The following is a 112,525-nucleotide window of genomic DNA, read 5'->3' as shown; positions in this document are numbered from 1 at the left end:
GCCTGTACGAGAACCGGGTTTTCCGTCGCCGCGCGCAGGTAGGAACCGAGCTTGGTCTTCTCGATCAGCAGCCATGTGCCGATACAGGCGACAAGCGATACCACGACGACCCAGCCCCGATAGATCGGCAGGAACATGAAGCCGAGATTCGTGCCGCCGGCAAGCTGCGCCGGTACCGCGTAGGGCTGGCCGGATGAACCGTAGAGATAACGGAAGGTGCCCTCTATCGTCAGCGCCAGGCCGAAGGTGAACAGCAGGCCGTAGAGCGGATCGAGATTGTAGAGCCTCGACAGCATGGTGCGTTCGATGAATGCGCCGAACAGGCCGACGACGATCGGCGCGAGGATCAGCGCGAACCAGTAGTTGATGCCGAAATACTGCAGCATCAGCATCGCCGCAAAAGCGCCGAGCATATATTGCGCGCCGTGGGCGAAATTGATGACCCGCAACAGCCCGAAGATGACGGCGAGGCCGAGGCTCAGCATCGCGTAGAAGGAGCCGTTGATCAGCCCGATCAGGAGCTGCCCGAGAAATGCCTGGAGCGGGATTCCGAAGATCATCGTCATGGGGCGAGGCTCCTCCTGACCAATGTCGTCGCGATTTGAGGAAGACGGCGCGGCGTGCCAATCTCCCCCCTTGTGGGGGAGATGCCCGGCAGGGCAGAGGGGGGTGGCGCCACACCCTCTTCAGTCGAACTTGCCGTACTACCCCCCTCTGTCACCTCCGGTGACATCTCCCCCACAAGGGGGGAGATCGGGAGCCTGCCGCACCGCCCATATTCCATATCCAAATGCCGAGGTTTCCTGAGAGCGATCACCATCCCTACACCCCCAGCACTTTATGCAGCATGTCCATCTTGCCCGGCAGTTCGCCGACCGGGAAATCCGCGACCATCTTGCCATGCTCCATCAAGTAGAAGCGATCGGCGATGCGGCTTGCGAAGCGGAAATTCTGCTCCACCAGGAGCACCGTCATGCCGCGCTCCTTGAGTTTCTTCAAAACCTCGCCGATCCTCTGCACGATGACCGGGGCAAGTCCTTCGGTCGGCTCGTCCAGGATCAGCAACTTCACGCCCGTGCGCAGGATGCGGGCGATCGCCAGCATCTGTTGCTCGCCGCCGGAGAGTTTCGTGCCGGGGCTGGCGCGGCGTTCTTTCAGGTTCGGGAAAAGTTCGTAGATCTCGTCGAGCGACATGCCGCCCTCCGCCACCACCGGCGGCAGCATCAGGTTTTCCTCGACGGTCAGCGTCGAGAAGATCCCGCGCTCTTCCGGCACGAAGCCAATACCGGCATGTGCGGTCTTGTGCAGGGGCACGCCGAGCATGTCCTTGCCAGCGAAGCGGATTTCGCCCTTCCGCTCGCGGATGATGCCGACGATGGTGCGCAGCGTTGTGGTCTTGCCGACGCCGTTGCGGCCGAGAATGGTGATCGTCTCGCCCTCGCCCACGGTCATGTCAACGCCGTGCAGCACATGGCTTTCGCCATACCAGGCATTGAGGTTGGAAACTTGCAGCAGAGGGGTCATGCGTCCTCCGAACCCATATAGGCGAGCCGCACGCGTTCGTCCTGGCTGACCGTGGCATAGTCGCCTTCGGCGAGGATTTCGCCGCGCTGGAGCACGGTGACGTGGTGGCAGATGTCGGCGACGACGGAAAGGTTGTGCTCCACCATCAACACGGCCCGGGTCTTGGCGACTTCGCGGATGATGTTGGAAACGGTGCCGATATCCTCCTGCCCCATGCCGGCCATCGGCTCGTCGAGCAGCAGGACCTTCGGATCGAGCGCCAGCGTCGTGGCGATCTCCAGCACACGCTTGCGGCCGTAGGAAAGATCGGCGGCCAGCGAGTTACGCTCCCGCTTGAGGCCGACTGCCTCGATCAGCTCGTCGGCGCGGGCGTTCAGGCGATCGAGCGAGGACATCGGCAGCCAGAACTGCGTTGCGAGACTGTTCGGCCGCTGCAGCGCGACGCGGACATTGTCGAGCACGGTCAGATGCGGGAAGACCGCGGAGATCTGGAACGAGCGCACCAGCCCCATGCGCGCCACCTTGTCCGGCGCGGTCCTGGTGATATCCGTGCCGAGCAGGGTGATCGAGCCGGATGTCGGCTGCAGGAACTTGGTGAGCAGGTTGAAGACGGTCGTTTTCCCCGCCCCGTTCGGGCCGATCAGGGCGTGGACGCGCGCATGTTCGACGTCGAGATCGACATTCTTCACCGCCGCGAAGGCGCCGAAGTGTTTCGTGAGGCCGCGGGCGGAAAGCACCACCCGCGGCTCCTCATGCGTTGCTGTCGCGGAAACCGCCATTACTTCACCAGCTCGCAGCCGCTCTTTGCAGGATCCATGTAGGCTTCCTTGCCGGGAATGGTAGCGAGAACATTGAAGTAATCCCACGGCTCCTTGCTGTCGGCCGGCTTCTTGACCTGCAGCAGGTACATGTCATGGATCATGCGGCCGTTCTTGGCGACCGTGCCGTTGCGCGCGAAGAAATCGTCGACCGGCATTTCATGCAGCGCCTTGGAGACGGCGTCCGCGTCGTCCGTTCCGGCCTTCTGGATCGCCTTCAGATATTGCGTCACCGCCGAATAGGTTCCGCTATGGACCATGTTCGGCATCTTCTTGGTGCGGGCGAAGAACTTCTTGGCGAATTCGCGGCTCTTGTCGTCGAGGTTCCAGTAATAACCTTCCGTCAGCGTCAAGCCTTGAGCAGCTTCAAGGCCCAGACCATGCACTTCGGCAAGCGTGAAGAGCAGGGCCGCGAGGTTCTGGCCGCCGGCAGTAATGCCGAATTCGGCCGCCTGCTTGATGGCGTTTGCCGTGTCGAGACCGGCATTGGCAAGCCCGATGACCTTGGCGCCGGAAGATTGCGCCTGCAGGAGGAACGAGGAGAAGTCGGTGCTCGCCAGCGGATGGCGGACCGCGCCGACAACCTTGCCGCCGCTCGACTTAACGAAATCGCTGGTCTGCTGCTCCAGCGAGTAACCGAAGGCGTAGTCGGCGGTCAGGAAGAACCAGGTGTCGCCGCCTTGCTTCACGAGCGCTCCGCCGGTGCCGACGGCGAGAGCGTGGGTGTCATAGGCCCAATGGAAGCCATAGGGGCTGCAGGCCTTGCCCGTAAGATCGGTGGTCGCCGCGCCGGTGACCATATTGATCCTTTTCTTTTCCTTACCAATCGCCTGCACGGCGAGCGCAACCGACGAAGTGGTCAGCTCCATGATCGCATCGACCTGCTGGGTATCGTACCACTGGCGGGCAATGTTGGAGGCAATGTCAGGCTTGTTCTGGTGGTCGGCGTCGACGATCTCGACCGGCACGCCGAGCACCTTGCCGCCGAAATCCTCCACCGCCATCTTCGCGGCTTCGACCGACGACTTGCCGCCGAAATCCGCATAGACGCCCGATTGGTCGTTCAGGACGCCGATCTTGACCTTGCCGTCCGATGGGCTCTGCGCAAAGGCCGCGCCGCTTGCCAGAAGAACCGCCAGGGACGTCAGAATTGTCTTTCGCATGATTTCTCCTCCCAGAGATGCCAGAGTGCGAGTCTGTTCAAAATTGGTGAGCCACTCTCCTCAAAGCGACCATTCCCAACCTCATGCTTTAGTAAAACCGCCATTGACGCAAGCTGGAACATCAAATTAATTGCAAACAGCATCTGTGCATTTTTGAACAGATGCTTGGGGGGATCATGACCGGAAATCCGAACTTCACCTGGGACGACCTGCAATATTTCCTGGCGGTGGCCCGCACCGGCCAGCTCTCGACGGCTGCCCGGCAGTTGCGCACCAGCCACGCCACCGTTTCGCGCCGCATCGACCGGCTGGAGTTTTCGCTCAAGGTAAAACTCTTCGAACGCAATCCGCGCGGCTATGTTCTGACCGCGCTCGGCCAGCGCTTCATAGAGGCGGCGGAACGGATCGAGGCGGAGGCGGATCGACTTGCCGCAGACATAACCTCCGGGACGACCGCCCAGCGGGGCGTGGTGCGCCTGAGCGCGCCGGAAGGATTTGCGAACTTCTTCTTTGCCGACAAGATCCGCGATTTCTGCGACAGCCATCCGAACATTTCGCTCGAACTGGTGACGATCCAGCAGATCATGTCGCTGTCGCGCAAGGAAGCCGACATCGCCGTGTCGCTCGATCCTCCCAAGGAAGGCCCCTATCTCACCGAAAAGCTGACCGACTATAACCTGAACGTCTACGGGTCGAAATCCTACCTCGCCAAGGCCGCTCCAATCCGCAGCCGGGAGGATCTGCTCGAGCATCCCTTCATCGGTTATATCGAGGATATGATCTTCGTTCCCGGCCTGGATTACCTCGGCGACGTGCATCCGGGCATCAAGGCGCGGTTCCAGAGTTCAAGCATCTTCGCCCAGATGACGGCCACTTTGAACGGGCTCGGGCTCTGCGTGCTGCCGCATTTCATCACCCGCACGCAGCCGGATCTGCAGATCGTCCTGCCGGACGAGGTGGAACTGCGGCGCAACTATTGGCTCGTCTGCCATCGGGACCTGAGCCACATACCGCGGGTGCGCATGGTGACGGACTACATCTTCGACGCCGTCAAGCACAATCAAAACGCCTTCCTCCGGGGATTCCAAGCCCCGGAGGAAGGCGGGCGACATTATTCGGCAGCCATGGGCAGGGGTGTTTCACGGCTTTCGAACAGGTCGCCTTGATTTGCCGGCTGGAGGTCATCATCGCTCTTCTTCTTACGTTCGCGACCAAAGAAGAGCGCATAGCCGGCGGGGAGGACGAGGATGGTGAGCACGGTGGCCACGAGAATGCCGCCCATCATTGCATAGGCGAGCGGTCCCCAGAACAGGCCGCGCGAGATCGGGATCAGCGCAAGCACCGCAGTCAATGCCGTCAGCGTGATCGGTCGGAAACGGCGGACGGCGGCGCCGACGATCGCTTCCATCCGGTCCATGCCGGCGGCGATATCCTGATCGATCTGGTCGACGAGAATGATCGAGTTGCGGATGATGATGCCGAGCAGCGCGATCACTCCGAGGATGGCGACGAAGCCGAAGGGCGCGCCTGTGATCAACAACGCCATGGCGGCGCCGATGATGCCGAGCGGGCCGGTCGCCAGCACCAGCATGGCCTTGCCGAAATGCTGGAGCTGGACCATCAGCAGGAGCAGGATGACAAGCAGCATGATCGGCGCCTTGGCGGCGATCGACGCCTGGCTTTCGGCAGAATCTTCAGCCCCGCCCTGGATCTCGATCTTGTAGCCCGCCGGCAGGCTGGCCCGCAGATCGGCCATGCTGTTGTAGAGGTTGAGCGAAACCTGGGTGGGCTCGATGCCATCCGGCAGCGTCGCCTTGACGGTGATCGTCGGCAGGCGGTCGCGGCGCCACTCGATGCCTTGTTCGAGCACGGGCACGACCTTGGCCACCTGCGAGACCGGCACGAAGCCGCCGAAATCGGTCGGCACATAGACCGACTGCACGGCCGAAAGCAGATTGCGGGTCGCTTCCGGTTCACGCACGACGATGGACACCGTTTCCTCGCCGTCTCGGAAGTCGCTGATCGGCGCGCCTGAGGCGGAGGCCTGCAGCATCTGGCGAACGCGCTGCGAGGTAACGCCGAGGGCGCGGGCGCGATCCTGGTCGACGACCAGTTTCATCGCGGGCACCGGCTCCAGCCAGTCGTCGTGGATGGCGCCGAACAGCGGCTGCTGCCGGTAGCGTTCCTTGACGAGATCGGCGATACGGCGGACCTCGGCCTTGTCGGGACCGACCACGCGCATCTGCACGGGCCAGCCGGTCGGCGGACCGAGGAAGAGACGGTCGACCTTGCCGCGCACGGTCGGGAAATCCTTCGCGAGGATGTCCCTCAGCTTGACGATCAGCCGCTCACGCTCTTCGACACCCTTCGACATGATCAGGAGCTGCGCATAGTTCGGGTTGCGGAGCTGCTGGTCGAGCGGCAGGAAGAAGCGCGGGGCTCCTTCGCCGATGAAAGTAGCAACGAAGGTCTTGTCCTCATCGGGCAGGATCTTGTTTTCCAGCGCCTTGGCCTGGCGCTCCACCTCTTCGATCGCCGTGCCTTCCGGCAGCCACATGTCGACCAGGATTTCCGGCCGCGACGACTGCGGGAAGAAGCTCTGCGGGATGAACTGGAAAGACCAGAGGCTGCCGGCGAAGACACCGATCGTCAGAAGGAGAACGATGATCCGGTGCCGGACGGCCCAGCCGACCGTCGAGCGGAGCCGCCGGTAGAAACGCGTGTCATAGACATCATGATGGGTGCCGGCATGCGCCCGCTGTTTCAGGATCATGTAGCCGAGCCAGGGCGTGAAATAGACCGCCACGAACCAGGATACGACGAGCGCGATACCGACCACGAAGAACAGCGAACGGACATATTCGCCGGCGGTCGACTCGGCAAAACCGACCGGAATGAAGCCGGCGGTGGTGATCAGCGTGCCGGTGAGCATCGGGAAGGCGGTGGAGGAATAGGCGAAGCTTGCGGCGTCGATGCGGTGCAGCCCCTCCTCCAGCTTGCGCTCCATCATCTCGACCACGATCATCGCGTCGTCGACGAGGAGCCCGAGCGCGATGATCAGCGCGCCGAGCGAGATGCGCTGCAGCTCGATGCCCAGGTAGTACATGATCGCAAGCGTGGCCGCGAGCACGAGCGGGATGGCGATCGCGATCACGATTCCCGAGCGCCAGCCGATCGAGATCAGCGAGACGACGAGCACGATCGCCAACGCCTCGAGGAGCGCCTGGGTGAACTCGCCGACCGCCTCCGTCACGACTTCCGGCTGGTTGGAGATCTGCTCGACCGAAACGCCGACCGGCAGGGTCTGTTCGAAGCGGTGATAGGCGGCTTCAAGCTCGTGGCCGACATCGGTGACCTTGAAGCCCTTGGCCATCACGACGCCAAGCTGGACGCTGTCCTTTCCGTTGAAGCGGAACTTGCGCTGGAAGGGATCTTCGAGACCTTCCTTGACGGTGGCGATATCGCCGATCCGGATCACCTGATCGCCGGCGCGCAACCGCAATTCGCGAATGTCTTCCGGCGTCGTAACACCGCCTTCGACAGAAATCCGCACGGAATGGTCGGCGGTCTCCACACTGCCGGAAGGATCGACATCATTCTGGCCGGAAAGCGCGTCGCGGATGTTGAGAACGGTCAGACCGCGCTCGGCAAGAGCTTTGGACGAGACGTCGATGAAGATCTTCTGCGGCTGATCGCCGAGGATGACGGCCTTTTCCACGCCGGGCGTCGCAAGCAGTATGTCACGCGCCTGGATCGCGAACTGCTTGAGCTCGGGAAAGCTGTAGCCTTCGCCGGTGATCGCGTGCAGCGTGATGAATGTATCGCCGAACTCGTCGTTGAAATAGGGGCCGAGCAGGCCGGACGGCAGTTCCTGCCGGATATCGCCGATCTTCTTGCGCACCTGATAAAAGGCGTCGGCGACTTCCTCGCCATCAGTATCGCCGTTGATCTGGACGGTGGTGATCGCGAAGCCGGCGCGGGTATAGGAGCGCACGAAATCGAGATGCGGCGTCTCCTGCAGCTTGCGCTCGATCTTGTTGACCACCTGGTTCTGCATCTCGTCGATCGAGGCGCCGGGCCAGACGCTTTGAACTACCATGACGCGGAAGGTGAAATCCGGGTCTTCCTTCTGGCCCATGTTCATGATGCCGAGCGCGCCCATGACGATGATGAGGCCAAACAGGAAGCGCGCGATGCTTGGATGGGCGATTGCCCAGCGCGACAGGTTGAATGAGGCTTTTTCCGAGGGATCGGCCTGATGCGAGGAGTTCATGGTCGTGGTCCTTGAAACCGGAAATCAGGGCGCAATCGAAGCGGTGCTGATGCTGCTGACGGAGCCGAAGCGGGACGCAACGGTTTCGGGCAGCTTCACCTTCATATCTTCCTGCATGAACTGGGTACCGGCCGAAACGACGAGATCGCCTTTTTCGAGCCCCTGCAGGACACGTACGCCGTCATCGGAGAAATCGGCGACGGTAACGGCGCGGGAACTGACGGTCCCCTTCTCGCGATCGACGATCCAGACCACCGGATGACCCTCTTTCTTGCCGAGCGCCGCAAGCGGAATGGACCAGGTCTGCACCGCGTTGTCTTCGGCGGCTTCGATCGTGGCAGTCATTCCGAGAAGCACGCGCGGGTCTTCCGGCAGGCTTACGCGGACCGCGAAGGTGCGCGACTGCGCATCGGCGCTGCCGGCCACCTCGCGGACCTTGCCGTCGAGCACGAGATCGGCGGCGGACCAGAAGCGGACCTTGACCGTCTTGCCGGGCTTGAACTGACCAACCTCTACTTCCGGAACGGCAACCTGCACTTCCTTGCCGCCATCGACGGCAACGGCCATGACCGGCGTGCCGATGCTGACGACCTGGCCTATATCGGCGCTGACCGTCGTGACGATGCCGTTCTGGTCGGACTTGAGCTCGGTATAAGCCACCTGGTTGCGCGCCTGATCGAGGGCGGATTGAGCGGATTGGCGGGCGGAAACGGCCTGGTCCCGGGCAAGCGCCGCCTGCTCCAGTTCCGATTGCGAGGTGATATTCTTCGAGTGAAGCGAGTCGGCGCGGCGATAGGCAAGTTCGGAGATTTCCACCTGCTTCTGTGCGGAGGCCAGATCTGCTTCGGCGCGACGAACCGCCAATTCGTAGTCCACGTTATCCAGCCGCGCCAGGACTTCGCCATGGCTGACGCGGTCGCCGACATCTACAAGCCGCTCGGTGACCTTTCCGGCAACGCGGAAGCCGAGATTCATTTCCGTGCGCGCCTTGACGGAGCCGGAATATTCAAGCCGCCGCCCCTGATCGGGAGCGGCAATTTCAGCCACCTTCACGGGGCGCACCACTTCCGGCGCTTCGGCTTTCTTCTCTTCCGAGCAGGCGGTGAGGACGGCGAGCGCTGCAGCAAGCGCCAGAGCCTTGGAGAAAAAAGACACGTGATTTCTGGGCGTCACGACAAACATGGTCCGCACTCCTAATAGCGGGTAACGAAAAAGGCGCGTCCGGCGCCGATCACTTCAATGCATGCAAAACGAATTCCACGATATCGGCAGGGGTACTGTGCCGGTTCTCGACCAGACACTCGGCAACGATCTGCGGATGGCAGAGCACAACCATGCTGGAGCAGCAGCATTCCGCCGCCACGTCCGGATTCTGCTCGCGGAATTCGCCAGTCTCGATACCTTCGCGGATGAGGCCGGCGACGATGACGCGCATCTTCTCGATGTGGTCCTGCACGGCCCCCCACTGCTCCTCGATGGCGATCACCACCATCTCGTGCACCTTGTTCTCATGGAGAAACGTTTCGACCGTGATGCGGTGCTGCTGCAGGAAATGGTCGCGGATCCGTTCTGTCGCGCTTACCGGGCGCCTTGCGTTTTCAAGCGCGACGGCCTGGCTTGCTTCCAGCATGCGCCGGGCGAGCGCCTGGTGGATGTCCGCCTTCGAGGAGAAGAAACGGTAGATGTTGGCCGGCGACATGCCGAGATCGCGGGCGATATCGGCGACATTGGTCTTTGTGTAGCCGTAGTGCTTGAAGAGACGCTCTGCCGCATCGAGGATGCGGGTGACGTTCTCCTGCTTCGTTGTCTCCAGGGTCTGCTCCATGGAATCCATCTTGCTGGCGGCCTTCTGTTTACGACTGACGAATTTCATATTTCGTCAGTCGTAAACTCATCACATGTGTTTGTCAACGCCGACTCCGCCGAAAGGGGCGAATCGTGTTAAGGTCGCACCGTGGCGGGAACCATTCCGGGCGTTGCACGTTACGCTACGTCGCGCCGCGCGATCCGCCGGCGCTGGGGACGATTAATGAGTATGACGCAAAGTTACGACGTCTCGTTGCTTGATGAGGAGCGCTATAGACTTCTCGTGGACGCAATTACCGATTATGCGATCTTTATGCTGGATGCGGACGGCCGGATCGTGAGCTGGAACCCGGGAGCGCAACGCTTTAAAGGCTACGAAGCCTGGGAAGTGCTTGGAAAGCATTTTTCACACTTTTACACCCCCGAAGACCGCCTAGCCCGTCTGCCGGAAAAGGCCTTGCGGACGGCGGCGAGCGAAGGCCGCTTCGAAAGCGAGGGCTGGCGGGTGCGAAAGGACGGCAACCGCTTCTGGGCTCATGTCATCATCGATCCGATATGGAGCAGATCGGGCGAACTTCTGGGTTTCGCCAAGGTAACCCGCGATCTAACGGAGCGGAAACAGGCCGAACTCGAGCTCAGGCGGAGCGAGCGGCAATTCCAGATTCTCGTTCAGGGCATCTCCGACTACGCGCTCTACATGCTCGATCCCGACGGCTACGTCAGCAGCTGGAACGTCGGCGCTGAACGCATCAAGGGCTACCAGGCCGAGGAAATCGTCGGAAAACACTTCTCTCAATTTTATACGGAGGAAGACCGCGAACGCGGCGAGCCGCAGCGCAGCCTCGATATGGTCAGGAAAGAAGGGCGGACCGAGAGGGAGGGCCTGCGGCAGCGCAAGGACGGTACCCGGTTCTGGGCTCATGTGATCATCGATGCGATCCACGACGACAACGGCGAGCTTATCGGTTTTGCCAAGATCACCCGCGACATCACCGAAAAGATCGAGGCGCAGAAGGAACTTGCAAAGGCCCGGGAAGAGCTCTTTCAAGCCCAGAAGATGGAGGCGATCGGCCAGCTCACCGGCGGCGTCGCCCATGATTTCAACAATCTCCTGATGGCAGTCCTCGGCAGCCTTGAAATTCTGAAGAAGCGATTGCCTCAGGACCCTTCGATCACGCCGTTGCTCGACAACGCCATCCAGGGCGCCGAGCGGGGTGCCGCGCTGACGCAGCGCATGCTGGCCTTCTCCCGCCGCCAGCAACTCAACATGCAGACGGTCGATGCCCCCGCGCTGATCGGCAACATGATGGACTTCGTTCAGCGGTCGCTTGGCGCCGAGGTGCGCATCGAAACGCGATTTTCAGGCAATGTGGCTCCGGTCGTCACGGATCCTGTGCAGCTCGAAACGGCCCTCCTCAATCTTGTCGTCAATGCCCGCGATGCCATGCCCGGCGGCGGCCTGATTACGATTGCTGCCGAAGACTATGTCGCGGACGAACATCACAAGCAGCTGAAGCCCGGCCACTATGTCCGGCTGTCCGTGGCCGATACCGGGGAAGGCATGGACAGCGAGACGATCTCACGGGCCGCCATACCGTTCTTCACCACCAAGGGTGTCGGCAAAGGTACCGGTCTCGGGCTCTCCATGGTGCAGGGCCTGACCGAACAATCCGGCGGCAAGCTGTTGATCGAGAGCAAAAAGGGGCACGGGACGACCGTTTCGCTGCTCCTCCCCGTCGCCGATGTCAACGACTGCCCTCCACCTTCTGAGACGGCGATGTCCGCGCTTGTCGACCCTCCCAAAGGCAATCTGACCATCCTGGCTGTCGATGACGACGCTCTCGTGCTGATGAACACGACGCTGATGCTGGAGGACCTCGGTCACACCGTGATCGAAGCCTACAGCGGCGTCGACGCGCTCCGGGAGCTGAAAAGCGGCGCTCACAAAGTCGACCTTGTCATCACGGATCATTCGATGCCGCGCATGACCGGTTCGGAACTTGCAGCCGCCATCCGCGAGGAATGGCCGGGGCTTCCGGTCGTCCTGGCAACCGGTTACGCCGAACTGCCTTCGGGCGGCGACAACCGTCTGCCAAGGCTGCCGAAGCCATTCTCGCAGAACCAGCTTCAGGAAACCATCGCCTCGGTATTGGCGGGCGCAGCCTGAACCAATTCGCTACGACAAACGTTGTTTGGCCGGACCTTGACAGGAACGGAGAGCGATCAATGGTTTTCAAACATCAGCATTTTCACGAGACACCGCCGGAAGTCGAAGCGGAATTTCCGCCGAGCGCCACCCTGGAAGGCGCCGTTTCCGATGCGCTCGCATCCGCCGGCGGCATAGACGCCTCCGACGTGACTGTGACGGCCCATGGTGCAACCGTCACGCTGGCAGGCACTGTCCTGCAGGAACGCGAGATCGCCCGAGCCGGGGAAGTCGCACGCGGCGTCGCTGGCGTCACAGACGTCCGAAACGAGATCAGCGCCAAGGGCCTTGCGGGCTTTTGAAGCGATCACGGCGAAGGCCCGAAGGCAAGACCTTCGGGCCTTCGAGCACTCCAGGCCATTCGTCAGCGCGGCAGCGCGTAGGCGATGACGTAGTCGCCCGGTTTGGTGCCGACCGAGCCGTGGCCGCCGGCCACCATCACCACGAATTGACGGCCGTCGTCGACCGCATAGGTCATCGGCGTGGCCTGCCCACCGGCGGGCAGCCGCGCCTTCCAGAGTTCCTCGCCGGTGGTGAGGTTATAGGCCCGCAAATAGTTGTCGACGGCCGCCCCGAGGAATGCCAGGCCGCCCTTGGTGATCATCGGACCGCCGATGCCGGGCACCCCGACCTTGAAAGGCAGAGGCAGCGGCGTCATATCGTAGACGGTGCCGTTGCGGCGCTTGTAGGCGATCTCGCCTGTCCGCAGATCGGCAGCGGCGACATAACCCCAGGGCGGCGCCTGGCAGGGGATCTGCAAGGGGCCGAGGAAAGGTCCCATATACACGCCGTAGGGTGCCCCCTCATTGCGGTTAAGGCCTTGTTCGCTGCCCTTCTGATCCTGCTCCTTCGGCGGGATCTCGGAGCGCGGCACCAGGCGCGAAGTGAAGGCGAGATAGGTGGGCATGCCGAACATCACCTGCCGTTCCGGGTCGATCGCGACGCTGCCCCAGTTGAAGGTGCCGAAATTGCCGGGATAGACGATTGTGCCCCTGAGGGACGGCGGCGTGTAACGGCCCTGGTAGTTGTACTGGTGATAGCGGATACGGCACACCATCTGGTCAAACATGGTGACGCCCCACATGTCCTTTTCCTCAAGCGGCTCCGGCTTGAAGGTCAAGGCGGATGTCGGCTGCGTCGGAGCGGTGAAATCCTCAGGGATCGCCCCTCCCGGCGCCGGTTCTTCCGTCACCGGAATGATCGGCTCGCCGGTGCGCCGATCGAGCACGTAGATATCGCCCTGCTTGGTCGGTCCGACCAGCGCCGGTACGACGCTGTTGTCCGGCTTGGTGATGTTGAGAAGCACCGGCTGGGCGGGAACGTCCATGTCCCAGAGGTCGTGATGCACCGTCTGGCGCACCCAGCGGTCCGCACCGGTATTGAGGTCGAGCGCCACGATGGAGGATGAATATTTTTCGACGCTTTCGCTGCGGCCCATGCCCAGCTGGTCGGGAACCTGGTTGCCGAGCGGGATATAGACGAGCCCCAGTTCTTCATCGACGCTGAAGACGGACCAGCTGTTCGGCGAATTCGTCGTGTAGGTCTGGCCGGGCTGAAGCGGCTGCGTCTGCCCCGGATTGCCCGAATCCCAGTTCCAGATCAGTTGTCCCGTATTGACGTCGAAGGCCCGGATGACGCCCGACTGCGACTGAGTGGAATAGTTGTCGTTGACCGCCCCGCCGATGATGATCTTGTTGCCGGCGATCGCGGGTGGCGACGTGGAATAATAATAGCCGGCCGGATTGTATTTCATGCCGGCCTCGAGACGCAGCGTGCCGTTGTCGGCGAAGGATGGGCAGACCTGGCCGTTTGCCGCATCGAGCGCAATCAGGCGTGCATCCGAAGTCGGCAGATAGACGCGTTCCGCGCAGGGCGTTCCGGCCGCCGCTGCCGGATCCTTGTAATAGGACACGCCCCGGCAGGTCTGGTGCTGCCTGTCCGGATTGAGGCCGGCATTGGGATCATATTTCCATTTCTGCTGGCCGGTGGTGGCGTCCAGGGCGATCGCCCAGTTGTGCGGCGTGCACAGATAGAGGGAGTTGCCGACTTTGAGCGGCGTCACCTGATAGGTCGTCTCGCCCACATCCTCCGGAAGCTTGACGTCGCCGGTCTGGTAGCGCCAGACCTCCGTGAGGTTGGCAACATTGTCCAGGTTGATCTGGTCGAGAGGCGAATAACGCTGGCCGAAAGGCGTGCGTCCATACTGATGCCATTCGCCGGGGGGTACGTTTCCGCCCATGGCGGGCGCCGCCGCCACCGACTGTGTCGGCAATTCGCCGGTTTTGCTGAGCGGATCCATAAACATCGAGAGGACGGCGACCGCAATGGCAATCGCCAGCGAGATCGCAAGCGGCGTGGCACTTGCGCCATAACGTGCGCCGGTAGGGCTGAGAAAGCCAAGCGGCTGCCGGATCGGGGGCGTGAGCAGCCAAAGGCCCAAAAGAATGATGACACCTCCGCGCGGTCCAAGCTGCCACCAGTCGAAGCCGACCTCCCAGATCGCCCAGACGAGCGACGCCAGCACGAGGACCGCATAGACCCTGAGCGCCACGGACTTCCTGAGGAAAAGAAGAATTGCAGTCAGCACGAAACCCAGACCGCAGATAAGATAATAGGCGCTTCCGCCGAGCAGCACCAACTGGCCGCCGCCGACGGCCAGCGCGATCCCGATCAACGTAAAGAGGATCGCGGTGATCTTGATGGCCATTTTGAAAAACCCTGTCCGCAAAAAAGATATGAAGCCGCGTGGGAACAATCCGCGCTCTGCGCCTTTAACCCGAGCTTGGCGGAAAGGTTCCAGCACGACCGGACATTCCCCCGCTCGATTTTCCGGAACCTGCGGCAGTCGAGCTGGTTCTGCCACATCAAGGAGTTCCGGCATGCTGACCTCCCGCAAAGGCCCCGCTTTCGAAACGACGGGCGCAGACGGAGACCACATTTCCGACGTCAGGAACGACGCGGAAAATTGCACCCGTTGCGATCTTTATAAAAACGCCACCCATCTCGTCTTCGGTGAAGGGCCCGGACGGGCAAGGATCCTGTTCGTGGGCGAACAGCCGGGGGACAGGGAAGACCTAGCGGGCAAACCCTTCGTGGGGCCGGCCGGCAGGCTGCTGGACCGCTGCCTCGACGAAGCGGGCGTCGACCGCGACCTCTGCTACGTCACCAACGCCGTCAAGCATTTCAAGTTCGCCGCCCGCGGCAAGCGCCGCATCCACGCAAAGCCGAATGCCGGCGAAGTGCAGGCCTGTGCCTGGTGGCTGGCGGCCGAACTGCGGCTGGTGAAGCCGAAACTTGCCGTGGCGCTGGGCGCGACGGCGCTCTATTCCTTACTGGGACGGCAGGCCAAGGTCACCCGCGACCGGGGAACCGTGTTGCGTTCGCCAGACGGGCTGCCGGTCCTCGTCACCATCCATCCCTCGGCATTGCTGCGGACCATGGATCAGCCGGATGCGGAAATGAACAGGGCCCGGTTTGTTGAGGACCTGAGGAAGATCGCGGATTTTGTGGAGTAGGCATGGCATACGAACTTTATTACTGGGACGGCATTCCCGGCCGGGGCGAATTCGTGCGCCTCGCTCTCGAGGAAGCCGGCGCCAAATATCTCGACGTGGTGCGAACCAGCCACGGGATGTCCGCCATGATGGAATATCTGCGTGGTAAACACGGTTATCTCTGCACGCCCTTTGCTCCGCCGTTTCTCAAGGATGGCGACATCATCGTCTCCCATGTGGCCAACATCCTGCACTATCTCGGCCCGAAACTGAATCTGGTTCCGAAGGACGAGAAGTACCGGATCTTTGCGCACGGCCTGCAGCTCACGATCGCCGATTTCGTGATGGAAGCGCACGACACGCACCATCCGATCAGCACCGACGACTATTACGAAGACCAGAAGGACGAGGCCAAGGCGCGTACGGAGGCCTTCCTCAAAAACCGCGTGCCGAAGTTCATGGGTTACTTCGACCGGATCATCGAGGGCAATCCGGCAAGCGGCGGCTACGCGATCGGCGGTGCGCTAAGCTACGTGGATCTGTCGCTGTTTCATGTTTCGGAAGGGCTCGCCTATGCCTTCCCCCGCGCCATGAAGAACTTCGACAGCTCTTTTCCGCGTGTTGCCAGACTGCGCGACATGGTCCGCGATCGGCCAAACCTCAACGCCTATCTCAAGTCCGATCGTCGGCTCGCCTTCAACCAGTCCGGAATATTCCGGCATTATCCGGAATTGGACCAGGATCCGGGCCGAACCGGGATCAGATAAAAAGGAAAACCGGCGCGATCGTCGCAACGATGACGGCCACGGCAATCAACGTGAATTTCATGGATGATCCCCCCAAGGCGACTGGCCTCAACCGACAGCTCAGCTCGCATCCTCTCCCAGTTCCTGCAATATCTGATGCCTCGCGCGATTGAGCCGACTTTTCACCGTGCCGACGGCGCAGTCGCAGATTTCGGCAGCGGACTCGTAGCTTTCGCCGAGGATCGCCACGAGGGTCAGAACTTCGCGGTAGTGCGGCGGAAGCTTCTGCAGCGCCCGCTGCACCTCCTTTGCCCGCGCAGCGGTCTCCTGGGTCGCCGCCATGGCGGTGTCGCCGGAAACATTTTCCTCGACCCCCGGCGCCTCGCGGCCGAGCACCTTGACGCGGGTGTAGAACGTGTTGCGCATGATCGTGAACAGCCAGCTCTTCAGCTTGGTGCCCGGCTCGAATTTGTCGAGGTTGGCGAGCGCCTTGGCAAGCGTCTCCTGCACCAGATCGTCCGCATCGCTGGGGTTGCGGCAGAAAGTGCGGGCAAATGCGCGGAGGGCCGGGATGAGCCTGACTATGTCCGCACGTGCAGGATCACTATTCAACTGTGATTCAGACACCGTTGCCTACCTCTCCGAACTCGATGGGCTGGAATTTCGGTGGCAAACGCACGCCTTGCGTGTTTGGTTCCAGTAAGATGAATAGCTTGTTCATCTTGCTCGCGGAACAAACCGGCCCATACCCCTGTTGATAGGACTCTCACGGAGTTCTGATCGTGGCACCGCGTGCAAATTGGAAGGGTTATCTCAAGGTTGGCGAATTGAGTTGTCAGGTGGCGCTTTATACCGCCGCCTCCACGTCCGATCGCGTCAGCTTCCACATCATCAACCGGGCAACCGGCAACCGCGTCCACCGCCAGATGGTCGATGCCGATACCGGCAAGGCGGTGGAGAACGAAGACATCATCAAAGGCTACGAAATATCGAGCGGCGAATATGTCTTCCTTGAGCCGGACGAGGTGAAGGCGGCAGTGCCCGAGGCCGACAAGACGCTGGAGCTGGAAGCCTTCATCCCTTGTGACGGTGTCGACACCGCCTATCTCGACAGGCCCTATTATCTGGCGCCGGCCGACAAACCGTCGGCGGAGATCTTCGCCCTGATCCGCAAAGGACTTGAAGAAAAGAACGTCGCAGCCCTTGCCCGGACCGTATTGTTCCGGAGGCTCCGGACGCTGCTGATCAGGCCGGGCGAGCAGGGCCTGATCGCCAGCACGCTCAACTATGATTACGAGGTCCGGCCGGCCAAGGAGATCTTCTCGGACATCAAAAACTTCAAGATCGACGGCGAAATGCTCGATCTCGCCAGACACATCATCGACACCAAACGCGGCGAATTCGACCCCACCGAATTCGACGACCGCTATGAGACGGCCCTTGCCGAACTGATCCGCGCCAAGATCGAAGGCCGCAAGCTGAAGAAGAAGGCAAAAGCGGAACCGAAAAAAGTGTCGAGCCTGCTCGACGCCTTGCGTCAGAGTGCCGGCACACCCTCAGCAAGGAAGAAGGCCGCGCCCAAGAAGACCGCCGGTAAAACCGCATCTCGCAAGACCGCCGCTCCGCAGAAAAAGGCTAGCTGACCATGGCGTTGGAAACCTATAATCAGAAACGCAATTTCAAGGTCTCGCCGGAGCCTCAGGGGAAATTCTCCCGCACCCGCAAGGGCAAGACCACCGGCAACAGCTTCGTGATCCAGAAACACGACGCTACCCGGCTCCACTACGATTTCCGACTGGAGATGGACGGGGTTCTGAAAAGCTGGGCCGTCACCCGCGGCCCGAGCCTCGTTCCCGGCGAAAAGCGTCTTGCGGTACATGTGGAAGACCATCCGCTGGACTATGGCGGTTTTGAAGGCACCATTCCTGAAGGCAATTATGGCGCCGGGGCCGTCCTCCTTTGGGATCGCGGCTCCTGGGAGGCGATCGGCGATGCGCATAAGGCCTACAAGAAAGGCCATATGGAATTCGAGCTGAAGGGCGAGAAGCTGGAAGGCCGCTGGCATCTGGTGCGCATGGGCCACCGTGAAGGGGAAAAGCGCGAGAACTGGCTGCTGATCAAGGGTGAGGACGAATTTGCCCGCAGCGAGGGCGATGCCGACATTCTGGAGGAGATGCCGCTTTCGGTGAAGACCGGAAAGACGCTCGAGGAAATCTGGGGCCGCACGCCGCCCAAGAAGAAGAAGGCGATCAGGAAAAACAGGCCGACGGCTCCGGAGCCCGAAGCGACGGAGGTTGCGGTCGCCGGGGTTAAGGGCGCGAAAAAGGCCGACCTGCCGGAATTCGTCGAGCCGCAGCTTGCGACATTGGTGAAAGCCGCGCCCTCCGGACAACGGTGGCTGCACGAGATCAAGATCGATGGTTATCGCCTGCAGGCGCGGGTGGAGAACGGCAAGGTCAGGCTGCTCACCCGCACCGGCCTCGACTGGACCCACAAGTTCGGCGAGGAGATCGTTTCGGCATTCACAAAGCTCGATCTGTCGAGCGCCGTGATCGACGGCGAGGTTGCCGTTGAAGCCGGTTCCGGTGCGACAGACTTCTCTCTGCTGCAGCAGGATCTGAGCGAGGGGCGCTCGGATCGCTTCACATTCTACGCCTTCGATCTCCTCCATCTCGACGGCTACGATCTGACCGGGGCAAAGTTGCTCGCGCGCAAGGAGGCGCTGGAGAGGCTTCTAGCCGGCAGCGGCCCTGCCCTGCGGTATAGCGAACATTTCGGCGACGAGGGAGGGCTGGTGCTCAAACATGCCTGCCGGCTCAGCCTCGAAGGCATCATCTCGAAGATAGCCGACGCACCCTATCGCCCCGGGCGCGGGCGCGATTGGGTAAAGTCGAAATGTTCCGCCCGGCAGGAATTCGTCGTAGCGGGCTACGTCCCCTCCTCCGTCAGCAACAAGGCGATCGGCTCGCTGGTGATGGGCTATTACGAGAAGGGAAAACTCCGCCATGCCGGACGTGTCGGCACCGGTTATTCCGGCGCGGTGGCGCAATCCCTCTTCAAGCGGCTGAACGAGATCCGCATCGACAAGAGCCCGTTTGACGAAAAGCTCGCCGCGGTGGAAAAGAAGGATGTCGTTTTCCTGAAACCGGAGCTGGTCGCCGAGGTGGAATTCCGCGGCTGGACGGCCGACGCGCATATCCGGCATGCGGCGTTCCGAGGATTGCGGGAAGACAAGGATCCGAACGAAATCGTCCGGGAGGGCGGCCCTGTGACAGCTACCGAGGAGGAAAAGCCGCCGAAACGGACGGTCAATCTCACCCATCCCGACCGCCTCTACTGGCCGGATGCAGGCGTGACCAAGGCCGGTCTGGCGGATTATTACACGCAGGTCTGGCGCCTGATGGCTCCTTTCGTCGTCAACCGGCCGCTGGCGCTCATCCGTGGCCCTGACGGCATCAACAGCCAGCTCTTCTTCCAGAAGCACGGCTGGAAGGGCATGACGAAAAACGCCGTCCTGGTGAAGGATCCCGCCGATCCGAGCGAGGAAGATATCACCATCCGCGACCTAGACGGCCTTCTAGGCCTGGTCCAGGGCGCGACGCTCGAGGTCCACCCCTGGGGCTCCAATCTCGACGACTGGGAAAAGCCGGACATGGTCAATATCGACCTCGATCCCGGCGACGGCGTCTCGTGGACGGAAATCATCGCGGCGGCACACGAGGTGAAGCAGCGATTTGAGGACATGGGGCTCACCGCCTTCGTCAAGACATCGGGCGGCAAAGGATTGCATGTCGTGGCGCCCGTGAAGCCGAAAGCGGAATGGCCCCAAGTCAAAGCCGCAATGAAGGCGCTCGCCGACGGCATGGCCGGCGACGACCCGGACAAATACGTCTCGACCATCACCAAATCGAAGCGCAAGGGAAAGATCCTGATCGACTACCTGCGCAATGGCCGCGGCGCGACCGCCGTCGCTCCCTACTCCACTCGTGCCCGCCCTGGCGCCCCGGTCTCCATGCCGGTCGCCTGGGAAGAACTCGGCGGCGCGATCGGCCCGAATTATTTCACCGTCAACAACGCGCCCGCCCGAATCTCTCAACAGACAAGCGACCCCTGGGGCGATTTCCGCAGAGCGGAGACGCCGATTGAATTTAAGGAGAAGAAGAAGAAATAGCTTCTATTTTCGCGTCGACTTGCGCTCCGCCTCGAGGCTCTTCTTCAGGGCGGCGGTAATATCGATGACATTGCTCGTCCGCTCTGGGGTTTTCTCTTCGGGCCGTTTCTTCGCCTTGCGGCCTTTCTTGCGCTCGGCGATGATTTCCAGCAGCCGGTCCTGGACCGGATCGTCGACCATGGAAGGCTGCCAGGCCTCCGTCCGTTCCTCTATCACCTTCTTCAGCATCGTCAGATGCCGGGCTTCGGGCTTTTCTCGCAGCGCTTCCGCCGCATACTCGTCGGCATCGCGCACTTCGTCTCCGTAGCGCAGCGTCCAGACGACAATTCCCTTGTCCTTCGGCAGCAGCAGCACCGCGCGCTCGCGGCGATACATTACGAGCCGCGCGATCCCGCCAGTCTTCGTCTTGGCCATTGCCTCCCGGATGACCGCGAAGGCTTCCGCGCTCACCTCGTCGTCCGGGGCGAGATAATGCGGTCTGTCATACCAGATCCATCCGATGGAACCCGCCGGGACAAACCTCTCGATATCGATCGTTCGGGTGCTTTCCAGTCCCACATCCTCGAGCTCATCATCCTCGAAGAGCACGTAGTTTTCCTCGTCTTTGGGATAACCCTTCACCTGGTCGTCGTCTTCGACCGCCTCGCCGGTCTCGGCATCCACATATTGGCTCAGCACCCGGTTCTGGGTCTTGCGGTTGATGTTGTGGAACCGCACCTTCGCCCCTTCCGAGATGGCCGGCGTCATCGTCACGCGGCAGGTGACGAGCGAAAGCTTCAGATAGCCTTTCCAGAAGACGCGCGGTGCCACGGAGAACCTCCTTCTTTTGCGGCGATAACCCATGCCGCACCGGCTTGGTTCCGGAACAAACGGCAGGAGAAGCCGTTTTCTTCCAGACGCAGCACAGGAGGGTATTTCCATGAGCACGAACAACAGCCCGAACGCTCCCCGCAAGGAGTGGGACAAGAAGACGGCCGAACGCTCCGCACGCTCGAAACACGAGAGCCAGGAACTGGAAGAACAGCTGAACGAAGGGTTGGAAGATACCTTCCCGGCAAGCGATCCGGTTTCGACCACGGTGACGTCCATTCCCGCGGGCACACCGAAACCGCCCAAGCATTAGACGATTCTCGGCAGGGTCCTGGAACAAATCAGGCGGCTTCCTGGATAGGAAGTCGCCTGATTTGATTTATGGCCTGTGACTTTTTCGGGATATCCGAAGCCAAGCATATTGCGGTAAGGAGGAATACTGCAAATTTTGGCGGGGCGGGCAACTTCGGCTTGGATTGGCCGGATATCGATGACGAGGTCGGGATGGCGAAGCAGAATAGTCCGGTTGAGGAACAGGAAGTCAGGATGGGACGGCGCGTCAATCGCCGGGTTTCGGTCCTGCTCACCGAAATCGAGAAGGAGGAAATTCCCGACCGCCTGCTCGAACTGGCCCGCGAGCTGCAGAAGGCGCTCAACGGCAAGACCAATGGGGCCGACTGACGACCTTGAGCCGGTCAATATCGGCTAGAGCTGGGTCGATATCAGATTGTCGATCCTGACCTGTCCCTCCACCACGCCTCGCGGGCCTTTCGCATCAAACCGCCCGCTCTCGTCCTCGATCACCGTATAGAGTTTTTCGCTGCGGAAGGCGCTGGCCATCTGTGTGGAATTGCCTTCTGAGGGCAAGGCGTCGATTTCGGTAAAGTCGAGTTCCGCTTCGCTCGCAACGAGACGGGCGTCGCCTGCCGTCCTTGCGCGGACGATCACTTCGCCCTGCGGAGGCGAGTTCTGCCAGTTCGGATCATGGGGCGGCGCGATCGGCACCAGGCGGTAGATCTTAAGGCTGTCCTGCATTTTCTCTTCCCTTCGGCAGTCATCTCCATTCCCAACAGGCAACGCGATCCGCGCACCTCAAGTTCCTCTTCGCCGGAACTTTTGCCCGCGGGCCGCCGTTCGTGAACGCTGACGGAGTAAATGCGCCATGGAAGACCCGAACCGCTGCCGACATCTTTGCGTCGATATGCAACGGATGTTCGCAGAAGATACCCCCTGGCATATTCCCTGGATGCCGCGGGTACGGGAGCCGGTCGCCGAACTTACAGGAACTCATCCCGCCGAGACGATTTTCACCCGCTTTGTGCCTCCGAGAACATCCGCCGAAGCAGGAGGAAGCTGGCGCAGCTATTACGAGAAATGGGCGATGATGACGCGCGAGCGGCTCGGCGACGAGATGGTCGACATCCTGCCGGAGCTCAGAGCCTTTGTTCCGCCAGCACTCGTCTTCGACAAACCGGTCTATTCACCCTGGCTCGACGGTCGGCTCCATCATTTCCTGCAAGATCAGGGCGTGACCACGCTCGTTATATCGGGCGGAGAAACGGATGTCTGCGTCCTCGCGGCCATTCTGGGAGCGGTCGACCTCGGTTATGCGATCATCCTCGTCAAGGATGCGATCTGCAGCACCTCCGACGAAACCCACGACGCCTCCCTCGCCCTTTTCGGCAGGCGCTTTTCGACCCAGCTGCGGATCGCCGGCGCCGACGAGGTGCTGCAGTGGTGGCAGGGATAGGCCCGTTCCGGAACCTTTTGCGGCAAACGGCTGTTTCCCAGATACGCCTCTGTGATCGAGGGAAACCCACAATCAGCAGCCCCTTGGGCTGCCCCGGCACGGCCCGCAGGGACCTTGCCTGAAAGGAGAAAGCGATGGCAGACAATTTCTGGTTTGTGGTCGTGGCGCTAGGCCCGATCCTCCTTGGCGGAGCGATCGCCTACGCATTGCTGCAGCGTCGCCGCCTGACGAGCGGCGAGGAAAGCAAGCAGGAGGAGGCGATCGAACGCCTCTACGATAAACCGCCGGGCGGGCGCGAGCCGCATCCGGGCGGTCACTGAGAGCGAGGAACTTTCAGTCCGCCTCGTCGTTCTATGTCTCGCAACAGCCATTCGAACATTTTCATAAAAATCCAAGGAGAGAGCAATGGCCACCAAGACCCTCGACGACCTTTTCTATGAAACCCTCAAGGACATTTACTACGCCGAACGCCAGATCGTGAAAGCCCTTCCTAAGATGGCGCGCGGTGCTCAGGACCAGAAGCTGAAAGCTGCATTCGAAAAACACCGGGACGAAACGGAAGGTCAGATCGAGCGCCTGAAACAGGTCTTCGAGATCATCGGCAAGCGCGCGCAGGGCAAGACTTGCCCGGCGATCGACGGGATTATCGAAGAAGGCGAGGAAATTCTTGACGAATTCAAGGGCAATCCTGCACTCGACGCCGGCCTGCTCGCCGCCGCACAAGCCGTCGAACACTATGAGATCAGCCGCTACGGCACCCTGCGCAGCTGGGCTCAGCAGCTCGGGCTGAAAGAGGCAGTCACGCTTCTTGAACAGACCCTTGCGGAAGAAAGCAAGACGGACGAAGCCTTGACCGCACTTGCCGAGTCCGCCGTCAATGCAGCGGCTCAAAAGGCCGCGTGAGGTGAAAAGCTAAGGGGCGCGACATCAGGTTGCGCCCCTGACGAGACGGAAAAGCCCGGCTTGGCCGGGCTTTTCATTTCCTCCCTTTATTCGGGCTCAGTGACGGAACGAGCCGCTCGGTCTCGAAGTCGCCATGCCTTGCGCCAGGATCTGCACCGGCAGCATTTCGCCGTTCAGCGCTTGCCGCCGGAAAACCTTGTCCCGGGTGGAACCGGAGCGGGCGAGCTGGGCTTTTGCAGCATCCATAGCCAGATCATAGGTGTGATAATAGGACGCGGACTGCACCCCATCTATGACATAGACCCAGCCGGTTGCGTGCGGGATGATATCGCAGTACTTTTCCATTTCGATGTGTCTCCTTCCCGGCGGAATAAACATATTTGGGCTGCCGAAAGTTCCGTCGGGCAGACTTTTGAATTGGCCGTGTGCCTGTTGGCCGAATTGTGAGTTTTCGTTTTTGACCATGGAACTTTGCTCCCGCGAATCCGTTGGGGCAATCGGGCGAATGGAGACTAAATAATGGCGGAATCCGAACAAGACTGGATCAAGAAGCGGGCCTACGCTTTGTGGGAAGCGGAAGGCTATCCTACCGGCAAGGACAGAGAGCACTGGGAACAGGCTAAGCTGGAATATGCGACGTTGAAGCCCGCGGCGCTGAACGGAGCGTCGGCCAAGGCTTCGGGTGGCAAGGCGGCAGCGGCGGTCAAACCTCCCAAAGCAGCCTCGAAGGCCGCGGCTCCCAAGGCAGTCTCCCCTAAGGCGGCGCCTAAGACAGTCGCATCCAAGGCCGCATCCGCAAAAACCGCGTCGAAACCACCGGCGGCCATCACCGCGGCGGTCGAACCTGCCAAGAAACGTTCCAAAAAGGTACCGCCGGGCAAATAGTTCCGGGGGCGGGAAAAACAGCAAGGACCAAGTTTACCGGTCGCGACGAGTGCCATCGTCGCGGCGGCAAGATTTTTTTGTTCCGGGAAATGACATGACATCTGCATCCGAATTCCGCCTGGAGCCGACCCCGAGAGGGAACGTTGGCCAGGGCTTGGTTGTTTTGGAAGAACTGAACGGGCTATGGCGGAGAGACGCATGATGAACGCCCACCTTCCGGTCGACGAGGGCCATCACAATCCGCGCAGCGTGATCGGCCATGAAGCTGAGATCGTTCCCGGAAAGCGGGCTTTGCCGCATATGAAAGTTCTTTCGGTCACCTCGGAGATCTACCCGCTTGTCAAGACCGGCGGGCTTGCTGACGTGACCGGCTCCCTGCCGAAAGCACTTGCCGGCTCGGGTATTGAGACCACCACACTGATCCCCGGGTATCCGCGGGTGATGCAGCAGCTGAAAAGCGCCATGCCGCTCGTCACCTTCGAGAGCCTTCTGGGGGAGCGCGCCTCGTTGCTCCACACCCGGATCGAGGGTTTGAGCCTTTTCGTACTGGATGCCCCAAGCCTCTACGACCGACCGGGCGGTCCCTATGTCGACGACACGGGTGCAGATCATGTCGACAACTGGAAACGGTTTGCCGCCCTGTCCCTCGCCGCGGCCGAAATTGCCGACGGTGCCCTGCCCGGCTGGGTTCCGGACCTCGTCCATACCCACGATTGGCAGACGGCACTGACCTCCGTCTACATGCGCGAACGCGGCTGCATGACACCTGTTGTCCTGACCATTCACAACCTGGCTTTCCAGGGGCAATATCCTGCAACCCTGCTTAACAGCCTCGGTCTGCCGCCCCAGGCCTATTCCATGAACCGGCTGGAATATTTCGGTGATATCAGTTTCCTGAAAGGCGGATTGCAGACGGCCGATGCGATCACCACGGTTAGCCCGACCTATGCACGGGAAATTCTCACACCCCGTTTCGGCATGGGGATGGACGGTGTTCTGAACGCGCGCATTTCCATTCTGCGCGGCATCGTCAACGGCATCGACCTCGAGGTATGGGATCCTTTGACGGACCCGCACCTGCCGCGCAACTACGATGCCACCAACCTGCGCCGAAAGCGGGAAAATCGCCGGGCGCTGCTGGAGAAGTTCGGCCTGGACACGACTGGAAACGGCCCGGTGTTCTCCGCCGTCAGCAGGCTGACCTGGCAGAAGGGTTTCGATATGTTCGCCGAGACGGCGGACGAGATCATCCATCGCGGCGGACAGGTCATCGTTTTCGGCCAGGGTGATCACGGGATCGAGCGGGCCCTCCTCGACGCGGCCTCACGCTTCCCCGGTCGAATGGCCGTCCACATTGGTTATGACGAACCGACGGCGCATCTGATCCATGGAGGCTCGGACGCCATCGTGCAGCCCTCGCGCTTCGAGCCTTGCGGCCTGACCCAGCTCTATGCGCTGCGTTATGGCTGCGTACCCGTCGTTTCCCGCACAGGCGGACTATCGGAGACCATCATCGACGCCAATGATGCCGCGATGTCGGCCCGCGTCGCGACGGGTTTTCAGTTCCACCCGGTCACCACCGACGGCCTGCGCCTGGCGCTTCGGCGCGCTTTGCATGCGTACGAGGACCCGAAAATGTGGGCACGGCTGCAGAACCAGGGCATGAAGGCAAAGTTTTCCTGGGAACGCAGCGCCCTGCAATATGCGGCGGTCTATGCCAACTTGGTGAAGAAGTCCGGCCAGGGATCGGCCTCGGATCGATACCGGGCGATACTCTGATCACAGATCGCGAAAACCGGCCTTCGAGGCCGGTTTTCTGTTGCCGATCGGCCGCTTCCTTTACGGTCTGCGGAACAACACCAGGCTGCGGCCTTCGAGCTCGAAATCCTTTTCCTTGGTGATCACCTGGCCATGCCTGGCGGTATCGGAGGTGGTGAGTTCCAGCACCCAGCCGCCCTCGCCGAACTGTGGGATGCGGAACGGCACATTGCCTTCGAACGGATTGAAGAGCAGCAACACGTCGTGCCAGATGCCTTCCTCCTCCCGAAGATCAGGCCGGCCGATATAGAGGCCGAGCGTCGAGCCCTCGTCCCATTGTTCCGGCGTCTGAAAGCCGCCGCCGGCATTGAACCATTTGATCTCCAGTCCGTCGCGCCAGTTCTCGCGCCTGAGAAGCGGCTGCTCCTTGCGCAGCTTGATGATGTGGCGCGTAAATTCGCGCAACGCCTCGCAGGTCTCCGGCAAATCCTCCCAATGGACCCACGAGATCTCGCTGTCCTGACAATAGCCGTTGTTGTTGCCCATCTGACTGCGGCCGAATTCGTCCCCGGCAAGCAGCATCGGCGTGCCGTGCGAGAAGAACAGCGTCGCGAGGAAATTGCGCTTCTGACGGTCGCGGACCGCGTTGATGTCCTCGTCTTCGGTCGGCCCCTCGGCACCGTAATTGTAGCTGCGGTTGTCGTTATGGCCGTCGTTGTTGTCCTCGCCGTTCGCCTCGTTGTGCTTCTCGTTGTAGGAAACAAGGTCGTTAAGGGTGAACCCGTCGTGCGCGGCGATGAAGTTGACGCTCGCCCAAGGCCGGCGACCGCGCTGGTCGTAGAGATCGCCGGAGCCAAGCAGGCGGGCAGCGAAATCGGTCGAGACATTCGTTCCCTTCCAGTATTCGCGTACCGTGTCGCGGTACTTGTCGTTCCATTCCGCCCAGCCCGGCGGGAAGCCGCCGACCTGGTAGCCGCCAGGCCCAATATCCCAAGGCTCGCCGATCAGCTTCACCTTCGACAGCACCGGGTCCTGCGTCATGGCGTCGAAGAAGCCGCCGCGCTGGTCGAAACCCTGCGGCTCGCGCCCGAGGATCGTCCCGAGATCGAAGCGGAAGCCATCGACATGCATGAATTCGACCCAGTAGCGAAGCGAATCCATCACGAGCTGCAGCACGCGAGGGTGGGACGTGTTGACGGTATTCCCGGTGCCTGTGTCGTTGATATAGTAGCGGTGCTGGTCCGGCATCGTCCGGTAATAGGAAAAATTGTCGATGCCCTTGAAGGAAAGCGTCGGCCCAAGCTCGTTGCCTTCGGCGGTATGGTTATAGACCACGTCGAGAATGACCTCGATTCCCGCGTCGTGGTAAGCGCGCACCATGTCGCGGAAGCCTTGGATGCCTCTCGGGCCGTAATAACGGGAGGCCGGCGCGAAGAAGCCGAGCGTATTGTAGCCCCAGAAATTCTTGAGACCCTTGTCGAGCAGATGCTGGTCGTCCGGGAAGTCGTGAACGGGCATCAGCTCGACGGAGGTAACGCCGAGGCTTTTGATGTAGTCCACCGAAGCCTTGTGGCCCATTCCTTCGAACGTGCCGCGCAATTCCTTCGGGATCGCCGGATTGAGCTGAGTGAAGCCCTTCACATGCGTCTCGTAAATGACGGCGGCGGGCCAGGGAATGTTCGGCCGGTTCTGATCCTGCCAGTCGAACTCGTTGGGATCGATCACTCGACACTTTGGCATGAACGGTGCGCTGTCGCGCTCGTCGAAGGTAAGATCCTTATCCTCGTGCAGGAGATCGTAGCCGAAATGGGCCTCATTCCATTTGACGTCGCCCACAAGCTCGCGGGCGTAGGGATCGATCAGCAGCTTGTTGGGATTGAACCGATGGCCATTCTCCGGATCGTAAGGGCCGTGGACGCGATATCCGTAAAGCGCGCCAGGCTTGAGGCCCGGCACATAGCCGTGCCAGACCTCGTGGGTATATTCCGGCAGCTCCAGCCGCGCGATTTCGATCTTGCCGCTATTGTCGAACAGGCATAGCTCGATCCGTTCGGCATGGGCCGAAAAGATCGCGAAGTTGACCCCCTCGCCGTCGTAATTGGCGCCGAGCTGATGCCAGTATCCCGGCTCCACTGTGAAATGGTTCGATTTCGTGTCCATGCGGCACCCTTCCAAGTTTCCGCCTGATAATGGTGCCGCACAACAAATCGTTCCCTAGGGCTTCAAAATCTATGGATTGCCGGAGCCTGCCGGCGCAGGGGTTACGGGTGGATTGCTGGTTGTCCCGGACGGGGATGTGGCAGGGCTCTGGCCGCCGGTGCTTGTTTGCGGCGTGGGATCCTTGTCCGCGGGTGCCGTGTTGTTTGGCTGCTGCGGCGGCGTGTTGTTGATCGGGTCACTCTGTTTTTCGTTGTTGTCGCTGCACGCGCTCAAAAGAACCACCGTCGAAAGGGCAAGGATCAGGCGTTTCATTTTTTCTCTTCTCCATCGAGATTGCTGACGGAACCCCGGCGCCGATGGGCATCGAGTGCGATGACTTTCTCTACCGCGGCAACATCTTCCGCCGCTGCGACGGGAACCGGATCACTGGCGATCGCTTCCAATACCTCAGGAGAGATCGCGCCTTCGCGGATCACATATTCGAGCGCTTCCCGGGTTTGCCGCTCCGCCTTCAGCTGGGCGTAAAGGGCAAGGATCAGACGGTCGCGCACGTCCCGTTCTCCATGTCCTGCCCCTGATCTGACGAAGTCCGCCATGGTCGTTCTCCCTATCTTTGTTAAGGGATGAACTTTCGGTCCGGGCGATTGTTCCCTCCGTCAAACGGTCCCCTATCTCCTTGAGCAACGGAATTCGTCAGGAGGATTGAGATGTCGGCGCTGACACCCGAGGAACTGGAAGGACGCCTGAACGCACACCGGGAGCTGATGATCGAGCTTCTGGCGGCAATGATCGGCGGAGAGGTCACCATCTCCTCGTTTCTGAGGCGGCTGAGGGACGATGCCACCTTCAAGGACAATGAGGAGGATCCGGGCGTCATGCCCGAAGATACCTTTGCGATAGAAAATTCCGCCGCGCGTGAAGTGCGCGCCATACTCGAAGCGGCCCGCGCCCGGGCAGAGGCGGACGACCGTTGAAACGTCGTTAACCGTAGCGCTTCACATTTATGGCAATCCCGCCACGTTTATGGCCATTTCGTGGAACTAGAATGGTGTTTTCTCGTTCACTTGCTAGGGAAGCGATGGAGGCGTCTATGGTCAGGGAATGGGTAGAGGCGGCAGGCTTCGTTCTTGTGATCGCGGCATGCTACATGCTCGTCATTCCAGTCTGATTTTGAAAGCTCCTGGGGAGGAGAGAGTGGCCTGAACTCAAGGGCCCCTGCTCTCGCGGCTGGCAAAAAAGGCCGCGAGAGCGGCAAAATCCTCTTCCTTTAGACTTCTGGCTGCCTCGGTCATCAGGTGACTGAATGGGCCGCCGCCTCTGGCACCGGTATGAAAGAGGCGAAGTTGACGCTCCAGGTAAGGAGCGGTCTGACCCGATATGCGCGGATAGGCCGGGTTGCCGCCGGCCTTTTCATGACAGCTCAGACAGGCCGGCACCTTGTCAGCCGGCCTTCCTCTTTCTGCCAGCTCCCGCCCCCTTTCGACCAATTGCGGATCGCCTTGGCCGATCTGTCGTGCAGGCGGCGCCTGCTTGGCGTAATAACTCGCAAGCTCCGGCAGGCTCTCTTCCGGCAAGGTGCCGGCTGCCACCTGCATGATGCCGCTCGGACGCTTTTCCTCCGCATAAGCCTTGAGGCTGTTGAGCAGATACGCCTCCGACTGGCCGGCAAGCCTGGGAACGATACTGCCTTCCGTAAGCCGCTTTTCCGCATGACAGCTCTCGCAGGTGATCGGCAGCGGCGAGACCTCGCCCGCATGGCCGATGCCGTGCAGGCCGGACACCTGCAGATAGGCGTTTGCGTCCATCTCCGGCAGCTTGCGCAGAAAAGCGACCATCGCCCAGATCTCGTCATCGCGCAGCCCGGTCGGCCAGCCCGGCATGCCGGTGAAGCGCACGCCATGTTTGACGATCTCGAAAAGCTGGGCATCGGTCCAGGTCGGCACGACCATCTTCAGGTCGGGCGGCCGCGGCAGCATGGCGAGCACCGCATCGGACCGCCCCTGCGCCGGCGAGCCGTGACAGATAGCACAGCCGGTCTCGAAGTGGCCGGCGGCTGGTGGCAGAAGCGCCGGATCGTCGAGCGGCGGAACCTCCACGAACAGTGCGGCGGTGCGCACCGAATTCTTCATCACCCAGTGGAGGAACCAGTCCGTCACGCCCCAGTGGCCCGTGCTCGCCCTGACGCTCATCAGTCCCGACCAGGCGAAAACCATGCCGAGCAACGGCAGTACCACGACAAGGGCAATCAGGTATTTCCTCGGGATCGTCATCGGCCCCTCCTCCCCAAAGGCTTTGGCGCATCAATGTTCAGCGTGCGAGCCAGGAGCGCTACGCCACCGGCCAGATAGACGACCGCGCCGACGAGCAGCATCACCACGCCACCTATCTGTTGGTCCGTCCCGGCATTCAGCACGACACCGAAACAGCTTACCTCCCCGTCACCGTAAAGCGGCCGCGGCGAAAGCGCCAGAAGCGCGCCAAGCAATGTCATATGCATCGATGTGAAGAGAAGCCCGACCGTGCCGGCAAGCCGCCGCTCTTCACGGCCACCGGTGGCGCCGCCGAGGCAGGTCAGCCAGAGCGTCAATCCCGCAGCCACGAAGACAAGCTGTTCCAGCACCGTGACGACGGTAGAGGTTTCCGAGAGAGCCCGCACGGCCGGCACATGCCAGCCCCATACAGCGACCAGCTCGATCAGCGAGGCGAGCACGGGTGTCAACCAGGCCCGCCCGGCGGTGAAGTCGAGGCGGGTTCCCGAAAGGCCGACGGCAATCAGCGGTGCAGCACCTGCCACCACACCCATATGCGCAATCATGTGGACGGAAAAGGAGCCCCGGTCGGCAAAGGGGAGCAGGAACGCCCAGAGCAGGAGAAGCAGGACAAGGCCGAAAACCCAGGCCGCCCGCTTCAACGCTGGCACTCCGCGATGAAGATCAAGGGAATGGCGGCATAGACGACGGCGACGAAACTGAGGCCGGAGAGGAGAAGCGTCGCAAAACCTTGAAAATACTTTCGATCTTCCCGCGTCGCCGCGTCGTGCGGAGGATCTCCCGATCCGAAACCCCATTGCCGCCAGGCGAGATAGGCGGACAGCACGATCATCGCCAGCGCCAGCAGCGTGAAGACCCCCAACGCGAACCGCAGGGTGCCGAAGGTAATCTCTTCGGCCAGCCCCTTGGCGCAGAAGATGGCGACCGCCGCATAACATACGACAAAATGCAGCGCCCAGACGGTGGGCGCGGTAAACAGCGTCCAGAGGGTTTCGACCTCGCGCGGGATGAAGCTCTTCATTCTATCACCATCGGAAAGAGGCCGATGACGCCGAAGGTTGTCACGGCGGTGACGGCCATGAAGTGCCAGTAGAGCGTAACATTGCGGATATCCTGATCGTATTCCGCCGTCATCCTGCCGGCAAAACTGCGGGCCAGGCAGTAGAGATGCATGATCGCGCCGACGGCGCCATGCGTCACCGTCCAGATTGCCAGGATCCAGACGGTGGCGGGATAGACGTTGGCGGTCGGATCCATGGCGTGGAAATAGGGACCCGCCAGACCTGCAAGCGACGCTGCGACCGTGACGACGAAGCCCGCGACCAGCGCGAGCCGTGCCCCGACCGGCCCCTTTTCATTGAGCTCCCGCGCAAGCACCGTCAGCGCCCACGCGACGACGAAGAGCGCCAGCGCGATCATCGGCCATAAGATGCCCGGCCCCTGTGCCGCGGCGGTGAAATCCGCATGGATCGTCCAGTAGAAGAAATAGCCGAAGATCAGGCTGGCGAAGGCCGTTCCGTCACCCACCATGGTGATGAACATCGCCCACCAGCCGACCGACGCCGGACCCGAGACATAGATCGGCAGTTTGAGCCCGAGCCCGACATCGATCTCCGGCTCCTCCGGGATCGGCGCCGTCCCCGTCCACAGCCAGACGACGATGGCCACGAACGTAATGATCGCGCAGACAATGGTCGTGATCCACCAATGGAAGGTGAGCGCGATAAAGACCCCGCCGAGCGCAAGCGCCGCGATGATCGTCACATAGGAAACGCCGCCGACCCGCAGGCACTGGATCGGATCGGCATCCAGGACCGAGGTGACGAGGGTTTCGCGCTTGCCCGACTTCGCATCCGGCAGATAAAAGCGGCCCGCCTCGATATCGCGCTGCAGGTTCGGCTGGTCCCAGAGCGGATAGCGGCTGGTGATGACCGGCACCGAGCGCATGCCCCAGCTCTCGTCAGGATCGTTCGTCCATTCCAGCGTGCCGGAATTCCAGGGATTGAGATTACGCGCCGTCGGTTTTGGCTTTGGCCTCAGAATATCGGTGACGACGATTGCCACACCCGAGGCGAAGATGAAGGCGCCGATCGTGGAGACCAGGTTGAACCAATCCCAGCCGATGCCCTCCGGATAGGTGAAGACGCGACGCGGCATGCCTCGCAGGCCGGAAAAATGCATGGGGAAGAAGGCAATGTTGAAGCCTGAGAACATCAGCCAGAACGCCACCTTGCCCCAGGCATCGCTGAGCTTCTTGCCTCTTACGAACGGGAAATAATAATAGATGCCGGCAACCACCGGAAACAGCATGCCCCCGATCAGCACATAATGAAGGTGCGCGACGACGAAATAGGTGTCGTGCGCCTGCCAGTCGAAAGGTACCAGCGCCACCATCACGCCGGTCAATCCGCCGACCACGAAGATGATGACGCCGCCGGCACCGAACAGCATCGGCACCGAAAAGATCACCCGGCCGGCAAGCATCGTGGCGATGAAGACGAAGATCTGCACTCCGGTCGGGATCGCCACGGCCTCGGACGCAGCGGAGAAGAAGGCCAGCGAAATCTGCGGCAGGCCGGTCGCGAACATATGGTGCACCCAGAGCCCGAAACTCAGGAAGCCGGTGCCGACGGCCGCCAGCACGATCCAGGAATAACCGACGATCGGCCGCTGCGAGAAGGTCGGCACGATCATCGCCATCAACGCGATCGCGGGCAGGAAGATGATATAGACCTCCGGATGGCCGAAGATCCAGAAGAGATGCTGCCAAAGGAGCGGGTCGCCGCCCCTCTTGGCATCGAAGAACGGCCAGTCGAACATCCGCTCCATCTCGAACAGGATGTCACCGGCGATCAGCGGCGGGAAGGCAAACAGGATCATCCCTGCGACGATCAAGAGATACCAGGCGAACATCGGCATGAGGTTGATGCGCATACCCGGAGCCCGGCATTTCATGATGCCGACGATGATCTCGACGGCCGCGGCGATCGACGCCACCTCGATGAACGAGAGGCCGAGCAGCCAGATATCCGCACCGATGCCCGAATATTCCTTGTCGGTCGCGAGCGGCGGATACATGAACCAACCGGCATTCGGCGCCGCATTGAAGAAGATCGAACCGCAGACGAAGATCCCGCCAATGAGGAAGCTCCAGAAGCCGAAAGCAGAGAGACGCGGGAACGGCAATTCGCGGGCGCCGAGCATCGACGGCAACAGGAAGATGGCGATCGCCTCGAAAATCGGCACCGCGAACAGAAACATCATCACTGTGCCGTGCAGCGTAAAGGCCTGGTTAAAGAGATCCGCCGAGATGAGATCGTTGTTGGGCACCGCGAGCTGCAGGCGCATCAAAAGCCCGAGCAGACCGGCAAACAGCATGAAGGCGAACGCAGTCACGCCGTACCAGAGGCCGATCTCGCTATTGTTGACCGATGTCCAGTAACGGAGCCCCTTCGGCGTCTCCCACACCTTGCGGAGCCGTTCTTCCTGGGCCGCCCTTTCTTCGGCCGAGAAATTGCCGAGCTCTGGGGTCATCGTAGCCCTTTCAGGTAAGCTGCGATCCGTTCGACATCCGCATCCGGCAGCATGGAGAAATGAGGCATCCGGACCTCGGGCTTGACGCCGTCCGGGTAGCGGATGAACCGCGCAATATGTTCGGCCGTATTGGCTAGCGACCCGGCGCCGACGCTGCCGCGTTCTCCGAAGGCGGTAAGATCCGGACCGATCGTGCCGCGCGCCTCGGTGCCTGAAATAGCATGGCAGGCGGCGCAGCCGTGCCTCAGGAAAAGTGCCAAGCCCTCCGCGTCAGCACCCGACGAGTTTTTCCGCGCCGAAAGCCAGGCTTCGTAAGCCCGTGGCTCCATGGCATGCACCGTAAAAGCCATCAGCGCGTGGGACGGCCCGCAGAATTCGGCGCAGACCCCGCGATAGGTGCCCGGTTTTTCGGCGACAAGCGTCAACCGGTTTTCGCGCCCGGGGATCATGTCCATCTTGCCCCCGAGCACCGGGATCCAGAAGGAATGGATGACATCCGGCGACTTCAACAGGAAAACCACCCGCTCGCCGACGGGTATGCGCACTTCATTTGCCGTCTCGAAGACGGGCCCGCTGTCCTCACCGAGATACCGGACCCGCCACCAGAATTGCTCGCCGGTCACTTCGATGCGCCGCATGCCGCTTGCATCATCCTGAAACCAGGGCCGCATGACCGGCATCAGCCAGACGGCATAGGTCAGAAGCGCCGCAAGCACCACGGTCGGAAAAACGGCTCCACCCCACAGGACCAACTGGCCGGCACTTTTCGTCGAATGCGCCCGCCGCTTGCGTGCCGCGTAAAAGAGCAGACCGACAACGCCGCACCAGATGACGATCCCGCCGATCAGCATCGTGTAGAAGAGCGTGGCGACGCCTGCCGCCTCGGGTCCTGCGGGATCCAGCGCGGATTGCGCTCCCGAGCATGACGCGAGCGGCGGAAAAACGAAAAGGAGGAGGTGATGGCGTCGACAGACGCCGTGGCGGCCCAGGCTTGGTCCTGATCGAATTGGCCGGCCGGAGGCAGCCAAGCGGTCATCATTCATTTCGGCCGATACCTGGCAAGTGTTTTGCGGCAACGCCGCGAACATCCGGCCAAGAACGCGGCTTGCCCGCTTTTGTTCCAGGCCCCCGATAACTTTCTGTAACGTTCTGAGAAAAAGTTGGAACGATTCCCTACCGCATGGGTTTGCTCCTTCGTGAGAGGGCCGGACGCCCTTGCCTCGCGACGGGAGAAATCAACATGCGACACTTTTTCAAGATGCTCAGGAACAGGCTGACCGGAATCCGGCACGAGAAGAAGACTTTTGCCGTGGAACACCCCGAAGAGCTTCAGGTTATGGTGCCGGAGGCCGTGGTTCTGCCTCTACCTAAGTCGCCCCGCGATGAAATCAGCGTTCCGGCGTCGATCAACGGCCGTGACCTTTCCTCAGGCCGCTTGTGAAGGAGCCGGACGAAATCGACCGAAGGAGTAATGAATGACCGCTATCGATTCCGCTTCCATCCTTATTCTGGCCACCGACGGCTATGAACGATCGGAACTTCGGGTTCCGTTGGAGGAGTTGAAGAAGCGAGGCGCCACCGTCAAGATCGCATCCATCAAAACCGGCGAGATCAAGAGCTGGGACGAGAAGGATTGGGGCGATACCGTGTCCGTCGATCTCGAGGCGAAGAATGTGAAGACGGAGGAGTTCGACGCCCTGGTTTTGCCCGGCGGGCAGATCAACCCAGATCTTCTGCGCGTTAATGAAGAAGCCGTGAAGGTGGTGCGAGACTTCGTCAAGAGCGGCAAGCCGGTTGCCGCGATCTGCCACGGCCCTTGGCTGCTGGTGGAAGCGGATGCGCTTCGCGGCCGCAAGGCTACCTCTTACCATTCCATTCGCACCGACATCCGCAATGCCGGCGCGTCCTGGAAGGACGAGGCGGTGGTCGTCGACAACGGGATCATCACGTCTCGATCGCCAAAGGATCTTCCCCAGTTCGTGGAAAAGATCGTCGAGGAGATTCAAGAAGGTCCCCACGATCGCCGCGCGGCCTAAGTTTTCGCCAGCTCTCCAACAGCCGCCCGCAGTGCTTCGCGGGCGGTCATCGGCGGGTTCTCCGGGGAAACCTCCCGGAGAAAGGCCACCAATCGGCCCTCGCTTTCCCTCAAGCCCCTCGGAACATTCAGCTCCGCCTTGTTTGTCATTATCTTTTCCAGTGGCGCCGTGTTTTCAGAAAGCTCCAAAATGCTTGGATGGATATAGCTGGAGCGGCAAACCGCCGGGGTATTGTGCAACGCGTCAGAAGCCGCGTGAGCCATCAATTTTATCTTTGGAGGCTTTCCTTCCCTTTCCATGAAGTCCCAGGCAGCGTTGAAGGCGGTGAGACTCCCGCCCCAGGTCCGGAATGTCTTTGCCGACACCGGAAAACCCGCCGCCTTGGCAAGGTAGGCGTTCAAGCGACCTGAATCCACCGAATGAGGCACGCCCTGTTCATCTGGCCAGGAAAACAGCTGCCGTCCGGGCAGATCCGCTATCTCCTCCAGGATGCGCTGCAGGCGCGGATGCTTCAGCGTGTGCCGTACCCTCTTCCCGCCCTTCGCCGTGAAGCGCAGGAGGACCGCGTCGTCCGACAGGGTCATATGACGCTTCAAGAGCGTCGTTGCTCCATAGGTCCTGTTCTCTTTTGCGTAGGCCTGGTTTCCCACCCGCAGGTGCGTCGCATCCAGGAGCGCGACCAGCGCAGCAATCACGGCCTCGGTTTTATCCAGACCAAGTGCCAGATCCCGTTTCGCCCGGCTGCGAATCCGCGGCAGCGCCTCTCCGAACTTCAAGAGCTGGTCGAACTTTCGTTCGCTGCGGAAACTCTGCCAGTCGGGATGATACCGGTATTGCTTTCGGCCGCGGGAATCATACCCTGTTGCCTGCAGGTGGCCGCGAGGATCGAGGCAGATCCAGACATTCTCGTAGGCAGGCGGCAGCCCGAGCGCTGCGATCCTTCGCCGCTCCCGCTCGTCAGTCAGCAGCGCTCCGTCCGGCAGGCGGTAGCAGAACCCTTTGCCGCGCCGGAGCCTGCGGATGCCGGGTTCCGTATCGCTGACATAGGTAAGGCCGATTGTTTGAAGGGTATCCTGATCGATGTCGATTGTGGTGAGCATGGCGTCCATGGCCGATTAACGGCAAAGCGACGCCTTCGTTCCGGTTGTCGGCTAAATCGCTATGTCCCTCAGATCGTCGGCGCCCTCGCCTCGCTCGAACGCGGCACGCGGCGCGGTCAACCTCCAGCAAAGCCCTCCGGGATTAAAATCGATTTCGACCTCCCCCCCAAAAGCCGCTGCCGCATGGCGCTTGACGATGGTGGTGCCGAAGCCGGTGCGTGAGGGCTCATGAACCGGCGGCCCGTTCTTTTCTTCCCACACCAGGCGCAGCTTTACCTCGTCCTCATCATCCTTGACCACGTCCTTCCAGGCGATCCGGACCTTGCCGTGCGGCACCGAAAGCGCACCGTACTTGACGGAATTGGTCGCAAGCTCATGCAGGATGAGGCCCAGATTCTGTACCGCTTCGGCTTTGAGCGTGAAATCCGCTCCCTGAAGTTCGACCCGCTCGGCCACTTCTCCAAAGGTACTGAGATGGATTTCGATGACTCGCCGAATCGAAACCCCCGACCACTGCTCTTTCGCAAGTGCTTCGATGGATTTGCCGAGCCCCTGCAACCGGCCACTGATAGCCCTCTGGAACTCCTCCATGGTGGTGTCCTTGCGCGCCAGCTGACGCATCATGGCCTGCACCAGAGTCAGGATGTTCTTCGTGCGATGTACGAGCTCATGCAGGATCAGATGGATGCGGTCCTCCGCCTGGCTGCGGTCGAAGGATGCGTTCGATAGAGCCACCGCAACCTGGTTGGCTTCGCGGATTTTCGTTTCGATGGGCGAAACGATCTCGCCCCTGCCCATCCGTTCAGCCATTTGCGCGAGCTGCCGGATGGGAATCCGAAGCTGACGCCCGACCAGCCAGGCGATCAACATGCCGACGGCGAGAAAGATCGCGCCGCCCCCGATCAACTGCCGCCATGTGGTGAGAATGCTCGCCTGCGCCGTATCGATCGGGCCCCAGACGACCGCCTTCCAGGTCCAGCCGGTGATCTGCGCATAACCATACATCTGCCTGCGGTCACCGCTCATGTCCTCGATGGTCCCCTTGAAACCTGTCATCAGCTTCAGGGTATTTGCGGGAAAGGCAGAGCCTGAGGCGAATGTGTCGGCCCCGACGGACGTAACTACATTTCCCAGGCCGTCGACGATGGCGACGGACCAGCCTGCGGGAAGCCTCTCCACGGAAATCAGCTTCTGTAGATCCTCGGCATTCTGCGTGATGACCATCGCCGCACCGGCGCCGGAGACTTCGGTGGGCATCGGCATGGTGATGTTGAACACATGCTTGCCGCTGGTTGCCCCGAAAAAGACGCCGGAAACTTCGGTCACGCCGCTGCGCAGCGCCGACTGAAGCGCCGTTGGATTGGAAACCTTCTGGAGGGGAGTTCCAAAGGGCACGCGCGTATTGAGTTTCTGTTGCCCATCCGCATCGACGACCAGCACATACAGCGAATTGGAGCGCAGGCTGGTCTGGGTCCTGTTGTGGAATGACTTCAGGTCCCCGTTTTTAAGCTCCGGCGACGTCACGAGGATCCGCAGCGTCGTTGCCATATCCTGCAGCTCGCGATCGACGGCGCGAGCAATGAGCTGTGCGTCCTCAGCCGTGTCGTTGGCAAGGATTTCGCGCTCGTTCGCCTCCAGCTCCATCATCAGATAACCGACGAAGATCAGCAGGGGCAGAGCCACACCGGCTGCGAGCGCAACCAGATACGCGCCAATGGGCGCAATCGGGAAAAACCGCGAAATTCTTAACATTTCCTGGAGTTAACCCGAAAAGACGGCGCACGTGGCCTGCCGTCCGCCCTCATGTTCATTTATGTATCCCGCCATCTACTAATATATGCAGCACAGGACTTCTAACTGGTTTTGGAAGTCGGGCCAAGGATTGATTGCTGACAATGTGTCTTTTCCGCGAGGGTTCGCCGAAAGGGGTTTTATCATCGACTTCGAGGACTGGACCCCTCCGCAAAGCGGTCCAGTGGCGCCTGCCGACCGGATCAGATGGTCGTCGAACCTGTCAAGGTGTCGGTCGGAGCGTTGTTGACGCGCAGGTTGTTCTGCACATGCCGTACACCCGAAACACCGTCCACGAGATCCTCGGCCCGGCGTTTGTCCCAGCGGCTGGAAACGAAGCCGTCGAGGGTGACCTCCGCACCTTTCACGGTAACCGAGATGTTCGAAGCGTCCAGTATGGGATCATCGCTCAGACGGTCGTTGACGTCTTCTTCGATCCTGGTGTCGGAGCGTTGGTAACCCTTCGGTCCCTTTCCCCGATGTTCATCCATCGCGCGACGCTGTTCGGCCTCCTCATCGCCGAACCAGGAAGCGACCTCGTCGCCTGCCCGCTCCATGAAGCCACGTTTGCGGCCATAGTCCTCTTCTTCGCGGAACCGGTGCTCCTGGCCGTAGCGCGGCCGGCTCTCGCCGCCGTAACCATAGTCCGAACCGTATTGCTCGCCATAGGCCTGGTTCACGCGACCGCGGCCGGGTTCATAGCTGAATGAAGAGGGTCTGCCCCGGTAGGAGTCGCGCGCCCATATTCGCGAGCGCTCCGTATCACCGTAGCCGGGGTCATAACCGTAGTCGTCGGTGGCCCATTGCTCGCCCCGGCCATAGCGGGAGAACCGCGAGCGATCGCCATCCTCCCGGCCGTATTCGTGATCGCCGGGAAAATTGTCGCCGCTTCGCTGATTGTCGCCAAAACCGCGGACGTACCCCGTGTCTCCCGGGCGATAATCACCGGACGGCTCGCGAGGAAAATCGCGTTCGCCTCGCATCCGGTCGTTTCGATACCGGCCCGGTTGAGAATAGTTTCCGTTAGCCATTGTTTGTCTCCTCGACCTGGTTGGTTCCGTTCCAAACGGAACACAAACCGAACGCAGCCTCCTCCGGATTGTTCCGGGCTTTCGCGGAGCCAAGCCCTCGAATTCGGTGGTCGACAAGAGTGCGGCTTCGCGAGAAACAGCCCCGGACGGAGCCACGTCCGATTGATCGCGCAAACGTCAATGACGGGCGCGTCAGCCGATGCGGCTGCCACTTTCGGGATCGAAGACGACGGCCTTGTCCAGGTTGAAGGAGAAGGGAAACTTCTCGCCGAGTTTCACCTGCACGTCGGAGCGGGTTCGGGCGGTAAAGCTCGCGCCGTCCAGCTTGCCGGTGACAAAAGTATCCGAACCGGTCGGCTCGACCATGATGACGTCGGCGGCGATCTGGGCCGTGGCGCGCGCCTCGGGATCCACCAGGCCGGCATCGGTGATCGTTTCCGGACGCAGGCCGAGAATGACTTCCTTGCCGTCGGGTAGGATTGTCGTAACCGATGGCGGCATGGCGACTTTGACGCCTTCGTTGCCGAAGAGCGAAATGCCCTGCGCGCCGGCGGCGGACATCACTTTGCCCTTCAGCATGTTCATTGCCGGCGAGCCCATGAAGTCGGCGACGAACAGGTTGGCCGGGTGATTGTAGATCTCCGCCGGCGTACCGACCTGCTGGACCATGCCTTCCTTCAAGACGACGATCTTGGTGGCGAGCGTCATCGCCTCGATCTGATCGTGGGTAACATAGACGATGGTGGCGTTGGTGTTCTGGTGAAGCGCCTTGATCTCGGCCCGCACCTCGACACGAAGCTTCGCATCGAGGTTCGATAGCGGTTCGTCGAATAGGAAGACCCGCGGCTGGCGAACGAGCGCGCGGCCCATGGCGACGCGCTGGCGCTGGCCGCCGGAAAGCTGGCTCGGACGGCGTTTCAGCAGGTGCTCGATCTGCAGGGTTTTGGCCACCTGCTTTACCGCGGCCTCGCGCTGCGCCTTCTCGATGCCGCGCATTTCAAGCGCAAACGCGATGTTCTGTTCCACCGTCATGTTCGGATAAAGCGCGTAGGACTGAAAGACCATGGCGATGTCGCGCTGCGAGGGATGCAGGTCGTTGATCACCTGGCCGTCGATGACGATATCGCCGGACGACGGCGGCAGGAGACCGGCGATGGCATTCAGGAGGGTCGACTTGCCGCAACCTGAAGGGCCGACGAGCACCAGGAAGCCGCCCTTTTCCAGATCGATATCGATACCCTTGAGGATCTCGACATTGCCGATCTTCTTGCGAATGTTCTTGATTTCAAGAAAGCTCATTGACGGTTATCCCTAAGTCAGCCCTTGACTGCGCCGGCCATCAGACCGCGCACGAAGTAGCGTCCGGCGACGATATAAACGAACAGCGTCGGCAATGCCGCGAACACGGCCGCGGCCATGTCGACGTTGTATTCCTTGACGCCGGTGGAGGAGGAAACGAGGTTGTTGAGCGCCACCGTCATCGGTGAGGCCTCACCGCCCGCAAACGAAATTCCGAACAGGAAGTCGTTCCAGATATTGGTGAACTGGTAGATGATCGTGACGACGATGATGGGCCCGGAACTCGGCAGCAGGATGCGCCAGAAGATACGGAAGAAGCCGGCGCCGTCGATCATCGCTGCCTTCACCAGCTCGTCTGGGAAAGCTTCGTAATAGTTGCGGAAGAACAGCGTCGTGAAGCCGAGGCCGTAAATCACGTGCACCATGACGAGGCCCGTGGTGGAATTCGAAAGGCCGAGGAGACCGAGAAGACGCGCCATCGGAATCAAAACCGCCTGGAACGGAATGAAGCAGGCGAACAGCATCATGCCGAAAACCAGTTTATGACCGGGGAATCGCCATTTCGTCAGCACGTATCCGTTGAGGGCGCCGAGCAGCGTCGAGATCAGCACGGCCGGAACCACCATCTTGATGGAGTTCCAGAAATAACCCTTGATGCCGACGCAGCTGACCCCGATGCAGGCCTCGCCCCAGGCCTTGACCCAGGCGGCGATCGAAGGGGAGCCCGGCAGGGCCAGCATGTCGCCGCCGCGGATCTCGTCGAGCGACTTCAGCGAGGTGATCAGCATCACATAAAGCGGCAGGAGGTAGACGAGTGCGAGCACGACGAGGGCCGCATAGATGAAATAGCGGGCGGCGCGGGCCTGGCCGGCGCTGACGGTTTCGTTGGCCGCGCTCATTGGTGCTTCTCCCGCAGTTCCGAATAGAGATAGGGCACGATGATCGCGGTGATGCCCATCAGCATCATGACGGCGCTCGCCGAACCGACGGCCATCTGGTTGCGCGTGAAGGTATAGGAATACATGAAGGTGGAGGGCAGCTCGGTCGCATTGCCCGGCCCGCCTCCGGTCAGCGCAATGACCAGATCGTAGGACTTGATCGCCATATGCGCGAGCACGATGAAGGCGGACAGGAAAACGGGGCGTAAGAGCGGAATGATGATGCGGCGATAGATGGATATCGTCGAGGCGCCGTCGATCTGGGCGGCCTTGATGATCTCCCCGTCGATGCCGCGAAGACCGGCCAGGAACATCGCCATGACGAAACCGGATGCCTGCCAGACCCCGGCGATGACGACGGTGTAGATCGCCATATTGGGATTGACCAGCCAGTCGAACTTGAAGCTTTCCCAGCCGAGATTGTGCATGGTGTTTTCAAGCCCGAGACCGGGGTTCAGAAACCATTTCCAGGCCGTGCCGGTGACGACGAAGGAGAGCGCCATCGGATAGAGAAAGATCGGCCGTAGCACGCCTTCGGCGCGGATCCGCTGGTCCATCAAGATAGCGATGAACAGACCGATCGCGATGCAGATGCCGATGTAGAGAATGCCGAAGATTGCGAGATTCTGCATGGCCACATACCAGTTGGGCTGCGACCAGAGACGGAAATAGGCGTCGAACCCGCCCCATTTGTAGACCGGCATGATGCGGGAGGTCGTGAACGACAGATAGATCGTCCAGAGGATGAACCCGTAGACGAAAACCAGGATGACCGCGAACGACGGCGCCAGGACGATCTTCGGCAGCGCGTTGCGCAATCCGTCCGCAAGTGATCGGCCCTGTCTCTTTGGGATCCCATTGGGCGTCAGGGCGGGCACCGGCTCGATTGTCGTCATCATGACCTCCGGATGAGGGCGGGAGAAATATCAGTTCCGAGGATGCGTGACCTATCCTCTCACCAACAAAATCTGGCACCTAGCCTTTGGCTAAGATGCTGAATTACAAGTAAGGGGATCGCCGTCGGCAACCCCCTCACCTTGGCGTTCAACTATGCCATCACTTGGCGGCAGCAACCGCTTCCGGCAGGCGCTTCAGCGCCGCGTCGGTCGTGAGCTGGCCGTTGAGATGCTGGGTGATGACGTCGAGCATGGCTTCCTTGATGGCGGCCGGCTGGGCATAACCATGGGCGAGCGAGCCCATCATCGTGCCCTTGGTGGCTGCTTCGGCCAGATCCTTCATGCCCTTCTTGCCGCAATCGTCGAACTTCTCGTCCGAGATGTCGGTGCGGGCAGGTACCGAACCCTTCACCGTGTTGAAAGCGATCTGGAATGCCGGATTTTCGACGGCCGAAGCCATCTTGAGCTGTGCGGCACGCTGATCGTCACCCACGTCGAACATCATGAACTGGTCGGCATTGAAGAGAACGGACCCTTGCGTGCCGGGGAAGCGGATGCAGACGAAGTCGGTGCCCGGCTTCTTGTTGGCGCGCAGCCACTCGCCCTTCGACCAATCGCCCATCTGCTGGGCGCCGGACTTGCCCTCGATGACCATGGCAGTCGAGAGGTTCCATTCGCGACCCGAGAAATTCTGGTCGAAATAGGTCCTGAGCTTCGACATGGTGTCGAAGACCTTCTTCATGGTGTCGCTGGAAAGCGAAGCCGGATCGAGGTCGAGAACGGCCTTCTTGTAGAAGTCCGGACCGCCGACGGAGAGAACGACGGCTTCCCAGAGCGTACCGTCCTGCCACGGAACGCCGCCATGAGCGAGCGCGGTAAGGCCCTGGCCCTTGAAGTTGTCGAGCAGGGCGATGAACTCGTCGATATTGGTCGGAACCTTGCCGCCGGCCTTGTCGAGGGCGGCCTTGTTGATCCACAGCCAGTTGGTGGAGTGGATGTTCACCGGAGCCGCGATCCAGTGGCCGTCATACTTGGAAAAGTCCTGGAGTGCAGCCGGAATGACCTTGTCCCAGCCTTCCTTGGTGGCGAGTTCGTCGAGGTTTGCGGCAACACCCATTTCCGCCCAGTCCTTCAGGTCGAAACCGAGGAGCTGAACGGCGGTCGGCGGATCGCCGGCGGTAACGCGGGCGCGCAGCGCGGTCATCGCCGCAGAACCTGCACCGCCGGCAACCGGCATGTCCTTCCAGGCAACGCCTTCCTTCTGCAGGTTTTCCTTCAAGACGTTGAGCGCCGCCGCTTCGCCGCCCGAGGTCCACCAGTGAAGGACTTCGACGCTTTCGGCTGCCTTGGCGGCACCGGCCGTCAGAGCGATAATCGCCGCACCGGCGGCGAGTTTGCTGATCATTCGAATATTCATTGAGATTCTCCCTTTGCATCCGGGCTCCTCTCCGGATATTTCGATTTATAACGATATAAATGCGGTGGGTGTCAACCCGGACACGGAGATTTCTACAGCAATCGGACATACCGATAACAGATTGAATTCAATGCGAATTTCCCCAAAACTCGAAATTTTTCTCCGGAATCGAGAAAAAATTCCCGCGTAGCCGAAAAAATTTGTAACGATATAGATGAAGCTTGCCTTGGTTTTTTGGGCGGGAACGGAGGAAGAAGGAGATGTCGCTGGGAGACCTGGGGGAGAAGGGTCGGCGGGCGAAGCCGGAGCGGGAATCCGGGCAAGCCGGCGGCAACGCGAAGCCCACCCTGAAAACCATCGCCGAATTGACGGGACTTGCCGTCACCACGGTGTCGCGTGCGCTCGCCGATGCGCCGCAGATAGCCCTGGAGACACGCCAGCGTGTGCGGCAGGTGGCAAGCGAGATCGGTTACCTGCCCGACCGTGCGGCCCAACGCCTGCGTACAGGCCGCACCAACGTCATCAGCCTCGTCCTCGATCCTCACGAGGAAATCCTGAGCTATGCCACCTCTATGATCAAAGGGCTGACGGAAGCGCTCCGCGGCACACCTTATCACCTTGTCATCACGCCGCATTTCTCCGACACGCCGCAGGCCGACCCGGTCCGGCATATCATGCGTAACCGCATGGCCGACGGCATTATCTTCACCCGGACCGAACCGTCGGACGAACGCGTAAAACTGCTGATGGAAAACAATTTTCCATTTATCTGTCACGGTCGGACGGAACTGGCGACCGCCCATCCATACGTCGATTACGACAACTATGGTTTTGCCTATCTGGCGGCGCGAAAACTGATCGCGGCGGGCTGCAGGAAGCTGTTCATCATCCTGCCGCCTGAACGCTTCACATTTGCCCATCACATGCGGCACGGTTTCATGACAGCAGTGCGGGAGGAAGGGGTCGCGTTCGAGATCGCCAGAGACGTCACGCTCGACAGCGGATCGGACGATATCCGCGATTATCTTTTCCGCCGGATGGGCGAAGCGGAACGGCCGGATGGCTTTATCTGCGGCGGCGAGGTTTCCGCCCTTTCGGTCATGGCCGCAGCCTACGACCACCATCTCGAACTGGGGAAGGATGTGCGCCTGGTGGCCAAACAAACCTCCGGCCTTTTCGACCAGATCAGGCCGCGGGTCGAAACCATCTACGAGGACCTGGCGGAGGCCGGGCTGCTGATGGGCCGCCTGCTTCTGAAGCGTATCGGCGGCCCCCAACCTATCGACGAAATGCAGGTGCTCCAGACCGTCTGAGGTCCGGGGCACCCAATGATATCTCAATCCTCTTCGACGAAGACTTCCTCGCGTTTCTTCTTGACGCTCGGCAGGAAGACGACGACCAGGACCAGCGCTGCGATAAAGAGAAGGCCGGCGCTGATCGGACGCGTGACGAACGTTGTCGGATCGCCGCGCGACAGGATCATCGCACGCCTCAGATTCTCTTCCAGAAGCGGCCCGAGCACGAAGCCGAGCAGCAGCGGCGCGGGCTCGCAGCGGAGCTTGACCAGCACGTAGCCGATGAAGCCGAAGAAGGCCACGGAGTAGAGATCGTAGACGTTCGAATTGACGCTGTAGACCCCGATCGAGCAGAAGGCCATGATGATCGGGAACAACACGTAGTAAGGGATGGTCAACAGCTTCACCCACAGCCCGATGAGCGGCAGGTTGAGGACGACGAGCATCAGATTGCCGATCCACATGGAGGCGATGATGCCCCAGAAGAGGGCCGGCTGCTCGACAGCAACATTCGGACCCGGCACGATGCCCTGGATGATCATCGCGCCGATCATCAGCGCCATGACCGGATTGGCCGGAATGCCGAGGGTCAAAAGCGGAATGAAGGAGGTCTGCGCACCGGCATTGTTGGCTGATTCAGGTCCGGCGACGCCCGCTACAGCTCCCTGGCCGAATTCCTGCGGGTTCTTTGAGACCTTCTTTTCCACCGTGTAGGAGGCGAAAGCCGCAAGGATTGCACCGCCGCCCGGCAGGATACCGAGGATCGAGCCGATGACAGTGCCGCGCAAAACCGGCGCGACCATCGCCCGAAAGTCCTCCTTGGTCGGCAGCAGGCCGCTGACCTTCGACACCAGCACCGACCGGCTCTTTTCGTTTTCAAGGTTGCGGAGAATTTCCGCGATACCGAAGACGCCGACCGCGACGGCAACGAAATTCAGGCCGTCGGCATACTCACGAATGCCGAGCGTGAAGCGCGGCGTTCCGGTGTAGATGTCGGTGCCGACGAGCCCCAGCAACAGGCCGAGCGCCACCATCGCCAGCGCCTTGACGATCGAACCGTGCGCCAATGCAATCGAGGACACCAGGCCGACGACCATCAGGGAGAAATATTCGGCCGCGCCGAACTGCAGTGCGATTTCGGTGAGCGGCGGCGCAAAGATCGCTACCAGGAAGGTCGAAACGGTGCCGGCGAAGAACGAGCCGATCGCCGCGATCGCAAGTGCTGCACCCGCCTTGCCCTTGCGCGCCATCTGATAGCCGTCGATGGCCGTGACGGCAGAGGAGGATTCACCCGGCATGTTGATGAGGATCGCCGTGGTGGAGCCGCCGTATTGCGCGCCGTAATAGATACCGGCGAGCATGATCAGCGAAGAGACCGGCTCCAGCTGAAACGTGATCGGCAGCAGCATGGCGATCGTCGCAGTGGCGCCGATACCCGGCAGCACGCCGATCAGGGTGCCGAGCAGCACGCCGATCAGGCAGAAGAACAGGTTTTCCAGAGAGGTTGCGGTCGCGAAGCCGAGCGCGAGATTACTGAACAGATCCATCACTCACACCTCAAAGACCGAGCCAGGGGCCGAAACTGCGGAACGGGAGGCCGAGGCCGTAGATGAAGACCGCGACTGCGAAAACCGTCAAGGCGGCGGAGAGAACAACCGCCGTCAGAGGCTTCATCCGCCCTGATGCAAACGATGCGATCAATGCCGTGAAGAACAGCGCCGGCACGAAGCCGAGGCCCCGCACGGTGAGGCCGAAAAAGATCGGTGCCGGCAGGATGAAGAGCATCCCGCGCCAGGCGATATGGCCGATCGGCTCACCATGGACGCGCGCGGCCTGAACGAGGATGATGACTCCGAACAGCATCAGCGCGCAGGCGAGAATGAACGGGAAATATCCCGGGCCCATGCGAAATGCCGTACCGAGTTCGAGCTCGAAGGCCTGATAGGCGAAGTAGATGCCCGTCAGGACGAACAGCAGTCCGCAGATCAGATTGGTGGTGTCGAATTTCAGCGAATTCATGGTGTCTCCGTATGGATCGAAGAGCGGATGGCCAAGATCACCTGGTCAACGGATCCTCTTGGACGAGGATGACGAAGGGCCGGCCACCAAACCGTTCACACCGTTTTTCTTTAGAGAATCCCTCCCCTCCGGAGTGGAGGAGAGGGATTGGAAAGACGCGAACCGAATGAAAGCCTCAGCCGATGGTGCAGCTTAGTCGGCGTATTGTCCAGCAGCCTCGATGATCGGCTTCCAACGGGTGATTTCGCCTTCAAGCTTGGCCTTCAGCGCTTCCGGAGTGGCATCGTTCTCGGACGAGGGCTCCGTGCCGAGTTCGGCGAAGCGGGCGGCGACGTTCGGGTCCTTCAGCGCGACCTTCAATGCAGCGCTGAGCTTGTCGATCGCTTCCTTAGGGGTGCCCTTCGGCGTGTAGATGCCGTGCCAGATACCCACCGTCAGTCCCGGCAAGCCGGCTTCGGTGACAGTCGGAAGATCCTTCAGAACGTCGAGGCGTTCCGGCGACGTGACCGCATAGGCCTTTACTGTGCCGCCCTGGATCTGCTTGGTGGTGTTGGTCGTCTGGTCGCACATGATATCGACCTGTCCGCCGAGAAGATCGGTCATGGCCGGACCGGTGCCCTTGTAGGGAACCGTGACAAGGGGCGTCTCGATCGCGCTCATGAAGAGCATGCCGCAAAGATGCGAGGCAGCGCCGATGCCGGCATTCGCGACAGTAACCTTATCCGCATTGGCCTTGGCGTATTCGATCAGTCCCTTGAGATCCTTCGCTTCCATGTCCTTGCGGGCAAGCAGCGTCATCGGAACTTCGGTGACGAGACCGACATAGTCGAAAGCGTTCAGCGTGTCGTAGGAAAGCTTGCGGTAGAGGGTGGCGCTGGTCGCCATGCCGATATGGTGGAGCAGAACCGTGTAGCCGTCCGGGTCGGCGCTGGCCACGCGGCCCGCGCCGAGCGTGCCGCCGGCACCGCCGACGTTTTCGACGATGATCTGCTGGCCGAGATTCTTCGACATGGATTCAGCTACCAGACGGGCAACCGTGTCGGTTGGGCCGCCGGCCGCAAACGGAACCACCATGGTGATCTGCCGCTCCGGATAACCGGCGGCATTGGCGGAAGCGGAGAAAAGCGAAAGCGCCGCAAGAGCGGTAGCGCCAATAAAGGCGTTCAGGGTTTTCATCGGGGTCCTCCAGGATGAAATAGAGCACAGTCAGCGCTCAAGTCCTCCGGCGCCAACCTGCCGGAAATCTGCGCCAATGCGCTGGGCAGGTGCAATCATTTGAAAAGTACTAAATCGTTTTTTCTAGCTTTGATGCGTTGCACCATGGGTGGATTGGGCCACAAGGCGCCAAAAGCATGGGTGGATTTCCACCCATTACATTCGCCGTTATCCGTCCCGGTCGTCCTGCAGCAGGTGTTCCACGCCCAAGATCTTCTTGTCGAGGCCATATTTCTGCATCTTTTCGTAAAGCGTCTTGCGCGAAATCCCGAGAGATTCATAAACCGGCCTCAACGCACCCCCATGGGCGGCGATCTCGCCGGCAATGATATTTCGCTCGAAAGCCGCGACCTTGTCAGCCAGCCGCCCTGCCCCGTCTCGTCCCGGCACGGCGGTCTCGCCAGGCCTCGGGTCGAGACCGAGCACCAGGCGGTCCGCGGCATTGCGCAGTTCCCGCACGTTGCCCGGCCAGTCGCGCTGGGCGATCGCAGAGATCACATCGGCGGGCACGTTCGGATCCTCCCGGCCGTAGCGCGCCGCCGCCTCTCGGACGAGCTGCAGGAAGAGCAGCGGGATATCGGCTCGTCGCTGAGCGAGCGACGGGACATGGATGGTTGCCACGTTGAGGCGGTAGAAAAGATCGGCGCGGAAACGCCCCGCTGCGACCTCTGCCTCCAGGTCCACTTTGCTGGTGGCGATAAAGCGGACATCCAACGGCACGGTTTCGTTGGAGCCGAGCCGCGTGATCACCCGCTCCTGTAAAACGCGCAGGAATTTTGCCTGGAGATCGACCGGCATCGAACCGATCTCGTCGAGCAGGATCGTGCCACCGCGGCCGTGCTCGAACTTGCCGTAACGGGGACGCAATGCGCCCGGAAAGGCGCCGGCCTCGTGACCGAACAGCTCGCTTTCGATCAGGTTTTCCGGCAGCGCAGCACAGTTGATGGCGATGAACGGCTTATGGGCACGCGGGCTGACATCGTGCAGCGCCCTCGCCACCACCTCCTTGCCCACCCCCGTCTCGCCGATAATCAGCGTATCCGCATCGGCAGCCCCGATCGCGCGGAGCTGATAGCGCAGGTCGACCATGACTTGGGTGCGCCCCGGAAGCCGTGCCTCGACATCATCGCGCTTGCCGGCGACCGCCCGTAGCCGCCGGTTTTCGAGCACCAGACCGCGCCGATCCAGCGCCCGGCGGATGATGCCCGCGAGATGCTGCGGCGTGAACGGCTTTTCGAGAAAGTCGTAGGCACCTTCCCGCATTGCTTTCACCGCAAGCTGGACGTCGCCGTGGCCCGTCACCAGGATCACCGGGATTTCCGCATCCAGCTCGCGGATGCGGTGAAGCAGCGTCATGCCGTCGATGCCGGGCATACGGATATCGCTGACGACCACCCCGTCGAAGCCGAAACCCGTAAGTTCGAGCACATGATCCGCATGGGAAAATGTCTGGACCGAAAGGCCGAAGAGTTCCAGCGCTTGTGCGGTCGAACGGCGCAGCTCCTCCTCGTCGTCGACCAGCAGCACCCTTTGTCCGTTCACTCGGCTGCCTCCAGAAGATTGCCGTCGGCAGCGTCGAGCTCGATGTTGAAGACTGCGCCGCCATCGGGATGCTCACCGACGCTCAGACTGCCGCCGAAATCCTTGATGATATTGTAGGAGATCGAAAGGCCGAGCCCCAAGCCCTTGCCCACGCCCTTGGTAGTAAAAAACGGATCGAAGATGCGCTCGCGGATGGCCGGTGGAACGCCGGGACCTCGATCGCGTACCGACACGACCACCTTGTCGCCCTCCTTCTCGGCAGAAACGGTGATACGCCGGTCCTCCAGCCCCTCCACCGCATCGGCCGCATTGGTGATGATGTTCACCAGAACCTGCTGCAGGCGCACGGCCCCCGCCTTCACGGCCGGCAGCATCGGATCGATCTCCACGTCCAGGACGGCATCGGCCGTCTTGAGCCGCGCCGCCACGATCTCGAGCGTATCCCGCATCACGTCCTCGATCAGCACGGGACCGAGCTTCTCGTTCGGCTTGCGGGCGAAGTTGCGCAAGTGCTTGCTGATCGACGCAATGCGGTCGATCAGCGCCGAGATGCGACGGACATTGTCCCTTGCCTCGTCCGTCCGGCCGAGATCGATGAGCACACCCGTCGTCTCCGCATAGGTCTTGGCTGCGGCCAAAGGCTGGTTGAACTCGTGGGAAAGGGCGGCCGACATCTGGCCGAGACCGGCGAGCTTGCCGGCCTGGATGAGATCGGCCTGCGTCTGCCGCAACCGCTGTTCGGTGAGCCGCCGCTCGGCGATCTCCTCCTCGATGCGGCTGTTGACGCGGGCAAGATCGGCGGTGCGCTCCGCCACGCGTCGCTCCAGTTCGTTGCGGGCTTCCGCCTGCAGCTGCATGCGTTCATTGAGGCGTGCGCGTCGCTGCATCAGGACGGCAAGCGCCAGGCCGGCGAGGCAGAGCGTCAGGATCGCCGCGACGGTCGCGGTTTTCGCCTGGGTACGGACGGAACTCGTGTCCATCAGAACGTTGACCGTCCAGCCCGCATCCGGCATGGGCTGGGAAACGATGAGATATTCCTTCTCAACCCGATTGTCGGCAATGACCATGACATCGCGATCGGCAAATGCGCCGCGCTTCACCGGCAATTCCCGCAGTTTCGCGTCCGCATACCGCCTGGAGGCCTCAGTGCGTGCGATCCGTTCGGGAGTCAGCGGCAGAATGCTTGCATAAAGCCATTCCGGACTGCCGGTCATGAAGATGATGCCTTCCGGATCGGAGACGAAGATCCGGTCGTCACCGCCGCGCCAACTGTCTTCGATGGAATCGATATCCACCTTGAAGACGATCACGCCGCGGATCACGCCGCCGACCTCGATCGGCGAGCCGAAATAATAGCCGCGTTTCAGGGATGTCGTGCCAAGCGCATAAAAACGCGATTGCCGCCCAGCCGCCGCGTCCTGGAAATAGGGCCGGTAGGTGAAGTTCTCGCCGATGAAGCTGATCGGAGTGTCGTAATTGCTCGCCGCAACGGTCTGGCCGTCCATCGTCATCACATAGATATCGGACGACTTGAGAAGAGCGTTGACGTCCTTGAGATAGGCATTTGTCGTTGCCCGCAGCGCGTCGTTTCCTGGGTCGAGGATTAGCGCCTCGACATTCTGCTGATCGGCGATCAGCGCCGGCAGAGCCTCGTAACGCTTCAGGTGGCCATCCAATGCCGATACCGCCAGCCGCAATGTCGTGGCGGCTTGCGTTTCGGCTTCGTTCATATAGCCGCGCGCCGCGATATCGTTGCCCCTGAAGATCAAGGCAAGCCCAAGCACCGCCAGGAGGACCAGCGGCAAAAGAAGGCGATATCTCAACAGGCCGGGTCCTCCCATCTCTCCGCCCCGCAAAAGGGGCACGGCTATTGTAATCCGTGGTGGAGCGATTTCCATCACTTCCTTTCATGAGCCCTAACGTTCAACTGCAGCCGTAGGACGCATAAAGGAGACATGCTCGCTTTTATGGAAGTTTTACTTGACCTGCCGCCTGAGCCGGAACAGTCTGGCAAGCGGGTATCGGCGCCGGTCTCGGCATCAGGGGGCTTCATGGTCTACGTGCTTGCGCTTCTCATCGGCATCATCGCCGGCCTTCGTGCCATGACGGCGCCTGCCGCCATCGCCTGGGCCGCTTATCTCGGCTGGCTCAATCTTTCCGGTTCCTGGCTCGCCTTCATGGGCTCAGTCTGGGCCGTCGGCATCTTCACCATTCTCGCAGTCGTGGAACTCGTGACCGACCAGCTGCCCTCGACGCCGAGCCGCAAGGTTCCGCAACAGTTCGGCGCCCGGCTCCTGATGGGTGCCCTGACCGGAGCCGCCATCGGCACACCCTATGGCGGTTGGATCGTCTGCCTGATCGCCGGCGTCGTCGGCGCAGCAATTGGAACTTACGGCGGCGCAGCCGTCCGCGCCAAACTCGCCGCGGGCTTCGGAAAGGACCTGCCTGCAGCCTTGATCGAGGACGCCGTCGCTATCATCGGGGCCTATCTGATCGTTGCGTCCCTGCCGATTCCGGTCGCCGCATGACGGCTTTCGACGCGATCATCATCGGCGCTGGACAGGCCGGCCCCTCGCTTGCCGGGCGTTTCAACGATGCCGGCAAACGCGTCGCCATCATCGAGCGGAAGCATGTGGGCGGGACCTGCGTCAACACCGGCTGCAAGCCGACCAAGACGCTCGTCGCCAGCGCCTATGCCGCCCATCTCGCCCGCCGCGGCAGCGAATACGGCGTCGTGCTCGAGAGCTCCGTGAAGATCGACATGCCGACGGTGATGCGCCGTTCGCACCAGGTGACGCTCGATTCCCGCCACGGCAACGAGAGCTGGCTGGAAGGCATGCCGAACTGCACCCTGATCCGCGGCCATGCCCGTTTCGAAGACAAGAACACGGTGCGGGTCGGAGACGAACTGCTGACCGCGCCGCAGATCTTCATCAATGTCGGCGGACGCGCCGCGATCCCGGATTTTCCGGGCATCGGCGAAGTGCCGTTCATGACCAACAGCGACATTGTCATGCTCGAGCGGGTGCCGGGCCATCTGGTCGTCGTCGGCGGCAGCTATATCGGTCTGGAATTCGCGCAGATGTATCGTCGCTTCGGCGCGGAGGTCACGGTCGTCGAGAAGGGGCCGCGGCTCGTAGGTCGCGAGGACGAAGAGATTTCCGAAGCCATCCGCGGCATTCTGGAAGCCGAAGGAGTCAAGATCCGCACCAACGCCGAATGCATCCGCTTCCGCAAGCACGGGGACGGCATCGCAGTCGGGGTGGACTGCGCAGAGGGCGAACCGGAAGTGATCGGCACCGATATCCTGCTCGCCGTCGGCCGGCGGCCGAACACAGACGACCTTGATCTGGACAAGGCAGGAGTGGAAACCGACGGCAAGGACTATATCAAGGTCGATGACCGTCTGGCAACCAGTGTCGAGGGTATCTGGGCGATGGGCGACTGCAACGGCCGCGGCGCCTTCACGCATACGGCCTACAACGATTTCGAGATCGTTGCTGCGAACCTCTTTGACGGAGAAGACCGCAAAGTCTCCGACCGGCTGCTCGGGTACGCGCTTTACATCGATCCCCCGCTTGGCCGCGTCGGCATGAGCGAAACGGAAGCCCGCAAGGCAGGAAAGAAGGTTCTCGTCGGGCACCGGCCGATGACGCAGGTTGGCCGCGCGGTCGAAAAGGGCGAGACCCAGGGCCTGATGAAGATCGTGGCGGACGCCGACACGAGGCGTATCCTGGGAGCCGCCATCCTCGGCACCGGCGGCGACGAATCCATTCATGGCATACTCGACATGATGAATGCCGGCGCCACTTTCGATACGTTGCGCTGGGCGGTCCCTATCCATCCCACGGTGTCGGAACTCTGGCCGACGGTCGTCCTCGGCATGCAGCCGACCTGAACCTCTTTTGGACATATCTAAATTTTTATCGACTGCTTAAGGAGAGCCTCAAGCATTTTCGTCTATGACCGGCGTTCAAGGTCCTGTTCATGACGGAAACAGATGTGCGGTTTTGCTGGCTTCCTTGGTGAAGCATGTGGCTCCGGTGATCCGGAAGCTCTCCTGTCGTCCATGGCGGCCGCGATTGCCCATCGCGGACCGGACGGACAAGGCGTGTTCGCCGCGCCGGGCGTCGGGCTTGCCCATGTGCGCCTGTCGATCATCGGGCTCGCCGACGGCCAGCAGCCGATGACGAGTGTCGACGGCCGATTCACCATCGTCTTCAACGGCGAGATCTTCAACTATGTGGAACTGCGCGACGACCTGAAGGCTCGCGGTATCGTCTTTCGCACCGGCAGTGACACGGAAGTGCTGCTTCAGCTTTATGCGCTCCATGGCAAGGACTGCCTTTCGCGCCTCAACGGCGACTTCGCCTTCGCCATATGGGATGCGCGTGACCGGCGGCTGATGCTTGCCCGCGACCGGATGGGCGTGCGGCCGCTCTTTTATACCCGGCACAAAGGCGCGCTCTACTTCGGTTCCGAAGTGAAGGCCCTGCTCCAGGTGCCGGGCATCGAGGCGGAACTCGATCCCTTTGCGCTCGACCAGATCTTCACGCTCTGGGCGCCGATCCCGCCGCGGACGGCCTTCAAGGATATCCGTGAACTCGAGCCAGGACATCTGCTGACCGCCGAAGGCGGACGCATCGACGTCAGGCCCTACTGGTCGCTTGACTTTCCCGATGCCGACGACCGGGCCGAGGCGGACCAGGGCGCGATGGAACAAGAGCTGAGGGCACTCCTTGCCGATGCGACGCGGCTTCGCATGCGTGCCGACGTACCGGTCGGCGCCTATCTTTCCGGCGGCCTCGATTCCTCGCTGATCACCGCCCTGGCGGCGCCGATGGCGCCGAATGGATTGAACACCTTCTCGGTGACCTTCGACGACGCCGAGCATGACGAAAGCGCCTTCCAGATGGAAGTTGCCCGCGCGCTCGGGACGCACCATCGTGCAGTCGCAAGCGGCTCGGCCGATATCGCGGCGAGCTTTCCGGATGTGATCAACTTTACGGAGCGGCCGGTTCTGCGCACCGCGCCTGCCCCGCTCTACCGCCTCTCCGGCCTCGTGCGGGACGCCGGCATGAAGGTCGTGCTGACCGGCGAAGGGGCAGACGAGATCTTTGCCGGTTACGATATCTTTCGGGAGGCGCGCGTGCGGCGCTTCTGCGCCCGCCAGCCGGGTTCGAAAATCAGGCCGCATCTCTTCCGCAAGCTCTACCCTTATTTGCCCGGCTTGAAGCAGCAATCGTCGGATTACCTCGCGGCATTCTTCGGCGCCTCGAACGACGTTGCCGGCGACCCGCTCTTCTCGCACCGGCCGCGTTTCCGCTCCACGGCCGCGGCGAAGATCTTCTATTCCGACGATTTGCGCGCCACTCTCGGCACCTATGACGCCGCCGAAGAGCTTGCCTCTCGCCTGCCCGACAACTTCCGCCGCTGGCATCCGCTGCATCAGGCGCAATATCTCGAAGGCCGTTTCCTGCTGCCGGGCTACATCCTTTCCAGCCAGGGAGATCGGGTTGCGATGGCACATGGCGTCGAAGGCCGGTTCCCATTCCTCGACCACCGCCTGGTCGAATTTGCGGCCCGGCTCAATCCAAGCATGAAGCTCAAGGGTCTCGAGGAGAAACATATCCTCCGGCGGGTGGCAAAGGACCTGCTGCCGGATGTGATCACCAAGAGGCCCAAACAGCCATATCGAGCGCCAGACGGCCGTTCCTTCGCCGGCAACGACGAGCAAGCCTATGTCGGCGAGATGCTCGGCGAACAGGCAGTCGCGGAGACGGGACTGTTCAATGCGCGGGCGGTCGCCAAATTGCATCAGAAGTGCCGGACACAGACGGTTTCAGGTTTCCGCGACAATGCCGCCTTTGTCGGCATTCTTTCGACACAACTCTGGCTGCGGAAGTTTACGGCCCGAGACGCAGCCGGTGCCGATCACATTGCCAAGGCGGCAGGAAGTAAAGCATGACGGCGCCCGGATTAATCCAGAAGATGGCACGCCTTCGCGGTTTCCTGCCGATGTTCTTGTCCTATGCCGCCTCGGGCGGCAGTCTGATCGTCAGTTCCTTCGCCCAGCTCCTGACCTTTGCCATCCTGGCCCGCTTCCTCGGCGTCCACGAATTCAGCTTGTTTGTGGCAATCACAGCGGTCTCGGCGATCGCGGTTCATCTCTGCGGCCTCGGCGCCACCGAATGCCTGGTGCGCCGTGTCGCCCGCGACCATGCCATCTATCCTCGCATGCTCGGGCATAACCTGATCCTGATTGCGGCGAGCGGCCTTGCACTCATCCTGATCGGCGCCGTGGCGCTGCCCTTCTTCTTCGACGTATCTGCCGATCCGGTGGTAAACGTCGTCGAGATCACCCTCATGCTGGTGACGAACATTCTGCTCGTCCGTTGCATCCTGTTCGCCGAACAGGTCTTCATCGCCTTTTCCGATTTCGGCTCAGCGAACAAGGTGGTCATGGGTTTCGCGCTGATCCGCACTGCCGCAGCCGTGCTCGCCTGCCTCATCTTCGGCGTATCGACGCTCTCGGGCTGGATCATCTGGCAGTTCGCGGCGCATCTCCTCATGCTGGCTTTCTGCGTCCAGGCGCTTCGCCGCCTCGGCCGACCCCGATGGGGACTTGTCCGCGAGGAGCTCCGGCTCGGCCTCTTCTTCAGCATCCCCTTCATTCTCAAGGCGGCACGTCAGAATGCCGACCTGCTGGTCCTGAGCCTGGTCACCACGGCCGAGATCGTTTCGAGCTACAGCGTTGCGCGTCGCATCATCGAAAGCAGCTACCTCTCCGTCGATGCGCTGAACCGCATCGTTTACCCGGGTACCGCAAGAGCGAGCCAGGCCGGGCTTCATCATGCGGCCGAACGGGTATCGAAGATCTTCGCCGTCGCATTCACAATCAGTGTTGCAGCAGGCGCGACGGTCTATGTATTCGCGCCGCTGCTGCCCTTTCTTTTCGGTCATGAATATGTCTCGCTCGTAGGTTTCGTCCGCGTCCTCTGCTGGGTCGTGGTGCCGGTCGCCTGCTGGGCGATTGCGCTTGAAGCACTTGGCGCAGCCGGCCATCAGGGCGCGCGCGCTTCCGTCCTGGGAACCGGCAGCCTGGTTGGTGCAGGCATCGCTGCATGGGCGACCTGGTATGCCCCGCCGCTCGGCACCTTCGTATCCTATTACGTGATCGAGGCAGCGATGGCGGCCGCCGCCTGGGCTGTTTATCTGAGCGTGGTGACGAGGAGCAGGCAGACGAGTTTTGCCGTGAGCGAGCCTGCCGAATGAACCTGCCGTACAGCCATCCGGCCGTGGAGGCTCCTGCCGTCTTCCTCACCCGCAACGCCACACATGGCGTGCGTCCGATGGAAGCTGCCGACCTTCAAGCCGTCGGCCGGCTCTTCAACAAGGCATTCCGGAACAAGGACGAGGCGCCGCAACAAGACCTGGTGGATTATCTAGACCGCGTTTTCCTGAAATGTCCGGGCTACGCACCGGAGCACGGCAGCATCGTCCATCAGGATCACCAGGGCCGGATCGACAGCGCATTGCTGGCGCTTCCGATGCCCTTTTTTGTTTACGGCAGGCGAATTACCGCGCGTCTTCTCTGTGCCTTCATGGCGGACGGAAAGACCGGTCTTGCCGGTGCGGCAAGACTGGCGCGCACGATCCGCCTCTCGCAACCGGACCTGTGTTTTTCCGACAATGCCTCCCCCGTCAGCGCCGATCACTGGACGACCGGCGGCGGTTTCATGCTTCCCGTTCAAAGCCTCGAGTGGCGCCGCACCTTCCGACCGTTTCAGGCGGGTTTCGATCGATTAAGGAGAAAACTGCCGGCCGGCAGTCATCTTCCGCTTTCGACATCGCTCAAACCGGCGGACTTCCTCGCGCGGCATTTTTTTGGCACGTTCACGCCTCGGGAACCTGTCGGCGGAACCTCGATCGAAGCGGATTTCGATGATTTCGTCACATGCGCCGCAACGATGACAGAGTGCTTTGCGATCCGCCCCGACTGGTCGCGTGACGATCTTCTGTGGCTGATGGATACGGCCGCTTCGAACATTTCGCTCGGCCGGCTCCGCTGCAAACGTGTCCTTAATACCAAAGGCACGACGATCGGCTGCTACCTGTTTTTCGGCAAACCGGGCAGAACGGCGCACGTCCTCAATATCCTCTGCCGGGAAGGACACGAATTCGAAGTGGTCGGGCATATGTTTGCGGACCTTTCGGCCTCCGGCTATTCCGCGGCCCATGGTATGGCGCAACCTTTCCTGATGAACGCGTTGATGCGACAGAGGCAGATGAGCTTCCGGCACCGCGGCTATTTCTGCATGGTGACGCGGCATAAGGACATCCGCGAGGCGGCAACCGGAAACGATATCTTTGTCGGCGGCCTTGCTTCCGAAAGCTGGAGCCGTCTCCTCACGGACTTCGCGTAATGAGAGATTAACGCGATATTCACCGTACTGACCTAGTGATGAAGCCTAATATTGGCGAAATGCGGCGGGTTCGATGCTTCCGCCGCATGGCTGGAGGTGTGCATGTACCGGCCGAGGGAGCCCGAGAACCGACGCCCGGCGTCATCGTCCGCGCCTGCCGGCCAGCGGGGCGGCATGCCCTATCGCGGCTCGCTTCTTGATCGGCTGGACGACGACCGCTTCCAGGAGCCCTACCAGGACGATAACGATAGCCATGCGGGCGAAAGCGACGATTATTGGCGTCGTCAGAGCCGGCAGCCGCAGCCCGCCCCGCGTCCTGCGCCGGAACCGGCGACGACCTACCCTTCCTCTCTCAACGGGGTCGTCGAAGCGCAAATCCGCAGCCTGTCGGAGATCGGCGCCGGCGACGTCCTCTCCTGGCTGCGCAAAGGGCTGCCCTGGATCATCTTCTTCGTCGTCCTCGGCGTGATCGCAGCCTTTCTCTATTCCGCGACCGCCACGCCGCGCTACACCGTCTATACCGACATCATCATCGACCCGCAAAACCTCAACGTCGTCACCGACGACGTGTTCGCTTCAAGCCCGCAACGGGATTCCCAACTGCTGGAGGTGGAAAGCAAGCTGCGCGTGCTGACGTCCCGCAATGTGCTGAAACAGGTCGTCGCGGACATGAACCTGACGGAAGATCCGGAATTCACCAAGCCCAGCGCGCTGGAGCCGCTGCTCCGTCTGATCTCCCCAAACCGCCCCGCAAGCGACAAGGAGCTCGGCGTGCTAATGGAGCTCGGCGAGCGGGTAAAAGCCGCCCGCGAGGAACGGTCCTTCGTGGTGACGCTTTCCGTGTGGTCCGAGGATCCGGAAAAATCGATCAGGCTCTCCGAGGCGATCGTCCGCGCCTTCGAAACCGAGCTTTTCGAATCATCAGCCGACAGCGCCGGCCGCGTTGCCGCCACGCTCACCAGCCGCCTCGACGAACTGCGCGCCCAGGTGACGGACGCCGAGGAAAAGGTCGCGCAGTTCAAGCGTGACAACAATATCCAGGAATCCAATACCGGCGAGCTTGCAAGCAGCCGCATTTCCAGCGCCCTCGACACGCAGGTCCTTGATGCGCAGCAGCGGCTGATCCAGGCCGAAGCTCGCTACAATCAGATGCGTTCGGCCGTTGCCGACCGGCGGACGGCGACCGCGACCGTCTTTGATTCTCCCGGAATGCAGACGCTGAGGACGAGCTACAATACGTTGCAGCAGCAGATCGGCTCGCTGACCCTCACCTACGGCTCGCGTCATCCCCGCCTGGTCTCACTGCAATCGGAAAAGGCAGCGATAGACAAAGCCATAACCGATGAAGCGAGCCGCATCCTCGAGACGGCCAAGACCGACGTGGACCAGGCGCGTGCGACGCTGAACCAGCTCCGCGGCAAGGCCGACGCTGAACGTTCCACCGTTTTCACCAACAACGATGCGCAGATACGTCTGCGGGAACTGGAACGGGATGCGCGCGCCAAGGCGGCAGTCTACGAAACCTATCTCGGCCGCACACATCAGATCACCGAACGCCAGCAAATCGATACCAGCAATGTCCGTGTGATCTCGCCGCCCGTGCCGCCCAAGACGAAGAGCTGGCCCCCCCGCACGATCATCCTGCTTATAGGCGGCGCTGCCGGCGGCTTCATGCTCGGCACCGGATTGGCCCTTTTGCTGGGGCTCGCACGACATCTCAGCGATGTTCGCCAGCGCTTCGCTTACACGCAGAGATATTCCTGAGGCGTTGAGCATGCGCAACCCTTCAGCCGTCGCGACAGGCCACGCCGATATCGATCACCGCCCCCTGATCGGATCCCTGCTGTTCCTCGGCCTGTTCCTGTTCTTTGCGATATCGATCGATCCCTTTTACGATCTGACATTACCCTCATCGGCGAGTATCGCAACCGACAAGTCCAGCCGGCTGAACCAGATCCTTTTCATCTTCCTGCCGTTCGGCGCAGTTTTGTGCAGCATGGCGACCTCCATGCGCGGCACCTTCCTGCAGCCTCGCTGGCTGATGCTGACGATCTTTCTCTGGCTGCTGTTCGTTTCCCTTCTATCGAACCACGGCGCCAACAGTTTCAAGGCGCTGGTTCTCACCTCACTTGTCGTCATCGGCGCCAATGCGAGCGTGCTGCTGCCGCGTTCCGAGACACATTTCGCCAAACTGCTGGCGGTCGGAACGCTCGCCAGTATCGGCCTCTGCTATTATGGCATCTTTTCCCTGCCCCACCTGTCCATCCACTCGGCAGCCGAGGTTGCCGAACCCATGCATGCCGGCCTCTGGCGCGGTTATTTCCCGCACAAGAACAACGCCGCCGCCGCCATGGTGCTGTTTGCCTTCTGCGGTATATTTGTCATGCAGGTCTGGTCGAGGCTCGTGGGCGTCGCCATCTTCGCAAGCGCGACCTGGTTCCTGATGCATACCGGTGGCAAAACCGCGTCCGCCATGCTGCCGGCAATTATCCTGCTCTCCTGGCTGTTCGAGAAATTTCGGTTCCTTCGCATCCCGCTTTCGATCGGCGGCGTCGCCGCCTTCAACCTGCTTGCCGTCGGCGCTGCGACCTCACCTGGCCTAAGGGAGTTGGTGACAAGCTTCGGCGTGGATGCCACCTTCACCAACCGTTCCGATATCTGGCAGCTGGCGACCAATGCGATATCGGAATTCCCGATGACGGGTTTCGGCCTGAAGTCCTTCTGGCGCACACAAGAGCTTGTTTACGGCGGTCAGGGGGTCGCTACCTGGGCAGTCACGGCGTCGCATGCACACAACTCCTACGTGGAAATCCTGCTCATCGGTGGGATCCCCGCCCTGTTGCTGTCGCTGATCTGGTTTTTCGCCGTGCCGCTGCGGAGTTTTTCGAAAATCACCGCTCAAGGAAGGATGACCCACAGCGGGCGGCTTTTCCTGCGCATCTGGCTTTACATGATATTCACCACCTGCCTCGAAAGTCTCTTTTACGAAAGCTCTTCCGGCTACATTGTCGGCTGGTTCCTGTTTTGCATGGCGCTCTTTGGTATCCGCTACGAAGCCAATGCCGTTCATATCGAGGAGAGGCCGTCGGGAAGAGGAAGAGGGGGGCATGGCTGACGCATTCAAGGCAATGGAGGGACTGATCGACCGGGTGAGCAATCGGCTTATCTGGAAGATGGCTCCACGGACGCGTACCGTCGCAACCGACGTGCCGATTGTCTCCTTCACCTTCGACGACGTACCGGAGACCGCTTTGACCAATGGCGCGGCCATCCTAGAAAAATACGACGCATCGGGCACGTTCTATATCGCCGGAGGCCTTGAAGGGCGCATCGAGCCGGACCGCAAGCTGATCAGCCGTAGCGGTTGCCTTGAACTCTTCCGGCGCGGCCATGAGATCGGCGGCCATACCTTCACCCACCGCCGAGTCCGCTCCTACGGCAAGTCGCTTTCAGCGGACCTCGAGAGAAATGCCGACTATCTCAGCGATGCCGGCATTACCCGCCCGGCCAGCAATTTTGCCTTTCCCTACAATGCCGCTTGGCCGCTCGCCCGCCGCGAACTTGCCCGGCGTTACCAGACCTGTCGTGGCGCAGGCGAGGCCATCAATCGCGGTCCGGTCGACCCCTTGATGCTGCAGTCGGTAGAGATCCGCCAACCGGAGGACCATGCCCGCGGGCTGACGGCCTGGATAGACGATGCCGTGAAGAACCCGGGATGGCTCATCTTCTTCACCCATGACGTTACCGAAACGCCGACCCCATACGGCTGCACGCCGGCGACGTTCGAGCATCTGGTGGGTTATGCCCGTGAACGCGGCTGCAACATTCTGACCGTCGAGGCGGCGACGCGCGCCCTTGGCTGGGAGACATCCGCCCAATGAACGTCCATGCGACAACCGTGGCGGTGCCCCGCCTCCTGAACATCAACAATTACTTCTATCGGCGCGGCGGTGCCGAAACCGTTTTCTTTGATCATACGGCGCTGTTTGAAGAAATCGGTTGGGATGTCGTGCCTTTCGCCATGCAGCACGAGAAGAACCTCTCCTCTCCCTGGTCCGACTATTTCGTCTCGGAGATCGAATACGGCCGCGAGATCGGGTTGAAGGACAAGGTCCTGCAGGCGACCAAGGTTATCTATTCCTTCGAGGCTCAGCGGAACCTGAAGCGCCTCATCGACAAGGCGCGGCCTGATGTCGCCCATGCCCACAATATCTATCATCACCTTTCCCCGGCGATCTTTTCCACCCTGAAAGATGCAGGCGTCCCGGTGGTGATGACGGCCCATGACCTCAAGCTCGCATGTCCTTCCTACAAGATGCTGCGCGACGGCCGTATCTGCGAAGCCTGCAAAGGCGGTCGGATCCATAACGTCGTGGTCAATCGCTGCGTCAAGGGCTCGCTGCCGCTGAGTGCTGTGGTCTTCGCCGAGAGCCTCCTGCATCGCTCGCTCGGGCTCTACCGCAACAAGGTCGACCGGGTGGTGGTACCGAGCCGCTTCTACCGCGAAAAGCTGATCGAATGGGGCTGGCCGGCCGAAAAGCTCGTTCATGTCCCGAATTTTGTGGACGTCGACCGGTTTTCGACGAAATGGCACGAGAGCGACTATTTCGTTTTCGCCGGGCGCCTGGCTCCGGAAAAAGGCATCTCCACCCTGATCCGCGCCGCGGCTCAAGCCCGGCAGAAACTGATCATAGCGGGAACCGGGCCGGAAGAGGCCGCTCTCAAGGCGCTTGTGCGATCTGCCGGTGCCGAGGTCGTTTTTGCGGGCCATCTGTCGGGAGATATCCTGTTCCGCCTCATCGGCCAGTCTCTCGGGCTCGTCCTGCCGTCGGAATGGTATGAGAATGCACCGATCAGCATTCTGGAAGCCTATGCGCTGGGACGTCCGGTGATTGGAGCCTCGATCGGCGGCATACCGGAAATGATCCGCGAAGGAGAGACCGGACTGAGCGCTGCCCCCGGCTCTGTCGATGACCTGGCGAGGACACTTGACGACCTCGCTAGCCGATCGGTGAAGGAGCGGGCTCAGATGGGGCAAGCCGGCCGCGCCTGGATTTCCGACGAATTCTCCCGCACCGTCTATCGGCAGCGAATGTTTGATCTTTACCAGTCCCTTATCCGCCGCTGAACGCGAAAAACCGCAATCTCGAAAAGGGTCACCGGGTCGAGAAAATTTTTCGTCACTTTGCTCAGGAACCGCACAACTCCTTTAAAATCTTAGCTTTTTTCTTTCCGGTATGAGAAGGTTCCTTGCATAGAACGGGCAGCAGAAAATGAATTTCTGGTGCCCGTAATGAACGAGAAGACCAATCCTCCGAAGATGCGGCATTCGCAGTCCACCCGGACGTATCCGGGGGACATCTCGTCGCTCGAACACATCCCTGCGCAACTGCTGCAGGCGCAGGCTCTTCCGCACAGCGATCAAGCCGGGCACAGCCGGATTGAGCGCGTCGTCCTGAACCAGACACCCCGGCTGTCTCCGGTCTTGCCGGATATCGGCACCGCTCCCGGCATCCGTGTCGACCGGGAACCGGTTCGCCGACGCGTCATGATGCTTGGCCTTCGGGGAATACCGAATGTGCAGGGCGGCATTGAAAAGCATGTCGAAATGCTGAGCCAGGAACTTGCAGCCCGCGGCTGGGATGTCGAGGTCCTCGCGCGCCGCCAATACCTGCCCGAGCCGACCGCCTCCGCCTGGCGCGGGATCCGCGTAACGCCCCTTTGGGCGCCGAAATCAATGCTTCTCGAAACCTTCGTTCACACCCTCGTCGGCGTCGTATACGCTGCCGTTCGCCGCCCTGACATCCTGCATATCCACGCGGTCGGTCCCGGCCTGCTCGCCCCGCTGGCTCGTCTCCTCGGGCTGAAGATCGTGATGACGCACCATGGATACGACTACGACCGCGAGAAGTGGAGTACGACGGCCAAGCGAGCGCTGAAGCTCGGCGAACGGCTTGCCATGTGGTTCGCGAACGCCAGGATCGCCGTGTCGCGCGACGTGACGGAAACCATGAAGAGCCGCTATGGCGCGGAGGTGGCCCACATTCCGAACGGCGTCACGGTGACACCGAGCCTTGTTGGTAAAGCGACGCTAGACCGGTTCGGCCTGCAGCGCCGCCGCTACATCGTCATGGTCGCCCGTTTCGTGCCGGAAAAGCGCCAGACGGATCTGATCGCGGCTTTCGAAAAACTGAAGCAGACCGACTGGAAACTGGTTCTGGTGGGGGGCGCCGACCACAAAGGCATGGCCTATGCCAAGGAAATCGAGGCTGCCGCAGCCCGGGTGCCTGATGTCGTGCTGACGGGTTTCCAGAGCGGTGAAGACTTGGCCGCGCTGTTTTCCCAGGCCGGTCTCTTCGTTCTGCCCTCGCTCCACGAGGGCATGCCGATCTCGCTGCTTGAAGCCATGAGCTACGGCTTGCCTGTCCTCGCAAGCGACATCGTTGCCAACCACGAGGTCGATCTGCCGCCCGAGGACTACTTCCCGCCGGGCGATATAGACGCCCTTGCCAAGGCCCTGGAGCGCAAGATGGCCGAGCCTTTCGGTCAGGAGGGCGCCCTGTCGCGCATCCGCAAGGTGGAACAGACCTATGCATGGCCGTCAATCACCCGAAGCACACTGGCAATCTATCACTCGGTTGCGACGCGGAAGAAGGTGAAGGAGCGGCTGTGAGCGTATCGATCATCATCAAGACTCTGAACGAAGAGAAGCGGATCGCCCGCACGATCGAATTCGCGCTTGCCGGCCTGCCCGGCGGACAAGGCGAGGTGATCGTTGCAGACAGCGGCTCGGCGGATTCCACGATAGAGATCGCATCCCGCTATCCGGTCCGGATCGTCCAGATCCAGAACCCTGCCCGCCCGAGTTGCGGCATCGGCCCGCAACTGGGCTTCCAGTATGCGCGGCACGAGTTCATCTGCTTGCTCGACGGCGACATGGACCTCGATCCCGCGTTTTTGCCGGCCGCTACGGCGTATCTGAGCAACCATCTCAAAACGGGCGGCGTGACCGGCCATGTCGAGGAAATGATGCTCGACAATCTGGAATATACCCGCCGGGTCCAGCGTAACGCCCCGGAAAACCGCGTGGGCGCCATCGACAGGATGAACGGGGGCGGCCTTTATCGTCGCAGCGCGATCGAGAGCATCGGCTATCTGACGGACCGCAACCTGCACGGCTACGAGGAGTTCGACCTCGGCATCCGGCTGCGCAGCGCCGGCTGGGACCTGTATCGGCTCGACCGCCGCTTCGTCCACCATTATGGCCACAGCGTCAATTCCTACCGCCTTCTCGTCCGGCGCTGGCAGACGAAATATCTCTTCGGGGTCGGAGAACTGTTGCGAGCCTCGGCCGGGAAACCCTATTTCCGGCAGATGCTGCAGGAACTGCCGGAGCTGAAGCTTTGGGCGCTGGTCGCGTGTTGGATTCTCCTCTCGCTCGCATTGATGATCGCCGTCCCGAATAAGCTTGCCGGTCTGACGGCGGTGCTGGGCCTCTTCGCATGCGTCGTCGCTCTGATGTCCTGGCGAAAGGGCGGGGTGTCGCTCGGGCTTTACACGGTCGTCGCCTGGCTGTTCCATACGGCAGCGCTGCCTTTCGGCTTTTTCGCCCCGCGTCGAGATCCTCGTGGATGGGTGGAGAGCCGTGAGATCGGAGACATTGATGAAGAGACTGATCCGCGCTCTGGCAACGACACTCGCGCTCACGGCTTCGGCGTCCGCAGCCTGGCCGGCTGACTGGCTTCCGGTCCGCGAGATATCGCTGGCCGTCGAGCCCGGTAGTCCGCTCGATTTTTCGGACCTGCTCCCCAACGGCTCCATCGACCAAAACGACCATCTCGTCGTCGGCACGGACGGCCATCTGGCGAAAGCCGCCAAGCCCGACGTACCGGCCCCCATGTTCTGCGCCTCCCTTGCCTGGAGCCCGGCATCCGGCGGTTTTCCGAACCATCAGGACGCGGATGTCTATGCAAGGCAGCTCGCCATGCGTGGCTACAATATCGCCCGCCTCCATTTCACCGATGCGGCACTGATGTTCGGCCGGCAGAAGGATTTCGATTTCGATCCAGAGGTCCTCGACCGTATCCATTATCTGATGGCCGCGCTGAAGAAGAACGGCATCTACTGGATGGTCGACGGGTTGACCTCATGGCGCGGTGGTTCCGGCGGTTACGACGATCGCTGGGATCCGTCCGAAGGACTCAAGCTGGAGGTGAGTTACGAGGAAAAGGCCTTTGCCCATTGGAAGAGGCTGGCCACCGATTTCCTCACCCGGGTCAATCCCTATACCGGCATTGCGCCGATCCGTGACGAGGCCCTCGGCCTCGTGATCCTGGCCAACGAAAACAGCATAGAATTCGAGACGGTTGTCCATGACAGGATCGGCCGGCCCTACCCGGACAGCCTGCGCCAGCCGTTCAACACCTGGCTGCGCGAGCGCTACGGATCGACCCAGGCGCTTCGGACCGCATGGCCCGACCTTCGGGCGAACGAACGGCTGGAAAATGCCTCCGTACGCCTGCCCACCGATCGTTATGTCGACAGCCCCCGCCTGCGCGACCTGCAGGCCTTCTTCGTCGAAACCGAGCGCGGAACCGCGGCCCGCATGACGGAAGTCCTGCGAGGCCTCGGCTATCGCGGTCTCATCAGCGACTACAATAACTGGCCGACGGTGCAGACGGGCCTGACCCGCCAGAACCTTCAAGCCGTCACCATGAACACCTATCATGATAGCGTAAACAGCTACGAACCCGGCGCGAAGATCGAGAACAAAAGCTCGCTTGCCGATGCCGGCGCATATATGCGCGTCGCGGCTGCAAGCCGCTGGCTCGGCAAGCCTTTCGGCATCACCGAATACGACCACCTGTTCTGGAGCAGATATCGCTATGAAGCCGGGCTTGTGATGCCTGCCTACGCAGCGCTGCAGGGCTGGGATATGCTCTGCCGCCACGGCCATGGGCCGATCGCCCTGCAATATGGCGAACCCTTTCCCCACAAGCGGGCAATGTTGCCTTATGCGATCGCGCTCGATCCGGTAGCCCGCGCCGGCGAAACGCTTGCAGCCCTTCTTTTCCGGCGGGGCGACGTCAAGACCTCGCAGAACAGCATTCCTTTCCTGGTCCGGGGCGAGGAGGATCTGAGCGGCGACATGCAGGCCGCGGAACCAGATGCGCTGACCAAATTGTCGCTCGTCTCCCGCATCGGCCTCAGACAATCCGATGGGCTGCGTGAGCCCCTTGCAATCAACCAGCCGCGCAGCGAGGCGGATGCAGGCAAGCTGCTGGCTGCGTTGAAAGGCGCCGGCCTGCTGCCCAAAAACAGTCGGACCGATCCGTCCGCCGGAATTTTCCAGAGCGATACCGGGGAACTGCTGCTCGACAGCAAAAAACTCCGCCTGACATTGTCTACACCCCGCACGGAAGCCGCCGCTTTCACTACCTTGGAAACCGCTGTCGATCTCGGAACCGTCCGGCTCGAAGGCGGAGACCAAGATGCGCTCTTCGCAGCTTCCGCCATCGATGGAGCCGCCTCGCTCGCGGCAAGCAGACGCATGCTGCTGATCTTCGCCACCGACGCCCGCAACAGCAGCATGCGCTTTCGAGATCCGCAGGAGAAGGTGATCGAGGACTTCGGGACTTTGCCGGTATTGATCCGCAAAGGTGCGCTATCGATCGAGTTCAAGAACCGCGCGGGCCGCTGGCGGCTTTCCCCTATAGGCTTGGATGGCGTGGTGCATCCGCCGCTTCACAGCGGAAACGGACCGCTGCGTTTCGATCTTACGAACGACGCGCCGGCAGGCCCGACGACATTCTTCCTGCTTGAGACGGACTGATCTTGCCGCTTCCCACACCTTTTCAGGATCAAAAACGCACTTTGGAGGTTCTGTCTCCGATCGGAAAAAACATCAGGAGGAAGAACTCATGGCCAATGCCAATTCGAAACACATGGGATCAGGCGCGACTGGCAAAGGCAGCGGAAATGGCGCCATGACGGATATCGACAAGGACATCCTTCCGGAGAACATGGTTCTTTCCAACAGAGACAAGGCACAGCACTCGCGGGAGCGCGGACTGGACAGCAAAACAGTCCAGACCGAGCAATTTCACGACCATGAGGCCAACCATCTGGATGACTAGAAAACGCTGCCTAATCACGTCTGGTTGAGAGGGGCCCAAAACGTGGCCTCTGTCGAAACATTGACCGTTCCTGCCTTGAAAAGGACGGCAAAAAGAGTAGTCTTGAGCCATTGCCAGCCATTGATACGGGCGCTGGCGACTGGAAGACAGAAAGCGCTTTCGCCCCCCGCAGTGGAGGCTGAAAAGATGAATTCGGCAGTCCTCACCAATACGTTCGAACCACGTGAGTTGGCTTTCCTCAAGCGCGTCTTCGACGGTATTTGTGCCGAGCGCGGCTTGACCGGCGAAAGCCTGGCCGCCAACGATCTCGCTGCGCAGATTATTCAACTTTATCAGCAGGGTATCAGGAACGAGAAGGAACTCGAGATTCAGCTCGATGGCGGCGAGATCTCGAAATTCTGACCGGATGCAGCCGTCCTGGCGACGGCCCGTTATCTTTTGGCCATCAAATCCCGCTCGTCGCGCATCAGGAAGATGCGCGTCAGCGGATCGAGATTAGCCCCCAGCCAATCCGCCATTACTATTTCCTCCTCCAGTATCCGCTCAAATACGGCTTTGGCCTCCCTCTCCTCCAGTTCGTCGGCCGCAGCGATCAGCACGCGATAGCTGGCGATTTCCAGATGCTCGAAGGCATAGCTTCCCATCGCTCCCTTGACGATTTCGTCGCTGACCAACATGCCGCCGACCCCTTGGGCCTTGGCTGCCAGCTTGGCCGCCACATCCTTGAGCGTCAGCACCCCGCCTGAACTGGAAAACTGGTCGAGCAGGCTCTTCAGCGCCTGTGCGTGGCCCTCGGTCTCGTGGAGGTGACGGATGATCTGTGCCTTGAGGTCCGGATAGCTTTCTATCCGCCGCGATTGGTCGGTCAGCATGGTGATTGCCTGCTCCTCCATCGCGTGCGCGGAACGAAGCCACACGAGAAAATTGTCTCGGGCATGTGTCATTCGCCTCTCCTCCAAAAGATTGCCCCCAGAAAGTGACGTTTTGGGTCTCTGAACAATCAGGGCTCGGGCAGCGATCCCCGAAAGGACTTCGCGGATCCATCCTGCACGAAGGAAACATGGCGCAGGTTCGCGAATTGTCCAAGGGCATAATTCCACAGCATAGGGGCAAGACCATGACCTAAAAATGCCACGCCGGACGTGTTGCTGCAGCAATCTTCGTCGCCAGCCCGCTGCTTCTGATCGGCTGCCCCCCAATGGCTCGCAGTTTTTTCATGCCGTCGTTTGCGAGGAACAATCTTCATGCGGAACGGTTGTTCAGTGAGTAACAGGGAGTGTAGTAATGACACCTGACCCTCGCGAACCGGGCGACCGTCCGCCAATGCCGGCGCCGATTTGGAATCCGGAACCACCCATCGACGAACCAGAACCCGATCGCCTGCCGGACGAATCTCCACTGCCAAATCCGGACGAAAATCCCAACCCGCCAGTTTATATGCCGCCCGGCAGACTGGCCTGAATCGAGGGAATGGCGCGGCTGGAGCGCCGCAAGGATACTCATGGACATTCGAAGCCATAGCAACCTGAACCATCGGGACATGAAACAGACGCACCACCAGACACCGGTAAAGGCCGGCTTATGGAAGCTACTGGTCGCTGCCGCTCTCATCCTCCTGGGCCTGATCGCCGCCATCGAAATATTTGGCGATGCAGGCACCGAACTTGTCGCGCCCCGTCCGCCGGGAGTTGTAACCACCAAATAAATGGTACAAGACTGCGACAGCCACCGGATTGTTGGAACAAAGGCCAAAAATCCGGCGTTTCTTGTCACCAAATCATCAGGTGGCGCAGGTGGACGTGAAAATACAATCCGATCAAACGACGCGAACCGTTCCCAAGGCGGAGCCGATCATTCGCCCGGGCCGCAATGCATGGGGCAGCGCGCGAGCGAAGAAACTCGCTTTCCTCGTCGACGGAGAGGAGTATTTTCTCCGGCTCGACCAAGTGCTTCGGCAGGCGGAACGCTCAATCTCCATCGTCGGCTGGGACTTCAACCCGGACATTCGTCTGAAAGTCCGAGAAGGAGATGAAGAGACGCTGGGGGAACTGCTTCGCAGACTTGTCGAGGAAAAGCCGGCGCTGCAGGTCCGTATCCTCGTCTGGGGAATGGGCCCGGTCTATTCCAGCAAGAGCCTCAAGATGTTTGGCAGGATGACCTGGAGCGATCATCCGCGCATTCGCGTTCATCTCGATTTCGAGCATCCCTTGCGGGCAAGCCACCACCAGAAGATCGTCGTCATCGACGACAAGACCGCCTTCCTGGGGGGCATCGATCTTACCGCCCGGCGCTGGGACGATCGCAGCCATGCGGCAGACCATCCACTGCGGCAATCGGCCGACGGCACGCCCTATGGACCGGTCCACGACATGCAGACGATCGTCAGCGGCGACACTGCCAGGCTGATCGGCGATGTGGCTCGCCGCCGGTGGAGGAAGACTACACGAGAAGTTCTGGAGCCCCTGGATATTACCGGAGAGGAGCCCTGGCCGGCGGACCTTGAGCCGGCGCTTACCCATTGCAATACCGGCCTTGCACTCACCGAACCCTGGAAATGGAAAGGCCGCCGCGGCCATCGCGAGGCGATCCGGTTGACGCACGACGCGCTAAAAGCCGCCAGGCACCATCTGTACATCGAGACGCAGTACCTCGCCTCCTTTGGCTTGGCGCGAACGCTCGCCAAGCAGCTTCGCAGAGCCGACGGCCCCGAGATTATCGTCGTCGTGACCCGAGAATCCCATGGCTTCCTGGAAAAGCTGATGATGGGGCACAACCGCAACCGACTGATCCGCCGCCTCAAGCGTGCGGACCGTTATGGCCGCCTGCGGGTCTTTTATGCCGTGGTGCCCAACGGCAAGGGGGGCGATCTGGAGGTGATCGTCCACTCCAAGGTCATCATTGTCGATAATTGCTTCGTTCGTGTGGGCTCCTCCAATCTGAACAACCGTTCGGAGGGCCTCGATACCGAGTGTGACCTGGCCATAGAGACCTATGACCCGGCGGGCCAGACGGCCGTCAACGCGCTGCGCAACGACCTTCTTGCCGAACATCTGGATGCGGAGCCGGCAGAAGTGGCGCGCCTCATCGAGGAAACTGGGTCGATGGTGCGTTCTGTCGACCGGCTCAACGTCAAGCCGCGCGGCCTCAGGCCGTTCGACGTCAATCCTGAAAAGGGTGAAACGCAGTCTCTGGTTGGCACCGGAATCATCGATCCCAAACAGCCCTTCTGGCCGATTCCGGAAATCAAAAATGCTCTGCGCCGCCTTTTCCTCCGCCTCTCACACCACCGTCTGCTCTGACAGCCTTCCAGCGCGATGCCGATAATAGGCTTCGGTCACTAGCAAGGTCGGGATCCCGATCCCCAGCGGCACGAAAAAGTAAAGCACCCGGAAGGCGATGAGAGCCCCGATGGAGGCCGTCGAAGGCAGAATGCTCAGCATGGTGGCTTCCAGTACGCCGAGTCCGCCGGGCACATGGCTGATCAGAGCGGCGATGTTGGCTGTGACATAGGTCGTCGCCACGGCAAGATAGCCGGTATCGGTGAAGCTCGCGAGAAGCTGATGAATAGCTGCCGCGACGGAGGCGAAGTTGAGGGTGCCGATGAGAATCTGGCCCAGCGCCAGCTTCAGCGGCGGCGGTTGGAATCTCCATGTTTTCAGATGGAGGGGCCGGTGCACGAAGGCACATACCAGCAGATAGGCGGACGGAAGCGCCAGACACAACATCCCGACGGCTCCTTTCACCCATCCATCCAGCCGGAACAGGTCCGTTTCCGGGGGCTGCAGCAGAAGTGCCAGGCCGGCAAGGGTGGCGAGCCCGAGCCCCACGGTGATACCGCAGAAGATGATGACCTTCGCCACATCTTCGGCGGTCAACCCCCAGCGCGAATAGAACCGATAGCGCACCGCGCCGCTGCTCAGGGCCGCCAGCCCGACATTGTGCCCGATGGACAGAGCAGTGAAGGAGGCGAGCGCAGTCTGCCGATATAAAAGCCTGCGGCCCGTGTAGGCGACAGCGAGCGTATCGAAGCCGGTAAGGCACAAATAGGAGAGGATGACGAAGAAAAAGGCGCTCATCAGTCGGATGCCGATAATCGCCTGAAGCGACTCCTCGATCTCGTCGAGAGTGTAGCGACCAAGGCTTCGGTAAAGCAGGAAGACCGCCACGCAGATTGCTGCACCGATTAAGAGCTTCAGCAGATGGCGTTTCGCAGGCATAAATCCTCCCGTTGCGGTTCTCCGACATCGGGAACGAAAACTTAGGTAAAGGTGTTCCCAGCGCTATGAACGATCGAACAACTCCTTCACCTTCCCGCAGGCGTCGCCTAAAAATCCTCAGTTACAACGTTCACAGCTGCATCGGCACCGACCGCAGGCTTGATCCGGCGCGGATCGCGGAGGTCATTGCTGCGGCAGAGCCGGATATCATCGGACTGCAGGAGCTGGATGTCGGCCGCGTTCGCACCGGCGGTGTCGACCAGGCCCACGCGATCGCTTCCCTGCTGCAGATGGAGTACCACTTCCATGCCGCCCTCAGCGTCGCGGAAGAGCGGTATGGCGACGCCATCCTGACAGCCCTGCCGGCAACAACGATAAAGGGCGCCGGCCTTCCATCGATCGGCGAGCAACGCGGCGCAGTCTGGGTCGAAATTGCGCTGGGCGATCACCGCCTGCAGGTCTTCAACACCCATCTCGGCCTGCGCGGACGCGAACGCATCCGGCAGATCAACACCCTTTTGGGGCCCTCATGGCTCGGCAACTCGGCCTGCCATAACAGGCCGGTGATCCTGATGGGAGATTTCAATGCAATACCGTCCACCGCCACCTATAAGGCTGCAGCGCGCCGCCTGGCGGATGTGCAGGTTGGATCCGGGGCGAAACCTAAGGCTACATTCCCGTCGCGCTATCCGCTGTTGAGGATCGATCACATATTCGTCTCCCAGGAGGTCAAGCCCGTGGAGACGCAGGTTATCTCGGCGCCGCTTGCCCGCCGCGCCTCCGATCACCTGCCTCTGCTGACGACGGTCGAGATATGACCCTCAATGGATCATCCGCGTCAGCCGCCGGGCATCCTTCAAGAGGCGCACGACGTCCTGATCGGTGGTTTCGGTGAAATCCTGGTAATAGCGCCTGACCGCATCGAGATGTTCCGGGGTCGACAGGCAGATGATCTCGTCGACCTCATCGCGCAAGATTTCCAGAAAAGCCCGCGGGGCAACCGGCACGGCGACCCGGATGGAACGCACGCCCATCTCTTTCAGCGCATGGATGCCGGCTCGGATGGAGCCTCCGTTGGCAATGCCGTCATCGACCAGAATGACGTCTTGACCCGCATGGTCGTGATCCTCCGGTTCGTCTTCGCCGAAATAGATCCGATGACGACGCTCGATTTCGGCGAGCTGATGGTCTTTTTCGCTCACCAGATAACCCGGTGGGATCTGGAAATGCCGGGCTGCCTCCTCGTTGACCACGACATAAGGTTCCTTGCCGTCCACCACGGCGCCTATGCCGTATTCGGGATGACCGGGAGCTGCGATCCTGCGGACGATCAGGAGATCGAGGGGTGCTCCGAGCCTTTGAGCGATCTCGAAGGCCACGGGCACGCCGCCGCGGGGCAGTGCCATGACGACGGGAGCGCGTAGCGGCATCCCCTTCATCGCTTCCGCTAGCTGCCTGCCGGCATCCTCGCGATCGGAAAAAGTTGCGCCTGAACCGAACATGTTATCCTCCCACCACATGTGGCGCGGCCACCAGCCGCGCCGTCGCTTCCTCCAACCCTATGTCATCATAACACCGGGCGGCGTCGGACAACACCGGGATTGTCGTTCGGTTCCATTCACTGAAAGTCAGGAGCCGCTACCCTTGTGGTGTTCGCTTTCCTGGTTGCGGCCGCGGATAATGGCAGGATCATCCTTCATCGAAACATCCGCCGCCCGCATGTCCAGATTGTCACCTTTTCGAAAGGCCTCGCGGGCTGCGTCACTGCGATTCAGGTCTGCCTTGGGATCGAAATCCTTGCCCGCATTCGCGGTATTGACGCCCTTTTGAAGGATATCCCGCTGCTGCTGGTGGGTCTTGTTGCCTTGCATGGTCGGTTCCTCCTGACCTCGCTATTTGTTGGCGCGACCGCGCTGATTGGGGTCGACGCCGCCGAAACGGTTGGTGTCGTTGCCGACATCGCCCTCGTCGGTGTTTTCCCCGATGATTTCGTCATTGCCGTCGAAACGGTTCAGCCCTTTCGACTGGCCGATACCGGGGTCGGCTTTGAGATCGGCGTCACTTGGCCGAACGGTCTTGAAGTGCTTGGACATATCGTGCTCCTTTCGGGCAATCAGCCGCAGCATTTGAGCTGCAGACCGTCAGTGCTTCGTGCGAGAGACAAACTTGTTGAAACGGCTGGTTTTGCCCGCTTCCGTTTCTTCCTGGTAGAGGAAGGCGAGCTTGTTCTCGTCGAAGATCGAGAAGAAATCGTCCCATGCGATTTCCTCCAGGGACTCTTCCGGCTTACCGAAATCGACACGCAGGATACCGCCCTCCTCGGCGCCTTTCACGCGGGCCGGGTGACCGCCGCGTTCCTCGATCCACTGCCGGATTTCCTTGTGGCTGGTGGTTTCTACGGCTTTGCTCATAGTGTTCTTCTCCCTGTCTTCTCAGTGCAAAACCGATGCCCTTGAGGATTGTTCCGCGCAAAGGGCGATTGAAAAATCGGCGGAACAAAACTCACGATTACGTGTTCATGGCCTGTCGGGCGCCGAACCTCCACGCGGCCGACAGCGTCATAAGTACCCTCCCCACTTGGCGCCTCCCCCGCGGGAGGCGCCTCTTTCTTTCGGGGGTTCGGCTTTCAGGGTTCGGGCGATCAACGCCCATCGAGCGTGGCGCGCTAACGGCGCGTCAGCGCCACGACATAGCGGGTGGGTTCGGTTCCGGGGTTAAAGAAGGAGCAATCGGCCGGCGATCCGAGAAGCAGGCAATCACCCTCCGAGAGATGATGCAGCACTGCCCCTTCCTGGAAATCGAGCTTTCCGGAAAGAACCCAGATCTGCTGATGCTGGAAGGCGAAGGCCGATGCCGGGTAAGGCACTCGTACATGGGGAGGCAAGAACACTTCGATCAGCTCAAGCATCGAGTTCGGCGGCGAAACTGCCCGGCGCGTATAACCCGTCTCGGGATCGGTCCAGACCGGCTGCTCGCGATGCGGAGCCATCCGCTCCCGTTCCCTTTCCGCGAGCGCCAGCAACACCGAAAGCGGCAAGCCGAAGGCGCCGGAAAGCCGGCCAAGCACCGTGGCGGTCGGACTTGCCTCACTGCGTTCGATCTTGCTGATCATCGCTTTGGAGACCCCGGAACGCTCCGCCAGCTCGGCCAATGACCAGGCGCGGGCCTCCCGCTCCATTTTCAATCTTTTCGCGATCGCTTGAACCGGATCCTGTTCCATCTTCCGTTCCGCTTGCCTTCTCAGGCTCGTCTTCTATAGTAGACGAGATAATCCTATAAGAGACGCACAGGGACTGCAACGACATAAGGGGAACTTCGTGGCGCGCGAAATTCGGTTCAATGCTTTCGATATGAATTGCGTCGGGCATATCCAGCAAGGGCTTTGGGCGCATCCTGGCGATCAGTCGCATCGATATACGCAGCTTCGCTACTGGACGGATTATGCAAAGAGGCTCGAGGCCGGCTTGTTCGAAGGCATCTTCCTCGCGGATGTCGTTGGGGTCAACGACGTCTACGGCGGCAGCGGCGCGGCCGCTCTCAAAGGCGCCGTTCAGGTGCCGGTCAACGATCCGATGCTGCTGGTGCCGGCGATGGCGGCAGTCACCGATCATCTTTGCTTCGGCATTACCGCCAATCTGACCTACGAACCGCCTTTCCTTTTCGCAAGGCGCATGTCGACGCTGGATCATCTGACCGGCGGCCGCATCGGCTGGAACATCGTCACCGGCTATCTCGACAGCGCAGCACGCGCGATCGGCCTCGACACGCAGGCCGCACATGACGATCGCTATGACCTCGCGGATGAATATATGGAGGTGATGTACAAGCTGCTGGAGGGCAGTTGGGAGGATGATGCGGTAGTGTTCGATCCGCTGGACCACGTCTATGCCGACCCGGCCAAGGTCCACAAGGTTCACCACCATGGCAAGCAGTACCGTATCGACGCGCTGCACCTTTGCGAGCCTTCGCCGCAACGCACGCCCGTTCTCTATCAGGCCGGTTCCTCGATCCGCGGCCGGCAATTTGCAGCCACCCATGCCGAATGCGTCTTCGTCAACGGCCAGAAGATCGAGGGGATTAAAGGCATCGTCGACGACATCCGTGCCCGCGCCATGGAATACGGACGCAAGGCCGAGGACGTGAAGGTTTTCATGGGCGCGACAATCGTCACCGGCAGGACGGAAAAGGAAGCCCGCGAAAAATTCGAGGATTATCGGGCTTATGTCAGCTCGGAGGGCGCACTCGTCCATGCCGCGGGCTCGCTCGGCATCGACTTTTCGAAATACGACCTTGATGAGCCGATCGAGACGGGCAAGAGTTCCGCGATCGTCTCCAATGTGGAAGCGATGACCCGGACTGCCGGGCCGCAATGGACCAAGCGCAAGCTGCTGGAACAGATGGTGCTCGGCAGCCGGCAGACCCCGATGATCGGTTCGGCCGAACAGATCGCCGACAATCTCGCCGACTGGATGAGCCAGTCCGGCGTCGACGGCTTCAATCTGTCGCGCACCGTCGTCCCGGAGTGCTTTGACGATATCATCGAACTGGTGATCCCGATCCTGCAGGAACGCGGACTCTACAAGACCAGCTATCGCGAAGGCACATTTCGTGAAAAGCTATTCGGATCGCCACGGCTGCCCGACAGGCACGTCGCCGCTAGATATCGAACGACTGGATGAGATGAGTACGGCCACGTCTCCTGGACCGCAGCTACAAGGCCGCTGGGGCATGCTGGCAGTTCTCTGCCTTGCCGTGGTGCTCTCCTTCTCCACCTGGTTTTCGGCAAACGCCATCGCACCGGAACTGAGACGCGCCTGGTCGCTGTCGGAAGGTGCTGCCGCATGGCTTACAAACGGCGTCCAGATCGGGTTCGTCATCGGCGCCCTCTCGGCGAGTTTCTTCAACCTGCCGGACCTCATCCGCATGAACCGGCTGATGGCCGCATCCGCCCTTCTCGCGGCGCTCTCCAACGCTGCCGTGCTTCTGGAACCAGGCCCTGCAGGCGCAGTCTTCTGCAGGATAGTGACCGGCTTTGCGCTCGCCGGCGTCTATCCGCCAGCGCTGAAGCTGGTGGCGACCTGGTTCGTCTCGGGCCGCGGCCTGGCGCTTGCCGGTGTCATCGGAGCGATCACCGCTGGATCTTCCCTGCCGCATCTCTTCCGCGGTGTGTCTTCGGCCGTCGATTGGCAGAATGTCGTAGTTCTTTCGAGCAGCGCCACGCTGGTCGGTGCAGCCGTTTTTCTCTTCTTCACCCGAGAAGGCCCCTATCCCTTCGGCAAGGCGCTGTTCGATCCGCGCCAGATCGGCCGGGTGTTGAAGGACCGCAACCTGCTTCTGGTGAACGGCGGCTATCTTGGGCATATGTGGGAACTTTATGCGATGTGGGCCTGGCTTCTCGCCTATCTGACAGCAGCATTCGGCAACGGCGGCAGCGGGATCAACAGCGAAGCCTCACTACTGACTTTTGCAGCCGTAGCCTCAGGCGTCGTAGGCTGCTTCGCCGGAGGAGCGCTTTCCGACCGTTTCGGCCGCACCGCAACGACGGCGGGAATGATGATCGTCTCCGGCTCCTGCGCGCTCCTGATCGGCCTCGTCTTCGACGGCCCCTTCTGGCTGCTGACGCTGGTGGTTGTCATCTGGGGCATCTCGATCATCGGAGATTCCGCGCAGTTTTCGACCGCGGTCACCGAGCTTGCCGACCGCAGCTACATTGGTACCGCGCTGTCGCTGCAGATGGGTATGGGTTTTGCACTTACGATCTTCATGATCTGGCTGATGCCGCATGTGGCGGACTTTTTTGGCGGCTGGCGGTGGGCCTTTGTCGTCCTTGCGGTCGGACCGATATTCGGCACGGTCTCGATGCTGGTCTTGCGGCGCAGACCCGACTCCCTGCGGCTCGCCGGCGGAAGGCGCTGATCAGGCGCCGCGGGTCGGTATGCGACGCTCTAGAAGATGAAACCCTCCAACGAGAGCGCCCGTCAGACAAAGATAAATCAGCGCAAGCAAAAGCAACGGCTCATAGGTGAGAAAGGTATCCTGCCGAACTTTCGATATCACCGCATAAACGTCGACCACGGTGATGGTTGCAACGAGTGGCGTCGACTTGAGTTGCAGGACCGTTTCCCCCGCAAGCGTCGGCAGCGCCCGGTGGATCGCACGCGGCAGCCAGATGCGACGAAACACCGTCCACCGGCTCATGCCGAAGGCCCGCGCGGCCTCCAGTTCTCCGCGCGGCACACCGGCAAAGGCACCCCGCATCACTTCGCCCTCATAGGCCGCGAACGACAGCATCAGCGCGGTGAAGCCGTAAGGCCAGGCCTGTCGCAGATAAGGCCAAAGGAAAGACGAGCGGATTTCCGGATATTGCGCAAAGAGCGAACCGAGGCCGTAATAGAGGAGCCAGAGCTGCAGCAGCAGCGGCGTGCCGCGGATGATCGTACAAAAGCCTTTGGCAAGCCAGGCAAGCGGACGCGGTCCCGTCACCTGCACCAGTCCGATCGGCAGCGCCAGCAGGAAACCGATGACGGAGGTCCAGAACAGCATGACCAACGTCTGCCAGACGCCGTACACCAGCCGTGGCCCGTATTTCGGCAGCCAGTCCCAGCGCAGAAGCCAGGCGGCGCAGAGGACGATCATCAGGAATACCGCCGCCAGGAACAGCCGGTGCGGCTCGAGCAGGCTGCGCGCCTTTGGCGGAATGTAAATCGGCAGAATAGACGTTTCTTCACTCATGCCGTCAGACCGTGCGCGGCATGCCGCGCCGCGCATGCCTTTCGATGAAGCCGATGATGATGTTCGAAAAGAGCGTCACCAGGAGATAGAGGACGCCAGCCGCAAGGTAGAAGGTCATATAGGCTTTGGTAGAACCGGCGGCCTGCCGGGTAACCAGCGTCAGTTCGCTGAAGCCGACGACCGCCAGCAGCGCAGTATCCTTGGTAGCGATCATCCAGAGATTGGAAAGGCCTGGAATGGCGTAAGGCAGCATGGCGGGCAGCGTGACGCGCCGGAGCGCCTGGAACGGCGACATGCCATAGGCGCACGCCGCCTCGATCTGGCCTGACGGCACAGCCTTGATCGCGCCACGCAGCACCTCGGTCGAATAGGCGCCCTGCACGACGCCGATGACGAAGATGCCGGCCGCAAGCCCGCTGATATCCACCGCCGGCAGGCCGATCAACAGAAAGAGCTGGTTCACGGCATCCGTCCCCGCATAATAGAGCAGCAGGATCAGCACCAGTTCCGGCACGGCGCGGGTGAGGGTCGTGTAGATTTCGAGCAGATCACGCAGGATCGGCCCGCCATAAAGCTTGCCGAAAGCGCCGCCGACCCCGATGACGAGGCCGAGCAGATAGCCGCCTGCGGCAAGTTCAAGAGAGGCCAGCAGCCCGCCGAGAAGGACGCCGCCCCAGCCGGGCGGCGAGAGAGCGAGGATGTCGAGGTTGAACGGCATGGGCCGTCGCTACCGCTCAGCCGCCATAAATGTCGAAATCGAAGTACTTCTTCGAGAACTTGTCGTAGGTGCCGTTGGCGCGGATCGCCTTGATCGCCGCATTGATCTTCGTCTTGAGTTCCGTCTCGCCCTTACGCAGACCGACACCGACGCCGGCACCGAGGATAGCCGGATCGTCCTTTACATTGCCCTTGAGGTCGCAGCACTTGCCGGCATCGGAGGCAAGGAAGGCGTCGAGCGCAATGGCATCGGCCTGAACCGCATCCAGCCGTCCGGCCGCGAGATCCTGGTTCGCCTCATCCTGCGTCTGGTATTCCTTGATCTCGGTGGCCCCTGCGGCGAAATATTTGTTCGCATATTCCTGATGGACGGTCGAAACCTGAACGCCGATGATCTTGCCTTTGAGACCGTCCGGCGTGGCGTCGAACTTTTCGGTCTTGGGCCCAACGATACCAGTCGGCGTGTTATAGTATTTGTCGGAGAAATCGATCGTCTTCTGGCGCTCCTCCGTGATCGACATGGAGCCGACGATCATGTCGATCTTCTTGGTGGTAAGCGCCGGGATGATGCCGTCCCAGGCGATCGGCGTCGGAATGCAGTTAAGTTTTGCCTCGGCGCACATCGCCTCCATGAAATCGATTTCCCACCCGACCCATTTGCCGCTCGCATCCGGCGAGGTGAACGGCGGATAAGGCTCAGCCGCAAAGCCCACCTTGACTTCCTGCGCCTGGGCAGCGCCCAGGGCCGCGGCACCGACAGCAATCGCCAAGGCAACCATCTTAATGATCTTCTTCATGATTTTCCCCTTTTCTTGTTTTGGTCAATGAATGGAGCTGATGAATTTCTTGAGCCGCTCCGACTTGGGAGCACCGAACATGACCTCGGGCGGCCCCTGTTCCTCGATGAGGCCGTTGTCTAGGAAAACGACGTGGTTCGAGACCTCGCGGGCGAATTTCATCTCATGGGTGACGAGGATCATCGTCCGTTTCTCGCGGGCCAGATCGCCGATGACCGACAGCACTTCGCCGACCAGTTCCGGATCGAGTGCCGAGGTCGGCTCGTCGAACAGCATAACCAGCGGCTGGATGGCGAGCGCCCGGGCAATCGCGGCCCGCTGCTGCTGGCCACCGGAGAGGAAGGCGGGATAGGCGTCACGCTTCTCGTAAAGCCCGACCCGGCGCAGCAACGTCTCGGCGATCTCGATTGCCTTGTCCTTCGGCTGCCCCAGCACATGTACCGGCACTTCGATGACATTCTGCAGCACCGTCATGTGCTGCCACAGATTGAAGCTCTGGAAGACCATACCGAGCCGGGAGCGGATCCGCTGCACCTGCCGACGGTCGGACGGCGCCAGCCCGCCATGGCCATCCTTCTTCATCGCGATGGTTTCACCATGAATTGTGATCGTCCCCGCGCTCGGCAGCTCCAGCATGTTGATGCAGCGCAGAAAGGTGGACTTTCCTGAACCGCTGCCGCCGATGATGGCGATCACGTCTCCCTGACGGGCAGTCAGCGAGACGCCCTTCAGCACTTCCAACGGACCGAAACGTTTATGCAGGTTCGCGACTTCTATGGCCTGCGCCGAATCCGTCATGGATAGCCTTAACCGCCGGCCAAGAACCGGCCGGTCACACGATTTCGCACTGTTCCCCCAGCTTATGATTTTGGGCTCGCGGCGCTGGTAACGCGGCCTTGTGGAAAGAAGTCTGGCACTTGTGCGGAAATTATTCAACCGTATAATAACACCGAAATCGAAAAAGAGCGGCACCGTCCGACTCGACTTCCCAGGTAATGGACACCATGACCGCTTACGGCTCTCGAGCAATCTCCACGTCTTTGATGCGTGATAGAAACGGATGGCCGCTTGAGGTCCAGAAATGACGTCGAGCAGACGCAGCTACCACCGGGCGAGCGAGGCCGAGCGACGTGAGGACCTGATCCTTGCCACGCTCGACTGCATAGCCGAGTTCGGCATCCAGGGCGCGACGGTGCGCCAGATCGCCACGCGCGCCGGCGTTACCGGGGGGCTGATCCGGCATTATTTCGCCGGCAAGGACCAGATGCTGCAGGCCGCCTACCGCAAGGTGATGACGGGCATGACGGAAACCGCGATCACTGCAGCGATCGAAGGCGAGACCGCCAAGGCTCGACTGCGCCGCTTCATCGTCGCCAACGTCACGCCACCGGTCACGGACCCGCGCACCCTCTCGCTCTGGGCGGCCTTCATCAGCCATATCCAGATCGATCCGAGTTTTGCCGCCATTCACCGCGAAAACTACTTCGCCTTTCTGGAAGCGCTGGAGACCCTACTGACCGCCTTCTTTGCGGAGCAGAACCGGGAGGTCAGCTCGAAGGAATGCCGCGCGCATGCCATTGCACTCAACGCGCTGGTGGACGGCCTCTGGCTTGAAGGAACGCTGGCTGCCGACATGTTCGCCGAGAAGGAACTGGCTGGGAATGCCCTGATATCCGTGGAAGCGCTGCTGCGTCTCGAACCCGGCGAACTTTCTGCGGACGAACGATAACAAAAGGAAAAACCGATGCGCTATGCCTCGATCACCGACCGTCTCGCCCATCTCGGTTCCGGCCGTTGGGCGCTCCATCTCGCTGCCCGGCGCATGAAGGCCTCCGGCGAGGAGATTATCGAGCTCACGATCGGCGAACCGGACCTCGCGCCCGACAAGGCGCTGCTAGACGAGGCTGCCCGCGCCATGTATGCAGGCCGGACCCGTTATTCCAACGGCCGCGGCGAACCTCCGGTGCTCGAAGCGCTGGTCGAGAAATACGCGAAGCGCCGGCCCGGCGTCACAGAACGCAATTTTCTCTGCTTCCCCGGCACCCAGACGGCGCTTTACGGCGTCATGACCGGTCTTGTCGAAGCCGGCGACGGCGTGCTGGTCGGCGACCCGCTTTACGCGACCTATGAAGGCGTCATTGCCTCCACCGGCGCGCATATGATCCCCGTGCCGCTTCGGCCGGAGAAGAAGTTCCACCTGCAGGCAGAAGATCTCGAACGGGCAGTGACTCCGGAAGCCCGCGTACTGCTGCTCAATACGCCGCACAATCCGACCGGCGCAGTTCTGACGGCTGCGGAAATCGTAAAGATCGGCGAAGTCTGCCGGCGCCACGATCTCTGGATCGTCTGCGACGAGGTCTACGAGCAACTGATTTTCGAAGGCACGCCCTTCGCCTCTCCGTTCGACCTGCCGGAGCTTGCGGAGCGGACGATTGTGGTTTCCTCGATCTCCAAATCTCATGCCGCCCCGGGCTTCCGCAGCGGCTGGGCGGCGGGTCCGGAGGAATTTTGCGAAAAGCTTCTGCCTGTTTCGGAGACCATGCTGTTCGGTGTGCAACCTTTCATCTCCGACATGACGGCCATGGCTCTCTCGCAGCACTTCGACACCGCCGACATCATGCGCGAAAACTATCGTCGACGTGCCGAGATCGTCGCGAAGATGTTTGCCGGCAGCAATCTGGTCAAGCCGATGCCTCCGGAAGGCGGCATGTTCATCCTTCTCGACGTGACGTCGACCGGCCTCGGCGGCGAGGAATTTGCCTGGGAACTGCTGCATCAAGAAAAGGTCGCGGTCATGCCCGGTTCCTCGTTCGGAGATCAGGCCGCCGGCTTCCTGCGCATTTCGCTGACCATGCCCGATGACGTGCTCGAAACGGCGATGGGGCGCATCGGCGACCTCGCAAGCCGCCTGGTGTCACGCAAGGAAAAGCGCGCATGAGCGGCAACCTGAAGACCGTCGGCGAGACGCTGATCGATCTTCTGGAAGCCAATGGCGTGGATGTCGTCTTCGGTATTCCCGGCGTCCACACCGTCGAACTCTATCGCGGGCTCGCCGCCTCGAAAATCCGTCACGTGACGCCGCGCCACGAACAGGGCGCGGGCTTCATGGCGGACGGTTATGCCCGCGTCAGCGGCAAGCCGGGCGTGTGCCTCGTCATCACCGGGCCAGGGCTGACCAACATCATCACGCCCATGGCGCAGGCCTATCAGGATTCCGTGCCCATGCTGGTGATCTCGGGCGTCAACGCGCGCGCCACGCTCGGTCATGGCCGCGGCCGGCTTCACGAACTGCCGGACCAGCGCGGCATGATGGCGACGCTGGCGCTGATGTCGCATACGCTGCACAACCCTGAAGACCTGGGCGACGTAATGGAACGGGCTTTCGCGATCCTCCGTTCGGGAAGGCCGGGGCCGGTGCATATCGAAATCCCGACCGATGTGATGGCGGCGCGCATCAAGGCGCCACGCCTGCGTAACGTTGCGGCGAGCCGCCCACGCGCCGAGGCCGTGACGATCGATGAAGCCGCTCGCCGTTGCCTTGCAGCCCACCGGCCTGTGATCCTGGTGGGCGGCGGCGCTGTACCGGCGGCGAAGGACATTCTGACGCTCGCCGAACGGCTGGACGCACCGCTGGTGACAACCACCAATGCCCGCGGCGCTTTCGCGCATCACCCGCTGTCCGTACCGGCGAGCCCCAGCGTGAAATCCGTGCGGAAATTGATTGCGGATGCCGATCTGGTTCTCGCCTTCGGCACTCAGATGGGACAGACAGACTACGATATGTATGGGAACGGCGGTTTTCCGGAGCTGAAGAACCTGATCCGCGTGGATATCGACGCCGCCCAGCTGGCTCGCGGCCCGCAGGCGGCGCTTTCGATCCTCTCTTCCGCGGAAAACGCCGCATCCGACCTCCTGGCTGCAATCGGATCCGGCAACCGCCGGCAGTCTGACGGAGCGGGGCGGGCAAACGAGACCCGGCTGGCCGCACGGGCAGAACTGACACCGAAGATGCGCGTCGAGATCAGCATCCTGAACATCGTCCGCGATACCCTGCCCGGCGCGATCATCGTCGGCGACAGTACGCAGGCTGTTTATGCGGGGAACCTCTATTATGAAGCGGGCCGGCCGCATGGCTGGTTTAATGCCGCGACCGGTTACGGCGCGCTTGGCTACGGTCCTCCGGCCGCCGTGGGCGCAGCGATTGCCGAACCGGAAACGCCGGTCGTCTGCGTGACGGGCGATGGTGGGTTTCAGTTTACCCTGGCGGAGATGGGCTCGGCGAAGGATGCCGGGTCAAACGTCATCTTCCTCGTCTGGAACAACGACGGTTATCAGGAGATCGAGACCTACATGGTCGAAAACGGCATCGAGCCGGAAGGCGTAAAACCTTCTCCGCCCGATTTCCTGAAGATCGCCGAGGCTTACGGTCTGCCCTCGGTGCGCCTTGGGGACATCAAAGAATTGCCGGCGGCTCTTGAGAATTTCCGCCGGCTTGAAGGCCCGTCGCTGATCGAAATCCATCAGACGAAAACGGTCGGCGCGACTGCCTGAACTGTCAGTGCTTGTCCTTGCGTCCGCTCTGCTCGGCGACCGCATCTGCCTGCGTCTCGATATCGTAAGGCACTGTCTGACCGGCGTCGCCCGCGTCAGCAACACGGCCCGCCGGATTGCCGGGACCTTCCGCATCCCAGACCTTTCGGGCCTTGTTGAGATCAGCGGTCGATGGATCGGGGTACTTCTTCGAAGTTTCCTCGCCGGTACCGGAGCTTTTGGCGATGTTCGGACGGCTATTGCCGAAACGGGCGGCTTCCCGGTTGGCATCATTGCGTTCCATGATGATCCTCCTTTTGGTTCTATCGAGAACCATCGGGAGACATCATCGTTCCCCCTTAGCGCCGCGCTTTTCGGCCGATTCTTCGGGCGCCGGTTCGAAACCGAAGACGCTGCGGCCTCCCCATTCATGGGATTTTCGAAATTCGCCGGCGACGATCTCCTTCAAGTCTGGACCTGTGACATAGCGCTCGAGCTGCCGGGCTTGATCGTCGAGCCGCTTCAGAGCCTGCAGTTCCTCCTCCCGGCCAAGCTTCGCCTGGCCGACGGCCGATTTCATCACCTTGATGGTCTCGTCATAGACCTTGATCGGCACAGGAAAAGGATGCCGGTCCTTGCCGCCATGAGCGAGCGAAAAACGGGCCGGATCGGAAAATCGGCAAGGCGCGCCGTGCACGACCTCTGCCACCATGGCAAGCGCCTGAACCGTACGCGCGCCGACACCGGGCGTCAGAAGCAGCTGCTCGAAATCTTCCGGTCCTCGGTCGGCTGCGGCGGCGAGCGTGCCATGCAGCCGCTTCATGTTGACGTCGTCCTCCCGGACGTCGTGATGCGCCGGCATGACGAGATGCGGCAGCATCGGCTGCGCCAGATCTTTTGCTTTGCGCGCCGGATCGAGCGCAATCACCTCGCGAACGATGCGGTCCGGCCCCAATGAGGAAAGAAGATCCAACTGGCCCTTTCGCGAAGCATCGGCCCGGTGGTCGGCGAGGTTGACGATCTCGCCCTGCCTGCGGCCTTCGATCGCCGCGTGCGGTGAATCCACGAAACTCGTAATGCCTTCTGACAGCCAGTGGTAGCGCCGCGCCTGGCGTCTGTCGCCGTTCATGCCTTGCTGCACCACAACCCATTTGCCGTCGTCGGTAACGATGAAGCCGTGCAGGTAGAGGTCGAAACCATCCTGCACGGCGGCGCTATCCACCTTGGCGACCAGCCGGCTGGTCGTCGCAAGCCCGCAGCCGTCGATGCCGACCCGGTTGCCGACGGCGATCAGTTCGTCCGGCGTCTTGCGGGAATTCTGGCCGCGCCCGCCGCAGACATGGATGCCAAGCTCGCCGGAAAGCGGCGTCAGGCCGCGCTTCAAGGCGCCGATGACGCTGGTGGTGATGCCCGAAGAGTGCCAGTCCATGCCCATGACCGAGCCGAAGGACTGGAACCAGAAGGGATGCGCCAGCCGCCGCATGAACTCGTCGCGCCCATAATGGATGACGATCGCCTGCGCGATGACCGCCCCGAGTTTCGTCATCCGCTCGCCCAGCCAGGGGGGAACACGGCCGCCGTGAAGCGGGAGATCGGCACTTCCTGCTCTTTGAACCATGATCCGCTTATATACGGACAGGCGGCATCAAGACAGAGAAAAGTTCTGCAAACGTTCCTTCAGGCGGCCGATTGTCGCCACGTCCGCATTGGCGAAGGCAAAGCGCAGATAATTCTGCTGACCATCCCCGAAATACGCGCCGGGAATGCAGATGACCCCGGCTCGCCTCGCCAGTTGCTCCGCAACCTGCGCCGAGCCGACACCAGCAAAAGGATGGCGCACAAAGGCGAAGTAGGCCCCGATCGCGTCGAGTTTCCAACCGGTCAAGCCCCGCATCACGGATCGCAAGGCATCGGCGCGACGGCCGATTTCCTGCCGGTTTTCCTCCCGCCAATCTGCAAGCAGCGGTAGCGCTTTAGCAACAGCCGCCTGAGCGGCGCGAGGCGCGCAGATCTGCAGGTTGTCCATGATCTTGGCGATCTGCTCCACCGCCCGTGAACCGGCCGTGATGGCGCCAAGCCGATGGCCGGGGATGCAGAAGGACTTGGAGAAGCTGTAGAGGCTGATCAGCGTTTCCTCCCAGCCTGCCAGGCTGAAAAGGTTATGCGGCGCCTGGCCCGCCACCGGCATGAAGTCGCGATAGGTCTCGTCGAGGATCAGCCAGATGCCCTTTTCACGGCAGAGCCGGAAGATCGCTTCGAGCAACGACGGCGGATAAATCGCCCCTGTCGGATTGTTAGGCGAGACCAGCGCCAGTGCGCGGACGTCCGGCGTGATCGCGCGCTCGAGGCTGACCAGATCGGGAAGAAAGCCGTTTTCCGCCGCGCAGGCCACGAACGCCGTCTTCACGCCCATCATCGCGAGCGTCGTCTCGTGGTTGAAATAAAACGGCTCGGTCATCAGGACCGTGTTGCCGGGCCCCGCGACGGTCATCGCGGCACAGACGAAAGCCTGGTTGCAGCCGGAAGTGACGTGGATGTTGTCAGTGCCAAGAGACGCGCCATAGACCTCCGATGCATGCTCGGCATAAACGCGACGAAGCTCCGCTTCGCCCTCGATCGGTCCGTAACCGGTAAACGCGGTGGAGGATGCCGTTTCACCGAGAAGCTTCAGCATTTCGGGATGAGCGGGATAGCCGGGCACGGCCTGCGACAGGTCAATCAATGGCCCCTTGGAGCCGTCGTAAGCGCGTCCCCAGGCAAAAACGGAGGGCACGGGCGGCGGTGAGAGCTTTTCGACGAGCGGATTGAAGGCAGGCATGATTTTCCAGAACGGGCAATTGATTTGGTCCCCTTGTTTATCAGATTATCGAGGGACGCAAGGAGAACCGGTCATGCCCGACGACATTCAGCCCGAGGATTCGAAGCTCACCGTCACCAAACGGAAATGGGCCGAACAGGGCAAGTTCCTCACCGGGCGTATCACCCGTCCGGAAACCGATCGCCTGCCGCCCGGCCAGCACCTCGTCAAGAACTGGCCGGTGCTCGATCTCGGACAGCAGCCGCGGGTTGCCGCATCCCAATGGAAGCTCGACGTTCGCGGCCTCATCAACAACCGGAGGACCTTCGACTGGGCCGCATTTCAGGCCCTGCCGCAGAGCGAAATGCGCTCCGACATCCATTGCGTGACGACCTGGTCGCGCTACGACAACAACTGGAAGGGCGTCTCCACCCACGACTTCCTCGATGCCGTCGATCCGAAGGACGAGGCCGTGGCGGTGATGCTGACGAGCTACGATGGCTATACCACCAACCTGCTTCTCTCCGACTTCGCCTCCCCGGATGCGATCATCGTGACCGAATGGGAAGGGCGACCGCTGACGGAAGAGCACGGGGGGCCGGTTCGGCTCGTGGTGCCGCATCTCTATTTCTGGAAAAGCGCCAAGTGGCTGAACCGGATCGAGTTCCTTGCCCGGGACCAGGCAGGCTTCTGGGAAAAGAACGGTTACCACATGCGGGGCGACCCTTGGGCGGAAGAGCGGTATTCGGAGGATTGAGACCTGGATGGGAAGCCCCTCACCCACCGGCAGGCGGATGAGGGGAGGCAGCTAGATCAGCTTTTCCAGCGTGATCGGAAGATCGCGCACGCGTTTGCCGGTGGCATGGAAGACGGCGTTGGCAATCGCAGGGGCGACCCCCACGATGCCGACCTCGCCCACGCCCTTGCCGCCCAGCACCGAAGCGTCGTAATCCGGCACGCCGACCGAGATCACCTGGATATGCGGTATGTCCGCATTGGTCGGCACCAGATAATCACCCATATTGTTGTTGATGACACGGCCGAAGCGCTCGTCGACCAACCCTTCCTCGAGCAGCGCCTGACCAATGCCCATGATGATACCGCCACGCCACTGGCTTTCGGCGAGCTTCGGATTATAGATCCGGCCGCAGTCGAAGGCCGAGACGACGCGCGACACCCGCACGGTTCCGAAATCCTCGTCCACCTTCACCTCGACGAAATGGGCGCACCAGCTGTGCATGGAAAGATCACCGGCGGTCGGCCCTTGGATATTGGCCATGGTCGTCCACGACCGTTTGTGGTCCTCCGGTCCGTTGGCACCTTCCGGCAAGGTATTGCGCTGCGTTTCGATACGGTCCCGACCGATTGCCGACATCAGTTCGGCGAGGGTCAAGGAAGGACCTTCGCCACGGGGCACGGAAATCCGGCCCCCGGAGATGACAAGGGTATTGGCGCCGGTATCCCGGAACGGCGAGTTGCTGTCGTTGAGAGCCAGACCGATCAGCTCGTCGCGCGCTGCCGTGGCGGCCTTGTGGACGGCGCCGGTAAGAGCTCCGGCAAGCATCGACCCGCCAGCCACCGTCGCACCGGGCAGCGATGAATCGCCGAGCTTGACGTCCACCCGTTCCGCCGGAACGCCGAGCACCTCCGCCGCCGTCTGTGCGAGGATGGTGTAGGTGCCTTGCCCCATGTCGATCGCGCCGCTGACGACCTCGACGCTGCCGTCGCCGAGAATGCGGATGAGCGCCTCGCTCGCGGCCTTGAGCACCGGAAAGGTGCCGCAACCGATACCCCAGCCGACCAGTTGCCGGCCATCCCGCATCGAACGCGGCTCATGGCTGCGCCCGGACCAGCCGAAGACGTCGGCTCCAACCGTCAGCGCCTCGCGAAGTTGGCGCGTCGACCATGGCTTGCCGGACTGGTAGTCGTGATCGGCATAATTCCGCAGCCGCAGTTCCAGTGGGTCTATTCCAACCGCATAAGCGAGTTCCTCGATTGCACTCTCGATACCGAAGGCGCTCGGGTTCTTGCCCGGAGCGCGCAAGGCTCCCGGCGTCACGGTATTGACCGGAACCAGACGGTGTTGCGTGCTCAGATTGGGCACGGCATAAAGCAAGGGCGTCGCAGCGCCCGTCTGCTCCGGAAAGTCGGCAAAGACGGAGGTTTCGCTTGCACCGCGATGAACGATCGCCTGGAGAACACCATCCTTCGTAGCGCCGATCCTGATGGTCTGCTTGGTCGCCGCCCGGCCGCCATAGGCGGTGAAGGTCTGAGGACGGGTAACCGCCAGCTTGACAGGCCGACCGAGCTTGCGGGCGGCTGCGGCAGCCACCGCACCATAGGTATATCCCATGGCCTTCGAGCCGAAGCCGCCGCCGATGAAGGGTGATACGATCCTCACATTCTCATAGGGAATGCCGAACCATTCCGCATAGGTGCGTGCCATGCCATGCGTCCATTGGCTCGGCTCCCAGACCGTCAGGAACTCGCCCTCCCATTTTGCCGTCAGCCCGTGAGGTTCGATCGGCACATGATATTCCCGCGGCGTCCGGTATTCCGCCTCGATCCTGACATCCGCGGCGGCATAGGCCGCCTCGGCATCACCCCAGCCAACGGTGAGCATATCCACCAGCCTGCCCTCGCCGGCGTTTGGATCGTCAAGGCTCGTCACGGGCTGCGCCTCCTCGTAGGAGACCTTCACCAGCTTGGCCGCCTCCGTCGCCTGCTCCAGCGTCTCCGCCACGACGGCGGCGATCGCCTGACCGTTGAAGCTGATCTGACGCGGCAACGGGCGGAAAGGTTCGTTCTCAGGGCGATTGCCGTGCCAGTCGGACGCCACCAGGAGGCCGAGATCGTCTTCCGGCGTGAAGATCGAGAGTATGCCGGGCGCAGCCTTTGCAGCTTCGGTATCGACCGCAACCACACGGCCGGCGGCAATGGTGCTCTGCACCAGCACCGCGTGAACGACGTTCTTCACGGGCTGCTCGAGGGCATAGGTCGCGCCGCCGGTGGTCTTCAATCTGCCGTCGAGCCGTGAAAAGCGGCCGCCCACCATGCCGTCGGCGGCATCGCCGTGTTTGCGGGTTTCCATAATGGTCATGCCAGACCTCCCATTGTCAGGATGGCGCGTGCGACGACGCGCGGCGCAAGTTCGATCTTGTAGCGGTTGCCGCCATGTGAAACGGCATCCTCCATGGAAAGGCGGCTCGCCTTTTCCACGGCGTCGACGTTCAGCACGGTACCGACCAGCGCCTGCTCGACGGTCCGGGCTCTCCATGGTTTGGTCGCCACACCGCCGAGCGCGACGCGGATGTCCCGCACGGTCTGCCCGTCGGCCTCGAACTCGATTCCGACCGCAGCGCTCGCCGCGGCAAACTCGTAGGACTGCCGGTCGCGGACCTTCAGATAGGTCGAGTTCTTCGCTGCCATGGAGGCGGGAATGCTGATGCCGGTGATGATCTCACCCTTCTTCAGCACGGTCTCCCAGTCGGGTGTTTCCCCCGGCAGCATATAGAAGTCTTCGATCGCAACCCTGCGGCGGCCCATTTCCACGTATGCATCGAAGGCGACCAGCGCCACCGCAAGATCGCCCGGATTGACCGCGATGCAGGCTCTGCTCGTGCCGAGAACCGCGTGGTTGCGGGTTACGCCGCCGATCGCCGAACAGCCGGAACCGGGACTACGCTTGTTGCAGGCAGGAAAGGCGCCGGGGTCGCGGAAATAAGGACAGCGGGTCCGCTGCAGAAGATTGCCACCGACGGTCGCCATGTTGCGTAGCTGAGGGGAGGCCGCGAGCGACAGGGATTGGGCAACGGCTGGAAATGCTGCCTTCACTCCCGGATGATCGGCTACCTCTTCCATCTTGGCGAGAGCACCGATCGTCGCTCCGTTTGCATCGACGGTAATATCGCCGAGGCCGGCAAGATGAGTGATATCGACGAGGGTATCCGGTTCGAACACGCCACATTTGGCGAGATCGAGCAAGGTCGTACCGCCGGCCAGCAGCATAGTGCCGGCGTCAAGGGTCGCACGACTGGCCTCTTCGGTGGAAGCGGCGCGGAAATAGGAGAAATCGCGCATCAGGCCACCTCCGCCTTGTCCTTGGCCGCTACACCAGTCGTAACCGCGCTCGCCGCTTCGCGGACGGCCGCGACGATGCTGTTATAGGCTCCGCACCGACAGAGATTGCCGGACATGTATTCGCGGATTTCTTCTTCCGAACCGGCATGCCCTTCCCGGATACACGCCACCGCCGACATGATCTGGCCGGGCGTGCAATAGCCGCACTGGAAGGCATCGTTCTCGATGAACGCCGCCTGCACGGGATGCAGGTCGCCGTTCTCGGCCGCGATCCCCTCGATCGTGATGACCTGCTTTCCTTCCACCTGAGCAGCGAGCGTCAGGCAGGAGAGCACGCGCTTTCCGTCGACATGGCAGGTGCAGGCGCCGCACTGGCCTTGATCGCAGCCCTTCTTGGTGCCTGTAAGACCAAGATTTTCGCGCAAGGCATCAAGCAGCGTGACGCGTGTCTCAACGTCAAGCTCGTACCGGCTCGCGTTGATGTCGAGTGAAAGATGTATGGTTCGTGTCATGATAAGCTCCTGCTATCGTCACGAATTGAATTTTTTGGATCGAAGCCGCTAGCCGGACGACCGGCTCGCGCTAAATAAAATCGCGGGGGCGCTTGGGCGCATCTTTGCGCATGACACCCGACCCCTTCCTGGATTATGAGGTAGATGACACTCCGCACAAACGGAGGCGCCTCCGTTTAACTAGTTGGCATCCTGACTTTCGTCAAGTCCTCATTGTCTGGGAGCATGCATTTTGGCCCCGGCCGAACCAAATACACCATCGCCGGAATCGACGAAGCTTCGCGCCGACGCTCGCCGCAACCGCGATAGACTGGTGGAAGTGGCCGCCGTAGCGTTTGCGGAAAAGGGCGTCGAGACGTCGCTCGAAGATATAGCGCGACAGGCTGGCGTCGGCATCGGCACACTCTACCGCCATTTTCCCACCCGGGAACATCTCGTGGAGGTGGTCTACCGCCGGGAACTGGAAAGCCTTGCAGACGCGGCGACGGAACTTGCAGAAAAATACCCGCCGGACGTGGCGCTGGAGGAATGGATGCGGCGCTTTGTGAGTTATATCGCGACCAAGCGCGGCATGTCCAACAGCCTGAAGACCTTGATGAATTCCAACTCCACGCTGTTTGCGGAAGGTTTTAGCAATATACGAAGCGCCTTCGAGCGCCTCGTCCGCGCGGCTGGAGAGAATGGCCTGATCCGGACCGACATCGACACGGCGGACCTGTTGCAGGCACTTTCCAGCATCTACTCAATGACGGATTCTCCCGACTGGCGCGAGCGATCGCACCGCCTGATCGGGCTTCTCATGGACGGTCTGAAGGCGCGCAAATAAATCCGTCAGACGCCTTCTGCCATCCGCCGCAGAAGCTCCGCCGTCTCGTCATTAGCGGGGAAGAAGGATTCGATGGCAAGCTCCGACAAGGTGACATCCACCGGGGTACCGAACACCGTCGTTGTCGAGATAAATGAAAGCAATCCAGCCGCCGTCCGCAGCTCCAGGGGCACAACGATCCCGGCGTAGTCGCCTGGTTGCTTTGAAGAGCTTTCAGGTGCCGGATAGCCCGACAACTCCTCCAGCAGCCCTTGGAGAATGCGGTCGCCTGTGGCGGCGACCTGCTGGTGCAGCCGTTCCAGCAGGTGATTCCGCCACTCCGCAAGATTGGCGATCTGAGGCGCAAGCCCCTGCGGATGAAGGCTCAGCCGCAGGACATTGACCGGTCCCTCCAGAAGCGACCGGTCGGCCACGTCGGCAAGCAGCGGTGCCACGGCGGCATTTGCCGCCATAAGGGTCCAGTGCCGATCGATGGCAAGCGCTGGAAAAGGCTCGTGTCCCTTGAGTACCATGTCGATCGCCTTGCGCGCCGCGGCCAAAGCGGGATCGTCCAGCGTGCGTTCGGCATAGACCGGCGCGAAACCCGCAGCGAGCAGCATGGGGTTCCGCTCGCGGAGCGGCACCTCCAGCCGTTCGGCGAGATGCAGGAGCATGTCGCGGCTTGGAAGTGACCGCCCGCTCTCGATGAAACTGAGATGGCGTTGCGAAATCTCAGCCTCCAGCGCCAGATCGAGCTGGCTCATGCGCCGGCGGCGGCGCCAGTCGCGCAGGAAATCGCCGAGAGGACGGGCGGTCGCGATCGTATTCATGCGGCAGCCGGAACCTGATCGAGAAAACCATAAACGGCCTTCAGACGGCCATTTTCAAGCAGGGCGAAATCCGTTCCCTTGATGATCGGCTCGCCGCCCTGCGGCCCAAGTCCCCACGAGAAGCGAAGGTTGTCCGCGTGACCATCAGCCGTGCCGAGCAGTTCGAAACGGAAGCCGGGGAACCGGGCCTGGACCGCCTCGACCAATCCGTTGATGTCCTCATGCCCTTCTCCGCGCATCAGCGGGTCGACATAAAGAGCGTCGGTTGCCCAGGCTTCGGCGATCATAGCGCGACGGCGAGCGGCGTTCGTCTCGTTCCAGATAGCGAGGTAACGTTCGGCATGTGTGGCTGCATCAGTCATTTTCTTCTCCTTTTTATCGCCCGGCTCGTTCCAGGCAGGGCGATCATGCGGGAGCACCGGCATCGTCTCAATTACGCGGCAGGTAATAACTATCGCTCCGAAAGCGCAAGCCTGGCGCCGAGTAGGACGAACGCGCCTGCAAATGTGCGGCGCATCCAGCCCAAAATAGACGGCCGAGAGATGACGTGGTTGCGGACCGAAGCGGCAAATACCCCGTAGATCGCGAAAATCGCGAAAGTCATCAGCATGAAGACGAGGCCGAGTTCCGTCATGCGCAGGACGGGAGAGGCGTCATCAGGCCTCACGAACTGCGGCAGGAAGGCGAAAAAGAAGATGGAAAGCTTCGGATTGAGCGCATTGGCAAGGATGGCCGAAACGATGACTTGGCGGGCCGAGCGGGACGTGGTTTCGGGCTCTACAGTCAGCGCGCCCTTCTCCTTCAGCACCTGCCAGGCCATGAAAAGGAGATAGGCCACCCCAAGATATTTGACCGTCTCGAAGGCCAGCGCACTGGCATGCAAGAGCGCCGCCAGACCTGAAACGGCCGCCGCCATATGCGGGACTATGCCGAGCGTGCAGCCGAATGCCGCGACAATGCTCGCCTTTGTCCCACGCGAAAGACCCGCAGCGAGGGTGATCAGCACGCCCGTACCCGGCGATGCGACGACGATGAAAGAGGTGAGGAGGAATTCAGGTGTCATCAGGCGATCCTTTCAAGGTTTCGCCTGAGGCTAACGACCGGATCGAAACCGATCTTGAATGAAATTGCAGGCGGCAGCTCCCGGCCCCGATCAGAAGCGGTGGATACGCAGACCGAGCACCTTTTCCGAGACGACCACCACGACAAGCGTCAGCACGATCGAGCAGGTCGAGACAGCGGCGGCCTCAGGCGTGAAATTGGTCCGCAGGTAGTCGAACAACTGGATCGGCAAGGTGGACGTCCCGACATTCTTCAGCATGAAGGAGATCGTGAAGATGTCGAAGGAGATGATGAACGCAAAAAGGCAGCCTCCGATCACGCCCGGCTTGATGAGCGGCAGCATGATGCGACGGAAGCGCGTGAAGCGTCCGGCGCCAAGGCTCTGGGCGGCCATGCTCCAGGCGGGATCGTAGCTTTCCATCGAAGCCGATACGTTTATGAAGACGAAAGGCAGCGTGATTAGCACGTGACCGACGATCATGCCGACCATGGTTTGGGTACCGACACCGATCGAATAGACGAAAAAAAGCAAAGAAATGGCCGTCAGAACTTCCGGCAGCAGCAGCGGCGCCAGCATGGCGATCCGCACTGTCTCCTTCAGCTTGCCAGAATGCTGCACGTAGAAAATCGCCGCCATGGTGCCGATGATGCCGGAGATCACGGTGGTGACGGCCGCAATCCACAGCGACGTCCGGATTGCTCGCATGAAGACTTCGTTGTTGAAGAAGACTCCGTACCAGCGGAAGGACAGGCCTTGCGGCGGAAAGGTCAGGAAAGCGCCGGCATTGAAGGAGGCACCAACGACAACGAGGATCGGCGCCAGCAGAAAGGCGTAGATGACAAGGCAGTAGACGGTGAAGAACGGTTTCGACATCGTAATGCTCATGCCTTCCATTTCATGACGGTGAGCCTTCCGAAAAGCACGACGAAAATCGCCCCCGTGACCGATAGCACCAGCGCCATGGCGGAACCGAAAGGCCATTGGAACGTGTCGATCAAGGCGTCGACGACCGTTACAGCCATGGTCTTGACCCTCAGACCACCGATCAACGAGGGCGTTACATATGCACTCAGCGACAATACGAAAACGAGAATGCATCCGGCCTGGATGCCGGGCAGCGACAGCGGCAGGGTAATGCGACGGAAGGCGGTTAGTTTTGAGGCGCCGAGGGAACGGGCGGCGGCTTCAAGGGACGGATCGATGCCCTGGATGGCGCTCATGATCGGCAGGATCATGAAGGGCAGGAAGACATGCACGAGCGCGATGATGATGCCGAGCGCATTGTACATCAGCGGCAAGGGGCCATCGATGAGACCCCAGCCCATCAGCGTCCGGTTGATCAGGCCGTTGTTGCCGAGCAGGATTGTCCAGCCATAGCTGCGGATGACGATGCCGACGAGAAGCGGGGAGAGCACGAGGCCGTAACCGAGCGCCCGGAGGGAGGAGGTTCCGCGGGCAAGCTGCCAGGCGACGGGGTAACCGAGCACAAGACAGGCAAAAGTGGTCACGAAACCGATCCAAAGAGTGTTCACCACTTGTTGGATGTAGAAGATATCAGAGAAGAACTTGCCGTAATTCGCAAGCGTCAATCCCGGCCCATAAGGCGTTCCCTGCCCCGGCATGCGGAAACTCATCAGCACGATGTTGAGATAGGGCAGCACGAGGAAAGCCGTGAGCAGGATCGCAGCCGGCGCGATCAAAAGCAGCGGCCCGAGGCGTTTTCCGGCAACAGCGCTCATGCGACGCTCCCAAGCGGCCAGAAACGGTCTGCCGGCGCATGAACCAGCACGGTCTCGCCATCGCGGAACCGGGTTCGCGGAAAGGTCTGAACGTTGACAATGGTACCGTTGGCAAGCTCCAGACGATAATCCACGAGACTGCCGGAATAATAGCTGGAAAGCACTTTTGCAGGAACGCCGGCAACACCCGCCGTGACGGGCAAAAGCTCCACCGCTTCCGGCCTCAGCGCCAGCGTTATATCGGCGCCGTCAGCATAGTGGCCGACCACCGGCACATCCCCGAGCGGGGTGGAGACGATACTGTTGACCACCTTGCCGCGCACGATGTTGACCTGTCCGACAAATTCCGCCACCTCGAGATTGGCGGGCCGCTCGTAGATATCGGAGGGAGCGCCGATCTGGGCGATGCGGCCGCCGAACATCACGACCACCCGGTCGGACATGGTCATGGCTTCCGCCTGGTCATGGGTCACGTAAACGGTGGTGATGCCGACGCGCCGCTGCAGGTCCCGAATGAAGACCCGCATTTCCTCGCGCAGCTTCGCATCGAGATTGGCGAGCGGCTCATCGAGCAGCAATATCTTCGGTTCGATAACGAGAGCACGGGCGAGCGCCACGCGCTGCTGCTGGCCGCCGGAGAGCTGCCGCGGATAACGCTCCGCATAACCCGTAAGCTGCACCATATCCAGGACCTTGGCGATGCGGTCGCGGATCTCCGTCTTCGGGATTTTCCGCATTTCCAGACCGAAGGCGAGGTTTCGTTCGACGGTCATGTGCGGAAACAGTGCGTAGTTCTGAAAGACCATTCCGATATCGCGTTTTTCGACCGGCACATGCACGACGTCCCGGCCATCGAAGCGGATCGCGCCTCGCGTTGCGTCCTCGAAGCCGGCGATCATCTTGAGCGTCGTCGTCTTGCCGCATCCGGAAGGACCAAGCAGGGAAATAAATTCCCCTTCGGCGATCCTGACCGAGATACCGTCGACTGCAGGCCCTTGCCCATAGTCCTTGGTCAGCTGTTCGATGCTAACCTCTGTCATGAAATTTCACTTTCGGAATTGAATGCTCAAAAAAGGCGATCATGGTCTGCCCCAGGCAGACCATGATCGCAGCGGGGAAAATCACCTGACGGTTTTCGCCCAGCGCTCGGCGAGTTCGCCCTGCTTCTCGTTGACGAAATTCCAGTCCCAGGTGAGGATCTTGTCCATATCGGGACCGGAGACCGGTACATCCGCCTTGAGATCGTCTGGAACCTTGACCTTGGCATTGGTCGGCGAGATGAAGAACTGCTTCATCATCATCGACTGAACTTCCGGCGAGAGCAGGAAGTTTGCATATTGGTATGCCAATTCCTTTTCCGGGGCGTTCGCGAGGATATTGATGGTCTGGTCGAACATGATCATACCCTCTTCCGGGATGATGCAATCGACGGGGAGGCCCTGGCGGCGCAGCCGCGCGATTTCGCCGAAATCGAAGGGCGCCACGACGATCTCGCCGGACGCAAGGCCGGTCGACATGTTGAAGTCCACCTGGATGACGGAACCCAGCTTTTCGAGCGCGGCGAATCCCGCATCGACGTCATACTGGTCCTTGCCGAAGATCTTGGAGAACAGCAGCAGCTCCATCTTGCCAGCGCTGTTGGCGAAGTTGTAGAGACCGATCCGGCCCTTGAATTCCGGATTGTTCCAGAGGTCCTTCCAGCTCTTCGGCGGCGTTTTCACGAGATCGGTCCGGTAGCCGAGACCGATCGGGGAGACAGCCCCGATGGCGCCCCAGCCGTCGGTCTTCTTGGCGAGCGGATAAAGATCGCCGTAGTTCGGCAGCTTCGTCAGGTCGAGCTTTTCGAAAAAGCCTTCCTTGCGCAGGCCGGAGGCGAAAACCTCGTTGGTCATAACGATCGAATAGGGCGGCTTTGCAACGCCCGCCGCACGCAGGTTCGCGCCCCAGACGCGACCGTTGCCGACATCGAGGGTCACCGTCGCACCGCTCTGTTTGGCGAATTCCGGCGCCACCGCCGAACGCCAGTATTGCTCCCAGACGCCCCCGAGCGTGGGTACGATCAGTGTTTTCTGCTGTGCCCGCGCGGGTAGCCCGGTCAGGCCTGCGGCAGCTAGAGCACTCATTCCGGCAAGCGCCTGCCGTCTTGTCAAACTCGTCATGTGCAGTTCCCCTTGTTGCGATCTATCGAGATCATTCGTGTGCCGGCGTATTTTCGCTTCTGCGCACAGGTTCGGTCGTCCGTCAGCCTTTCGAGAAAGCCTGTTTCGTCTTCAGATCTATGTATTCGCCGTAGGTGATCGGCTCATATTTCGCGCCACCCTTGATGAAGGGCGGCAAGCACTCGATCACGGTATCCTTGGAAGGATTGAGGAAGAACGGGATCGACTGGCGGCGCGCCGTGCCCTTGAAGCCGCTCGGCGGATTGGCGACACGGTGGGGCGTCGAAACCCATTCGTCATTGGTCCAGCGCATGAAAGCGTCGGCAATGTTGATCACATAGGCCCTTTCGATGGAGGGCGCATCCAGCCACTCCCCGTTGCGATTGCGGACCTGCAGCCCGCCCGGAGAAGCCTCCGAACGGAGGATCGTCATGAAACCGTAGTCGGTGTGGACGCCGGCGCGCAACTGGCCCGGCAGCGGCGATTCCGCCTGTTCGGGGTAGTTGATGACCCGCAGCGCCGAGAGATGGTTCTCGAAAGACGGCTCGAAATAGTCCTGATCAAGTCCGATGGCCTGGCAGAATATTCGGCGCATATGCTTTGCGAGCACTTCCATCTCCCCGAAGTAGTCGCGGAAAGCCTGCTCGAGGCCTTCCGGCCTCTCGGGCCATGTATCGCCCGGCAGATTCTTGCCGAAATTCAGACTCTCCTTGTAATCGCCGGGGGTCTTTATGCCGAGCGTGGCGGCAAGCGCTTCCTCCGCGATCGGCGAGAACGATACGCCGCCCATCACGCCAGCGCCGCGCCCTATCGTCTTTTTCCAGTCCTGCGGATAGTCGAAAAAGGCGCGGGCCAGATTGTAGAGCCTCAATGTGATGTCCGGCGAAACGCCGTGGCCGGTAACGAGGAAGAAGCCGGTATCGCGACATGCTGTTTCGATCGCTTTGACCACTGCAGCGGCGCCTGCCTCCTTTCGAACGAAGGGTCCGACATCAATGACCGGTATGCCGGGAACGGCCTGGCCGGATGACACGGGATTGGCGCTCGAAACGGGCATGGCCTAACCTCCATCTGCATTTGACAAACAGATGTTGACAAAAACATCTGTTGTTGTCCATATCCAAATTAACGAAATTGAGCGCGGCTCTCGCCGCAAGGACGTGCATCAGATGGATGACCTCGCTCCGCAGGAAGCGGCAGTTCTGGCGATCATCAAGGACAACCCCTTTGCGGGACAGCAGGAGATCGCCACCCAGTTGGGCTTGGCCCGCTCCACGGTTGCCGCGCACATCGTTCAGCTCATGCAGAAGGGCTATATCCTCGGCCGCGGTTATGTCATGCCGGCGGAAACCCGCGCTGTCTGCATCGGCGGCGCGGTGCTGGACCGGAAATACCGCGCCAAACATGATCTCGTGTTCGAGACCTCCAATCCGGTCGACGGCATCCGCTCCATGGGCGGCGTCGCCCGCAACGTCGCGGAAAATCTGGCGCTTCTCGGCACGACGACAAGCTTCGTATCGATCGTTGGCGACGACGAAGGTGGCCGGGCGCTGCTGAAGCATATGCGCGACCGTGGCATCGACGTAAGCCAGATGGTTACCACAGCGGAACGGCCGACGGCGGAATACGCTGCGATCCTCGATACCAAGGGCGATCTCGTGCTCGGCATTGCCGACATGGGCATTTTTGATCTGCTTCTACCCGCCCATTTTGAACGCATCTGGCCGCATCTGGCCGCCGCCAGCTGGGTCTTCTGCGATTGCAACCTGCCGGCCGAGACGCTCGCCGCGCTGATCGCGAAGAGACAGGGAGCGCGCTTCAAACTGGCGGTCGATGCGGTCTCGACACCCAAGGCCGCACGTCTGCCGAAAGATCTTTCGGGCATCGACCTTCTGTTCATGAACATCGACGAGGCAAACGCCGTCCTGCACCGCAAGGCGCACGAAACGATCGGCGACGCAAAGGAGGCAGCCGTTGCCCTGCAGGCAGCGGGCGCCCGCGAGGCGATCGTCACCATGGGGTCCCGCGGTATCGCCGTGGCCGGCGTCGAGGGCGCCCGCACCTTCCCCGCCGTGCGCGCCACTCCTATCGACATCACCGGCGCCGGCGACGCAATGATCGCCGGCACGTTGCACCGGATCCTTCACGGCGAGGACACCTATACCGCAGCGCGCACCGGCGCCCTTCTCGGCACGCTGACGACGGAAAGCCCCGCCAGCGTCCATACCGAACTCTCCGAACGCTTCCTGGAAGCCAACATGCACCGGCTTGCCGGATAGATCCGCGGCCGAAAAACATCCGAGGAATACCCGAAATGACCCTTCTGAAACCGAAGCTGAGCCGCGAAGTGGCTGAAACCATCGCCGAAGGCGGTCCGGTGGTGGCGCTGGAATCGACCATCATCACCCACGGCATGCCCTACCCTGCCAATCTTGAAACGGCACTCGCCGTAGAAGATGTCGTACGTGCGAACGGCGCCGTGCCAGCAACCGTCGCCGTCATCGACGGAGTGCTTCGCGCCGGCCTCGAAAGAGACGAACTGGAAGCTCTCGCCCAGGCAAAGAGCGTCGTGAAGGCCTCCGGCCGGGACCTTGCGGTCGCCATGGTGCACAAGCAATCGGCCGGCACCACGGTATCCGCCACGATGCTGCTGGCGGATCTCGCCGGCATCGACATCTTCGCCACCGGCGGCGTCGGCGGCGTGCATCGCGGCGCCGAGCAGACGTTTGATATTTCTGCGGATTTGACGGAGCTCGGCCGGACCAAGACGGCCGTCGTCTGCGCCGGTGTCAAGTCGATCCTCGACATAGCCAAGACGCTCGAATATCTCGAAACCCAGCGCGTACCGGTGATCGCCTACGGCACCGAGGATTTTCCCGCCTTCTTTACCCGCAAAAGCGGCTTCAGAGCCGACCATCGGCTCGATACCCCTGAAGAAATTGCCGAAGCCATGTGGCTACACCATAAGCTCGGTACCGGCACCGGCCTCATGATCGCCAATCCAATCCCGGAAGACGCGGCGCTCACACCGGAATTCATCGACGGGACGATTGCCGATGCCGTACGCGAAGCGGACGAACGCGGCATCGGCCGTAAGGAATTGACCCCCTTTCTGTTGGCGCGGATCAACGAGCTCTCCAGGGGCGAAAGCCTGAAAGCCAATATCGAACTGGTGAAGAACAATGCCCGCCTGGCTTCGAAGATGGCCGTCGCCTACGCGGCGCTCAAGAAGAGCGGCCGATAGATCGGCTCAAGAATACGGGCAATCACGGCAAGTGAGTCATAACAAGGGGAACTGCCATGAGCTATGAGACCATCCTTTATGAAAAGGACAAGACCGACAAGTTCGCGACGATCACCATCAATCGCCCCGAGAAGATGAACGCGATGGACAAGACGGTGATCCGCGAAATCAATGCGGCCCTGAAGGCCGCGATCGAAGATCCGGACGTCAACGCGCTCGTCATCACCGGCGCCGGTCGAGCCTTTTCGGCCGGCTACGACCTGAAGGGCGACGATTTCGATGTGGATGTCGACTTCTGGCGTGCCGACATGACCGAGAACGCCGAGGCGCTCCTTAATATATGGCGGGCGCCGATCCCGGTCATTGCTTCGGTCAACGGTTATGCGCTTGCCGGTGCGCTGGAACTGATGATGTGCTGCGATCTGGCGATCGCCGCCGACACCGCCAAGTTCGGCGAGCCGGAAGTGCGACACAATTCCGGTCCTCCCGCACTGATGATGCCGTGGCTGCTCGCAACCCGCGACGTAAGGTGGCTGATGTTCACCGGCGACATGGTGGATGCGGAAGAGGCGCTGCGCATGCACCTGATCAACAAGGTGGTGCCGGCCGATCAGCTGAAGGAAAAGACCGAAAACCTCGCCCGCAAGCTCGCACGCATGCCGGTTCCGGCGCTGAAATACACGAAGGCTTCGATCAACAACCAGCAGATGGTTGCCGGCCTGCTGCCCTCCTTCCAGTACAATATCGAGGCCATCGCCGCACTCCACGTGACGAAGCAGGGCCGCGAGTGGATGGCCAACCTCGCCAAGATGTCGCTTAAGGAATACCTCGCTTTCCGCGACAATCCGTTCAAGGGCCTCGACTGAGGCTTTGGTCATGGCGGCGAACACGCCTGAAGCAATGCGGGCCTTGATGGCGCCGCGATGTGTCGCGGTCGTTGGCGCGACCGAACGCGCCGACGCCTCGTCCAGCTTCGTGATGAAGAACCTGATGCGCTTCGGTTATCAGGGGCAGATCATCCCGGTGCACCCGACGGCGGAGTGGGTCTTTGGTTACCGCGTGTCCCCTTCCCTTTCTGCGCTCAACGCCGCGGCAGACGTCGCCGTCATCGGCATTGCGGCCGAAAAGGTGATCGGCGCGCTGGAGGAAGCGGGTGAGGCGGGGATCAAGGCGGCGGTCGTTCTGGCCTCCGGTTTCGCGGAACTGGACGAAACCGGCCGCGAGCGGCAGCGGCAGTTGGTCGAGATCGCCGAGCGTTACGGCATGGCGATGTGCGGGCCGAACTGCCTCGGCCTCTTCAATCTCAACACCGGCGCGGCCCTTTATTCCTCCAGCCTTTCCACCAATTTGAAAAAGGGCCGCTTCGCGATCCTCTCCCATTCCGGCGCCAGCGCCATCGCGCTCAGCAATACCGGCAGATTTGGCCTCAGCCACATCGTATCCTCCGGCAACAGTGCGGCGACCGACATTCCCGATTACCTCGATTTCCTCGCCACGGATTACGACACCCGCGCCGTCGGCATCGTCATCGAGGCGATCCGCGAGCCGGAAAAGCTGGCTGCCGCGATGGAGAAGATGCATGTCGCTGGAAAACCCGTCATAGCGCTTCGGGTCGGCCGCTCCGAACGCGGCGCCCAGGCCACGGCCGCCCATACGGGCTCGCTCGCCGGCAGCAACGAAGCCTATCACGCCTTCTTCCGCCGCGTCGGCATCATCGAAGTGCCGGATATGGACAGCTTCATGGAAACGGCGACGCTTTGCCTGACATTAAAGCAGAGGCCGACCAAGCCGGGTGTCGCGATCATCGGCGTCTCCGGAGGCGGTGTGGCGCATGTGTCCGATATCGCCGACGAAGTTGGCCTTTCGCTGCCAGAACTGCAGCCGAAAACCATCGCAAGAATCAGAACCCTGCTGCCGCCCTTCGCGACGCCCCAGAACCCGCTCGACACAACCGGCATGGTTTTTGCCAACGGCGATATTTACCGCGATGTGCTGCACAGCCTCGCCGCAGATCCATCGATCGGTATGATCGTCGCAGCGCAGGACGCCCCTCAGGGTCTCGACGACTTCGGCGCTTCCGAATATCTTGGCATTGCAGAGGCCGTATCTGACTATGCCGAAACCGGCCAAGCACCCGTCGTCTTCATGAGCAATCTCTCCTCCGGGCACCACCCGGCCGTGGAGGCAAGACTGCCGGAGGTGCCGGTTTTACGCGGCACAAGAAGCGCGCTGACGGCGATCGCCAGCCTGATGGCTCAGACCGACGCCGTCTCTTGGCCGGGCAACATATCTGCCGGGAAAAAGCCGCTTCCTGCCAAGGTACTTACCGAAAGCCAAGCCAAGGCTCTGTTTGCCGCCGAAGGCCTGCCGGTCCCGAGGGAAAGGCTTGTCACCAGCGCCGATGCCGCGGCCGAAGCAGCCAGCGCACAAGGCTTCCCCGTCGTCATGAAAATCGAATCGCCCGACATCCTCCACAAGACCGAGGCCGGCGGCGTAAAACTCGGCATCGCCTCCGAAGCGGAGGCCAGAACCGCATTTGCGGCAATCATGGCAAACGCCCGTGCTTATGCTCCGGAGGCGGAGCTGCGCGGCGTCTCGGTACAGGAAATGGTGACGGGCGGCGTCGAAGCATTGGTCGGCCTCGTCCGCCACGAACCGTTCGGCTTCGGTCTCGTGGTCGGCTGCGGCGGTGTTTTGGTTGAGCTGGTAAAGGACAGCAGTTTCGACCTGCTGCCGATCGATCAGGCTCGGGCGGAAACATTGATCGGTGAGACGAAGCTTGCCACTCTCCTCGACGGTTATCGGGGCGCGCCGAAAGCAGACCGCAAGGCGCTCGCCGAACTGCTCGTCAAACTCTCCGAATTCGCGGCTGTTTACGGCGACGATATCGAGGCGATTGATCTCAACCCGGTCGCGGTCCTGCCGGAAGGACGGGGAGTGCGCATCCTCGACGCGCTGATCATCCCGCGCAGAGGCAAATGATCAGACGAGCCGAAGCATCGGCTGCCGCGCCAGTTCCTCGCGGCCAAGCCAGGAAAGCCGCTCCGTCAGCAGAGCATAAAAACCGTCTGCATCCACGTCCCCTATGAACAGTGCGTTCTTCGGGCGACCGGAAACACCCCACCAGTCGGCCACCGTCATGCCCTTGGTCAGCTCGGATTCCGTCTCGATTTCCACATTGCACTGGCGGCCGCAATAAAGCTCCGGTTTCAACAGGTAGGCAATGACGTTCGGATCGTGCAGCGGCCCACCTTCGCTTCCATATTTTGCGACGTCGAAGCGCTCGAAATAGTCGAGCCAGCCGACCACGGCATAGGCAAGCGGCGTTCCGATATCGCGGATCGCATTCACGCGGGCTCTGGTCGTCAATGTCTTGTGCGTGACGTCGAGCGGCATCATCACGATCGGAACGCCGGAGCCGAACACGACGGCCGCCGCCGGCGGATCGACATAGATATTGAACTCGGCGGCAGGCGTGATATTGCCGCCCTCGAAACAGCCCCCGCCCATCAGCACTATCTTCTTGATGCGCCCCGCTATCTCCGGCGCCTTGGTCAGCGCCTTGCCGAGGTTGGTGAGCGGTCCGAGCATGCAGAGTGTCACCGAGCCTGCGGGCTCGTCCATCAACGTCTCGACGATGAAATCCACTCCATGCATTTCCTGAAGCGGCATGGTCGGCTCGGGCAGCTCCGCACCGTCGAGTCCGGTTGCGCCATGCACGTGCTCGGCCGTCACCAGCGGCCCGGTCATCGGCTGATTGCAGCCGGCAAAAACCTTGATGTCGGAACGGCCGGCCAGTTCGCAAATCTTGCGGATATTCCTTTCGGTCAACGACAACGGCACGTTGCCGGCCGCAGCGACGATGCCGAGAACCTCGATTTCAGGACTCGCCAGCGCAAGCAGAATGGCGAGTGCATCGTCCTGACCGGGATCTGAGTCTATGATGATCTTTTCTGCCATTCTGGTCACTCTCGGATACGATGACGGTTACGCGACATGGGTGAGCGGCTCCCTCGCCCGCCACATCGCCATGAGATCGGCCTTGCGCTTTTCGAAACGTTCGATGGAAGCCCGCTTGATGTGGCCGAAACCCCGCACCATGTCCGGCAGGCCGGCAAGCTCCACCGCCAAGGCATGGTTGTCGGCATCCATGCCGGCGGCGATTTCTCGCACGAGGGAAAAATAATCTTCCACGAGCTGCCGCTCCAGGCGGCGCTCCTCGGTGCGGCCGAAGGGATCAAGGACCGTACCGCGGAGGAATTTCAGTTTTTCGAGCACCGCGAATAGGGGGCGAATCCATCCGCCGAAGGCGATCTTGGCGGGATGACCGGTACGCTGGTCGATCTTCGTGATCATCGGCGGTGCGAGGTGATGCCTGATCTTGAAATCGCCTTCGAACTGCTCGGCAAGCCTCTTTTCAAAGCTACGGTCTCGATGCAGGCGCGCGACCTCGTATTCGTCCTTGTAGGCCATCAGCTTGAAGGCGTTTTTCGCCACCGCCTCGGCAAAACCGCCTACGCCCCGCACCCGTGCTTCGGCCGATTTCGCGATATCAACGACACCGGCATAACGCGCCGCATAAGCGGAATTCTGATAATCGGTAAGGAAGGCCACGCGACGGGCGACGATCTCCTCCAACGTCTCTGCCTTCAGTTCCGTCTTCGCCGATCCGGCCTCGCGGGCGACAGCCTCCAGATCGACTGCGGCACGGCGTCCCCAGCCGAAGGCGGCACGGTTCATGACAACCCCGGTGCCGTTGAGCTCGATAGCTTTGTCGATGGCAGTAAGGCTGATCGGCACGAGGCCCCGTTGCCATGCGTAGCCGAGCAGGAACATATTGGAGGCGATGGCATCGCCCAGGAGTGCGACCGCAAGATCGGTCGCGGCCACCGTCTCGACGGCTTGGTCCCCGGCCGCCCGGCGCAGTGATTTCAGCGTCGCCTCTTGCCTGAAATCGATCGTGGTATCTTTCACGAAAGAAGCAGTCGGCGCGAAATGGTCGTCGATGATCGCCCGCGTCTTGTTCTTCGCAAACGAGGCGAGCGAATTCTTCTGCGCCGCCACGACGACATCGAAACCGAGCACGAGGTCACTTTCGCCAGGCCCGATCCGCACCGCGTTAATCTGGCTTGGATCCTTCGCCAGCCGAATATGCGAGATGACCGAGCCGTTCTTCTGGGCAAGACCGGTCTGGTCGAGCGTCACCAAAGCCAACCCATCGACAAGTGCCGCCTGGGCAAGAATGGCGCTCACGGTTATGACGCCGGTTCCGCCGATGCCGGCGAGCAGCATGCTGTAGGGTGTCTCGAAGGTCGCGGTAAAGACCGGCAGCGGCAGATCGTCGGTCCTGATCGATTTCGACTTAACCCTAGGCTTGCGGAGGCTGCCGCCCTCCACGGTTACGAAGCTGGGACAGAAGCCCTTGAGGCAGGAAAGGTCGGTATTGCAGCTCGACTGGTTGATGCGTCGCTTGCGGCCGAATTCCGTCTCTTGCGGTTCGATCGAGATGCAGTTGGAGACGGCGGAACAGTCGCCGCAGCCCTCGCAGACTAGTTCGTTGATGAAGGCGCGCTTGGTCGAAACAGGATAGGCGCCGCGCTTGCGCCGGCGGCGCTTTTCCGCCGCGCAGACTTGATCATAGACGAGAACCGTGACGCCGGGGATATCCCGCAGCTCCCGCTGTACCGCATCGAGCTCGTCGCGGTGATGGACGGAGACCTCGCGTGGCAGATTGCCCTGCCAGACCTCCGGCCTCTCGGCGACCACGACGACGCGCGCAGCGCCTTCGGCCTGCATCTGCGCGACAATGCCAGGCACCGTGACGTCACCGTCATGTTTCTGGCCGCCGGTCATGGCGACGGCGTCGTTATAGAGGATCTTGTACGTGGCGTTGACTCGCGCCGCAATCGCGGCCCGGATGGCGAGCACACCTGAGTGAAAATAGGTGCCGTCGCCCATGTTGACGAAGATATGCTTCTCGTCGGTAAAAGGCGAAAGACCGATCCACGAACCGCCCTCTCCCCCCATCTGGGTAAAGGTCGAGGTATTCCGGTCCTCATTGCCGATGATCATCATGTGGCAACCGATGCCCGTCGAGGCACGGCTTCCCTCCGGGAGACGGGTCGAGACGCTGTGCGGGCAGCCGGAACAGAAATAGGCTTCGCGTTTCAGCGCCGTCGCTTCGATACCGAGCGCAGCCGTCATCTCGTCCACAAACCGCGTCTTGGCCCGCAAAGCTTCGTCCAGCACGCCGAGACGGGAAAGAATTGCCTTCGCCACCGACAAGGTGCCGATCTCACCGATTGCCTGAAGAAGCGTGCCGCCGCTCGCACCCACTTTGCCAAACACCCGCGGTCGCTGGCCGTCAGGCAGGTTGAAGAGCAGCGCCTTGATCTGGTCTTCGAGGATCGAGCGCTTTTCCTCGACTACCAGCAGGTCGTCGACGCCCGAGGCAAAGCCTGCGATGCCTTGCGGCTCCAGCGGCCAGACCAAGCCAACCTTGTAAAGCCGGATACCCAGTTCGGCGGCGCGGGCCTCGTCGATACCGAGAAGCGCCAGGGCACCCAAAAGGTTAAGCCAGGATTTGCCGGTCGAGACGATGCCGAGTCTTGCTCGTTCGGCGCCGCCCCATACCGTGCGGTCGATCCTGTTGGCTCGGGCAAAGGCCTGAGCGGCGAGCATCTTGCGCTCCAGCCGGAGTTCCATCGCATGCGGCCCGTCCGGCCAGCGCAAGGACAGGCCATCCGGGGCGAAAATCTCGTTGGGGATGACGATCACCGGCCTGTCCGGATCGAGATCGACCGTCGCCGAACATTCCACGACCTCAGTCTGGCACTTGAAGCCGATCCAGGCACCGCAATAGCGGCTCATGGCAAAACCAAGAAGGCCATATTCGATATATTCGCCGACCCCCGCGGGCGAGAGCATCGGCACCATGGCGGAGATGAGATTATGCTCGCTCTGATGCGGCAGGGTGGAGGAGACCGCGCCATGGTCGTCGCCGACCAACAGCAGCACGCCGCCGTTCGGATTAGTACCGACGGCATTGGCATGGCGGATCACGTCCATACTGCGATCGACGCCCGGACCCTTGCCATACCACATGGCAAAGACGCCGTCATAACGTGAGCCTTCGAACATGCCGGTCTGCTGGGTGCCCCAGACCGCGGTTGCTGCCATATCCTCGTTCAGGCCCGGCTGGAATTTGACATGCGCCGCCTCCAGATATTTCCGGGCCCGCGCCATTTCGCGATCGAAACCGGCAAGCGGAGAGCCACGATAGCCGGAAACATAACCGGCCGTGTTGAGCCCCTGCGCGATATCCCGTTGCCGCTGGATCATCGGCAGGCGCACCAGCGCCTGGGTGCCTGATACCAGGATCCGGCCCTTTTCCAGCGTATAGCGATCGTCGAGGCTCACCTGGCGATCCATCGGGTTCGTGTCCGGCGCCGCGTGGATCGACATCTAAGCCCGCTCCGCCTGCAGCACCGAAACCGGGGCTTCAAAGACCCGACCGCGGTTGAGGATGTAGTTCGGATCGAATGCAGCTTTCAGCCGCCGCATGGTGGCTATCTCGGCTTCACTTCGTGCGAACCGGAGATATTTGAGCTTATCCGTACCGATGCCATGCTCGGCGGAAACGCCGCCGCCAACTGCAGCAATGCCTGAAAATACCGCTTCGGCGATCCTCTTCTCGTGTCGTGTCAGCACGCAGTAGTGCAGGTTGCCGTCGCCGAGATGGCCGAAGATGAAGGACACCGCATCGGGGTCAATCCCCGCTATGGCGTGCGCAGCGGTATCAAGGAACTCCTGCATGCGAGAGAGCGGTACGGAAATGTCGTAACCGGCCATTTTGCCCAGGCTGAAGAGATAATCGTTGATGCCGTCCCGGATTGCCCATAAGGCATTGAACTCACGGAGTGAGTTGGAGAGCACGATGTCGCTCGCAAACCCCTCCTCCAGCGCCGTGGCCAGCGCAGCTTGGAAACGTTCGTTGTCGTATTCCGGTGCCTGCCCCTGGATTTCGACCATCGCATACATGCCGGCCCCCGTTTCGACAGGCGGGCGGATCCCCATATGAGCGATGGTCTCATCGTAGACATTCGGGAAAATCACCTCGAAGGCCGATAACAGCCCGGAAAGTTCGACCCGCAGCTTCGCCAGCAGCCCCTGCGCCGCTTTCAGGGACGGCAGCGCCAGAAACGCATTGCGCTCGATCTTCGGCTTGGGGTGCAATTTGAGGCAGGCGCGCGTGACGATGCCGAGCGTCCCTTCCGTCCCTATGAACAACGGGTTGAGATCATAACCCGAATTGTCCTTCGGCAACCCTTTGAGCGACGAGAGGATGGTACCGTCGGCCAATACGGCTTCCAGCCCCATCACCTGCGCCCGGTACATGCCGTAACGCAGCACCCGGATGCCGCCGGCATTGGTGGCGATGTTGCCCCCCACCGTCGCCGTGCCGCGCGAACCGATATCCACGCCGAAGAAGAGTTCATTGTCGCTCGCCGCCTGCTGGACCACCTGCAAAGGCGTGCCGGCGCCGGCGATGAGGGTTTGGGCGGCAACGTCGATGCCGTCCACACCATTCATGCGTTCGAGAGAGATTGACACCTCTCCGGCAAGAGGCCGCGAGGCGCCCGAAAGCCCGGTCCGGCCGCCCTGCACGACGACCGGCTGGCCGAGTTCATTGGCGGCGGCAAGGATTGCGGAGACCTGGGCGGTATCGCGGGGGCGAAGCACGGCGAGAGGATGATGGCCGGCAGCGGTCGCATCTGCCGCATAGCCCGCTGAAATCCCGTCGCCAATGAGGATGCCGGAAGCATCCAGCATGTTTTCAAGACATGCGAGAAGGCGGTTCAGACGGTCAGACAATTGCGTCCTCCGCCGGA

General features: G+C 61.3%; 107 protein-coding genes (1 of these 107 only partly in view). 46 read left to right on the top strand and 61 right to left on the bottom strand.

The annotated features are described in order from the left end of the window. The 4 genes from EDE05_RS08650 to EDE05_RS08635 all read right to left on the bottom strand — a co-directional run. A protein-coding gene (locus EDE05_RS08650) for a branched-chain amino acid ABC transporter permease (protein ID WP_105371486.1) crosses the window boundary here: on the bottom strand, nt 1-566 show its 5' portion. It extends 322 nt beyond the left edge of the window; the window shows 566 of its 888 coding nt (coding positions 1-566); it begins with the start codon at nt 564-566; its stop codon lies beyond the left edge, outside the window. 256 nt (nt 567-822) lie between these two features. Then, complete coding sequence (locus tag EDE05_RS08645; RefSeq protein WP_105371485.1) at nt 823-1,524, bottom strand: ABC transporter ATP-binding protein; 702 nt, start codon at nt 1,522-1,524, stop codon at nt 823-825. Beyond that, nucleotides 1,521-2,303, bottom strand: a complete 783-nt coding sequence (locus EDE05_RS08640) for an ABC transporter ATP-binding protein (RefSeq protein WP_105371484.1) — start codon at nt 2,301-2,303, stop codon at nt 1,521-1,523. Before EDE05_RS08640 ends, EDE05_RS08645 begins: the two co-directional genes overlap by 4 nt. Then, nucleotides 2,303-3,505, bottom strand: a complete 1,203-nt coding sequence (locus tag EDE05_RS08635; protein WP_105371483.1) for an ABC transporter substrate-binding protein — start codon at nt 3,503-3,505, stop codon at nt 2,303-2,305. Before EDE05_RS08635 ends, EDE05_RS08640 begins: the two co-directional genes overlap by 1 nt. Before the next feature lie 176 nt (nt 3,506-3,681). Between EDE05_RS08635 and EDE05_RS08630 the strand changes: the two genes are divergently transcribed. Then, nucleotides 3,682-4,671, top strand: coding sequence for a LysR family transcriptional regulator (locus EDE05_RS08630; protein ID WP_105371482.1), 990 nt, complete (start codon nt 3,682-3,684; stop codon nt 4,669-4,671). Here the strand turns inward: EDE05_RS08630 and EDE05_RS08625 are convergent. The 3 genes from EDE05_RS08625 to EDE05_RS08615 are packed head-to-tail and all read right to left on the bottom strand — an operon-like array spanning nt 4,617 to nt 9,612. After that, a complete protein-coding gene (locus tag EDE05_RS08625; RefSeq protein WP_132409417.1) occupies nt 4,617-7,778 on the bottom strand; it encodes an efflux RND transporter permease subunit in 3,162 nt (1,053 codons plus the stop codon). The genes EDE05_RS08630 and EDE05_RS08625 overlap by 55 nt on opposite strands. 24 nt (nt 7,779-7,802) lie before the next feature. Beyond that, nucleotides 7,803-8,960 carry an efflux RND transporter periplasmic adaptor subunit gene (locus EDE05_RS08620; RefSeq protein WP_105371480.1) on the bottom strand — a complete coding sequence of 386 codons (1,158 nt, stop codon included), beginning with the start codon at nt 8,958-8,960 and terminating at the stop codon, nt 7,803-7,805. Nucleotides 8,961-9,009: 49 nt separating this feature from the next. Further along, entirely contained in the window at nt 9,010-9,612 is a 603-nt protein-coding gene (locus EDE05_RS08615) for a TetR family transcriptional regulator (RefSeq protein ID WP_245422813.1), read from the bottom strand. 195 nt (nt 9,613-9,807) lie between these two features. Here EDE05_RS08615 and EDE05_RS08610 point away from each other — a divergent pair, with 195 nt between their 5' ends. Together EDE05_RS08610 and EDE05_RS08605 are read left to right on the top strand one after the other, a co-directional pair. Next, complete coding sequence (locus EDE05_RS08610; protein WP_105371478.1) at nt 9,808-11,751, top strand: PAS domain-containing sensor histidine kinase; 1,944 nt, start codon at nt 9,808-9,810, stop codon at nt 11,749-11,751. A 59-nt stretch (nt 11,752-11,810) separates the two neighbouring features. Continuing rightward, nucleotides 11,811-12,092, top strand: a complete 282-nt coding sequence (locus tag EDE05_RS08605; protein WP_105371477.1) for a BON domain-containing protein — start codon at nt 11,811-11,813, stop codon at nt 12,090-12,092. Between the two features lie 62 nt (nt 12,093-12,154). Here EDE05_RS08605 and EDE05_RS08600 read toward each other — a convergent pair whose 3' ends face one another. Next, nucleotides 12,155-14,497, bottom strand: a complete 2,343-nt coding sequence (locus tag EDE05_RS08600; protein WP_105371586.1) for a glucose/quinate/shikimate family membrane-bound PQQ-dependent dehydrogenase — start codon at nt 14,495-14,497, stop codon at nt 12,155-12,157. 172 nt (nt 14,498-14,669) lie between these two features. On the opposite strand from EDE05_RS08600, the gene EDE05_RS08595 reads away from it, so the two are divergent. Both EDE05_RS08595 and EDE05_RS08590 read left to right on the top strand, forming a co-directional pair. Then, entirely contained in the window at nt 14,670-15,305 is a 636-nt protein-coding gene (locus tag EDE05_RS08595) for a UdgX family uracil-DNA binding protein (protein ID WP_105371476.1), read from the top strand. Nucleotides 15,306-15,307: 2 nt separating this feature from the next. After that, nucleotides 15,308-16,051 (top strand): glutathione S-transferase, encoded by a 744-nt coding sequence (locus EDE05_RS08590; protein ID WP_105371475.1) that lies wholly within the window; start codon nt 15,308-15,310, stop codon nt 16,049-16,051. Between the two features lie 99 nt (nt 16,052-16,150). Here EDE05_RS08590 and EDE05_RS08585 read toward each other — a convergent pair whose 3' ends face one another. After that, nucleotides 16,151-16,657 carry a sigma-70 family RNA polymerase sigma factor gene (locus EDE05_RS08585; RefSeq protein ID WP_245422808.1) on the bottom strand — a complete coding sequence of 169 codons (507 nt, stop codon included), beginning with the start codon at nt 16,655-16,657 and terminating at the stop codon, nt 16,151-16,153. 152 nt (nt 16,658-16,809) lie between these two features. On the opposite strand from EDE05_RS08585, the gene EDE05_RS08580 reads away from it, so the two are divergent. Together EDE05_RS08580 and ligD are read left to right on the top strand one after the other, a co-directional pair. Continuing rightward, nucleotides 16,810-17,673 (top strand): Ku protein, encoded by an 864-nt coding sequence (locus EDE05_RS08580; protein ID WP_205839321.1) that lies wholly within the window; start codon nt 16,810-16,812, stop codon nt 17,671-17,673. Nucleotides 17,674-17,675: 2 nt separating this feature from the next. Beyond that, nucleotides 17,676-20,201, top strand: coding sequence for a DNA ligase D (ligD, locus tag EDE05_RS08575; protein WP_105371472.1), 2,526 nt, complete (start codon nt 17,676-17,678; stop codon nt 20,199-20,201). Between the two features lie 3 nt (nt 20,202-20,204). Here the strand turns inward: ligD and EDE05_RS08570 are convergent, their stop codons facing one another. Further along, nucleotides 20,205-21,011, bottom strand: coding sequence for a Ku protein (locus EDE05_RS08570; protein WP_105371471.1), 807 nt, complete (start codon nt 21,009-21,011; stop codon nt 20,205-20,207). 109 nt (nt 21,012-21,120) lie between these two features. Between EDE05_RS08570 and EDE05_RS08565 the strand changes: the two genes are divergently transcribed. Together EDE05_RS08565 and EDE05_RS26765 are read left to right on the top strand one after the other, a co-directional pair. Continuing rightward, nucleotides 21,121-21,324 (top strand): hypothetical protein, encoded by a 204-nt coding sequence (locus EDE05_RS08565; protein ID WP_105371470.1) that lies wholly within the window; start codon nt 21,121-21,123, stop codon nt 21,322-21,324. 191 nt (nt 21,325-21,515) lie between these two features. Continuing rightward, a complete protein-coding gene (locus EDE05_RS26765) occupies nt 21,516-21,692 on the top strand; it encodes a hypothetical protein (RefSeq protein ID WP_157949003.1) in 177 nt (58 codons plus the stop codon). Between the two features lie 24 nt (nt 21,693-21,716). Here the strand turns inward: EDE05_RS26765 and EDE05_RS08560 are convergent, their stop codons facing one another. Further along, nucleotides 21,717-22,046: a hypothetical protein gene (locus EDE05_RS08560; protein ID WP_105371468.1), complete on the bottom strand. Its 330-nt coding sequence runs from the start codon at nt 22,044-22,046 to the stop codon at nt 21,717-21,719. Between the two features lie 127 nt (nt 22,047-22,173). On the opposite strand from EDE05_RS08560, the gene EDE05_RS08555 reads away from it, so the two are divergent. The 3 genes from EDE05_RS08555 (at nt 22,174) to EDE05_RS08545 (ending at nt 23,664) form a co-directional block, all read left to right on the top strand. Continuing rightward, on the top strand, nt 22,174-22,761 hold the full coding sequence (locus tag EDE05_RS08555) for an isochorismatase family cysteine hydrolase (protein ID WP_105371467.1): 588 nt from the start codon (nt 22,174-22,176) through the stop codon (nt 22,759-22,761). 134 nt (nt 22,762-22,895) lie between these two features. Then, on the top strand, nt 22,896-23,081 hold the full coding sequence (locus tag EDE05_RS08550) for a hypothetical protein (protein WP_105371466.1): 186 nt from the start codon (nt 22,896-22,898) through the stop codon (nt 23,079-23,081). Between the two features lie 85 nt (nt 23,082-23,166). Further along, nucleotides 23,167-23,664 (top strand): ferritin-like domain-containing protein, encoded by a 498-nt coding sequence (locus EDE05_RS08545; RefSeq protein WP_105371465.1) that lies wholly within the window; start codon nt 23,167-23,169, stop codon nt 23,662-23,664. A 96-nt stretch (nt 23,665-23,760) separates the two neighbouring features. On the opposite strand, the gene EDE05_RS08540 is transcribed toward EDE05_RS08545, so the two are convergent. Continuing rightward, entirely contained in the window at nt 23,761-24,129 is a 369-nt protein-coding gene (locus EDE05_RS08540; RefSeq protein WP_105371464.1) for a hypothetical protein, read from the bottom strand. 54 nt (nt 24,130-24,183) lie between these two features. Here EDE05_RS08540 and EDE05_RS08535 point away from each other — a divergent pair, with 54 nt between their 5' ends. Then, nucleotides 24,184-24,549: a DUF2934 domain-containing protein gene (locus EDE05_RS08535; protein ID WP_105371463.1), complete on the top strand. Its 366-nt coding sequence runs from the start codon at nt 24,184-24,186 to the stop codon at nt 24,547-24,549. A gap of 300 nt (nt 24,550-24,849) precedes the next feature. After that, entirely contained in the window at nt 24,850-26,328 is a 1,479-nt protein-coding gene (glgA, locus tag EDE05_RS08530) for a glycogen synthase GlgA (protein WP_165924136.1), read from the top strand. Between the two features lie 60 nt (nt 26,329-26,388). Here the strand turns inward: glgA and glgX are convergent, their stop codons facing one another. The 3 genes from glgX to EDE05_RS08515 all read right to left on the bottom strand — a co-directional run bounded on the left by glgX (nt 26,389) and on the right by EDE05_RS08515 (nt 29,063). Continuing rightward, the gene (glgX, locus tag EDE05_RS08525; RefSeq protein ID WP_105371461.1) at nt 26,389-28,467 is read right to left on the bottom strand and encodes a glycogen debranching protein GlgX; all 2,079 of its coding nucleotides are present in this window, start codon (nt 28,465-28,467) and stop codon (nt 26,389-26,391) included. A 69-nt stretch (nt 28,468-28,536) separates the two neighbouring features. After that, nucleotides 28,537-28,779, bottom strand: a complete 243-nt coding sequence (locus EDE05_RS08520) for a membrane lipoprotein lipid attachment site-containing protein (RefSeq protein WP_105371460.1) — start codon at nt 28,777-28,779, stop codon at nt 28,537-28,539. Next, the gene (locus EDE05_RS08515; protein WP_105371459.1) at nt 28,776-29,063 is read right to left on the bottom strand and encodes a hypothetical protein; all 288 of its coding nucleotides are present in this window, start codon (nt 29,061-29,063) and stop codon (nt 28,776-28,778) included. The genes EDE05_RS08520 and EDE05_RS08515 overlap by 4 nt, the downstream gene beginning before the upstream one ends. Before the next feature lie 111 nt (nt 29,064-29,174). Here EDE05_RS08515 and EDE05_RS08510 point away from each other — a divergent pair, with 111 nt between their 5' ends. After that, nucleotides 29,175-29,441, top strand: coding sequence for a hypothetical protein (locus tag EDE05_RS08510; RefSeq protein ID WP_105371458.1), 267 nt, complete (start codon nt 29,175-29,177; stop codon nt 29,439-29,441). Between the two features lie 231 nt (nt 29,442-29,672). On the opposite strand, the gene EDE05_RS08505 is transcribed toward EDE05_RS08510, so the two are convergent. Genes EDE05_RS08505 through coxB form a run of 5 tightly spaced genes read right to left on the bottom strand, consistent with a single transcriptional unit; the run spans nt 29,673 to nt 35,314 of the window. After that, nucleotides 29,673-30,737, bottom strand: a complete 1,065-nt coding sequence (locus EDE05_RS08505; protein WP_105371457.1) for a c-type cytochrome — start codon at nt 30,735-30,737, stop codon at nt 29,673-29,675. Then, a complete protein-coding gene (locus tag EDE05_RS08500) occupies nt 30,734-31,378 on the bottom strand; it encodes a cytochrome c oxidase assembly protein (protein WP_245422807.1) in 645 nt (214 codons plus the stop codon). The genes EDE05_RS08505 and EDE05_RS08500 overlap by 4 nt, the downstream gene beginning before the upstream one ends. Further along, on the bottom strand, nt 31,375-31,758 hold the full coding sequence (locus tag EDE05_RS27165) for a hypothetical protein (RefSeq protein WP_245422806.1): 384 nt from the start codon (nt 31,756-31,758) through the stop codon (nt 31,375-31,377). Before EDE05_RS27165 ends, EDE05_RS08500 begins: the two co-directional genes overlap by 4 nt. Next, a complete protein-coding gene (gene ctaD, locus EDE05_RS08495) occupies nt 31,755-34,271 on the bottom strand; it encodes a cytochrome c oxidase subunit I (RefSeq protein WP_105371455.1) in 2,517 nt (838 codons plus the stop codon). Before ctaD ends, EDE05_RS27165 begins: the two co-directional genes overlap by 4 nt. Further along, complete coding sequence (gene coxB / locus EDE05_RS08490) at nt 34,268-35,314, bottom strand: cytochrome c oxidase subunit II (RefSeq protein WP_105371585.1); 1,047 nt, start codon at nt 35,312-35,314, stop codon at nt 34,268-34,270. Before coxB ends, ctaD begins: the two co-directional genes overlap by 4 nt. A gap of 197 nt (nt 35,315-35,511) precedes the next feature. Between coxB and EDE05_RS08485 the strand changes: the two genes are divergently transcribed. Then, nucleotides 35,512-35,712 (top strand): hypothetical protein, encoded by a 201-nt coding sequence (locus EDE05_RS08485; protein WP_105371454.1) that lies wholly within the window; start codon nt 35,512-35,514, stop codon nt 35,710-35,712. A 34-nt stretch (nt 35,713-35,746) separates the two neighbouring features. Beyond that, the gene (locus tag EDE05_RS08480) at nt 35,747-36,307 is read left to right on the top strand and encodes a type 1 glutamine amidotransferase domain-containing protein (RefSeq protein ID WP_105371453.1); all 561 of its coding nucleotides are present in this window, start codon (nt 35,747-35,749) and stop codon (nt 36,305-36,307) included. On the opposite strand, the gene EDE05_RS08475 is transcribed toward EDE05_RS08480, so the two are convergent. The 7 genes from EDE05_RS08475 to EDE05_RS08445 form a co-directional block, all read right to left on the bottom strand. Further along, entirely contained in the window at nt 36,304-37,389 is a 1,086-nt protein-coding gene (locus EDE05_RS08475; protein ID WP_165924137.1) for a DNA topoisomerase IB, read from the bottom strand. The two genes, EDE05_RS08480 and EDE05_RS08475, sit on opposite strands and share 4 nt — an antisense overlap. A 69-nt stretch (nt 37,390-37,458) precedes the next feature. Continuing rightward, on the bottom strand, nt 37,459-39,159 hold the full coding sequence (locus EDE05_RS08470; RefSeq protein ID WP_105371452.1) for a sensor histidine kinase: 1,701 nt from the start codon (nt 39,157-39,159) through the stop codon (nt 37,459-37,461). A gap of 242 nt (nt 39,160-39,401) precedes the next feature. Continuing rightward, the gene (locus EDE05_RS08465; protein WP_245422805.1) at nt 39,402-40,229 is read right to left on the bottom strand and encodes a BON domain-containing protein; all 828 of its coding nucleotides are present in this window, start codon (nt 40,227-40,229) and stop codon (nt 39,402-39,404) included. A 192-nt stretch (nt 40,230-40,421) separates the two neighbouring features. Beyond that, nucleotides 40,422-41,528, bottom strand: coding sequence for an ABC transporter ATP-binding protein (locus EDE05_RS08460; RefSeq protein WP_105371450.1), 1,107 nt, complete (start codon nt 41,526-41,528; stop codon nt 40,422-40,424). Between the two features lie 17 nt (nt 41,529-41,545). Then, entirely contained in the window at nt 41,546-42,427 is an 882-nt protein-coding gene (locus EDE05_RS08455; protein WP_105371449.1) for a carbohydrate ABC transporter permease, read from the bottom strand. After that, nucleotides 42,424-43,362 (bottom strand): sugar ABC transporter permease, encoded by a 939-nt coding sequence (locus EDE05_RS08450; RefSeq protein ID WP_207914812.1) that lies wholly within the window; start codon nt 43,360-43,362, stop codon nt 42,424-42,426. The genes EDE05_RS08455 and EDE05_RS08450 overlap by 4 nt, the downstream gene beginning before the upstream one ends. 160 nt (nt 43,363-43,522) lie before the next feature. Continuing rightward, nucleotides 43,523-44,773, bottom strand: a complete 1,251-nt coding sequence (locus EDE05_RS08445; RefSeq protein WP_207914820.1) for an ABC transporter substrate-binding protein — start codon at nt 44,771-44,773, stop codon at nt 43,523-43,525. 266 nt (nt 44,774-45,039) lie between these two features. Between EDE05_RS08445 and EDE05_RS08440 the strand changes: the two genes are divergently transcribed. Continuing rightward, on the top strand, nt 45,040-46,092 hold the full coding sequence (locus EDE05_RS08440; protein WP_132409421.1) for a LacI family transcriptional regulator: 1,053 nt from the start codon (nt 45,040-45,042) through the stop codon (nt 46,090-46,092). 23 nt (nt 46,093-46,115) lie between these two features. On the opposite strand, the gene EDE05_RS08435 is transcribed toward EDE05_RS08440, so the two are convergent. The 5 genes from EDE05_RS08435 to EDE05_RS08415 all read right to left on the bottom strand — a co-directional run bounded on the left by EDE05_RS08435 (nt 46,116) and on the right by EDE05_RS08415 (nt 52,691). Then, nucleotides 46,116-47,621, bottom strand: coding sequence for a tripartite tricarboxylate transporter permease (locus EDE05_RS08435; protein ID WP_132409423.1), 1,506 nt, complete (start codon nt 47,619-47,621; stop codon nt 46,116-46,118). Between the two features lie 10 nt (nt 47,622-47,631). Next, a complete protein-coding gene (locus tag EDE05_RS08430; RefSeq protein ID WP_105371445.1) occupies nt 47,632-48,093 on the bottom strand; it encodes a tripartite tricarboxylate transporter TctB family protein in 462 nt (153 codons plus the stop codon). Nucleotides 48,094-48,285: 192 nt separating this feature from the next. Beyond that, nucleotides 48,286-49,269 carry a tripartite tricarboxylate transporter substrate-binding protein gene (locus EDE05_RS08425; protein WP_105371444.1) on the bottom strand — a complete coding sequence of 328 codons (984 nt, stop codon included), beginning with the start codon at nt 49,267-49,269 and terminating at the stop codon, nt 48,286-48,288. Nucleotides 49,270-49,476: 207 nt separating this feature from the next. Further along, nucleotides 49,477-50,850, bottom strand: a complete 1,374-nt coding sequence (locus EDE05_RS08420; protein WP_132409425.1) for a sigma-54 dependent transcriptional regulator — start codon at nt 50,848-50,850, stop codon at nt 49,477-49,479. Beyond that, nucleotides 50,847-52,691, bottom strand: a complete 1,845-nt coding sequence (locus EDE05_RS08415) for a sensor histidine kinase (RefSeq protein ID WP_281033646.1) — start codon at nt 52,689-52,691, stop codon at nt 50,847-50,849. The genes EDE05_RS08420 and EDE05_RS08415 overlap by 4 nt, the downstream gene beginning before the upstream one ends. Before the next feature lie 210 nt (nt 52,692-52,901). Here EDE05_RS08415 and EDE05_RS08410 point away from each other — a divergent pair, with 210 nt between their 5' ends. The 14 genes from EDE05_RS08410 to EDE05_RS08345 all read left to right on the top strand — a co-directional run bounded on the left by EDE05_RS08410 (nt 52,902) and on the right by EDE05_RS08345 (nt 69,814). After that, a complete protein-coding gene (locus EDE05_RS08410) occupies nt 52,902-53,378 on the top strand; it encodes a DUF4126 family protein (protein WP_105371582.1) in 477 nt (158 codons plus the stop codon). Beyond that, a complete protein-coding gene (locus EDE05_RS08405) occupies nt 53,375-54,748 on the top strand; it encodes an FAD-containing oxidoreductase (protein WP_132409429.1) in 1,374 nt (457 codons plus the stop codon). The genes EDE05_RS08410 and EDE05_RS08405 overlap by 4 nt, the downstream gene beginning before the upstream one ends. A 102-nt stretch (nt 54,749-54,850) precedes the next feature. Beyond that, nucleotides 54,851-56,818 carry an asparagine synthase (glutamine-hydrolyzing) gene (gene asnB / locus EDE05_RS08400; RefSeq protein WP_132409431.1) on the top strand — a complete coding sequence of 656 codons (1,968 nt, stop codon included), beginning with the start codon at nt 54,851-54,853 and terminating at the stop codon, nt 56,816-56,818. Further along, nucleotides 56,815-58,125, top strand: coding sequence for a lipopolysaccharide biosynthesis protein (locus EDE05_RS08395; protein ID WP_245505077.1), 1,311 nt, complete (start codon nt 56,815-56,817; stop codon nt 58,123-58,125). Before asnB ends, EDE05_RS08395 begins: the two co-directional genes overlap by 4 nt. Beyond that, the gene (locus tag EDE05_RS08390; protein ID WP_245505078.1) at nt 58,122-59,276 is read left to right on the top strand and encodes a GNAT family N-acetyltransferase; all 1,155 of its coding nucleotides are present in this window, start codon (nt 58,122-58,124) and stop codon (nt 59,274-59,276) included. Before EDE05_RS08395 ends, EDE05_RS08390 begins: the two co-directional genes overlap by 4 nt. 102 nt (nt 59,277-59,378) lie before the next feature. Further along, nucleotides 59,379-61,040 carry a GumC family protein gene (locus EDE05_RS08385; protein ID WP_245505079.1) on the top strand — a complete coding sequence of 554 codons (1,662 nt, stop codon included), beginning with the start codon at nt 59,379-59,381 and terminating at the stop codon, nt 61,038-61,040. A 10-nt stretch (nt 61,041-61,050) separates the two neighbouring features. Beyond that, entirely contained in the window at nt 61,051-62,391 is a 1,341-nt protein-coding gene (locus EDE05_RS08380; protein WP_132409433.1) for an O-antigen ligase, read from the top strand. Further along, a complete protein-coding gene (locus tag EDE05_RS08375) occupies nt 62,384-63,157 on the top strand; it encodes a polysaccharide deacetylase family protein (RefSeq protein ID WP_132409435.1) in 774 nt (257 codons plus the stop codon). Before EDE05_RS08380 ends, EDE05_RS08375 begins: the two co-directional genes overlap by 8 nt. A gap of 17 nt (nt 63,158-63,174) precedes the next feature. Continuing rightward, nucleotides 63,175-64,404 carry a glycosyltransferase family 4 protein gene (locus tag EDE05_RS08370; RefSeq protein ID WP_132409662.1) on the top strand — a complete coding sequence of 410 codons (1,230 nt, stop codon included), beginning with the start codon at nt 63,175-63,177 and terminating at the stop codon, nt 64,402-64,404. Nucleotides 64,405-64,569: 165 nt separating this feature from the next. Beyond that, the gene (locus EDE05_RS08365; RefSeq protein ID WP_245505080.1) at nt 64,570-65,949 is read left to right on the top strand and encodes a glycosyltransferase family 4 protein; all 1,380 of its coding nucleotides are present in this window, start codon (nt 64,570-64,572) and stop codon (nt 65,947-65,949) included. After that, nucleotides 65,946-67,013 (top strand): glycosyltransferase, encoded by a 1,068-nt coding sequence (locus EDE05_RS08360; RefSeq protein WP_132409437.1) that lies wholly within the window; start codon nt 65,946-65,948, stop codon nt 67,011-67,013. Before EDE05_RS08365 ends, EDE05_RS08360 begins: the two co-directional genes overlap by 4 nt. Then, on the top strand, nt 66,940-69,108 hold the full coding sequence (locus EDE05_RS08355) for a glycoside hydrolase (protein WP_105371436.1): 2,169 nt from the start codon (nt 66,940-66,942) through the stop codon (nt 69,106-69,108). Before EDE05_RS08360 ends, EDE05_RS08355 begins: the two co-directional genes overlap by 74 nt. Nucleotides 69,109-69,196: 88 nt before the next feature. Continuing rightward, entirely contained in the window at nt 69,197-69,412 is a 216-nt protein-coding gene (locus EDE05_RS08350; RefSeq protein WP_105371435.1) for a hypothetical protein, read from the top strand. Between the two features lie 186 nt (nt 69,413-69,598). Further along, nucleotides 69,599-69,814 (top strand): hypothetical protein, encoded by a 216-nt coding sequence (locus EDE05_RS08345; protein WP_112823758.1) that lies wholly within the window; start codon nt 69,599-69,601, stop codon nt 69,812-69,814. Nucleotides 69,815-69,843: 29 nt separating this feature from the next. Here EDE05_RS08345 and EDE05_RS08340 read toward each other — a convergent pair whose 3' ends face one another. Both EDE05_RS08340 and EDE05_RS26760 read right to left on the bottom strand, forming a co-directional pair. Next, complete coding sequence (locus EDE05_RS08340; RefSeq protein ID WP_105371433.1) at nt 69,844-70,356, bottom strand: DUF892 family protein; 513 nt, start codon at nt 70,354-70,356, stop codon at nt 69,844-69,846. Nucleotides 70,357-70,412: 56 nt separating this feature from the next. Then, on the bottom strand, nt 70,413-70,811 hold the full coding sequence (locus EDE05_RS26760) for a hypothetical protein (RefSeq protein ID WP_165924123.1): 399 nt from the start codon (nt 70,809-70,811) through the stop codon (nt 70,413-70,415). Nucleotides 70,812-70,913: 102 nt separating this feature from the next. Here EDE05_RS26760 and EDE05_RS08335 point away from each other — a divergent pair, with 102 nt between their 5' ends. Together EDE05_RS08335 and EDE05_RS08330 are read left to right on the top strand one after the other, a co-directional pair. Beyond that, nucleotides 70,914-71,117: a hypothetical protein gene (locus EDE05_RS08335; protein ID WP_132409439.1), complete on the top strand. Its 204-nt coding sequence runs from the start codon at nt 70,914-70,916 to the stop codon at nt 71,115-71,117. A gap of 88 nt (nt 71,118-71,205) precedes the next feature. Further along, nucleotides 71,206-72,711 (top strand): phospholipase D-like domain-containing protein, encoded by a 1,506-nt coding sequence (locus EDE05_RS08330; RefSeq protein ID WP_105371576.1) that lies wholly within the window; start codon nt 71,206-71,208, stop codon nt 72,709-72,711. On the opposite strand, the gene EDE05_RS08325 is transcribed toward EDE05_RS08330, so the two are convergent. Further along, nucleotides 72,691-73,629, bottom strand: coding sequence for a UPF0104 family protein (locus EDE05_RS08325; protein WP_105371431.1), 939 nt, complete (start codon nt 73,627-73,629; stop codon nt 72,691-72,693). The two genes, EDE05_RS08330 and EDE05_RS08325, sit on opposite strands and share 21 nt — an antisense overlap. A 65-nt stretch (nt 73,630-73,694) precedes the next feature. Between EDE05_RS08325 and EDE05_RS08320 the strand changes: the two genes are divergently transcribed. Further along, nucleotides 73,695-74,447 (top strand): endonuclease/exonuclease/phosphatase family protein, encoded by a 753-nt coding sequence (locus EDE05_RS08320; RefSeq protein WP_105371430.1) that lies wholly within the window; start codon nt 73,695-73,697, stop codon nt 74,445-74,447. Nucleotides 74,448-74,450: 3 nt separating this feature from the next. On the opposite strand, the gene EDE05_RS08315 is transcribed toward EDE05_RS08320, so the two are convergent. The 5 genes from EDE05_RS08315 to EDE05_RS08295 all read right to left on the bottom strand — a co-directional run bounded on the left by EDE05_RS08315 (nt 74,451) and on the right by EDE05_RS08295 (nt 76,849). Then, nucleotides 74,451-75,131, bottom strand: coding sequence for a phosphoribosyltransferase family protein (locus EDE05_RS08315; RefSeq protein ID WP_105371429.1), 681 nt, complete (start codon nt 75,129-75,131; stop codon nt 74,451-74,453). 126 nt (nt 75,132-75,257) lie between these two features. After that, nucleotides 75,258-75,500 carry a hypothetical protein gene (locus EDE05_RS08310; RefSeq protein WP_105371428.1) on the bottom strand — a complete coding sequence of 81 codons (243 nt, stop codon included), beginning with the start codon at nt 75,498-75,500 and terminating at the stop codon, nt 75,258-75,260. Between the two features lie 21 nt (nt 75,501-75,521). Beyond that, entirely contained in the window at nt 75,522-75,722 is a 201-nt protein-coding gene (locus EDE05_RS08305; RefSeq protein WP_105371575.1) for a hypothetical protein, read from the bottom strand. A 48-nt stretch (nt 75,723-75,770) separates the two neighbouring features. Beyond that, nucleotides 75,771-76,040, bottom strand: coding sequence for a hypothetical protein (locus tag EDE05_RS08300; RefSeq protein WP_112799329.1), 270 nt, complete (start codon nt 76,038-76,040; stop codon nt 75,771-75,773). Nucleotides 76,041-76,294: 254 nt separating this feature from the next. After that, on the bottom strand, nt 76,295-76,849 hold the full coding sequence (locus EDE05_RS08295) for an XRE family transcriptional regulator (protein ID WP_105371426.1): 555 nt from the start codon (nt 76,847-76,849) through the stop codon (nt 76,295-76,297). A gap of 97 nt (nt 76,850-76,946) precedes the next feature. Here EDE05_RS08295 and EDE05_RS08290 point away from each other — a divergent pair, with 97 nt between their 5' ends. Together EDE05_RS08290 and EDE05_RS08285 are read left to right on the top strand one after the other, a co-directional pair. Next, nucleotides 76,947-78,308: an LLM class flavin-dependent oxidoreductase gene (locus EDE05_RS08290; RefSeq protein ID WP_105371425.1), complete on the top strand. Its 1,362-nt coding sequence runs from the start codon at nt 76,947-76,949 to the stop codon at nt 78,306-78,308. Between the two features lies 1 nt (nt 78,309). Beyond that, nucleotides 78,310-79,545 (top strand): MFS transporter, encoded by a 1,236-nt coding sequence (locus EDE05_RS08285; protein ID WP_132409441.1) that lies wholly within the window; start codon nt 78,310-78,312, stop codon nt 79,543-79,545. Here the strand turns inward: EDE05_RS08285 and EDE05_RS08280 are convergent, their stop codons facing one another. The 4 genes from EDE05_RS08280 to EDE05_RS08265 are packed head-to-tail and all read right to left on the bottom strand — an operon-like array spanning nt 79,546 to nt 82,673. Further along, entirely contained in the window at nt 79,546-80,361 is an 816-nt protein-coding gene (locus EDE05_RS08280; protein ID WP_105371574.1) for an ABC transporter permease subunit, read from the bottom strand. It abuts the gene before it with no gap. Between the two features lie 4 nt (nt 80,362-80,365). Then, the gene (locus EDE05_RS08275; protein ID WP_105371423.1) at nt 80,366-81,079 is read right to left on the bottom strand and encodes an ABC transporter permease; all 714 of its coding nucleotides are present in this window, start codon (nt 81,077-81,079) and stop codon (nt 80,366-80,368) included. A gap of 16 nt (nt 81,080-81,095) precedes the next feature. Next, entirely contained in the window at nt 81,096-81,875 is a 780-nt protein-coding gene (locus EDE05_RS08270; protein ID WP_132409443.1) for a transporter substrate-binding domain-containing protein, read from the bottom strand. Nucleotides 81,876-81,899: 24 nt separating this feature from the next. Further along, complete coding sequence (locus EDE05_RS08265; RefSeq protein ID WP_105371421.1) at nt 81,900-82,673, bottom strand: ATP-binding cassette domain-containing protein; 774 nt, start codon at nt 82,671-82,673, stop codon at nt 81,900-81,902. A 283-nt stretch (nt 82,674-82,956) separates the two neighbouring features. Here EDE05_RS08265 and EDE05_RS08260 point away from each other — a divergent pair, with 283 nt between their 5' ends. From EDE05_RS08260 to EDE05_RS08250, 3 genes are read left to right on the top strand one after another with little or no spacing between them, the layout of a single operon-like run. Further along, nucleotides 82,957-83,604 (top strand): TetR family transcriptional regulator C-terminal domain-containing protein, encoded by a 648-nt coding sequence (locus EDE05_RS08260; protein ID WP_105371420.1) that lies wholly within the window; start codon nt 82,957-82,959, stop codon nt 83,602-83,604. A 15-nt stretch (nt 83,605-83,619) separates the two neighbouring features. Then, entirely contained in the window at nt 83,620-84,813 is a 1,194-nt protein-coding gene (locus EDE05_RS08255; protein WP_105371419.1) for a pyridoxal phosphate-dependent aminotransferase, read from the top strand. Continuing rightward, complete coding sequence (locus EDE05_RS08250) at nt 84,810-86,426, top strand: 5-guanidino-2-oxopentanoate decarboxylase (protein ID WP_105371418.1); 1,617 nt, start codon at nt 84,810-84,812, stop codon at nt 86,424-86,426. The genes EDE05_RS08255 and EDE05_RS08250 overlap by 4 nt, the downstream gene beginning before the upstream one ends. Nucleotides 86,427-86,430: 4 nt before the next feature. Here the strand turns inward: EDE05_RS08250 and EDE05_RS08245 are convergent, their stop codons facing one another. Genes EDE05_RS08245 through EDE05_RS08235 form a run of 3 tightly spaced genes read right to left on the bottom strand, consistent with a single transcriptional unit; the run spans nt 86,431 to nt 89,223 of the window. Beyond that, the gene (locus EDE05_RS08245) at nt 86,431-86,709 is read right to left on the bottom strand and encodes a hypothetical protein (RefSeq protein ID WP_105371417.1); all 279 of its coding nucleotides are present in this window, start codon (nt 86,707-86,709) and stop codon (nt 86,431-86,433) included. A 42-nt stretch (nt 86,710-86,751) separates the two neighbouring features. Next, nucleotides 86,752-88,023, bottom strand: a complete 1,272-nt coding sequence (locus EDE05_RS08240; RefSeq protein WP_105371416.1) for a DUF763 domain-containing protein — start codon at nt 88,021-88,023, stop codon at nt 86,752-86,754. Nucleotides 88,024-88,050: 27 nt separating this feature from the next. Next, on the bottom strand, nt 88,051-89,223 hold the full coding sequence (locus EDE05_RS08235) for an aminotransferase (protein ID WP_105371415.1): 1,173 nt from the start codon (nt 89,221-89,223) through the stop codon (nt 88,051-88,053). Between the two features lie 73 nt (nt 89,224-89,296). On the opposite strand from EDE05_RS08235, the gene EDE05_RS08230 reads away from it, so the two are divergent. Continuing rightward, nucleotides 89,297-89,959, top strand: a complete 663-nt coding sequence (locus EDE05_RS08230) for a sulfite oxidase-like oxidoreductase (protein WP_105371414.1) — start codon at nt 89,297-89,299, stop codon at nt 89,957-89,959. Between the two features lie 51 nt (nt 89,960-90,010). On the opposite strand, the gene EDE05_RS08225 is transcribed toward EDE05_RS08230, so the two are convergent. The 3 genes from EDE05_RS08225 to EDE05_RS08215 are packed head-to-tail and all read right to left on the bottom strand — an operon-like array spanning nt 90,011 to nt 93,794. After that, the gene (locus EDE05_RS08225; RefSeq protein WP_132409445.1) at nt 90,011-92,302 is read right to left on the bottom strand and encodes a xanthine dehydrogenase family protein molybdopterin-binding subunit; all 2,292 of its coding nucleotides are present in this window, start codon (nt 92,300-92,302) and stop codon (nt 90,011-90,013) included. Beyond that, on the bottom strand, nt 92,299-93,282 hold the full coding sequence (locus EDE05_RS08220; RefSeq protein ID WP_134100646.1) for a xanthine dehydrogenase family protein subunit M: 984 nt from the start codon (nt 93,280-93,282) through the stop codon (nt 92,299-92,301). Before EDE05_RS08220 ends, EDE05_RS08225 begins: the two co-directional genes overlap by 4 nt. Next, entirely contained in the window at nt 93,282-93,794 is a 513-nt protein-coding gene (locus tag EDE05_RS08215) for a (2Fe-2S)-binding protein (protein WP_105371411.1), read from the bottom strand. The genes EDE05_RS08220 and EDE05_RS08215 overlap by 1 nt, the downstream gene beginning before the upstream one ends. Nucleotides 93,795-94,026: 232 nt before the next feature. On the opposite strand from EDE05_RS08215, the gene EDE05_RS08210 reads away from it, so the two are divergent. Then, nucleotides 94,027-94,620: a TetR/AcrR family transcriptional regulator gene (locus EDE05_RS08210; protein ID WP_105371410.1), complete on the top strand. Its 594-nt coding sequence runs from the start codon at nt 94,027-94,029 to the stop codon at nt 94,618-94,620. Nucleotides 94,621-94,625: 5 nt separating this feature from the next. Here EDE05_RS08210 and EDE05_RS08205 read toward each other — a convergent pair whose 3' ends face one another. The 8 genes from EDE05_RS08205 to EDE05_RS08170 form a co-directional block, all read right to left on the bottom strand. Continuing rightward, complete coding sequence (locus EDE05_RS08205; protein WP_132409447.1) at nt 94,626-95,429, bottom strand: helix-turn-helix transcriptional regulator; 804 nt, start codon at nt 95,427-95,429, stop codon at nt 94,626-94,628. Next, the gene (locus EDE05_RS08200; protein WP_105371573.1) at nt 95,426-95,791 is read right to left on the bottom strand and encodes a nuclear transport factor 2 family protein; all 366 of its coding nucleotides are present in this window, start codon (nt 95,789-95,791) and stop codon (nt 95,426-95,428) included. The genes EDE05_RS08205 and EDE05_RS08200 overlap by 4 nt, the downstream gene beginning before the upstream one ends. An 89-nt stretch (nt 95,792-95,880) precedes the next feature. Further along, nucleotides 95,881-96,492, bottom strand: coding sequence for a LysE family translocator (locus EDE05_RS08195; RefSeq protein ID WP_105371408.1), 612 nt, complete (start codon nt 96,490-96,492; stop codon nt 95,881-95,883). Between the two features lie 90 nt (nt 96,493-96,582). Then, nucleotides 96,583-97,386 (bottom strand): ABC transporter permease, encoded by an 804-nt coding sequence (locus EDE05_RS08190; protein ID WP_205839317.1) that lies wholly within the window; start codon nt 97,384-97,386, stop codon nt 96,583-96,585. Further along, complete coding sequence (locus tag EDE05_RS08185; protein ID WP_105371407.1) at nt 97,374-98,231, bottom strand: ABC transporter permease; 858 nt, start codon at nt 98,229-98,231, stop codon at nt 97,374-97,376. Before EDE05_RS08185 ends, EDE05_RS08190 begins: the two co-directional genes overlap by 13 nt. Further along, the gene (locus EDE05_RS08180; RefSeq protein ID WP_105371406.1) at nt 98,228-99,271 is read right to left on the bottom strand and encodes an ABC transporter ATP-binding protein; all 1,044 of its coding nucleotides are present in this window, start codon (nt 99,269-99,271) and stop codon (nt 98,228-98,230) included. Before EDE05_RS08180 ends, EDE05_RS08185 begins: the two co-directional genes overlap by 4 nt. Before the next feature lie 81 nt (nt 99,272-99,352). Then, entirely contained in the window at nt 99,353-100,390 is a 1,038-nt protein-coding gene (locus EDE05_RS08175; protein ID WP_105371405.1) for an ABC transporter substrate-binding protein, read from the bottom strand. Between the two features lie 82 nt (nt 100,391-100,472). Then, nucleotides 100,473-101,447 (bottom strand): 2-oxoglutarate and iron-dependent oxygenase domain-containing protein, encoded by a 975-nt coding sequence (locus EDE05_RS08170; protein ID WP_105371404.1) that lies wholly within the window; start codon nt 101,445-101,447, stop codon nt 100,473-100,475. A gap of 112 nt (nt 101,448-101,559) precedes the next feature. Between EDE05_RS08170 and EDE05_RS08165 the strand changes: the two genes are divergently transcribed. The 4 genes from EDE05_RS08165 to EDE05_RS08150 are packed head-to-tail and all read left to right on the top strand — an operon-like array spanning nt 101,560 to nt 106,616. Then, nucleotides 101,560-102,669, top strand: coding sequence for a carbohydrate kinase (locus EDE05_RS08165; protein ID WP_105371571.1), 1,110 nt, complete (start codon nt 101,560-101,562; stop codon nt 102,667-102,669). A gap of 35 nt (nt 102,670-102,704) precedes the next feature. Continuing rightward, nucleotides 102,705-103,634, top strand: a complete 930-nt coding sequence (locus EDE05_RS08160; RefSeq protein WP_105371403.1) for a pseudouridine-5'-phosphate glycosidase — start codon at nt 102,705-102,707, stop codon at nt 103,632-103,634. A gap of 56 nt (nt 103,635-103,690) precedes the next feature. Then, nucleotides 103,691-104,500 carry an enoyl-CoA hydratase/isomerase family protein gene (locus EDE05_RS08155; RefSeq protein WP_105371402.1) on the top strand — a complete coding sequence of 270 codons (810 nt, stop codon included), beginning with the start codon at nt 103,691-103,693 and terminating at the stop codon, nt 104,498-104,500. A 10-nt stretch (nt 104,501-104,510) separates the two neighbouring features. Beyond that, the gene (locus EDE05_RS08150; protein WP_105371401.1) at nt 104,511-106,616 is read left to right on the top strand and encodes an acetate--CoA ligase family protein; all 2,106 of its coding nucleotides are present in this window, start codon (nt 104,511-104,513) and stop codon (nt 106,614-106,616) included. Here EDE05_RS08150 and EDE05_RS08145 read toward each other — a convergent pair whose 3' ends face one another. From EDE05_RS08145 to EDE05_RS08135, 3 genes are read right to left on the bottom strand one after another with little or no spacing between them, the layout of a single operon-like run. After that, nucleotides 106,617-107,594: a nucleoside hydrolase gene (locus EDE05_RS08145; RefSeq protein WP_105371400.1), complete on the bottom strand. Its 978-nt coding sequence runs from the start codon at nt 107,592-107,594 to the stop codon at nt 106,617-106,619. Between the two features lie 27 nt (nt 107,595-107,621). Next, the gene (locus EDE05_RS08140) at nt 107,622-111,098 is read right to left on the bottom strand and encodes an indolepyruvate ferredoxin oxidoreductase family protein (RefSeq protein ID WP_132409449.1); all 3,477 of its coding nucleotides are present in this window, start codon (nt 111,096-111,098) and stop codon (nt 107,622-107,624) included. Continuing rightward, nucleotides 111,099-112,466: an FAD-binding oxidoreductase gene (locus EDE05_RS08135; RefSeq protein WP_132409667.1), complete on the bottom strand. Its 1,368-nt coding sequence runs from the start codon at nt 112,464-112,466 to the stop codon at nt 111,099-111,101. Between the last annotated feature and the right edge of the window lie 59 nt (nt 112,467-112,525).

Source organism: Neorhizobium sp. R1-B, assembly GCF_004368875.1.
Classification (GTDB): Bacteria; Pseudomonadota; Alphaproteobacteria; order Rhizobiales; family Rhizobiaceae; genus Neorhizobium; species Neorhizobium huautlense.
The sequence above is the reverse complement of the archived record's forward strand: the minus strand, read 5'-3'. Positions and strand labels throughout refer to the sequence as shown.

What these genes read in the sequence shown, in the direction of transcription:
- EDE05_RS08645 (WP_105371485.1), bottom strand. Translation starts at nt 1,524, where the DNA reads ATGACCCCTCTGCTGCAAGTTTCCAACCTCAATGCCTGGTATGGCGAA.
- EDE05_RS08640 (WP_105371484.1), bottom strand. Translation starts at nt 2,303, where the DNA reads ATGGCGGTTTCCGCGACAGCAACGCATGAGGAGCCGCGGGTGGTGCTT.
- EDE05_RS08635 (WP_105371483.1), bottom strand. Translation starts at nt 3,505, where the DNA reads ATGCGAAAGACAATTCTGACGTCCCTGGCGGTTCTTCTGGCAAGCGGC.
- EDE05_RS08630 (WP_105371482.1), top strand. Translation starts at nt 3,682, where the DNA reads ATGACCGGAAATCCGAACTTCACCTGGGACGACCTGCAATATTTCCTG.
- EDE05_RS08625 (WP_132409417.1), bottom strand. Translation starts at nt 7,778, where the DNA reads ATGAACTCCTCGCATCAGGCCGATCCCTCGGAAAAAGCCTCATTCAAC.
- EDE05_RS08620 (WP_105371480.1), bottom strand. Translation starts at nt 8,960, where the DNA reads ATGTTTGTCGTGACGCCCAGAAATCACGTGTCTTTTTTCTCCAAGGCT.
- EDE05_RS08615 (WP_245422813.1), bottom strand. Translation starts at nt 9,612, where the DNA reads ATGGATTCCATGGAGCAGACCCTGGAGACAACGAAGCAGGAGAACGTC.
- EDE05_RS08610 (WP_105371478.1), top strand. Translation starts at nt 9,808, where the DNA reads ATGAGTATGACGCAAAGTTACGACGTCTCGTTGCTTGATGAGGAGCGC.
- EDE05_RS08605 (WP_105371477.1), top strand. Translation starts at nt 11,811, where the DNA reads ATGGTTTTCAAACATCAGCATTTTCACGAGACACCGCCGGAAGTCGAA.
- EDE05_RS08600 (WP_105371586.1), bottom strand. Translation starts at nt 14,497, where the DNA reads ATGGCCATCAAGATCACCGCGATCCTCTTTACGTTGATCGGGATCGCG.
- EDE05_RS08595 (WP_105371476.1), top strand. Translation starts at nt 14,670, where the DNA reads ATGCTGACCTCCCGCAAAGGCCCCGCTTTCGAAACGACGGGCGCAGAC.
- EDE05_RS08590 (WP_105371475.1), top strand. Translation starts at nt 15,308, where the DNA reads ATGGCATACGAACTTTATTACTGGGACGGCATTCCCGGCCGGGGCGAA.
- ligD (WP_105371472.1), top strand. Translation starts at nt 17,676, where the DNA reads ATGGCGTTGGAAACCTATAATCAGAAACGCAATTTCAAGGTCTCGCCG.
- EDE05_RS08565 (WP_105371470.1), top strand. Translation starts at nt 21,121, where the DNA reads ATGAGCACGAACAACAGCCCGAACGCTCCCCGCAAGGAGTGGGACAAG.
- EDE05_RS26765 (WP_157949003.1), top strand. Translation starts at nt 21,516, where the DNA reads ATGGCGAAGCAGAATAGTCCGGTTGAGGAACAGGAAGTCAGGATGGGA.
- EDE05_RS08560 (WP_105371468.1), bottom strand. Translation starts at nt 22,046, where the DNA reads ATGCAGGACAGCCTTAAGATCTACCGCCTGGTGCCGATCGCGCCGCCC.
- EDE05_RS08555 (WP_105371467.1), top strand. Translation starts at nt 22,174, where the DNA reads ATGGAAGACCCGAACCGCTGCCGACATCTTTGCGTCGATATGCAACGG.
- EDE05_RS08550 (WP_105371466.1), top strand. Translation starts at nt 22,896, where the DNA reads ATGGCAGACAATTTCTGGTTTGTGGTCGTGGCGCTAGGCCCGATCCTC.
- EDE05_RS08545 (WP_105371465.1), top strand. Translation starts at nt 23,167, where the DNA reads ATGGCCACCAAGACCCTCGACGACCTTTTCTATGAAACCCTCAAGGAC.
- EDE05_RS08540 (WP_105371464.1), bottom strand. Translation starts at nt 24,129, where the DNA reads ATGGTCAAAAACGAAAACTCACAATTCGGCCAACAGGCACACGGCCAA.
- EDE05_RS08535 (WP_105371463.1), top strand. Translation starts at nt 24,184, where the DNA reads ATGGCGGAATCCGAACAAGACTGGATCAAGAAGCGGGCCTACGCTTTG.
- glgA (WP_165924136.1), top strand. Translation starts at nt 24,850, where the DNA reads ATGAAAGTTCTTTCGGTCACCTCGGAGATCTACCCGCTTGTCAAGACC.
- glgX (WP_105371461.1), bottom strand. Translation starts at nt 28,467, where the DNA reads ATGGACACGAAATCGAACCATTTCACAGTGGAGCCGGGATACTGGCAT.
- EDE05_RS08520 (WP_105371460.1), bottom strand. Translation starts at nt 28,779, where the DNA reads ATGAAACGCCTGATCCTTGCCCTTTCGACGGTGGTTCTTTTGAGCGCG.
- EDE05_RS08515 (WP_105371459.1), bottom strand. Translation starts at nt 29,063, where the DNA reads ATGGCGGACTTCGTCAGATCAGGGGCAGGACATGGAGAACGGGACGTG.
- EDE05_RS08510 (WP_105371458.1), top strand. Translation starts at nt 29,175, where the DNA reads ATGTCGGCGCTGACACCCGAGGAACTGGAAGGACGCCTGAACGCACAC.
- EDE05_RS08505 (WP_105371457.1), bottom strand. Translation starts at nt 30,737, where the DNA reads ATGACGATCCCGAGGAAATACCTGATTGCCCTTGTCGTGGTACTGCCG.
- EDE05_RS27165 (WP_245422806.1), bottom strand. Translation starts at nt 31,758, where the DNA reads ATGAAGAGCTTCATCCCGCGCGAGGTCGAAACCCTCTGGACGCTGTTT.
- ctaD (WP_105371455.1), bottom strand. Translation starts at nt 34,271, where the DNA reads ATGACCCCAGAGCTCGGCAATTTCTCGGCCGAAGAAAGGGCGGCCCAG.
- coxB (WP_105371585.1), bottom strand. Translation starts at nt 35,314, where the DNA reads ATGAATGATGACCGCTTGGCTGCCTCCGGCCGGCCAATTCGATCAGGA.
- EDE05_RS08485 (WP_105371454.1), top strand. Translation starts at nt 35,512, where the DNA reads ATGCGACACTTTTTCAAGATGCTCAGGAACAGGCTGACCGGAATCCGG.
- EDE05_RS08480 (WP_105371453.1), top strand. Translation starts at nt 35,747, where the DNA reads ATGACCGCTATCGATTCCGCTTCCATCCTTATTCTGGCCACCGACGGC.
- EDE05_RS08470 (WP_105371452.1), bottom strand. Translation starts at nt 39,159, where the DNA reads ATGTTAAGAATTTCGCGGTTTTTCCCGATTGCGCCCATTGGCGCGTAT.
- EDE05_RS08465 (WP_245422805.1), bottom strand. Translation starts at nt 40,229, where the DNA reads ATGGCTAACGGAAACTATTCTCAACCGGGCCGGTATCGAAACGACCGG.
- EDE05_RS08460 (WP_105371450.1), bottom strand. Translation starts at nt 41,528, where the DNA reads ATGAGCTTTCTTGAAATCAAGAACATTCGCAAGAAGATCGGCAATGTC.
- EDE05_RS08455 (WP_105371449.1), bottom strand. Translation starts at nt 42,427, where the DNA reads ATGAGCGCGGCCAACGAAACCGTCAGCGCCGGCCAGGCCCGCGCCGCC.
- EDE05_RS08450 (WP_207914812.1), bottom strand. Translation starts at nt 43,362, where the DNA reads ATGACGACAATCGAGCCGGTGCCCGCCCTGACGCCCAATGGGATCCCA.
- EDE05_RS08440 (WP_132409421.1), top strand. Translation starts at nt 45,040, where the DNA reads ATGTCGCTGGGAGACCTGGGGGAGAAGGGTCGGCGGGCGAAGCCGGAG.
- EDE05_RS08435 (WP_132409423.1), bottom strand. Translation starts at nt 47,621, where the DNA reads ATGGATCTGTTCAGTAATCTCGCGCTCGGCTTCGCGACCGCAACCTCT.
- EDE05_RS08430 (WP_105371445.1), bottom strand. Translation starts at nt 48,093, where the DNA reads ATGAATTCGCTGAAATTCGACACCACCAATCTGATCTGCGGACTGCTG.
- EDE05_RS08425 (WP_105371444.1), bottom strand. Translation starts at nt 49,269, where the DNA reads ATGAAAACCCTGAACGCCTTTATTGGCGCTACCGCTCTTGCGGCGCTT.
- EDE05_RS08415 (WP_281033646.1), bottom strand. Translation starts at nt 52,691, where the DNA reads ATGGGAGGACCCGGCCTGTTGAGATATCGCCTTCTTTTGCCGCTGGTC.
- EDE05_RS08410 (WP_105371582.1), top strand. Translation starts at nt 52,902, where the DNA reads ATGGTCTACGTGCTTGCGCTTCTCATCGGCATCATCGCCGGCCTTCGT.
- EDE05_RS08405 (WP_132409429.1), top strand. Translation starts at nt 53,375, where the DNA reads ATGACGGCTTTCGACGCGATCATCATCGGCGCTGGACAGGCCGGCCCC.
- asnB (WP_132409431.1), top strand. Translation starts at nt 54,851, where the DNA reads ATGTGCGGTTTTGCTGGCTTCCTTGGTGAAGCATGTGGCTCCGGTGAT.
- EDE05_RS08395 (WP_245505077.1), top strand. Translation starts at nt 56,815, where the DNA reads ATGACGGCGCCCGGATTAATCCAGAAGATGGCACGCCTTCGCGGTTTC.
- EDE05_RS08390 (WP_245505078.1), top strand. Translation starts at nt 58,122, where the DNA reads ATGAACCTGCCGTACAGCCATCCGGCCGTGGAGGCTCCTGCCGTCTTC.
- EDE05_RS08385 (WP_245505079.1), top strand. Translation starts at nt 59,379, where the DNA reads ATGTACCGGCCGAGGGAGCCCGAGAACCGACGCCCGGCGTCATCGTCC.
- EDE05_RS08380 (WP_132409433.1), top strand. Translation starts at nt 61,051, where the DNA reads ATGCGCAACCCTTCAGCCGTCGCGACAGGCCACGCCGATATCGATCAC.
- EDE05_RS08375 (WP_132409435.1), top strand. Translation starts at nt 62,384, where the DNA reads ATGGCTGACGCATTCAAGGCAATGGAGGGACTGATCGACCGGGTGAGC.
- EDE05_RS08365 (WP_245505080.1), top strand. Translation starts at nt 64,570, where the DNA reads ATGAACGAGAAGACCAATCCTCCGAAGATGCGGCATTCGCAGTCCACC.
- EDE05_RS08355 (WP_105371436.1), top strand. Translation starts at nt 66,940, where the DNA reads ATGAAGAGACTGATCCGCGCTCTGGCAACGACACTCGCGCTCACGGCT.
- EDE05_RS08350 (WP_105371435.1), top strand. Translation starts at nt 69,197, where the DNA reads ATGGCCAATGCCAATTCGAAACACATGGGATCAGGCGCGACTGGCAAA.
- EDE05_RS08345 (WP_112823758.1), top strand. Translation starts at nt 69,599, where the DNA reads ATGAATTCGGCAGTCCTCACCAATACGTTCGAACCACGTGAGTTGGCT.
- EDE05_RS08340 (WP_105371433.1), bottom strand. Translation starts at nt 70,356, where the DNA reads ATGACACATGCCCGAGACAATTTTCTCGTGTGGCTTCGTTCCGCGCAC.
- EDE05_RS08335 (WP_132409439.1), top strand. Translation starts at nt 70,914, where the DNA reads ATGGACATTCGAAGCCATAGCAACCTGAACCATCGGGACATGAAACAG.
- EDE05_RS08325 (WP_105371431.1), bottom strand. Translation starts at nt 73,629, where the DNA reads ATGCCTGCGAAACGCCATCTGCTGAAGCTCTTAATCGGTGCAGCAATC.
- EDE05_RS08320 (WP_105371430.1), top strand. Translation starts at nt 73,695, where the DNA reads ATGAACGATCGAACAACTCCTTCACCTTCCCGCAGGCGTCGCCTAAAA.
- EDE05_RS08315 (WP_105371429.1), bottom strand. Translation starts at nt 75,131, where the DNA reads ATGTTCGGTTCAGGCGCAACTTTTTCCGATCGCGAGGATGCCGGCAGG.
- EDE05_RS08310 (WP_105371428.1), bottom strand. Translation starts at nt 75,500, where the DNA reads ATGCAAGGCAACAAGACCCACCAGCAGCAGCGGGATATCCTTCAAAAG.
- EDE05_RS08305 (WP_105371575.1), bottom strand. Translation starts at nt 75,722, where the DNA reads ATGTCCAAGCACTTCAAGACCGTTCGGCCAAGTGACGCCGATCTCAAA.
- EDE05_RS08300 (WP_112799329.1), bottom strand. Translation starts at nt 76,040, where the DNA reads ATGAGCAAAGCCGTAGAAACCACCAGCCACAAGGAAATCCGGCAGTGG.
- EDE05_RS08295 (WP_105371426.1), bottom strand. Translation starts at nt 76,849, where the DNA reads ATGGAACAGGATCCGGTTCAAGCGATCGCGAAAAGATTGAAAATGGAG.
- EDE05_RS08285 (WP_132409441.1), top strand. Translation starts at nt 78,310, where the DNA reads ATGAGTACGGCCACGTCTCCTGGACCGCAGCTACAAGGCCGCTGGGGC.
- EDE05_RS08280 (WP_105371574.1), bottom strand. Translation starts at nt 80,361, where the DNA reads ATGAGTGAAGAAACGTCTATTCTGCCGATTTACATTCCGCCAAAGGCG.
- EDE05_RS08275 (WP_105371423.1), bottom strand. Translation starts at nt 81,079, where the DNA reads ATGCCGTTCAACCTCGACATCCTCGCTCTCTCGCCGCCCGGCTGGGGC.
- EDE05_RS08270 (WP_132409443.1), bottom strand. Translation starts at nt 81,875, where the DNA reads ATGAAGAAGATCATTAAGATGGTTGCCTTGGCGATTGCTGTCGGTGCC.
- EDE05_RS08265 (WP_105371421.1), bottom strand. Translation starts at nt 82,673, where the DNA reads ATGACGGATTCGGCGCAGGCCATAGAAGTCGCGAACCTGCATAAACGT.
- EDE05_RS08260 (WP_105371420.1), top strand. Translation starts at nt 82,957, where the DNA reads ATGACGTCGAGCAGACGCAGCTACCACCGGGCGAGCGAGGCCGAGCGA.
- EDE05_RS08255 (WP_105371419.1), top strand. Translation starts at nt 83,620, where the DNA reads ATGCGCTATGCCTCGATCACCGACCGTCTCGCCCATCTCGGTTCCGGC.
- EDE05_RS08250 (WP_105371418.1), top strand. Translation starts at nt 84,810, where the DNA reads ATGAGCGGCAACCTGAAGACCGTCGGCGAGACGCTGATCGATCTTCTG.
- EDE05_RS08245 (WP_105371417.1), bottom strand. Translation starts at nt 86,709, where the DNA reads ATGGAACGCAATGATGCCAACCGGGAAGCCGCCCGTTTCGGCAATAGC.
- EDE05_RS08240 (WP_105371416.1), bottom strand. Translation starts at nt 88,023, where the DNA reads ATGGTTCAAAGAGCAGGAAGTGCCGATCTCCCGCTTCACGGCGGCCGT.
- EDE05_RS08235 (WP_105371415.1), bottom strand. Translation starts at nt 89,223, where the DNA reads ATGCCTGCCTTCAATCCGCTCGTCGAAAAGCTCTCACCGCCGCCCGTG.
- EDE05_RS08230 (WP_105371414.1), top strand. Translation starts at nt 89,297, where the DNA reads ATGCCCGACGACATTCAGCCCGAGGATTCGAAGCTCACCGTCACCAAA.
- EDE05_RS08225 (WP_132409445.1), bottom strand. Translation starts at nt 92,302, where the DNA reads ATGACCATTATGGAAACCCGCAAACACGGCGATGCCGCCGACGGCATG.
- EDE05_RS08220 (WP_134100646.1), bottom strand. Translation starts at nt 93,282, where the DNA reads ATGCGCGATTTCTCCTATTTCCGCGCCGCTTCCACCGAAGAGGCCAGT.
- EDE05_RS08215 (WP_105371411.1), bottom strand. Translation starts at nt 93,794, where the DNA reads ATGACACGAACCATACATCTTTCACTCGACATCAACGCGAGCCGGTAC.
- EDE05_RS08205 (WP_132409447.1), bottom strand. Translation starts at nt 95,429, where the DNA reads ATGAATACGATCGCGACCGCCCGTCCTCTCGGCGATTTCCTGCGCGAC.
- EDE05_RS08200 (WP_105371573.1), bottom strand. Translation starts at nt 95,791, where the DNA reads ATGACTGATGCAGCCACACATGCCGAACGTTACCTCGCTATCTGGAAC.
- EDE05_RS08195 (WP_105371408.1), bottom strand. Translation starts at nt 96,492, where the DNA reads ATGACACCTGAATTCCTCCTCACCTCTTTCATCGTCGTCGCATCGCCG.
- EDE05_RS08190 (WP_205839317.1), bottom strand. Translation starts at nt 97,386, where the DNA reads ATGGAAGGCATGAGCATTACGATGTCGAAACCGTTCTTCACCGTCTAC.
- EDE05_RS08185 (WP_105371407.1), bottom strand. Translation starts at nt 98,231, where the DNA reads ATGAGCGCTGTTGCCGGAAAACGCCTCGGGCCGCTGCTTTTGATCGCG.
- EDE05_RS08180 (WP_105371406.1), bottom strand. Translation starts at nt 99,271, where the DNA reads ATGACAGAGGTTAGCATCGAACAGCTGACCAAGGACTATGGGCAAGGG.
- EDE05_RS08175 (WP_105371405.1), bottom strand. Translation starts at nt 100,390, where the DNA reads ATGACGAGTTTGACAAGACGGCAGGCGCTTGCCGGAATGAGTGCTCTA.
- EDE05_RS08170 (WP_105371404.1), bottom strand. Translation starts at nt 101,447, where the DNA reads ATGCCCGTTTCGAGCGCCAATCCCGTGTCATCCGGCCAGGCCGTTCCC.
- EDE05_RS08165 (WP_105371571.1), top strand. Translation starts at nt 101,560, where the DNA reads ATGGATGACCTCGCTCCGCAGGAAGCGGCAGTTCTGGCGATCATCAAG.
- EDE05_RS08160 (WP_105371403.1), top strand. Translation starts at nt 102,705, where the DNA reads ATGACCCTTCTGAAACCGAAGCTGAGCCGCGAAGTGGCTGAAACCATC.
- EDE05_RS08155 (WP_105371402.1), top strand. Translation starts at nt 103,691, where the DNA reads ATGAGCTATGAGACCATCCTTTATGAAAAGGACAAGACCGACAAGTTC.
- EDE05_RS08150 (WP_105371401.1), top strand. Translation starts at nt 104,511, where the DNA reads ATGGCGGCGAACACGCCTGAAGCAATGCGGGCCTTGATGGCGCCGCGA.
- EDE05_RS08145 (WP_105371400.1), bottom strand. Translation starts at nt 107,594, where the DNA reads ATGGCAGAAAAGATCATCATAGACTCAGATCCCGGTCAGGACGATGCA.
- EDE05_RS08140 (WP_132409449.1), bottom strand. Translation starts at nt 111,098, where the DNA reads ATGTCGATCCACGCGGCGCCGGACACGAACCCGATGGATCGCCAGGTG.
- EDE05_RS08135 (WP_132409667.1), bottom strand. Translation starts at nt 112,466, where the DNA reads ATGCTGGATGCTTCCGGCATCCTCATTGGCGACGGGATTTCAGCGGGC.